Source organism: Nitrosospira briensis (assembly GCF_900115125.1).
GTDB lineage: Bacteria > Pseudomonadota > Gammaproteobacteria > Burkholderiales > Nitrosomonadaceae > Nitrosospira > Nitrosospira briensis_A.
This window is the reverse complement of sequence record NZ_FOVJ01000001.1, coordinates 510,025-625,367: the sequence shown is the minus strand read 5'-3', so window position 1 is coordinate 625,367 and position 115,343 is coordinate 510,025. Positions and strand designations below refer to the sequence as shown.

The window sequence follows — 115,343 nt, the reverse complement described above, 5'->3', positions numbered from 1 at the left end:
CAGTACTTCTTCATGGAAGCCATCAAAAAGGGTAAAAAACGAAAGACCGCAGTGATAAACGCGCCAGCTGACATTCCGCGCATTCATCCACCTGAAGATGAAGCTGTCTTTTACTGTCGGAATTCGCCGCGGCTTCGTATCATCGATCAAGGAGTAGCCGCTGCAAGCCATCGACCGGTTTGGCTGGGTATCCGTCGGAAGAGGGGCAAACCAGTTGTCGCACACTGCGTATTGCATCGCAAGAAAATGCGACATCGAGGCATCCGCAGGTGAAAGAAAGCCCATAGCCGGCGGATCGCTCACTTTGCTCCCCGATTGCCGGTAGTAGGCATCGACAAAGCCACTCATCGTAAAGCGCGAACCGGATTTGGCGAGTTGCGCCGCTACCAGAGCCCGGCTGTGGGGAAGATCGTGCAACAGAGGTCCATCCTTCAATTCGAAGGGCTGATAACCTTGACCATCAAGGAAATTCGTATAATCGAGATTTGACTCGGGGTCGACCAATCCCTCGACATCTTTTCGATTGCCAAACCGCGCCATGCTCAGATGCCCGAGCACATGATCGAATGACCGGTTCTCCATCATCACGATCACGATGGTCTGAAACTGGTCAAGGACCCCCATTGAACGCCTCCCCACAGCTCATCCGGGTTTTGATAGTTAATCGCCCCCTTACCGCATCGAGGGCGTTATCGCAGTTTTCATCTGGAGCAACGGGGGTGCGCACTGTCCAGGTACCGGTAATGGGCATGGTTTTGAAGCGATCTGTTGTGCCATTTGGAGGAATCTCCACCTCAATTTCCTCCTTGATGACTGACAACTGCCGATTATAATTATTTGCCACTGAAACGGCCCGAACCCGTGAAGATGTGTCTTTTTGCTGGATTGTGAATGAAGTTGATACCGATGGGGGATTTCCGCCACACTGGGCAATCCCTCCCAGCAGTCTGGAGCTCTCGCCGGGTATGACTTGTACATCCCACTCGCGTTGATCGCTCTTGAGCAGGCCCGGCGCCTTGAGTACAAATCGGGTACTTTGCGCGGGAGCGAAAGATCGAGACCCTTCGAGCGGCCCTTCTCCTATACCCTCCAGTGGCGGCACTGCATCCAACGTCACTTTGCCTGTACCTTCCCAGTCGATCTTGACCGTTTCGCCCGGGCAGGCCGTACTGGGCGAAACGTAAAAGTATTTGATCTGGGCGCAACCAGCGATCAGGGGCGCGATAAGCAGTATGACCGATATCCCAGGCCGGTCATGCATCTGTCCCGCTTTGCAAGCGCGGGCCCGCTGCGCGCCACGTTCGTCCATATTTTCTACTTATCCTTTCCAACGAGCCAGGATCATCGCTTTCAGGAGGGCAACAATGGCTGAGCTGTATTCCTCGGGGCAGCTGGATTCGCGGTTCACCCCGCCTCATCGATTTTTACCAGTATCCCGGCGGCACCATGTAGAGTCCTGTGTCCCACTTCCATTCCCGGACCGGGTTTTCCGTCATCGCATTTTTGTCATCCGGCTGCGCAGTCCAATGGAAATCGCACACGCTCCCCTTATGTCCCACGAAAGTATGGATGCCGCCGTTCGCGACGCCAACGAAGAACGGCACGTTTTCCAGTTTTTCCAGGAGCGCCTCGGTAGTACTGTCCGGCATGATGCCGCGGTAGCCTGTTAGGACTGCATCGCAGCGTATGCCGGTCGAACCCGGAACAGGCGATTTCCACACGCGCGCACCCGCCCTCGCCATGTTGAGCGCGCCCAATTTTTCGCGTTCGCCAGCAGCTTCAAGATCCTGTGCAGTTCGCGGACAATAAAAGACCGCAGTCCATCCGTCCTTCTGCAGCTCCTCACAAAGCACCGTTCCGCGCAAATCAGCCTCCTTCACTCTACTCTTTATCTCGGCAAACCTTGCTTCAATGCCGGCTCCTTCATAGGCCGCCCTAACATTATCCATCACCCAGCCAATACATGAGCTTTCCTGAATACGCGCAGCCTTTCCGGATGGGTTTTCAATGATAACGCGGCCGGGTTCGATTGATCCCATTCGCCAGTTACCCGCGCTCATGGCGTCGATTTGGGTCTGGAGGCCCCGGCTGTCGCCCCTCAGTATTGCGTCATGGAACGGCGAATGATCGCCATAGTAAAGGCCCACGCCAGTATCGTCGATAGCAGTCCTGTGCGCGTTGCTGTTGTTGGTGATGCTCTTGTCGCCCAGTTCCGCAACCTTCCGCCAATTCGCTGTCTCGCCGCTCGTGGGCGAAGAACTTCCGGTGTTCGCGAACAGCCACGCGGCGATGGACAAGGCCGGTTCATCCGAAATCGTATTGACGTTGCCATCGCGATCGTAGTTGTCAATGACCTCCCACAACTTTTCAAGGTTTTGATTCGTGCCTTTGATAACTCCATTATCGGAGAAACCCCTCACGTTAAATTCAGGGTAGGCGCTACGCAACTCCGCCGTGTTAATCGACTTTCCCCTGAGGCGATTGATGAAAGCAGCATGGTCGAGCACGGGCATTTGTCACTCCCTCAATTGGCGATACAGCAAGGATTCGAGGTAGAGAAAGAAATAATATGCGAGGCAATTTTTCCTTCCGCGTTGTTTACTCTAGCAGCAATTTTGAAAAATTCAATTCTGATGATTCATCCGAACAGCCTCATGAAAGGCAACCGGAGGCGCCCTTCGAGGATACGCTGCTTGAAATCGTAGTAACGGATTGCCTTTAATGCTTCACTCGGGTGACGGAATATATGTTGTCAAAGGCGGGAGTTGCACCGGGTTGCCTCAATAAAAGGCTCACCAGGGCGAGCCGTTGGAGGATGCGTAGCTACTATATTGGTTGACGCCGAAGGTCAGGCATTATAAATTCGCAGCCGGAGTTCGATTGTATCCACAACGCTCAAACTGATGTTTGAATGATTGACCGTCACGAAAACTAAAAAAAGGAGCCAACTTGAGAACAATTAATTCAAATCTGATGAAGCGCATTGTGGCCTCAGCACTGACAATCACATCGGTTATGGTACCGCTGACCGCTGTGGAAGGCGCTGCCTTGACCATAAGCGGAATCATTCAGGAGCAGGTGGGTTATAGACCGGATTGCGCCTCGCAATTTGGAGGCACCATAACCGGTACCGGAACAAGCTCTCTCCTGGGGAGGATTTCCGTTGAAGCTAACGACTGTATTACGCCCGTAGAAAATTACCTTTCCTTCGAAGGGACAATGATATTTACGCTATCGAGCGGAGATGAAATCTTTGCAGATTATTTTGGCTCCTTCATTCCCACAAATCACCCATCGCTATTTACGTTTAAGGATTCCTTTTTCAATATAACAGGCGGCACGGGAAATTTTCTGAGTGCAACAGGTGGAGGAAAATTGGAGGGGGGTGAAAATATCTCGACTGGCTGGGGGGTGATACAGGCAACGGGAACGATATCAAATTTCACAAAAGGTAAACAAGACAAGAACGGATCCCAGCCCGGTTCGTCACGTCAGCGTAGCACCGAAAGCATGGTTAATTCGGCGTTTTTCGATACAGATGGCTCCAGTGGCGTAACCATGATCGATCTTCCCGATAACTCGTTCCACAACGCGCATACGCTAGGCGATTTTTTTTACCAAAATCAGAATGGGCAATTGCTCGCGATAAACGAGCTGCCCGAATCCGGTTCCTTGAGCTTGCTGGGGATCGGCCTTGTCACTCTCGCGGCTGTACGCCGGCGAAAGCTGCAACGATCGCGGCGATCAGGCTAAGAGCAGGAAACGTTGACCAGCCAGCCTCCTCGTTATCAGCCTATTCTTAAACCAAGTTTCGAACCGGATTGTTTTGAAGCCGAAAATCGGGGATAACGATCAGCGCAACGGCACGGAGCCCAATGAGGAAGGGCGGGCGGCGCGAGCAATTTCCAGCATGGTTTCCACGCCTTGCGCGATCAGTTTTTCGATCATCGGAATGAAATAAGGGAGCGACAGCATCAGCACTACCATGCCGACCATCAGCGTGATGGGAAAACCCACGGCGAAAACATTGAGCTGAGGTGACGCGCGGGTCAGAATGCCCAGCGCAAGGTTTACTATCAGTAACGCGGCGACAACCGGGAGCGCGAGCTGCAGGCCGGAAAGGAAAATCGTACCACCCCAATCGGCGAGCGTCTTCCACCCGAGGGCTGAAAGGGGCTCGGTGGAGATGGGAAATGCGTTGAAACTCTCTGCCAGCACTGACAGGATCATCAGATGGCCATTCAGGGAAAGAAAGGTGAGTGTTGCCAGCAGGCCGAGGAATTTTCCCACTACCAGGGTGCTGCCATCGCTACTGGGGCTGAAAAGCGTTGCAAAACCCAACCCCATCTGGAGGCCCGCTATTTCCCCGGCAAGCTCCACGGCGCTGAAGATAATACGCATCGCAAAGCCCATTGCCAGCCCGATCACGATCTGCTGGCTCAGCACCAGCAGCCCTTCAGGCGATGCCGGTTCCACGTTTGGCAGCGGCCCGATGGCGGGGGCCACAACCAAGGTGATGAGCACTCCCAACCCAATCTTTACCCGCATGGGAGTAGCCGTATTTCCAAGGACGGGAGTCGCCGCCATTAATGCCAGGGTACGCGCTAGCGGCCACAGGAAGGCAGTCAACCATGCGTTAAGGTCGACCGAGCTGAAAGTGATCATTTGGCATTCGTACCTTTATAAACCCGATTTTCATTCCGCTACCGTGGATACTGGGCAAGGCCTTTATTACAGCCGCTAGCTCACCAATGCGGGAATTCCTTCCAGCACCTGGCGCATATAATCGATCATCACCGAGAGCATCCATGGACCCGCCAGTACCAGAGCCGCGAAAAGCGCCAACAGCTTGGGTATGAAGGACAAGGTCATCTCGTTGATCTGCGTGGCCGCCTGGAAAATACTTACCAGCAGGCCGGTCAACAGCGCCACCAGCAACAGCGGAGCGGAAATCATCAGAGTTACCTCCATGGCCTTCTGGCCCATCGTCATTACACTTTCAGGAGTCATCGTTTTATCCGTAAAATCAAGGAGCTGTTAACTGCCGTTTAAAAATCTACCACTCAGGTTCAGTAAAAACTTTCCGCCAGGGAGCCAAGCAGCATATGCCAGCCGTCGACGAGCACGAAGAGCATGATTTTGAAGGGCAATGCTACAAGAGCGGGCGAAACCATCATCATGCCCATCGACATGAGCACGGAAGCTACAACCATATCGATAATGAGAAAGGGAATGAACACCGCGAAACCGATCTGAAACGCGGTTTTCAATTCACTCGTGACAAAGGCCGGGGCGAGTACACGTAGAGGCACGTCTTCCGGTCCATTCAATTGGGGAATACCGGAGAGCTTGACGAACAGCGCCAGGTCAGCTTCACGGGTCTGCTTCATCATGAAAGCCTTGAGCGGCGCGGCGCCTCTAGCCAATGCCTCGGTCATCGTTATCTTGTTGTCGTTAAACGGTTGATAGGCATCCTCGTAAATCTTGTCAAATACAGGGCCCATGACAAAAAAAGTGAGGAACAGCGCAAGCCCCACGAGCACCTGATTGGGTGGTGAAGACTGCGTGCCGAGCGCTTGGCGCAGCAGTGAGAGCACAATGATGATGCGCGTAAAACCAGTCATCATCAGTAGTGCCGCAGGTAAAAAGGTAAGCGATGTCAGCAGCAGGAGGGTTTGCAGGCTCAGCGAATAGTTTTGCCCACCACCCGGCGCAGGCGTGCTGGTAAAAGCCGGCAGACCAGGAGTCTGAGCCAGCGCGGTCCACGGCGTGGCAAGCAACGCTGCTCCAAGCGCAATTCCAAGCGCTGTATGCCCGGGGGAAAATCCCTTAACCATTCTGCTCTCCATCGCGCTTCGCCATCACCTGTCTGAACCAGGCGGAAAAACGCGTATCCGCTCCGGTACCGCCCATGGCCGTAGAAGTACTGGCAGTACCAACAGGAATCTCGCCTTTAGGCATGCTGTGCAATGCGGTCACATGACCCGGCGCCACGCCGATCACCAGCCAGGTATCGGCAACTTCCACCAGCACCACGCGCTCACGTTGACCCACGGCGGAGGCGCCGATGATCTTGATTCCACCACCGGCCCCCCGCTGTAAACCGCCGAAGCGCCTAAGCAGCCATGTGCAACCGGCCATGACTGCGAGCACCAGCCCCAGGCCAAGCAGGACCTGAAGCATGCTCGCGCCGGAAGCGGCTGCGACGCTCGATGTCGCAGTTTGGGCCATGGCATTGATGGGCCATGTGCAATAACAGATTGAGGAGAAAGCAAAAAGAATTCCTGGTTTATTAAGCAAATTCAGGGATCGGCGCAAGGTATTAATGCAAGCTGATAAATTCATCGCTGATGGATTTTCTTCACGTGAAAGCCGTCGTGGCGTGCCGGTATTCGTCTATTCACTGATTTCCGGGCTTTTCAGCGCCTAGCGGTTTAATTTACGTATCCTTTCACTGGGTGTAATGATGTCGGTCAGGCGGATGCCGAATTTCTCATTCACCACCACAACCTCGCCCTGGGCAATCAAGTAGCCGTTGACGAGCACGTCCATCGGCTCCCCTGCCAGGCCGTCGAGTTCCACCACAGAACCTTGCGCCAACTGGAGCAGATTCTTGATGGCAATTTTTGTGCGTCCCAATTGCACGGTGAGCTGGACGGGAATGTCCATGATCATGTCGATGTCGTTGTGAACCTGCACCTTTTGCGTGCCCGTGAATTGCTCGAAAACCGGGGCTGGAGCGCCTTCCGCCGAAGTGCTTGCGGAATCCTCGTGTCCGGTCGTTACAGTTGCGGGATTGGCTTGTGTTGCGGGCACGGTCATCTCCTCAGATTTATTCGTAAAAGGTCGTTTAGACAGGTTGCGTCGTTCGGCAGAACTCATTCGTTACTCGCGGAGCCAAGCATTTTTTCCATACGGAGGGCATACTGGCCATTGGATATGCCATACCGGCACTCCATCACCGGTACACCGTCCACGCTCGCGGTGACAAACTCTGGAAGGTCCAGAGGGATCACGTCACCTGTTTGCATATTGAGTATTTGATCGAGGGTGACCTGGACGTGCGCGAGATTCACCAGCATTGTTACCTCGGCCGACTGCACCTGTTTCGAAAGCCGGCCTACCCAACGCTTGTCCACCTCCAACGCCTCGCCCTGCATGCTGCTGGAAAGCAGATCGCGGATCGGCTCGAGAATGGAATAGGGGATACAAATATGCATCTCTCCCACGACCGCCCCGAAATTGACTTCAAAGGTAGTGGCGACGACCACTTCATTGGGTGTCGCCACGTTCGCGAACTGGGTATTTGTCTCAGCCCTTACGTATTCGAACTCGATGGGATATACCGGCTGCCACGATTTGCCATAACTGTCGAACACCAGATTGAGCAGGCGCTGGATGATACGCTGCTCGGTCTGCGTAAAATCCCGACCTTCTTTTTTGGGGAGAAAACGGCCATCGCCGCCAAAAAGGTTGTCAACCACCAGGAAAACCAGGGTGGGATCAAATACGAACAGGGAAGTACCGCGCAATGGCTTGACGTGCACAAGGTTAAGATTGCTTGGCATCACCAGGGTACGTACGAATTCGCTGAATTTGGTGACCCTTACCGGCCCCGCCGTGACATTCGCGCTTCGCCGCATGAAATTGAATAAACCAAGCCTTAAAAGGCGTGCAAATCGCTCATTTATGATTTCGAGCGTAGGCATGCGCCCGCGCACAATGCGTTCCTGGGTCGCCAGGTTATAGGGACGGAAACCCGAAGAGGCTCCGTTCTGCTGGGCCGCTTCCGGTACGCCTGCAACGCCCTTTAGCAGTGCGTCCACCTCTTCCCTGGAGAGAAAGTCATTGCTCACAGAGCACTCACTGGATCACAAAAGAAGTAAAAAGCACGCTTTCAACGATTTGCCCGGTGCTTCCTTCACTGAATGGCTGATTTATCTCGGTCAGCAATTCGGCGGCAAGCTTTTTCTTCCCGGCAATATCAGTAATCTGGGACGACTCTTTATTGGAAAGAAGCAGCAAAATACGATTGCGCACCTCGGGCATATGGAGTTTTATCAAATCGAGCGTCCTTGCATCTCCAATTTTCAAGGTCAGATTGGTCTGGAGATGCTGATCGCTGTGCTCGGATTGCAGGTTTACCGTAAATGTTTCCAGGCTCACGAAAACAGGAGGTTTAGAAGCTGTTCCGTCCTGGACCTGGCCGAGATACCACCATGCGCCTCCGGCTCCTGCCGCAAGCAGCAGCACCGCCAAAACAATCATCAGAGTCAGCCTGCTTTTCTCAGGTTTTTGCTCAGGCATGACTGCCTTTGATTCCCGGTAATCCCTGTCCAGCCTGTTCAGTTTGGTTGCCATGCCTTGATCCTGTTACGTTACAAAGTATTCACCATTATCAGGCCCCAACCGGCCCGGCAGCGCCATGAACAGAGGGAGAAAAAAGGGCTATCTCGGGAATTTGGTGCAGGAATAAAATGCGTCCGGGGACTGAAAAAAAGAAATGCAGCGAGAAACTTCTTGCCGGTCACAGCCAAGCTAAGCTCCCTTGTTCACTTGGGAATCAAACGTGGTTTCATCCTGGCGCACGCTCAAGCCCCAGGCAAACTATGCAAACGTATCCACCAGGCCATTTCCACCGGAACGGATATAAGCCGTGCCAATATCAATCCCCTGCCCGCCCACCCCGTCTCCACCGTTGCCATAACGCGCACCCGGACCCGCCTGTCTCTCGAATTCCCTCTGCTGCTGCGGAGAATCCGAGCTGACAGTTGTGTTGCCTAAATTGATTCCGCTATCCGCCATCATTTCCTTAAGCCGAGGCAGAGCGGCTTCCAGCGCCTGGCGCACATCGGCTTGCTGCGAAACAAACAGGGCGCTGGCCTGATCCCCATTGATCGATAGAACTACCTGCAAGGGACCAAGATCGGGCGGATTAAGGCTAAGCTCTGCGACCTGTTGCTGCTGAGAAACCATCCAGAGGACTCTCTGACCCAAAGCATTATCCCAACCAGGTGCGCCGAGGCGAGGCTCCAGTCCGGGAGCAGGATAAACAGGTGTGCCTGCAGGGGCGGTTGAAATGACAGATGAAGCGCCACGCTCGGGCGAAATTGGAATCATCGCCGTTTCCACCTGTGCATCCGGCAAGCTTTGATGCATGCCCTCCGCCAGGAACTTTGAGGTTCTCTCGGCGTCGATTGCTAGCTTAACCTCGGGCAAGCCGCTTTGTGGCAAGCCCGATTCCAGGCGTGAAAAAACTTGCGCTCTTGAGGTCAACCCCGGTTTAATCGCTGTATCGTCTTTAATAACCGGGTGGGTGTCGGTCCGTCCGGTTATAGTTGGCATCCTGCCCGCTATGCCAGCCAATATATTTGCCGATAATGGACCGGCGTAAGGGATGGGCTGGATCTCAACCGGGTCGGTGGCGGCTATAACAGGTTCAGTGCCAGTCGTTTGGCCAGGGGGCGCCGCAAGCAGGCCCGCCTGCAAAGCTTCACCCCTTACCTGCCGAGCTGAAGTAATTGCGGGCCCCGCCTGTGTTGATTCGGCCGCCAAATCAGATGCTGCTTCGGCAGGGTTCGAGACCGCAGAGCCAGCTCGATTACCGGCCGCGGTTTCCCGCGAGTAGCCGGTAAACCGGGTTCCCGGAATATTTGCAAGGGCAGTGGACGGAGATGCCATGATGGCCACAACCGTACCGGGCGCCGCCTCTCCGTTGTCCTTTTGTATTTCAGCGCCCCCATCCGCCGTCTCGCCTGCCCTTTCCTCCGCCTCCCTGGCGGCTCCCATGCCTGGATCGCCGGAAGTTCTACTAAGCGCTGGATTTACATCCGCTGGTTTAGCGTTGGACGTGTCCCCTTTTTCCTTCATTTCGTGCTCCAGTACGTCGCTGAACCCCGGAGCTTTTTTACCGGCCCCAGGCCCTGCGGCATCAGTGGCATTGGCAGTGGAAGCCGGATTTTTGATCGAGGATACCGGGGAAGAGGCACCATTTTGCAGCAGGGGCAAGGTCAGCATGTTTTATCCTCAATAATTCGGTGAAATTCAGGTGCGCTTATGCGATGAGTTCTGGCGTGCTGCGGCGTTCCCCGCGTGCTCGTCGGTTTCCTGCTGTTCACGCTTTACCGTACGCAGCAGTTCCGAGCGTAGATGACGCTGCGCAAGCGTGTCATAAGAGTTGAAGGTGCGCTTTGCCAACTGCCAGGCAACCCTTCCCGCCGCAACGCGCTGCTGCGTCGAAACCAGGACCTCCTGTTGCTGCGCAATGGCGGCGTCGAGCTTGTCGAGAAATTCCTGGTAATTGCGCCAGCCCGAGGCCGTGAGCCCTTGCTGCATCAACGTCTGGAAGCGAGCACAGTAGTCATCCCGATATTGCAGCAGCAACTGGAGTTTGGCTTCCATATGCACGCCCTGGGTGTGCAGTGCCCCCAGGCGTTTTGCAGCATCGTCTGTGCGTGTCTGAGCCAATTCGAGCAGCGTTTCCAAAGCAGAAGGTTTAGACATTTTTTTTCGATCGGGGAACTGGTCAGGATTGATTTTAAGATTAAGCCGGGCCGCTCTGGGATTGTTGGCCAAGCAATGTTCCCAGGCCGTCGGCGCTATCCGCATAGCGCGCACATTCGAACATACCTTGCTGAAGGAACGTCTCCAATTGGGGGTACAGCTGAATGGCGCGATCCAGAAGCCGGTCGCTGCCAGCCGAGTAAGCGCCAACGCTGATCAGATCGCGCGAGCGTTGATAGCGAGAGTAGAGCTGCTTGAAGCCCCGCACCTGCTCGAAATATGCCGGCGAGATCAGGCTCGTCATGGCGCGGCTGATCGACGCCTCGATGTCAATGGCGGGATAATGCCCGGCTTCCGCAAGCTGGCGCGATAGTACGATATGTCCATCGAGAATGGCACGAGCTGCATCCGCGATCGGGTCCTGCTGATCATCGCCCTCGGTCAACACTGTATAAAAGGCGGTGATCGAACCGCCCCCCTTGAGGCCGTTGCCAGCACGTTCAACCAATTGCGGCAATCTGGCGAATACCGAAGGGGGATAACCCTTGGTTGCTGGCGGCTCGCCGATCGCCAGCGCGATCTCACGCTGCGCCATGGCGTAGCGAGTAAGTGAATCCATAATCAACAGAACGTTCTTGCCCTGATCGCGAAAATACTCGGCAATGGATGTGGCATAGGAGGCGCCCTGCAATCGCATCAATGGCCAGGTATCGGCTGGCGCGGCGACCACCACCGACCGCGCCAATCCTTCCGGGCCGAGGATCTGTTCGATGAATTCCTTTACCTCGCGGCCTCGTTCGCCGATCAGCCCGACCACGATCACATCGGCGCTGGTATAGCGCGCCATCATGCCGAGCAGCACACTCTTCCCCACCCCGGAGCCGGCAAACAGGCCCATGCGCTGCCCGCGTCCCACGGTGAGGAGCGCGTTGATGGCGCGCACACCGACATCCAGTATCTTATTGATGGGCTCCCGATCGAGCGGATTGAGCGGCCTGTTTGTGAGCGGCGCGCCATGCTCAACCTCAAGCGGCCCCAGGCCATCGAGGGGACGCCCCGCCCCGTCCAACACCCGCCCCAGCAAGCCCTTGCCCACCGGAAAACGCCTGAACCGGTCAGACGCTCTCCGTCGTGGCTGGGCACCTTCGCCAAGCACGGGCAATGCACCGGTGTTGCTCCAGGGAATAACCTTTGCGCCAGGCGTCAATCCAAATATATCATTGGTTGGCATCAGATAAAGCCGGTCGCCATGGAATCCCACTACCTCCGCCTCCACCTTGTTACCATTGGGCATCAATACGGTACAACCGCTGCCCACCGCAAGCTGCAGTCCCACCGCTTCCATGACCAGTCCCGTTACACGAGTAAGGCTGCCCGAAACCTCAAATGGGGGGGGAGCGATAGCCAACTTACCGCAGCTCTCGAGGAAGCTCCGCCACTGATCCGTGTGAGAGGAAGTATTCATGTAACTTGATCCAGCCAATTGCTGTTCTGTCCCAGTGCTTGCGCGATACGCTGCCATCGCGTCGCAAGCTTGGCGTCAGTATGGCTGTTACCCACCTTGATACGGCAACCGCCACGCTCAAGGGTGGTATCAATGCTCACCTTGCAATCACCGAGTTCATGATTCAAATGTTGACGCACCAGGGCGGCGTCGTCCGGATGCAAAAATAATTGCGCTGGCTGGTTGAACGCCGTCTCCTGCTGGATGCATTCGCGCACCACCGCGAGCATGAGCTCCGGCTTTACTCTCAGGGCCTCGCGCACCATTTGTTTGGCAAGGCAGAGGGCCAAAGTGAGCAGATCGTTGGAAACAGCCCGGTTGGCATGGGCCAGTTCGCGCTGGAAACCACAGAACAATTCCTGCAATTTGATGACCTCCGCCGTGGCCTGTTCATCACCTGCCCGGCGGCCGAGCTCATGACCTGCCTGGAAGCCTGCCTCATTTCCCGCGGTATACCCTTCCTGTCGTGCTTGTTGATGAATGCGTTCGATCTGCTCGACGGTAGGCAGGATAAGTGCTTCACCGGACTCACCCGGATCATCCGGTTTCCCGGCACAAGAATCGGATACGGACTCTGGAGCGGGTTCGAAAGCATCCATTTCCCATCGCTGACAAGTGGAGAGACGTGCTTTGGGAATGATCTGGCTGGTCATCGTAGTTTCCGCTCGGTGTTTTTCAAACTCTCCCGTCAATCAGGAAAGGGGTTAAATCTAGATGTAACTCTCTTCGCTCTTGCTTCCGAACGCAATCCGGTCCTCATCGGCAAGCCGTCGCACAATCTGTAATATTTGCTTCTGATGTGCCTCCACCTCGCTTACCCTCACCGGGCCCATGACTTCCAGGTCTTCGCGCAGCATTTCCGAGGCCCTGTTGGACATATTTCTGAAGATCTTTTCGCGTAATTCCTCTGCGGCGCCTTTTAGTGCGATGACGAGCGAACCGGACTCGACTTCTCGAAGTACCAGTTGAATACCACGGTCGTCAATGTCCATCAGGTTCTCGAAGACAATCATCTGGTCCATGATTTTTTGCGCGAGGTCTTCGTCGAACTCGCGCAAATTGCCGAGCACGGAACTCTCGGCTGCGCTACCCATGAAGTTGATGATTTCCGCTGCCGTGCGAATTCCACCCACTGGGCTCTTGTTGATATTTTCACTGCCCGAAAGCAGGTCCGTCAGCACTTCGTTAAGTTCACGCAGTGCGTAGGGTTGAATTCCCTCCAGCGTGGCGATGCGAAGCAGCACGTCGTTGCGCAGCTCCTCGGGGAGTTGCCCCAGAATGTCGCTTGCCTGGTTGCGGTCCAGATGCACGAGGATGGTGGCGATGATCTGCGGGTGCTCACCCTTGATCAGTTCCGCCACCGATTGCGAGTCGATCCACTTAAGGCCTTCTATACCGCTGGTATCGCTGCCTTCCAGGATGCGGCTGATAATATCGGTGGACTTATCCTCGCCCAAAGCTCTTTGCAGTACTGTGCGGGCATAACTCTCGGAATCGAAATCAAGCAAGAGTGTTTCTCCGGTAGCACGGCTACAGAAATCCTGGAGGACGATATCGACCTGCTCCTGGCTCACATTCTTGAGTTTTGCCATCGCCATACCCAGTTTCTGCACCTCGAGAGGATTGAGATGCTTGAGTACCTTTACTGCTTCGTCCTCGCCCAGCGACAAAAGCAGAATCGCACCCTTGTTGATGCCTTCCTCATTCATTGCCGGTTACCCAATGCTTGACCACGTTTGCCACCACCTTTGGATCATCTCTGGCCAATTGCTTGGCAAAAGCCAGGTTCTGTTCATACTGAGAGAATTGCGGCACTTGCTTCAAAGCGGGCGCCGGTTGCTCGGATTGATCCTCTTTTTCCTCGGCAGGTTCGGTCAGCAATGGAACCGGTGGTTGATTCGTACGTTTCAGCATCGGACGCAATACACCCAGCACCAGATACAGAACCAATCCCCCGATCAGCAAATTCTTTGCTGCCTGCTGGGCAAGCTCGATCATTTCCGGTTGTTTCCAGAGCGGGAGCTCGGGCGTGATTTCCTGAGGCATCTCGCTAAATGGGCTATTCACCACATTCAAAGTATCGCCGCGCTCCTTGCTGAAACCCATTGCCTCTTTTACCAGATCGGTAATCTGTGCCGTTTGGGATTCGGTCAGGGGGGCGCTGCTGACGGCTCCATTTTGATCCGTTATCTTGCGATGATTAACCACCACCGCGACGGATAGCCGCCTGATTCCCCCCACAGGTTTTCGGACATGCTGGATTCTCTTGTCCACCTCATAGTTGATGGTGGCGTCCTTGCGCGTGTTGGATGGCGGCCGGGGGCTGTTTGTCTGCGCATCAGGCGATACAGGCGGGGCGGCGCTGGTAGTTGGGGTCTGGCTGAGGGGCGAGCCCGGCGGCGTAGTAATGGGCGCTGTTGCCGGCATGGGCGGCTGATTGGAAAGCGCGCCTGGCACCCCGCCCTCCACCTGGCTGCTGCTGGCTGATTCCGAGGTCTGCTGGCTGCGTATCGTGGAACTGCCCGGGTCCTGGTTGGGCTTGTAGATTTCATCCATCTGCTCGGAGTGAGCAAAATCAACATCCGCGGCAACTTGAGCGTGGACATTTTCCTTGCCGACGATGGGCGCTATGATGGCCTCGATGCGTCTTATATAACTCTGCTCCAGCGCCAATAAATACTTCAACTGATTGGGATTCAAACCGGTGCCGGTATCCGATTCATCGGTTTTGCTCAACAGGTTGCCTTGCTGATCCACTACCGTGACATTGCTGAGAGGCAAGTTCGGAACGCTGCTCGAAACCAGGTGCATAACCGCGTTCACCTGCTGCGGGTCGAGTACACGCCCCGGGTAGAGGTTTACCAGAACCGATGCGCTGGGCTTCTGCTGTTCGCGCATGAATACCGATTGCTTGCCCATGGCGAGATGGACCCGTGCGGTATCCACTGCCGCAAGCGCCTGGATTGAGCGGGCAAGTTCGCCTTCCAATGCACGCTGAAAGTTGACCTGTTCAAGAAACTGGCTGGTGCCGAACTTCTGATTTTCCATCAGCTCGAAACCTACCAGCCCGCCTTTCGGCAAGCCCTGCGCGGCCAGTTTGAGTCTGATATCGTGGACCTGATTGGCGGGCACGAGAATCGCGCCTCCGCCTTCCGCAAACTTGTGCGGCACATTCATTTGCTGGAGGGACGCAATGATGGCGCCTCCATCACGGTCTGACACGTTGCTGAAAAGCACTTTGTAGTCAGGTGTCTGAATCCACATCCACCCGCCCGCCAGCAGTGCAATAATGGCCGAGACACCCAGCATCAGCCCCATTTTCTGCTGGCTGGACAACCGGGCCAGAAAACCCTGAGCAAAATTCTGAACCTCGCCCGCCGGGACGGCCGCGATAGCTTCCGCCCCTACCGCCATGACGTTGTTTCCGGAGATTCAAGGAGAATCGAAAAGGATTTTTTATTGATCGTCATATTCGGGGCCGAGTCTGGGTCACCGCAGGTTTAAAGGAATTTGAGCATTATCAACATACGCGGCGGTTTTAAAACAAGGAATAAAAGCGGGTTTTCCGGTTATTTCAGTGCATGGTTTCGAGCTTGTGGCTGGTATCGTGCAACCTTTCCAAAAAAGTGTTGATGGCGGAGCCCAAGATGGATGTATCGAAAATAGACGCATTGCTCGCCCAGCTGCAGACCGGGGCCGCGCGCGCAGCCGGAAAAACGGCTTCAGCTTCGACGATATCGGATACCGGCGGGAATGGGAGCGTTGATTTCACTACAGTGCTCAAGAAGTCGCTGGACCAGGTCAACAACACCCAGCAGCACGCGGCGAAGCTTGCACGGGATTTCGAACTGGGCACACCCGAGGCAAATCTTACCGAGGCCATGATCTCGATGCAGAAAGCCTCGATCTCGTTCCAATATACCGTGCAAGTGCGCAACAAGCTGGTAACGGCATACCAGGACATCATGAATATGCCGGTATAAAAAGCGCTTTCAGCGTAGCTCTGGCAGGATGAATGAAGCGGAGCGCAACGCATCAACCGCTGATGGTGAATCAGCAGCTTGCCATCCTTTGTTGATTAATGAATCCAGCTTGTAGAACGGTCTTGCGGGTCGATGAGCGAATGGAGCTAAAACATGCGGCGCATCGAATAACGGAATACCTAATCTGCACGGGGAAGCGCCGAAATTTCCATTTTGGTTTCCATTCTGGTCTCCATCTTGTAAAGCCAGGCGAGCAGTTCCGCCACCGCGCGATACAGCTGCGGGGGAATATATTGATCCAGATCCACCTGCATCAGCAGGGATACGAGTTCTGGCGACTCGTGCACGTAGATACCATGCGCCCGTGCCTCGCTGATGATGGTCTCGGCAATCAGGCCGCGGCCCTTGGCGACAACCTGCGGCGCAGTTCGGCCTGACCGGTAAGCCAGCGCCACTGCGACTTCTCGCGCCTTATTTCGCTCCGTCTTCTTCATCCAGATCCACTCCTATCCCCAGCAGCTTTATGCCTGCGGATTCCAATCCGCTCACCAGCGGCGCTGCACCGGCGCGCAACATGAACGCCGTGACAGGCTCCTCCGCGATTAACCGCACTTCCACTCCATGAGCGTCGAGCCGCAGGCTGGCGGAGATTTGCCCCAGATTAGGCAGGGCCAGGTTCAAGCGGGTTTGCCAGGCTGCCTGGGCCTGGCCTGATTCATCGGGCTCGTCGGATTCAGCGGGCGCCGAGCGCTTTTCCTCGGCCACCTCCCATTCAATGGGCTGTCCGGGCCACGCCAAACCTTGCCAGCTTATCTGCCGTGTCTCGAAAACATCCAATTGCTGCCGCACCAAATCGAGGGCGTCGGGATGAACCGGTGCATGGCCATCGGTGGCAATATCACGCCTCATCCCTGGCGTATTGGACCCACTCGCCTGGGCATTCGTATCAGCCAGGCGTGGACGCAGCCCGGACAGGGGCGCTTGTGGCTCAAGCAGCAAATCTCCCAGCAGCCTGGAACCGGCTACCCACTGTGCCTGATGAGATTCATAAAACAAACCGCTAAAACCTAACGCGCCGGCCAGATTTCGAGCCAGTTGAACACCGTCTGCCGGTGGCGCTGAAAGCAAAGGAATTGTCCCGGACAACGTGGCCCGGCTGTTCGGGAAGGCCGAATGTCCTAGCAAGCCACTGATGAAGCGACCTGTTTCGCTCAGCGGAACGGAAATTGCCGTGGGGGACGAAGTACTGGTCATGAGCATGAATGCAGGCCGTGGATGCCGGGAGACGAAAATCAGGTTCAGCGCATCGCCGGGTCGCGTTCCGGTGGGCAGCTTCATGTGCATTAGCGGGTTCTCCGCCATATCCGGTGTATCCAGCGCCACGGAAAACTCCCCGTTGGAAAAACCAGCTTGCACTCTTGCCCGTAATTGCTGACCTGGCTGGAGTGCCGTCAGAAAGGCGTAACTCGCCTGCCGGTGGGCGGATGAACCGCTCGGGCGGGCGGAAACTATCGCATTGAGCGCGTTGAGTGCAGCCATTTTCGATATTTTTACGAGTTATATACTATGCTGTTGCACTATCCGTTGCATTATTCCCCGTACTGTCCGCCCTGTGCCCGGATGATTACCTGCCCGTGTTATCATAGGCCCGGTGCACTCGACGGGCCATTCCGGCGTTGCCAAGCAAAGTCTGCACGTGCTTCAACCAGGGTTCCGTGTAAACGCGTATTTCTGCATCATCGGCCAGAATTTTGCGAATCAGCTCGACTTTCTGACGCTGCATGCGAGCCGTGAGCCTCACAGGGGGCACAGCCTTGAGTTGCGCTACCACGCCGGCGCAACACCGCTCAAGCACCGCCAATCTATCCCATTCGCCGGCTCGGGCTGCTTCCTTCATCTCACCGGTAAAACTGGAAATGGACTGAAACGCCGCAAGGACTTCCGCACTGCTCATCGTATTCACGCTTTTCCCAAACCGTTGACAGCGAGAACGGGAGCCGGGGAGGATGAGGAACCGGAATCCCCATTAGCTGGCGAGGATTTGCCAATCGCTTCCCACGCTTCCCCCAATTCACCTAGCAGGCGAGCAACTTCTTCGATATATTCCGGTTTGTTGTGCAAATTGGCCAATAACAGGCGGTGGCCCATGTAATCGTAGAGGGCATTCAACTGCTGTGCCAGTTCGCCGCCAGCCTTGATGTCCAGGCTGGCTTGCAGGCCGGAGTTGATGATAGCAATGGCCCTGGAAACGGCTTCTCCCTTGGCCTTGATCTCGCCGCTCCTCATATGGGCAAGGGCGGAAGACAGCGCCACCTGGGCACCCTCGAACAGCATCAGGATGAGTTTGTGCGGGCTGGCTGCGATAACGCCGGTTTCAAGGCCAACGCGGGCGTAGGCGTTTACGCCGTTGCGTGATGTTGTATACATTGTGACTGCTCCTTCAGGGACTACCCTTCGTTCAGGAATCTGAATTATTCTTCGGTAAGGCTGCCAGTTGCTGCTGGAGAAACTGACTGGTCTGGTTCAGGCTGCTAAGCATCACGTCCAGCGCAGTGAACTGCGCGCGGTAGCGCGCTTCGGTCATGTCAAGGCGCTTGATAAAATCTTCCTGGCGGCGATCGATATCCTTGATGCTGGCGTTGATTCCATCAAGGCGGGTGGCAATGATTCCGTCATTCGCCAGCAGATCTTCCGCCAGCTTGTTCAGCCTGTCGGCGTAACCGCGAGAGAAATCAACCACACCTCGCGCGCCCAGCGGGCCACCGTTTATGATGAGGCGCAAGCCCTCTGCGGCCTCCCCTTCCACAGCCGTTAGTAACTGGCCTGTCCCCATCGCGGCTACGCCATTAATGGTGCCAGCAACATCTGTTCCCGGCGTTGCCGTTGGACTCGCACCCAGCAGATCCGCAGCCCCATTGCCGCCGGGTACGGTCACGCTGGAGGCAGAGCCGTAACGCGAGGATGTAATACTTATCACGCCGGCCGACTGCGAAACGACAGCAGAGATGCCTGCCGTTGTCAGGTTGGCAGCCCCGTTCAACTTGCTGTGCACTTCGGCAGCCAGCGCATCGGCCGATGCATAAATCCCGGCAGCCAGCGTAATGCTGGCTGCAACGCCATCAATCGTGACATTCAATTGATCATTGACACCCGCGGTAATGGTCAGCCCTGCCGGTTGGCTACCCGTGAGGCTGCCCATGGCAGCCAGCCGGGTGATCTCTATTGCATAATTTCCGGCGGCAGTCCGGGTGCTCGCGCCCTCATAAGCAATCAGGCTGTCCGCGGGCTTGCCGCGCGCAGCGAAGAGGCTTGCGATACGGTCAAGACCGGCATCAGTTGCGGTTTGCAGTTTGGCTGCGTCCAGTGCCAGACTGCCATCTTTCTGAAAGGCGACACCAATTTGAGATAACGAAGTAAGGGTGCCACTCGGGTTTCCCACTGAGGCTGATACCGTGGCGCGTAGCCATCGCTGGATTGAAAGCGCTGCCGAATCGCCCTGCAGTACCCCACCGCTGTTGGCCGCCGTGTTGTAGGAACTGAGATCTGCGAGCGTCTGGTTGACGGTATTGTACGATTTGACGAATGCTTCCACTGACGCCTTGATACCCGCGCTATCGCGCGCCACCTCAAGTGAGGCCGGACTGCCGATGTTGCTTTTAAGCAGATTGAGTGTCACGCCCTCGATCGCGTCGGTAATCGTATTCGAGCTCTTGCTGATGGCGATTCCATCGATCTGGAGCTTGGCGTCCTGAGCCGCCTGGGCCTGGGTCAGATTCTTTCCCGCACCAGCCGCAGCGGCCGGGTCGAAAGCAAGGCGGGATAAGCCACTGGTATCCAGGTTGGCGCCATCGTCATCACTCGCCGTGATCTTGATGCTGTTTGAGGCACCCGCATCCTTTGAGCTCAATACCAGCCGATTACTGCTGCCGTCGTTGATGATAGTCGCGCTAATGCCGATATTGGCCGCGTTGATCGCGTCACGCACGCCAGAAAGCGTATTGTTGGATGGGTCGATTGTTACTGTTTCCACGGATTTTTCGCTATTCAGGGTAAAAGCGTTCACACCGCTATCATAATTACCGTACTGGAAGGTCAAGGTGCCGCTACCGACCATGCTGTTGATTTCCGCAAAACCCTCTGAATGGACTTTTTGCTGTTGCGCCAACTGTTGCACTTCCACCGAGTAGCTGCCCGGTACCGCCTTGCCATTTGTGCCGGCAGTGGCGGTAAATATCGAATTGTCTCCTGAACTGGCCTTTACAGCCTGGAACTTGGCCGGGTCCGCAAGCCCCTGCATTGTGGATTGAAATGCGGACAACGCGCCTTTTAGTGTCCCATACGCGGATAGCTTTGCCTTGTAATCTGATTCACGACGATCCAGCAGCGCGAGCGGTTGCCGCTCAACTGCCATTAACTGGCTGACGATGCCATTGACGTCAAGGCTCGAGCCCAGACCTGATGCTGTAATACCCACGCTTATCTCCTGGCTGCCATTACGTTTTACTATCCATTACGACCTGAAATGCAATGGATACGTATTGATTGGCGCGATTGTGGGGGTCCATGCGGTTGCCGGATACCGTGCGGTTCAGGCTGCGTCTGACTCGCACTTGTTAAAACCCCTCATGAGTTTCAGTAAAAGGAATCCGGGGCCAAGACACTGCCCCGGATTTCCTGACGCCCAACCAAATAACCCGATTAACCTCTCAGCAATGACAACACGCTTTGGGGCAGTGCATTAGCCTGAGCCAGCATTGCCGTTCCAGCTTGTTGCAGCACCTGGTTCCTGGAGAGGACGACCGTTTCAGCGGCGAAATCGGTGTCCACGATACGGCTGCGGGAGGCGGACAGATTCTCTGCAGTGGTTTGCAGGTTCGAAACCGCGGAGGAAAAGCGGTTCTGATATGCGCCCAGGTCGGCCCGTGCCGCATTAAGCGCACTCAACGCGGAATCCATCGAAGCAATTGCAGAGTCGGCGCCAGCCGTAGTGTCGATGGCCAACGATGCGAAACCGACGGTACTGCCTACTGTTGCCGCGGTCGTGGCGGCGGTCAGGCCGGTTCGCGCCGTGTTGGCCGCCCCACTGAAGGCCACGGTAATGCCGGCGCTGGAAGTGCTGGTCAACGTCACCAGGCCAGCCGCATCGGCTGCAGCGGTAACGCCCGATGTACTTGTCACCAGGTTGATTGCCGCTGCGACTGCTGCCCCCTGAAGGGGAGCCGTGCCAGCGGCGGCTATGGCGCCCACGTCCACGCCATTGATTGTAAGGTCACCCGCCGCGATGTCGTCCGTTGTCGCTGTGAAGGCTGAGGGGGCAACGCCGGTCACGCTGCTTGTGTAGGTGGTGGTGGTGCCCAGGGACGCGCTCTGCGCATTGGCCAGGCTGGTGATGTTGATGGTTTCGCCGACGTTGGCGCCGACCTGGAATGCCTGATTGGTAAAACTGCCATCGATCAGCTTGATGCCGTTGAAAGCGGTCGTCGAAGCCACGCGGTCGATTTCTGCCTTGATCTGCTGAACTTCATTGTTGAGTGCGGTACGGTCGCTTACGCTATTGCTCGCATTACGCGATTGCACGGCCAACTCCCGGATACGTTGCAGATTGTTGCCGATTTCTCCCAGCGCGCCTTCGGCTGTCTGCGACATGGAAATACCGTCGTTGGCATTGCGGACCGCCTGGTTCAGGCCACGAATCTGCGAAGTCATGCGTTCCGAAATAGCCAACCCTGCGGCATCGTCCTTGGCGCTGTTGATGCGCAGGCCGGAGGACAGGCGTTGCAGTGTGGTAGCAAGCGCGTTCTGTGAGCTGTTAAGATTGCGTTGCGCATTCAACGCAATCACGTTGGTGTTGATAATTGCAGCCATGTAAATCTCCTTGACTAAGTTTTATGGGATACGCCTCACAGCGTTAACTTCGGCTCGTCCCGATATCCGAGACTGATCAACCGCTGTTATGCTTATTAACGGAGGCTCAGGAGAAACATTTAACAGGCTAGTCAGGTTTTTTTGCGCAATGCCTTCGGGCCTCCTTCATGTCGCAGGAGGCGCAAGATTCAAGGTTGGGCTACCAGGCGGAAGGCAGCCTCCTTGAGCAATGAGGAAAGCGTGTTTCCTCATGCCGCTACGCCGTCCGTAGTCGCTACTAAATGAGCAATAATCATGGGGAGAATGATAAGGGAGCAGCAGGCTATGCAATTTGACGATTAAATAGCAATTCGCGCCGTATTTCCCGATTTGCTCCAGAAGCTATTGAAACGAGACGAGGGGTTGTCGACGCGATAACAAGAATGTGCCGACACCTGTTGATCATGAGCAGGCAGTATATATATCGGCGCACACGCGCCCCAGGGCAGGATAAATACGCTACCGTCAGAGTGGATTGGAGCTCGGGGGCTACTACAGGGGCTACTACAGGGGCTACTGCAGGGACTAAAGGGAATGATCGAAATCCTGGTATTTCCCCTGACAAGCAGAATCAGACCAGACCGTTCCTGATGGCGTAGTGGGTCAATTCAGCGTTGTTCTTGAGTTTCATTTTTTCCAGCAATCGGCTTCGGTAGACGCTGACAGTCTTGACCGACAGACACATTTCCTCAGCCGCATCTGTCAGGCTTTTGCCCGAGGCAATCAGGCGCAGGGTCTGGTATTCGCGATCGGATAACGTTTCGTGAAGCGGACAGTCATGACCAGCACCAAGATTGTCGGCCATCGCTTCAGCCAACGTCGTCGTAAGATACTTGCGCCCCCTCGAAATTTGCTGGATCGCCGCCATCAGTTCGCTCGGCGCGCTTTGCTTGGTGAGATAACCGGATGCGCCAGCCTTCAACGCCCGAATTGCGTACAGGCCCTCTTCATGCATGCTGAGCATGAGAACGAAAATTTTCGGGCATTCTTTCTTGATCTGCTTCAGGATCTCGATGCCGTTGCGGTCCGGCAGGGAGATATCCAGCACGACGACGTTCCACTCAGCCTCGCGTATCTGCCGCATCGCCTCGCCACCGCACCCAGCTTCCCCGATCTGCATGACCTTACCGCTTTCCAGCAAAATTTGACGCAAACCCTGGCGGACGATGGCGTGGTCGTCCACGATCAGAACATTCATGACCGCGGCGCCTTCAATTCCATGACCGATCGCACAATGTCTGGCTCGGGTACCGGCACAAGCGGAATGGCCAGATGCACGGTTGTTCCCAGCGTGCCCTCCTGCCCTCGGCTGACAGTCAGTTTTCCATCGAGAAAGCTTGCGCGCTCGACCATGCCGCGAATCCCGAATGAATCAAGTTTCCTGAGATCTGTCAGGCTGATCCCACAGCCGTTGTCCCGTACCTCCATCTCCAGTTGCTTCTGATTCACTCCCTGCTTCTGATTCAGTCTTGATGTCATCTCCAGCCGAACCCAAACACGGGAGGCCCGCGCATGCTTCGTAATATTGGTGAGAGCCTCCTGAAAAATGCGAAATACGGCAACTGCCATATCGGGCTCCAGGTCAATATCCTGCTGAGAGCATTCCACCTCGCACGGGACGCCTAGCCGCTTGCCGAATTCCTTTGCCTCCCATTCGATAGCGGCGACGATGCCGAAATCCATTATTCCAGGACGCAGGTCACGTGAAATGCGCTGGATTGAATGCATGGTACGGTCCACCATCTGGGAGACAGTACGGACTTTTGCCAACAGGGGGAGATTATCGCCACCGCTGCCAATATGGCGGGCAAGCCAGTCGAGATCGATCTTGATGGCTGTGAGATTGCCCCCCAGGTCATCGTGGATCTCCTGTGCGATGCGGATACGCTCGTGTTCTCTTGCCGCCATGGCGTGCGCTGACATTTCCTTGAGCCGTTTGTGGGATTCCTTGAGTTCTTTTTCTCTAAGCCTGCTTTGCGTGACATTGATTATAATTCCTTCCCAGATCACGCCTACACCCTTCTCCCGGCGGGGGCTGGCGCGCAGACTCACCCACTTTACGTCACCGTAGGACTCTATCCACAAGCGGCCTTCCCAATTCCAAATTGCCAGACTTGCCGCTGACTGCGCCTTTGAGCTGCGCAAGCTCTCCCGGTCTTCCGGCAGCACAAGATCCACTAGCAGTGCGGGGTCCGCCTTCAGTCTCTCGACTTCGATGCCGAGCACATTGATACACTGATCGCTGATGAACGGGATGAAATGCCCGCCGTCCTCGCCCTGTATATATTGAAATACCATGCCGGGTGAGTTGGCCACGATCGCCAACGGCTGGGCTTCACCAATCCCTGTCGATGTCGCAGCCGTTCGCCCTTCCAGTTGCTCCTCATCCCGTTTCCGCAGAGTCCTGATGTCCCCGGTGATCTCTCTGGCGATGATGATAAACAACGATTTGTCCGGACCTCGCCATAAAAGCAAGCGCACCGACACCGGAAAAGTAGCGCCGTTCTTGCGCCTGAAGCTTGTTTCACCCTCTATTTCCTGTTCTTCATCCGCAAGTAATGGAGCAAGCAATGGCAGCAGGCTCCCGGTAACAAACGCAGGCTCTCCATCGCGTGGCATCAGTTCCCGCAATTCAGCCATCGAGTATTGCAGATCGAACTGGGCAGTTCTATTGGCGTATTCGCATCTGAGTGTATCGGCATCGATCAGGTAGACGCCGGCATTCGAATTGGAGGATGTGCTATTGCTCATAGAATTCCAGGATTTACGGAGCAGATACTGTTTTGCGGGGCGAGCCCGGGATGCGAACAATCATGGCAATCTGCTTAATTTATCCAAAGCCTCGCTGATCGCCGCAGAATCGGCAGGCCGGACCAGCCGGGCGATTTCCTTGCCCTGATTCAGGAAGATCAGGGTCGGCCAGAGCGTAACCCTGAAGGAACGTCCAAGAGGACGTCCTTTGCCATCTTCGACCTTGATATGGAGTATGGGTGGATGTTCGGACAAGGCCGAGGCAATCAGCGGTTGCGCGGCTCGGCAATAGCCACACCAGGGAGCACCGAACTCCAGGAGAGCGGGTCCATTCAGTGAATCGATCTCGGCACGTGTTGGCTCAACAGCAGAGTATACATTGTTCATAACTGCCATTATATTCCACTTGAGCACTCAGATCGCACCTCGCGCGATAATGCTGTAGCTGTCAAAACGCACGCAAAGAAACGTCCGGGAACCATTCAAGCCACGAGAAAAAATGAACCCGGCGGCAGGAAATGATGCAGTAACATTCCTCAATAACATGGCCGACTCTGCTGCGGTGTTTAAGAGCAGCTCATCATTATCCATTATTCCGTCAGGGTAGTAGTTTATCCTCGTCCGTGCTATAACGGCCCGTTATCAGGGCACAATTTTGCCGTGTCCGACGTTGATGAGGGAAGGATATATCCAAAAGGCAAGCCCGGTAACCCACTGGCTAAAGCCAGTGGGTTACCGGGTTTCTTTCCTTTTCCTCCACCCACTGTACGGAAAGCGCTGCAAGGAAAGGATGCAAATTCATGCCGGGAAATAATCCGGGTGAAAAACGGATTCAGGCATTTCATTATCTAATGTCATCTACACCTTTGTTTTAGAGTCGCCGAAGTCAAACGAAGGATATTTGGCTTTTTATGGAGCAACAATGCGCGTGATAATTAACGTACCCGGTCTATGGGAGAACTGGGATCCGAATCAAAGGGACCACAATATTTACCGTCCGGCGGTAGAACGCTACATCCAAATTATGCGAACAATGACCTATGCCCGCAGTCCTGCCGTCCGTCTAATGATGCAAAATCAGGTCGAACCAATTATTTTCGCTATGCCCAATGAGGAAATGAAGATCAGGACATCGGACGGGCGCCATAGGATCACTGCCGCGCATGAGCTTGGATTAGCCACAATCACTGCGCTCGATACCCCAATGGCGCAGATGATCAAAGATATATACGGTATCTGAATAAGAACGCGAGAGTACTCAATTATGAATCTCAGGCAACAGCTTCGGCGATCGAGTTCGGAATCCAATCTGTGAAATTAACGAGATTGTTTCTCTTGAATTCCCGCTCTCCCATGCACGATGTGGACTACGACGCTTGCGCAGTAAAGGAGCATAGTTCATGATCTTGAGACCACCTAAAATTCCCGCGATCTATAACCAGGTCCACGGATGGTGGAACAACGGTGGCAACATTCAGTACGAGCGCACACGCGATCATCGCTGGACCGGCGGCAATATCTCTCCGTAACACCCTCGCGATAGCGGCAGGTGAGGGGCCGTTCAGCATCCAGATCAACAATATTGCTTAAACGCAGTGGCGGCACCGCACGGTACTATAAGAATAGAAATAGACTGTACGCTTATGCCATGTGGTACAGAATTCAATGGCTGCTTATTCCAAGTGCCTCGTTTAATCTGGCCAATCCTGATGAATTCACTTTCCAGCGGCACCAAGCCTAGCCTCAAGGGAGGCTCATGAGGGGCCGTAGCCGAGGCACCTTGCGGCGGCGATTCAGCGGGCGCGGCATTACCGTATGTAATCGAACAACGACAGCCCCTGAATTTTCAAAAACGCCTTCTGTGTTGCCTCCAGATAGGCCTGCTGCTGGGTCAGATCACTGATGCTCTTGGCGTAATCGACATCCCGAAGCTCTGATAGCTGTTGTGCGTACTGGATGGTCAAATCGTCACCACTCTCATTGAGCGTGTCCACTTCCTTCATGCGCGTGCCCACCGATGCATGAACGCGCAATACATTGTCCAGTGCGTTGGACAAATTGCCCTGGGCAGCGCTCAGGCCAGTCGAGAACGCGGCTTTGCCGGCGGCATCAGTTTGAGGCGTCTCGAGTATGCCGATCAGATCGGAGAGCGTCTTGAACATGCTTTGGTACCCGCCTCCCGAGGCGGGAATTCGCTCGAAGACTTCTCGTCCGGACTCGTTCACGCCGAGTTGGCGCGAAGCGCTGACCTGGACCATGCGCACGCCCTCATCGCCAAAATACTGTACCCCACTGCCCGTATCGGCAAACGGCTTGGTCGCTGCCTGGAAGCCGGAAAACAGATATTGTCCGTTCCCATCGGTGCGGTTGGCAAGCCCCATCAATTCATCCAGATTGCCGCGCAGTTCGGTTGCGATCGCGCTGCGTCCGCTGCCGGTAAGCGTGCCGTTCCCCGCGTACACTGCAAGTTCCTGCGCATTCTGCAGCAAGTTCGTTACGTCGCCGAGGATGGATTCCAGCATGCCGAAGCCTGCCATTGCCTGCTGGCGGTTTGAAGCATATTGTGTATTGCCCGCATCCGCCTGGGAGACCTCCAGCGCGCGGACATGAGCGGCGGGATTATCAGACGGCGTAAGGATGCGCCGCCCACTGCTTATCTGCTCGAGGTTCTTCACTTGTGTAGCCTGCTGGCGGTTTAGGGCCGCAATCCCTAATTCATAGCTGGTATTACTGCTGACGCGCATTCGTGACCTCTCCTATGCTGATTCCATCTCTATCCGATCCTTCTTGCCTTACCTGTAAAGCGTCTGCGCAGCCGGTTCGTTACCTTGTTATATCAAGCAGAGCGTCGAACATCTGGTTCGCGGTCTGTATCACCTTGCTGGCGGCCTGATACGCCTGCTGGTAGCGCAGCAGATTGGCGGCCTCCTCGTCCAGATTCACGCCCGACTCCGATTGCTGCAAAGCCCGGGCCTGGCTCAGCAGGGACGCCTGGGCAGCACTGGTTACTTCCAGTTCACGGGTCTTGTAACCCACCAGGCTGACAACTTGCCCATAAGCGTTCTGGTAGCTCGCCGTGCCGCCAGCGAGGGTTTTGGTACTTTGCAGCGCACCCAGCAGTAAGGCGTTGCGGTTATCGAGCGCACCGCTGGAATTGGGACCGATGGTAAATGTATCGCCCGGCTTGGGCGAACCTGTAATCTGCACCGTCCATCCGTTATAGCTGACTGAACTGCCGGGACTGAATGTGACGCCGGTTGGATCGCCGGTCCCGGCGCCGCTCACATCGAAAGTCGTGGCGCTCGTGAAAGTAAAGGTAACCCGTTCTCTTAGGTTTGCATCTGTTGGCGGCGGTACATTGACAGTGCCGGCGGTAATGCGTCCGGTGCCGGTGTTGGTGGTTGGCGCATCGGTCCGGATCGGTGCGGCGGCGGCGATCAGATTGGTATCCTGTATCGCCACCTCAATCTGACCCGCTCCGTTTGCAGTCGGCCGGATGATAAATTCATCCCCTGCGGCAACAGTCCCCGAGGTAAGGCTCAAGCGCACACCGTCCACAGTCTGCGGAAACGCGGCAAACGTTTGCACGGCGCCATCGCTGAGCCGCGTCAAGGTGTAATCGGCCCCGTCGTAACGCAGGCGATAATCGCTGGTGGAAAGATTGCGGGGATCCGAAATTTCGGCGGCCATGATTGCGTTGCCGGTGTTGCGGGTTGACGCGCTTACCGATGGCTCCGGCAAAGTAAAAAAATCGGCGCCCACATTACCCTGTATATCCTGCCCCAACCGGTGCTGGTCATTGAAGGTGGCCGCCAAGCCAATCGCAACGCGCCCCAGTCCATTTCGGGCAGCATCGAGTTCACCTCTGCGAAATTGCAAGAGGCCGCCCAACTTGCCGCCATCCAGGCTGGATTCCTTGACCGGGATGCTGTTGCCTCCGGAAACATAAGCCACTTCAAGGCGGCGGGGGTCAATCGGAGAAGCCGTGGTTGCGAGTTGGAAAGCCGTTGAACCCACAACCAGGGACTGACCTGTGCCGATAAATATGCTGTAGCCGCCATCGCCTTGTTCAACGACCTTGGCGCGGACCTGATCGTTCAGTTGCGTGACCAGTTCATCGCGCTGATCCCGCAGATCGTTTGCGGGTTGCCCTCCTGCGCTGCTCTCCGCCAGGCTGATGGTGCCGTTCAGCTCACTTATCCTTGCCGCCAGCGTGTTGATCAGTGAAACGCTATTCTCGATCTGTGCGTTCACCCCATCGCGAATCTCATCGAGGCTGTCGTTCAGCGACTGAAACCGTCGCACCAGCACCTCTGCATTGGACAACATGGACTGCCGCGCCGCCACATCCGACGGACTGGTGGCAACATCCTGCACGCTCCCGAAAAACTCCTGTAGTGCAGGCGACAGGCCGAGGCGCCCGCTCGTGTCCGCCAGCAGGGTGTCGATCTGCTTCATTTGAGCAAGGTGGGTATCGAGCTGGGTGGATTCGGTTTTCGCCTGTGTGACCTGATTGACCAGGAATTCGTTGTACACGCGTCTTACTGTATCGACCTGCACGCCCCGGCCGATATATCCGCTACCGGTAGCTTGCGCCCCGCCGGTGGACTGAATAATCTGCTGCCGGGTATAACCCGGCGTGGCTGCATTACTGACATTGTGCCCGGCAACGAGTAACCCCTGCTGAGCAGCTTGGAGCGCACTGAGGCCGATGCCGAAAATACCGTTACCCATGTTATATCCTAGCTTTCCCGTTCCGCCCCATATTCAGGCGCATATCCATGTTCATGTTCATACATGATGTTAACGGCCTTGGACTAAAAATATTTAGCCGGCCCCCTATGAGTTATACAAACCAGGCACTCCCAATTGAGCAAAGAGCCGGACAAAAAAAATCGCAATGGCCCCGTTTCAGGACCAGGGCGTGGTCCTTATAATGCGGTTCAGCTTGCTGGCATAATCCGGATCGGTTGCGTAGCCCGCCTGCTGCAAGCCTTGCGCAAAACCTTCCGCGTCCAGACCCTTCGCCACCCGGGCCATCAGTTCCGCATAGCGCGGGTTGCTGCTCAACAGATTGGCATAGTCGCGGAAAGCATCCGCGTAGGAGGGATAAGTGCGGAACTTCTCAACGCTTTTATGGGCTATTCCGTCGATGTACTCCGTCGTTACCGTTTCCACTACCGGTCCTTTCCAGTTGCCGCCTGCCTTCACGCCGAAGAGGTTATGGCTGGGCGTGCCGTCTGCGCCGCGAATCTCCCTTTTACCCCATCCGCTTTCCAGTGCGGCCTGTCCCAGCATGAATCGTGCGGGTATGCCGGTGGCCTGGCTGGCCTGCTGTGCATATGGCATGAGTCTGGCCTGAAACTCGATCACCTGCGATTGTTGTGGTTGCGTTTGCGCTCCCGGCTGAAGTGGCGCGGTTCCCGCCCGTGCAGATGGGCCTGGCGATGCCGGCAGCTGTTGTAATGCCGGTATCTCCGATCTCGATGCCTCCGGCTCGGATGCCCCCGACCCTGATACCGGTGCCCGCTGCTGCCTGTATGCATCCACCTGCAAAGGCGCCACAGATGGAGTTTTTATGACAGGTGACTGTCCAGGGAAGGCAGTGTCAGGTGCCTGTGCTTCTTCTTCCAGCCCTGGCACCCCATGACGCAGTTGCCGTATCATCATGTCGGCCAGGCCAATACCGTTGGAGGACATGCTCTGCGACAGCTGCTGATCCAGCATCGAAATATACAGACGGCTCTGTTCGCTATCCACCAGGCTGTCTTTCGGCGTTGCGTCGCGCATGCTCTTCAGCATCATGTTCATGAACAGCGCCTCGAACTGTTTCGCGGCGGCTTCAAGCGCAGCCTGGTCTGTTTTGTTCCCTGCGCCGCGCACGATACGCAGCTCATTTACAGCCTGTACATCAAGAGCGAATTTGGTGGAGAGATCAGCTGAAGCAGCCATCAGATGATCTCCAGCTCAGCCCGAAGTGCCCCGGCGGATTTCATCGCCTGCAGAATCGACAGCAAATCCTGCGGTGTCGCCCCGATCGCGTTCAGTGCTTTGACCACCTCGGCCAGTGACGCGCCTTCCACCATGGTAAGCATGCCGGATTCCTGCTTGATTTCGATAGTCGAGCGCTGCGCCTCCACCGTCCGTCCGCTGGAAAACGGTCCGGGCTGGCTGATTACCGGCTCTGTACTGATTACCACCGACAGATTGCCGTGAGCAATGGCGCAGGCCTCAACTGTCGCCGCCTGGTTCATGACTACCGAACCGGTACGGCTATTGACGATAACCTTGGCGTGCATCTGTGCAGGACTGATGTTCATGCTTTCAACTTCCGCTATGAATGCCACGCGCTCATCGCTGCCACGCGGTGTGCGCACCTGCACCGCCCTCCCGTCCAGGGCGGATGCCGTGCCTGGACCAAAGCGGCCATTGATGCCGTCCACGACGCGCCTGGTAGTGGAAAAATCGGTATTGTGAAGCTCGAGCCGGATATGATCGCCTTGACCCAGCAGGACGGGGACAGCACGCTCCACAGTGGCGCCGCCGCTGATACGCCCGGCGCTGAGATGGTTGACCTGAACCTTGCTGCCGCTAGCCGAGGCGCCGATTCCTCCGACCAGCAGATTACCCTGCGCCATTCCGTAGACCTCGCCGTCTACCCCTTTAAGCGGGGTCATCAGCAAGGTGCCTCCACGCAAACTGCGGGCATTGCCCATGCTGGACACGGTCACGTCGATTACCTGCCCCGGCTGGGCAAGCGGCGGCAACACGGCCGTAACCATCACCGCAGCCACATTCCTCAACCGCATATTGGTCCCGGGTGGTACGTTGATGCCCATCTGCATCAGCATGCTCGTCAAGGTCTGGATGGTGAAGGGTGTCTGAATGGTCTGATCGCCTGTGCCATCGAGTCCCACCACCAGGCCGTATCCTACCAACTGATTCGGCCGCACACCCTGAATCGAAGCCAGATCTTTTATACGCTCGGCTTGCGCCGGAGTCAAAACGGCACAGCACCCGAGCCATAGCATCAGCAGCGCCGGCAGGATTTGTCTAAGGATCATGTGGGTTCCCGTAAAGCCTTCTGCAGGGTTCAGAATGGCGAAAAGGTCAGGAAAAAGCGCGAGAGCCAGCCCATGGTTTGCGCCTCATCGATATAGCCGTTGGCCTTGTACTCGATTTTCGCATCGGCTACCTGAACCGATGACACCATATTGTTGACAATAGTCTCGGGGCGCACCACACCCGAGACACGGATGTACTCCGAGCCCTGAGTCATGGCCAACTGCTTTTCGCCGCTCACCACCAGGTTGCGATTGGGAAGCACTTCGATGACGGTAACAGTGATCGTGCCGCTAAAATTATTTGCGGAAGCGGCTTCACCTTTACCTTCGAAATCGTTGGAAGAAGAAGCGCCCAACTCCACTTTCTTGGTAATGGGCACGCCAAACACAATGGGAGGAATACCGAAATTCAGTTCGCCATTCTTGTTGGCGCTGCTATTGGATCTCTTGCTCGCATTTGTCTTTTCGTTGAGCACGATCACCAGCGTGTCGCCCACATGACGAGCCCGGCGATCCTCGAATAACGGCCGGTAACCAATGCCTGCCTGAAAAATGGCGCCGTTGGCGAGCGGCGGCGCTGGCTGAGCCGGCCGGGAGGATATCGGCTGCTGCACGATCGGGGCCGGAGCGGGCAGGCTGATGCACCCCGGTAACCCGATCAGGATGACAGCCATAAGCGCCCAAAGGATTATGGGTTTCGTAAGCTGTCCGCCTCGCCTGACTGTACGGCTAGCTGAAAAATTCGCACTCATTATGATCCGGTGTACAAGCAGGAGAAAAGTCATGCCGGTGGAAGCCGGTATCCATGCGGCGGCAGGTGGTGTGTAGAGCACCGCATTACTGCTGAGCTGCACTGGATTCCGGGTCAAGCCAGGGATGACTAAATTCATGGTAGTTTCTGGCCGTATAAGATGACTTGCCCGCAGAATTCTTCATGGTAGTTTCTGGCCGCATAGATGACTTGGCCGCAGGATTCGGATGTTTTGCCACTTTCTGCCTCACTTCAACATGTGCCATTGCCACATTTGCCTGATTTCTACATTTGCGACAGGCGCTGCAGCATCTGATCGGAGGTTTGCACCGCCTTGCTATTGATCTCGTATGCGCGCTGGGTCTGGATCATGTTGACAAGTTCCTCAACGACGTTGACGTTGGATGTCTCGACATAGCCCTGCGTAAGCAATCCGGTGCCATCCGTACCCGGCGTGTTGATGTTAGGAGTACCGCTGGCGCCGGTTTCCACAAAGAGGTTTTCACCTACGCTTTGCAAGCCCACGGGATTGATGAACGTGGTAAGTTGCAGGGTGCCTACCTGAACCGGGATAGGCGAGTTTTGCTGGGTTACCGTGATAACCCCGTCGCGGCCTATGGTCACGCTCAGCGCATTGGGCGGAATGGTGACGGCTGGTTGTATGTGATAGCCACTGGATGTGACGAGTTGCCCCTCCGCATCGATCTGGAGTGAGCCGTCCCGTGTGTAGGCCAGCGAGCCGTCGGGCCGCAACACCTCGAAGAATCCCTGACCTTGAATGGCCACGTCCTTCCAGTTCCCAGTCTGCTGCAAATTACCTTGAGTCAGCACCCGTTCGGTTGCAACCGGCCGCACGCCGGTGCCGATCTGCAACCCGGATGGCAGCTGTGTCTGCTGCGACGACTGTGCCCCCGGCTGGCGCAGGGTCTGATATATCAGGTCCTCGAACACCGCCCGGGAACGTTTGAATCCATTGGTACTGACATTTGCCAGATTATTCGCAATGACGTCCATCTGGGTTTGCTGCGCATCAAGACCGGTCTTTGAAATCCAGAGTGAGCGGATCAACTGAGTCTCCTGAAGGTTAAGTGGAAAGTCTGCCGCGAGTAGCCACTCATGGGTGGCGCATCGTAGAGCGGCAATATCAAGACATCGTATAACGGCGTGGATGTGACCAGTGCCGGGAACAGAGGGTGCAATTCCATGTTTTTCCGGATTTCAACCCGATGTGGCATGGGGCCGTCAATGCTTCCCTTACCCCTTATATCAGGCGCTTACGGATAGGAGGACACTTGCGCGCTGGGCATTTCCCTCGGCGTTCTGCAGCATCTTCATGTGCATTTCAAACTGGCGGGAAAGTGAGATCATATCGACCAGCGCCTCGACTACATTGACATTGCTGCCCTCCAGCGCGCCGCTTCTGAGCGTGACGTTCGCATCCGCCTCTGCCTCGCCACCACCAGTCTGCCGGAACAGTCCGTCCAGGCCGCGCGTAAGTTGGGCTTCGGGCGGGCTCACCAGCTTGATGCGTCCGATTATGACAGAGATATTCGGCTCGCTCGTCCCGGCTCCGGCAGGCACGGTGGATACTGTCCCATCCTTGGCTATCGTGATCAGGGTGTTCGGGGGGATGGATATCAGCCCGCCGTCGCCCTGCACGTTCAGGCCGTTACGAGTCTGCAACACACCGTTGGGGCTCACATGCAGGCTTCCGTTGCGTGTATACGCCTCGCTCCCATCTTCCATCTTCAGGGCGATCCAGCCCGGTCCCTGTATTGCGGTATCGAGTTCACGCCCCGTCTGCTGCTCGATACCTGGGCGAAAATCCGCTCCGGCACTCGAATCCACCACAAATGCGCGAGTCGCCAGGGTATCGCTGAATACCGGAACCGCGCGTAACACACTGGTTTCGGCACGATAGCCTGTCGTGTTCGTATTCGCCAGATTGTGCGCCATTGCGGCTTGCTGCCCCATCGTATGCTTGGCGCCGGTCATCGCAACGTAGATCATCCGATCCATGTTTACTCCTGTGAAATCAGGTTTTAATCCGGGTTAAAGACTGCTGTTGATTGGCCTCTATGGCAGCCGCTAAAAGGGATTTCTATTCCACCGGATCGGATTCTGCCCGGTGGAATAGGGGTTTCGGCGGTAGTACGCCCTAACATGCTGATGTTTTGTGTTATTTCAGATTCACTATCGTCTGCAGTAACTGATCCTGGGTTTTGATGGTCTGGGCGTTTGCCTGATAGACGCGCTGGGCAGTAATCATATTGACCAGTTCCGAGGTAAGCTCCACGTTCGAATCCTCAACCGCGCCAGACTGCAGCACGCCGAGGCTACCCGTGTTCGGCACGCCCACCAGTGCGGCACCCGAGGAGGCGCTTTCCGCCCAGGTATTATTACCCCGCGACTCCAGCCCCTGCGGATTGGCGAAATTGGCGAGCGCAACCTGCCCGAGGGTCAAAAACTTGCCGCTTGAGTAACTGCCGCGGATCACGCCGTCAGCGCCGACATCGAAACCGACAAGACGCCCTGAGGCATAACCGTCATCGTCCAGGGCATTGACGCTGAAGTTGGATCCGAACTGCGACGTGCCGGCGAAATCCAGATTGAAAGCAAGGGGATCGGCGCCGGTACTGACCGGAGCTGTCAGGCTGAACATGCTGGAACTTAGCGGGTCGAGCGCGCCACCGGACAAAAAGTTCAGTGTGCCTACCGCCGCTCCACCGTTGAGCAAGGAACCTTCATTGGCGGCAAACACGTCCCAGCTGTTGGTTCCGGTTTTAAGGAAATAGGTCGATAGCGTGCTGGGGTTGCCCAGACTGTCGTGAATCGATAGCGAGGTCGAGCTATGGTAGCTCGTGGGATCGGCCAGGTCGAAGTCAGCCGAACTCAGCGGAGCCTCGCGTGAGTCCAGGTTAAACAAGCCGCTCACCAGCGTAGTCGCCACGGGCGGCAGGTCGGCCTTGGAAATCTGCAGATCGCCTGGTGCGGAGGTATTGATCACGCCGGTTGTATTCGCCGAAAATCCGGTAAGACGCAGACCGCTGCTATTGACAATATAGCCATCCTTATCGGGATGAAATTGACCATTGCGTGAATAGCTGATGGCGCCCTGATCACTCAGACGATAGAAGCCGCTACCATTGATTGCAATGTCGAACGGATTATTGGACGCGGTGATACTGCCCTGACTGAACTGCTGCGCAATGTCCGCAACCTTGACGCCAATACCAGCCTGAATACTGCTGCCGCCCGAAAGCGAGTTGGCGTACACGTCCGCAAACTGGGTCTGCGATTGCTTGAACCCCACGGTATTGGCGTTTGCTACGTTATTGCCGATCACGTCCAGATTCTTCGCTGCTGCATTCAAACCGCTCAAGCCTTGCTGAAAACTCATCATAACTCCTTGGGTAGCGTCTCATTTTCCTGAGACGGATATTGGATTAATGCCCGGTTTAAAAAATCTGCTTGATATCCGCAAGTCCCACCATTCCGAGTGTCCCGACGTTCAACTGTACACCCTGATTACCCTGGGAAACGCCCTGGACAGAGCCGAAAGCGAGTGTCTGCGTGTCGATTTTCTGATCACCGCGCAACGCGCTGACGCTAACGCTATAGGCACCATCGGCGGCCTGGGCGCCATCGGCGGTTTTGCCATCCCAGGCCAGTGCCAGAGGACCGGCGGGTTTTGGACCCAAGTCCATGACTTGTATTTCCCGGCCCGACGCATCATGTATCGTGACTTTCACCTCGTCCGCTGCTTGCGCAAGTTCAACGCCGAACACGCCGCCCGCGCCCGCCAGTCGCAGTCCGGAACCGGGCACGAGGACATCTTTGCCGATCAACGTGGCCGCCTGCAGGGATTGTCCAGCGTTAAAGCTGCTCGCCATAGCCTGGATATTGGCGTTAAGCTTCTCGATACCGTTCACTGTACTGATTTGTGCCAGCTGTGTCGTCACCTGAGCATTGTCGAGCGGGTTAAGAGGGTCCTGATTTTTCATCTGTGTAACCAGCAGCTTGAGAAACCGGTCCTGTATATCATCCGCTGCGGACTTTGCCGTATTGGTCGCGCCATATGTTGCAAAAGGGTTTGCGGCGGGCTGGGTATCCTGAATAATGCTCATGGTTCTTCCTTATTTGTCTGGTGCTTATTGTCCGATACTTAAAGTCTTCAGCAGCAGGGTCTTCGCGGTATTCATCATGTCTACATTGTTCTGATATGAACGCGAGGCGGAAATCATGTCGACCATCTCTTCCACTACGTTGACATTTGGCATGGTCACAAAGCCTTCCTCGTTTGCCATCGGATGGGTGGGTTCGTATATAAGCTTCATCGGCGATTGATCTTCAAGGACGCGCGATACCTTTACGCCGGTCGCGGAATTATTGGGATCAGTGCCGGGTACTGATGGAATACTCATGAACAGCACCTGTTTGGCCTTATAGGGCTGGCCATTGGAAGTCACCGCGCTATCGGCGTTGGCGAGATTGCTCGCCACCACGTTCAGCCGCTGGTTCTGAGCTGTCATTGCCGATCCGGCAACAGTGAAAATGTTGAACAGGGACATTACAATTTCTCCTTAACCTTGAATGGCAGTGCGCATGATCTTGATCTGGTCGCTGATGAATGTGAGGTTCGCTTCGTAGTGGATAGAGTTATCGGCAAACTGGCTGCGCTCCACATCCATATCGACAGTATTGCCGTCCACACTGCCTTGGACAGCGGAACGGTACATCAATGGCGCACTGCCAGCCATGCCATTGACGCTGTGGGGCGAACCAATGTGGTTCGTGGCACTGGTCAGCAGCTTGACAAACCGGTTACCATTGGCGTTTTCCAGTGCGTCCTTGAAATTGATATCGCGCGCCTTGAAATTAGGGGTATCGGCATTGGCGATATTGGAAGCAATCAATTGCTGGCGGTGAGCCCGCAAATTGGCGGCATCCTCGTAGAAGCGAAATGCGCCGTCAAGCTTGTCAATCATTCGTTCTCCTCGGTATTACACTCATTCTGTTGTTAATGCGGCCCATAAACATGAGCCATGGTATTTCATGCCGCATTGGTCCAAAAAGCAGAATAGCGGGGTAAAAGCCCCCTACTTCGATCTTCCCTCCCCCCAACTCCTATCTGCGCGAGCACTGCTCATCAATTCCGGGAATATCTTCCAATCCATATCCATCTCATCAGGAAGGAATCAACCAGAACAAGCAAAGTCACTCAGCCCGGTCGGGGCTGGGGCGACGACATAATAAATCGAGCAAGCGTCCGGACAATTCGTCGAATATCGGGCAAAACGTGCCTCAGTTCCGTCCGTTGCCGGCATCCGTCCCTATTTAGAATGGCGCTACCCCTGGCTCGGCCTGATCCAGAGGCATTCTTTCGAGGAATTCTCATGCCTGTCATGCCCGTCACTTACTTTCGGCTCCTGTCATGCAGCCTGAGCCTGGTCCTGCTTCTCTCGCATCCTGTTGCAGCATCGGCATCAGCGAACCTAAAGCAGGACCCCCGGCTTATCCAGGCTGTGGTTTTGAATTTCCTGCACGTGCAATCGGCCGGTTTGCCCGGCCAGGTAGATATCACGCTCGGCGCGCTGGATGCGCGGGTGAATCTACCCTTTTGCGCCTCACTTGAGCCGGCGTTGCCGCCCGGCAGCCGTCCCTGGGGAAATACGACGGTGATCGTGCGCTGCTCCGCTCCCAATCCATGGACCATTTATGTACGCGCAACAGTGAAAGTGATAGCGGATTATGTAGTCAGCACCAGATCGCTTACGCAGGGCCATGTCATCGCTCCCGCAGACCTGATTATTCGCAGCGGAGATCTGGCCCAGCTCCCGCCCGGTATCGTTACCGACCCAAGCCAGGCCATTGGCAGAGCGCTGACCGGTGGCCTTCCCTTCGGTAACCCTGTTCGCCAGGACATGCTGCGCGCGCAAGCAGCCGTGATACAGAACCAGAGCGTGAAACTGATCTCCAGCGGGCGCGGATTCAGCGTGACCGGGGAAGGCAAGGCGCTTAACAATGCAGCTGAAGGACAACCGGTACAGGTTAGAAGTGCATCGGGTTCACTGGTGAGCGGAATTGCACGGGCCGGAGCAATAGTGGTCGTAAGCTACTGATGATCCGCAGAGCTGGAATCAAAATTATCATGTAGCAATTCTCATTATTGTGGCCTCAAGTTCCAAACGAAGCCGCCGTTAACTACCTACGGTTAACTGTAGGAGATAAACCCATGAAAATAGAAAACTCCATAAAGACTATCCCTGCAAGCGAGGCATTGCCATCGTCTGCCAAATCGGGACAGAAAGCAGCGGGGGTTGCGAAACCAGGTGATCCGACTACGCAGGGCGATAGTGTTCAGCTCAGTACCCAACTTCAAAGCATCGAAAAGAATCTGGCAAATGGCGAAGTTTTCGATGCGGCGCGGGTCGAAAAAATCAAGCAGGCAATCAGCGAGGGGCGTTTCGTCGTGAACCCCGACAAGGTGGCCGATGGTTTGCTGGAGACGGTGCGTGACCTGATCCGCGCCAGGCAGGGGTGACTTGAGTAACGCCACTTTCGATCCGGTTGCCTGCGTCACGCGCGAGCATGATGCAGCACTGGAGTTCATCGATATATTGCGCCGTGAGCAGCATGCTCTGCATCATGCGGATGGATCTCTGCTAGTGTCGCTGGCGATGGAAAAATCGCAGCAGGCCCAGCAATTGGTTCAGCTTGCTGATGCGCGCAACCGCTGGCTCGGGATGCTTGGCTACCCCCCAAACCGTATCGGGATGGAGCGCGGTCTACAAGACTGCCCGGATGCCACCGATGCCTGGCAGAAATTGCTTCAATTGGCCGAAACAGCCGGTCAGCTCAATAAAATCAACGGTATTCTTGTCGCTCAGCGCCTTCGCTACAATCAGCAGAAACTCGTTGCACTCCATGCCGCCACGCACAGCGCTCGAAGCCCTGGGCTGTACGGATCGGATGGGCAGCCCGAGCCGTTCTCCGGCGGGCGCAGGCTTGGCGAAGTCTGAACTGCAAGAGCAAGACAACGTTCGTATTCCAAGTCGTAATTAACCCTTCCCCGCCAGAAAGGTTCAGGCGGGGTACCGTCATCGGTGATTTAACCGATGAATTCGAGTAACCAATTCATTTGAAACCATGCCATCAGAACCATTTGATCTGGCCCATGCATTCAAGCAGTACTTTGAGGTTGTGCCAGCATTCTCCGGGACACTGAAGGATGAGGTCTATCGTTTGCGGCACAAGGTTTATTGTGAAGATTTGAAGTTTGAGTCACCCCGTTCAGACCAGCGCGAAACCGATGAATATGACTCCTGTTCGCAGGCTTTTTTACTGCGCAATGTACAAACCAAAGAATACATAGGTTGCGCTCGCATTATCATTCCTCCATCGGAGAATCCCGGCTATCCCCTGCCCTTTGAAACCGTTTGCGCTGATACACTGGATCGATCGATTATTGATCCCCGAAAACTATGCCGGCACCGTATTGCAGAGGTATCGCGTCTTGCTGTAATCTCCAGCTACAGAAGGCGTAAAGGTGAGGCTGGCAAACCGTTCGGCATTTCCGACGACGACTTTAAAAACTCGCAATCACGGCGCTTCCCTTACATCCCAATCAGTCTTTACCTCGCCGCCTTAGCGATGGCGAGATTAAACGAGATTGATATCATATTCATTCTTACCGAGGAACGACTTGCGCACCACTTCACCAAACTCGGTTTTGACCAGCAATTCATCGGCGGCCCAGTGGACCATCACGGCCTTCGAGTTCCCTCAATGATATATGTCGGGGAAACGATCGGAAATCTACGTGCCAACTTGCTCCCGCTCTACCTGGAGATTGCAATGAATATAGAGAGGCATCTAGCGAGCAAACAGCCGATAGACAATACGATTTAATCATGGCAGCCCCCTAGGGATATCCTGGTTTAACCACCATCCGTTACTCGAATCCATCGGTTATATTCCGCGTCCTCCATGAGAATCTGCGCGCCTTAACCGGTTTCAATCCGATATGTTACACATGCGTCTTTACACCCACCTTTAACGTCTCCTGTCGCGATTATTCAGAGTCGAAACACCGCGGCGGGTTTGACGCCTGTCTGGTGCAGATTATCCGGCAAGGTCCCCGGTAAATCTTCCGGCACGATCTCGGGTAAGGTTTCGGGCAAGGGTTCGGGTGGGCTGGAAAGGATCATAACGGTAACCCGGCGATTGCGCATCCGGCCTTCCTCGCTATCATTCGAATCTACTGGGAGATTTTCTCCGTGACCCACTGCTGTCAGGCGGGCCGCTTCCACTCCGTTGTCGATCAGCAGTCGCACCACACTGCTGGCTCGCACAGCCGACAGTTCCCAATTGGATGGAAATTTCCCGGTAATCGGAATATTATCGGTGTGACCTTCCACCTGGATGGCGTAGTCATCGTTCTTCAACACCTGGGCTATTGCCTCAAGCAACCTGCTCGAATTCTCCTGCACAACAGCCTGGCCCGGCGCAAACAGCACGCTGGCGTTGATCTCCACGCCCAGCCCACGGTTACTCTGGATAACACGCACCTGACCATTTTCTACAAGGGGAGCGAATGTTGACATGATGTCATGGGCAATGCTCTCCATTCTCTCCTGCTGCCGGCGCTGCGTTTCCGCAAAATGGCGCGCCTTCCTTATCGCCTGGCGGTCTTCGATCAAAGGTACCGAGGGCCCCGGAGCCGGCGCCGGCACTGGAGGCGGCGTCGCGTCGGTGCGGCGATCCGGTTGCGAGGCGAGAGCGCTGCTAAGCGATTCGGCCAACACCCGGTTTTTATCGCCATTTACTTGGGAGAACGCATACATGACGACAAACAACGCAAGCAGCAGGGTGATAAAGTCCGCGTAGGACACCAGCCAGCGCTCGTTATTTTCATGCTCTTCCCGTCTATGTCTGCGCGGCATTTCGTGTATGTCTTGTAGGTATGGATCAGTAGAGAAAACACTCATCCGGGCACATTTTCGCTTTATTTCTTATCGCTCCGGCGTTCCGCCCGCCGGCGATCGGGCTTGCTCCTGTCAGCCTTGTTTGCACCACTGCTCTGCGGATCGCGGCGTTCTATACCGGATCGTCTTTCGCCTTGCCGTCTCTCTATACATTCCGCACCGTTCGATAATGCTTCCTTATCACCATCCGGATTCGCGGCATTTTCACTTTTCCCTACTATTGTTGCGCGGTCGCTGTCCTTCATCATCCCTCCTGAATAAACTGTCTTCATTATCGTCATGTCATCAATACATCTTCGACGTTACGCGTCACACCACATACCCCCTCAGCCGTCCTGCTATCAGTCGCGGATTCTCGCCTTTGGCAATTCCCACCAGCCCATCCACCAGCATTTCACGCATCAGCACCTGACGGGCAATAAGAGTTTTCAGTTTGTTGGCAATCGGCAGAAACGCCAGGTTGGCCAATCCCACGCCATAAATAGTCGCTACGAACGCGACCGCAATGCCAGCACCCAGATGGGCCGGATCCGACAGATTCTCCATCACCTGGATAAGGCCCATTACCGCACCCAGGATACCGATCGTCGGCGCATAGCCACCGGCTGCTTCCCATACCTTGGCACCCTGGCGATGAAGTTCGTCGAATGTATCGATCTCCACTTCCAGCACACGCTTCAATACCAGCGGCTCTGTGCCGTCGACTACCAGTTGCAATCCCTTTTTCACGAAAGGATCGTCGATGCCCTCGATATGCAAATCCAGGGAGAGGAATCCTTCCTTGCGCGCAGCGGTACTCCAAACGGCGATATGCTCTACCAGGGCCGCCGCGTCGAGTAAGGGAGGAACAAATACCCACCGGCTCATTTTCATGCCGAGCACAAACTGGCGCACCGGGCTCTGCAGCAGCACCGCTCCAAGCGTGCCTCCCAGAACCATCGCAAACGCGGTAAACTGGATTAGTGAACCGGGATTGCCGCCTTCCAGCGCCTGCGCGCCAAAAACGGCAACCAAGGCAATAACGATACCGATTATGCTATTGAAGTCCATGCGCACTCCTTGAGTCTGGCGCGTAGCCGCGCAACCGCCTGGCTATGAATCTGACATACCCTGGATTCAGATACACCCAGAACTGCGCCAATCTCCTTGAAATTCAACTCCTGCTCGTAGTACAACCCCATCAGCGTTTTCTCCCGCTCCGGCAAGTTGCCTATCGCGCCGATCAACGCTTGCCGCAGATCTCCGTCCAGCAGGCTCGCCAGCGGGTCAGCGCTATCATCCGCACAGTTGCGTTCCAGGAAGTTGCCGTCTTCACCATCCGTGAAATCCTCGTAATGGACCAGCTGTGCGCCTCGTGCGTCGAGCAACATGTGATGATAATCATCGATCGACACCCCGAGCTCTGCGGCGATCTCCGTCTCGGCAGGTGAACGGCCAAGGCGCTGCTGCAATGCGCTAATTGCCGCTTCAATCTGACGCATATTTCTGCGCGCCCCCCGCGGCAGCCAGTCCATCTGGCGCAATTCGTCCAGCATCGCGCCGCGGATGCGCTGTTGCGCATAAGTCTCGAACTGGGCTCCCGGCATCTCCTCATAGCGATTCAGCGCATCCATCAAACCGATCATGCCGACCTGTATCAGGTCATCCGCCTCTACGCTGCCCGGTAGCCTGGCAATCATGTGATGCGCAATCCGTTTGACAAGGGGAGCGAACTTGGCAAGATGCTGCTGTTTATCTATCACGCCGGCTGAGGTGTATATAGTCTGGTTCATCGTGAAGTCGCCATAACAGTGTTGGCCTTGCTGCCTTGGTTGCCTTGGTTGCCTTGGTTGCTTTGGTTGCTTTGCAGCAACCCCTGCATGAAGCGTTCGAGCCCCCTTCCCTCGCCCTTTGCCTCTCCATCCTGATACGTGAGGTGAGTCAAGGACTCCGCCGCGCGCCGGAACGCAGCCGCCGAAGTGGAGCCTGGTAATTCTCCCGCCACAAAACGTCCGAGACAGAGCTGGTTATCCTGCGCAACAAAGCCCATGAAGTTGAGGGCCACTCCCAGATAGCGGCGGGCTGTACCAGCCATATTGTCAAAAATTATCCGTGCCTCCGTCTCGTTATGGGCTCTGTTGACGAGCACATGTAGATCCCGCTTATCCTGCTGATGACTACTGATATGCTTGATCAACGTGTAGGCCCCGGTAATCGAGGCCGGCTCGGGAGAAACAACCACCAGGATTTCATGAGTGGAAAAGGTGAGCGGGAGAAGCCGGCTGGAATGGCCCGGCGCGGCGTCGATCAACACTACGTCCAACGGTTGGGCGAGATGTGCAAAACTGCCGATCAGATGAGCCCTGTCGCCCGCGCTGAGCTTTCCCAGCACGCGCATACCGCGCCCCGCCGGCAGGATAAAAAGCCCCCCGGGCCTGGAAATGATCACCTCATCGAGCGCCTTGTCGCGCCGGATCACGTCCAGCAAATCACGATGAGCGCTAATGCCAAAGGTCGCGCTGATGTTACCAGCATCCACATTCTCGTCTATCACCAGTACGTTTTTGCCGTCGCCCACCATTGCAGCCGCAAGATTGATTACGGTTGTCGTCCTGCCCGCGCCCGTGCTGCCGGAAGTGACAGTGACAACGCGCAGGCAATCCTGCACCAGCAAGCGGCGCAGTCCCTCTGCCTGGTCATGGATAGTCTCAACCACGGCGGGCCCCGCTCATGTCCAGATTGCCCGTACCGCTATTGCGGCCTGGCATGACTAAAGGGAACGACTCCTCCGCATCGGCGAAAGGAGAATCGGAAGCCACGTGATCCAACGCGCAGCTAACCAGATGCGTGGGGTCGGCAAGTTCCAGATCTTCCGGAACACGTTGACCCCGGGCGATATAGTAAAGAGGCAAGCGATGACGAATTGCAGTGTCCAGTGCACTCCCCATAAGGACAGCTTCATCCAGCTTCGTGATGATTGCGCCTGCCAGACCGTCGCCTCGGTAGGCGTGAGCCACTTCATTCAGCGTCTGGCAATTGGAGGCGGCGTTGAGCAGCAACAGGCGTTTGACCTGAGTTCCGCAGCCGGCCAGCATCGCAACCTGTTCGGCAACCATCTGGTCGCGCTGTCCCATGCCGACGGTATCGATCAGCACCGTGTGTTTGCCGCGCAGTTCAGCCAGGGCAAGAGTAAGGTCATGCGTGTCCCTCACCGCGTGCACGGAGACGCCCAGAATTTTTCCGTAAATGCGCAGTTGCTCGTGTCCACCTATCCGGTAGCCATCGGTTGTGAGCAATGCGAGCTTATCCGCCCCGTGGCGCACGACACAACGCGCTGCGAGCTTGGCGGTAGTAGTGGTCTTGCCTACGCCGGTTGGACCCACCAGCGCATATACGCCACCTTTTTCGAGAATTTCACCTTCGTTTGCAATGGTCTGAAGATTGCAGGTCAATATGCTTTTTACCCGGTCAGCCAGGTCTTTTTCATTATTCCCGTCATTGCGCTCGTCCTCTACAGGCAGTTGATCCAGCAGATCGTGTGCGAGGGAATGGCTGAAGCCCGACATGAGCAGCCGCTGTAATAACCGGGCGCGAGCCGGGTCGCGCCGCTCCTGATCGTTCCAGTTCAGTGCCGCCAGTTGTTGCTCCAGGCTGCCTCGCAGTGATCTGATCTCCCGGAGAACACTTGCAGCCACTTCGCCGGCCACCTGAAGGGGATCGACCAGGGATGGCTCAGTTTTGCGGGGAGTTGCAAGGTCCGGAATCACAGTACCGGGTGCCTTGCGGCCATTTCGCGGCCGTTTACCAAGGGCAGGAATAGCTGGCATTGCGGCATGAATGGCCTTATCCGCATTTGGGGGCACTACTATTTCTGCGGACCGTTTTTTTTCCGGACTTGCCGTGTACGGCGCAGCTTGTAGTACTGGCGCTACTGAACTGCTTGCTCGAATGGTTTTGCTTGCTTCATCTGAAATTGGCCTATCGTCTTCGCCTGCCGGATCGTCCGCGCATTGATCCTGCTTCTCGTCTGAACCAGCAAAATCGGGTCGACACGGATTTCTGACGTCTGTATGAGCTTCCTCGGCGTACGCCTGGGCTTGCCTCCCATATCCCTTGTCCACATGCTGCTTCCCGTGCGTTCCTGGCGCAGCGCCTGCCTCATCGGGGCCGGGTGACGGTATGAGCGCTGTCATGTCGTTGTTGCTCAAGGCCAGTATCTCGATACCGCCTTCCATCGCGCGGTTGGATAAAATCACCCCTTCGGGACCGAACGCATCGCGAACCATGCGCAATGCCTCGCTTGTTGTTTTGGCGAAAAATCGTTTAATGCTCATGCTCTGGCTCCCAGAATGGATGTAACTTTAATGTTGCTCGAATCGGGCACTTCAGCGTGCGACAGTATCTTGAGCTGGGGCACGGCGCGGCGCAGGAAGCGTGCCAACAATGTTCTCAGCGGCGCGGGCACCAGCAGTACCGGTACCAGGCCCACCTGTTCCTGGCGTTGGCTCGCGCCCGAGGCTTCCCGCAACAGCGTGTCCGCCAATCCTGGTTCGATGCCGGTCCCGTTCGGGCTGGCTTGCAAAGCCTGCGTCAGCAATCTTTCCAGCCCCGAGTCCAGCGCCATGACCTGCAATTCGCCAGCCTGCGGCCATATCTGCTGAACGATGGCCCGGCCCAGGGCGATGCGGACCAGCGCCGTCAGTTCGTGGGGGTCTTGTACCCGCCCGGCATGCTCTGTGAGTGCATCAACGATGGTCCGCATATCGCGAATATGCACGTTCTCTTCAAGCAGGTTCTGCAAGACCTTCTGCAGGGACGAGAGTGAAAGCAGCTTTGGAATCAAATCCTCTATCAACTTGGGAGACTCCTTCGCCAAACGGTCGAGCAGTTGCTGTACTTCAGTGCGGCCCAGCAGCTCGGCGGCGTGCCCATGCACCAGATGATTCAAATGTGTTGCCACCACCGTACCGGCATCTACAACGGTATAACCCAGCATTTGGGCCTGTTCGCGCTGATGGGCTTCGATCCATACTGCCGGCAGCCCGAATGCGGGGTCCGTGGTGGCGAGGCCAGGGAGAGTGCCGCCGACACTACCGGGATTGATGGCCAGGTACTGGCCCACGTTGACGTCGCCGGCGCCAATCACGACGCCTTTGAGAGCAATTCGATAACCATTGGGGCGCAATTCCAGGTTGTCGCGGATGTGCACCGGCGGCGGAAGGTAGCCTATTTCCTGAGCGAATTTCTTTCGCACGCCCTTGATCCGCCGCAGCAGTTCTCCGTCCTGCGCCCCATCCACCAGCGGGATCAGCCGGTAACCCACCTCCAGTCCCAGAATATCGACGGGCATAACGTCGTCCCAACTTGCGTCCTGAATTTCTGGCTGCGCGGCGGGCATCGCCGGCGCCTGCGCGGTAATTCGTCTGCTGCGCTGGGTCAGCAGGTAGGCGCCACCACCCAGGACAGCAGCCAGCAAAAGAAAAGCGATGTGCGGCATACCTGGTATCAGACCCATGAGGCCGATAATCGCTGCGGTAAGAATCAGTACCTGTGGCTGTGAAAAGAGCTGGCCCGCCAGTTGGGTGCTGATATTCTGGTCTGTGCCAACACGGCTTACCACCAGGCCCGCCGCGGTTGAGATGATAAGGGCTGGAATTTGCGCGACCAGTCCGTCTCCAATGGCAAGCAGGGTGTAGCTTTTGGCGGCGGTGGCCATGTCCAGGTCGTGCTGCAGCATGCCTATGATCAATCCGCCGATTACATTGATGAACAGGATCAGGATGCCCGCGATCGCGTCGCCCCGCACGAACTTGCTGGCCCCGTCCATCGAACCGTAGAATTCCGCTTCCTGGGCAATGGTTGTACGCCGCTTTCCAGCTTCTTCTTCGCCGATGAGACCAGCGTTCAGGTCTGCATCGATCGCCATCTGCTTACCCGGCATCGCGTCCAGGGTAAATCTTGCGGATACCTCCGCAATGCGGCCGGCGCCCTTGGTGATGACCATGAAATTGATCACTACCAGAATGATGAACACCACGATGCCAACCGTGTAGTTGCCGCCGACCAGATAGTGGCCGAACGCTTCGATTACCTTGCCGGCCGCGTCCGGCCCCTTGTGTCCTTCCATCAGAACGATGCGGGTCGAGGCAACGTTGAGGGATAACCGCAGCAGTGTGGACAGCAGCAGCACTGTTGGGAACACGGCAAAATCCAGTGGCTTGAGCGTGTGGATGCTGACCAGCAGCACCATGATGGAAAGCGCGATATTGAAAGTGAACATCATGTCCAGCAAAAACGCGGGCAGCGGCAACACCATCATGCCGAGAATCATGAGTATCAGTAGCGGACCAGCGATGCTATGCGCCTTCACGCCACTAAACAGGTAAGTCAGTTTTGCCGTAAACGTCGTGGTGGTCGTGGAGGTCATGGTATTTCAGCTTTATGCAATGCGCCTGATGCGGCGTTTTCGGGGTCCAGCTCGGGAGGCACCGGCAGAGTCTCCGGTGCGGGAGGAATCCTGCCGCCCGGCTCGCCGTATTCACGATAGCGGCGCAGTTGATAGACATAGGCCAGCACCTCCGCCACGGCGTTATACAAGGGTTGAGGAATTTCGTCCCCCAGCTCGGCGTGGTGATACAGGGCGCGAGCAAGCGGTGGTGCTTCGAGCAATGGCACTTGATGTTGCTGCCCTACTTCCCGAATTTTGAGGGCCAGAAGATGCGCTCCCTTGGCGACCACGCGCGGCGCGCGCATCTTGCCGTCTTCATACCTGAGCGCAATGGAATAGTGGGTCGGATTGGTCACGATCACATCGGCCTTGGGAATTTCGGCCATCATGCGCTTTCTTGCCATGGCGCGCTGCTGGCTGCGGATGCGGGCCTTGACGTGCGGATCGCCCTCGGTTTCCTTGTTTTCCTGGCGCACTTCCTCCTTGGTCATCTTGAGCTTGCGAAAGTGGTCCCAGAGCCTGAACGGTACGTCGACCCCCGCGATCAGCACCATGGTTCCCGCTATGGCCAGAAAGCTCATGACGATCAACTCGCCTATATGGCCCGCACTTGCCGTGAGCGGCGCCGCAATTAATGACAGCACAGCGTCCTTGTGATGCCAGATCGTCCAGACACTCATCGAACCGATCAGTGTGGCCTTGAGGAGGGCTTTGGCCAATTCGACCAGGCTGTTCCAGGAGAACATGCGGCCTATGCCCTTCAGGGGGTTTAGCCGCTTGAGGTCGGGCGTGAGTGACTTCCAGGTGAAGAGCCACCCGGAAAGCAGCATTGGAGCCGCTAGCGCCACCAGGAACATCAAAATCAGGAAAGGTGCAAAAGTAAGCAGGGCTTGCAGGGATTGATCGAACAAACGTTCGGTGAGCAGACCGGAATCGAAGCCGGTCTCGCGGGATACCTTCATCCCGTCTTTCATCAGATTCAAGAGCTGCCGGGAAAGATGGCCACCCATCAGCCACAGGCCCGCTCCGGCCGCAATCAAGACCACGAACGTGGAAAGTTCCGGGGAGCGCGGCACCTGTCCCTCGTCGCGCGATTTTTCCAACCGTCTCGGCGACGCAGGTTCCGTTTTTTCCAGATCGCTATCTTCGCTCACTGCCAACCCCTGAAAACACATCCATAATCAATTATCGAGTGCTTCAGGGGTAGATCATCGCGGGAAAAGAGCGAAGTTCCTCCCGTAATTCTGCTTTAAGGATGAGGCGCCAGGAGCGTCTTTGCCGGCCCAGCAAGATACCCGGCCTGAGCTTCAGGAACCCCTGGGCCGCGAGGCTTGCGAATCCGCTATGATTCCGTTTTTGGTATTTGTCGTTTCGCCACCTTCGTTACTCAGTGCCGTCGCGGCTTTTTTGCTCATGACAATAATGCTGATACGACGATTGACGGGATTTGCCGGATCATCCTTGTCAAAAAGCGCGGCTGAACTCAAACCAACGACACGCATGATTTTTTGCTCGTTCATTCCCCCCATGACCAGTTGGCGCCGCGAGGCATTGGCCCGGTCAGCCGACAGCTCCCAATTGCTGTAATGTTTCTCCCCGTTTGCGTAAGGGGTCGCGTCGGTGTGATCGGCGAGGCTCACTTTGTTGGGCATCTCATTCAGCACTTCACCAAGCTTTTGCAGGATAGCTTTGGTATGCGGTTCCAATTCCGCTCTGGCGAGCGCGAACATCGGCCGGTTCTGGTCATCGACAATCTGAATCCGCAATCCTTCAGTAGTAATGTCCAGCAGCAACTGCTTTCTGAACTTGTGCATGGTCGGATTGGACTGGATGAGCCGTTCCAGCCGGCTCTTCAAATCTTCCAGCCTGCGCGCGTCAAGACGCTCCAGTTCCGCATGCGCAGCCTTGAGGTTGAAAGATCTTTCGGAGGTCTCTTCCTCGTATTTTCTCGTATATCCATTCTGCTCTATCAGATCCCTCCCCCCTCCCTGGATTACGCTTGAGCCATTGTGGCTGCTCGAACCACTTTTCTGCACGATTTGCGATGTGGGCTGGAAATATCCGGAGATGCCTTGCAATTCGGCTCTGCTGGAAGTACTGAGCAACCACATGAGCAGGAAAAATGCCATCATTGCAGTGACAAAATCCGCATAAGCAATTTTCCACTGGCCGCCGTGGGGCCGGCCGGATTTTCTGATTTTCCTGACTACAATGGGACGAGGCTGGTCAGCCATGATAGCTCCGTTATCTATTTCTGGCCTGTCTGACACAATCTTCCAGCTCGGTGAAGCTGGGCCGTTCGGTCGAGTACAGCACCTTGCGGCCAAACTCAACCGCCAACCCGGGAGCATAGCCATTAATGCTCGAAAGCAGCGTAACCCTGATGCATTGCAACATCTTCGTGGATTCCCCTAGCTTCTGCTCGAGCACCGCGGCGAGCGGCCCCACCAAACCGTAGCCAAGCAGGATCCCGAGAAAAGTACCCACCAGTGCTTGAGCAATGAGTTCACCCAACTGGGATGGCGGCAGGCCCACTGAAGCCATGGTATGCACCACACCCATCACTGCCGCGACGATGCCGAACGCCGGCATGCTATCTGCCATTTTGCTTATGCAATGCACCGGTATTTCGCCTTCCTGGTGATGGGTCTCGATCTCGTTATCCATCAGGTTCTCGAGCTCGAAAGCGTTGAGATTTCCCCCTACCATCAGGCGCAGGTAATCTGTCATGAACTCCACCACCTGGTGATCTGCAAGGATATTGGGATAGTTCGCAAAAATTGCGCTCTCATAGGGGTTCTCGACGTCGATTTCTATTGACATCAGCCCTTCCTTGCGTGCTCTGGCGAGAAGGTCGTAGAGCAAGGCCATGAGATCCATATACACGGCCTTGGTATATTTGGGGCGCGCCATGATTTTGGGTAGCGCCATCAACGTGGCTTTCTGCGCCTTGGCCGTGTTGCCCATGACAAAGGCGCCCAGTGCGGCGCCGCCGATTATCAGCAGTTCGAGCGGCTGAAAGAGCGCGCCCAGATGCCCGCCCGCTAGAGCGAAGCCCCCGAATACCGATCCCATAACGACGAGCGATCCAATTATGATTAGCATATTTTCCGATACATCCTCATCCGAACTGCTGCGGCAACGCATAGACCGCGCACCCATTTTGTCCCCGTGGTTCCCGCGTCTTGACGGCACTCGAGCGATAAATGAATGGGGCAAGGAGCACGGTCGCACGGCGAGATACTCACTCTTGTAACGGCTGTGCTTCGATAAACTTTAGGGGGAGGAAAGCGCGGCGGACGAGAAGAATTGCAAAATTCCAGCCACAGGGAAAAGAAATCTTCCCGCGCCAGAAGCGGGAAGATCGAGTGCTAGGCTATTGCCGCAGCGAGCGTATCTACGCGCGGTTTGTTGGTCTTGCCTGCTCTTGAGGGAGTACGGCATAATCCGCACACGTAGCGGCTATGAAGATCATTGGCGTGGACCACGAAATGCCCGCTGCATTGGGTGCAAGGCGTGGTTTGCAAAATCCTGCCTTCGAAGAAGCGCACCAGAGTCCAGGCACGGGTCAAACTCAACACCGGTTCCATCTGATTTATCTGGCAGTGCTCCAGGTAGAGCTTATAGCTCTTGACTATGGCTTTTATGCCGCGGCAATCGGCATTTTTGATCAGATAGCGATGAATATCGGCAAATACAGAGGAATGAACGTTTGGCTGCCATGTCAGGAACCAGTCAGCGGAAAATGGCAACATCCCCTTGGGAGGTGAAACGCCTTGCAATTCCTTGTAGAGCTTGATGAGCCGCTCGCGGCTCAGGCTGGTTTCGCTCTCCAGCAACTGCATGCGGGCGCCCAGGCCGATCATTTCGATTGCGGCCTGAATCTCTCTGGCTTCCGACACTACACTTTTTTTACGCATGATGATGTCCTCGGGGAGAATTCAGGGGATTCGTGACCGTCAGGCGATTTCTTCTGCCGGCTGGCCCGCCAGCAGGATGGTCGCGTGCGATTGCGCCATCGTCTTTTCCTTGCTGTAGTTGGCAAGCATGCCAAATATCAGGCTGTCGTCGAAACGGATGCGGCATAACATCATATTGGAGTTGGACAGCTTGAGGATCTGCCCCGGGGTCAGGACCTCCAGTATGCTGGCGATATCCTTGCTGATCCCCAACCGGAAAATTGCCATATCCTTGTCGATAAGGACCATCTGCTTCGCGAGCATCAGGTAGGTGAGATTGAGTTCCTTGATTTCAGTTGTAAGTTCGTTGGCTTTCATTGTCGACCCCCATCTGTGTAAGTGTCGCCATTGTGCGCAGTCGTCCGCTGCAAGAAAATTGGAATCTATCGGATTTGCATGTAGGAAACGACCAGTAATCCGTGTAGGAAATTTTCCTACACGGATTACTCAGGGAGGGAGGCGGTGGCTGCGTCAGGCACGGACTTTTTGCTCAACGTCCATCTTCCATAAAACTTTAACGCAGAATGAAATATGATTCGATGGAAACAGTATGCCAAAGAGATTCCATGGAAGAAGCGCAATAGCTTGATTCTCGCTTGCGCCAGGTAAACGATTTGCTCAATAAACGCCAAAACCTGTCGTAGAAAATATCTATCACCGTTAATCTTATCGTCATTATCATATTGCTTTTTCTTAAAGCGCTGCTCACGGCAGCAAGCCTCCCGGTTCATTTTTTTCGAATGATTCACCAGGCAGAAGCGATAACCTCAGCTTTTAACCTTCCTGGTCAAGGAAGGCTATTCATAAAAATCAGCACATTGTTGCAGCTCTCGATCTGGTTCAGAATGATTAAATCATCATTCACTGCAGGAGAACCCTGGTTTTTTGAGATGGGAGATAAAAATCTACAACCATAACCTCCCTTTCGAGCGCACTCTCGCACGCCCCACGGTAGCCGCGTTGACATTTGCGGTGTTTATGTCCCTTACTCTGGCAGGCTGGCTCGTCGTTAAAGACCTTCAAGAACAAAACGCAAATAACCGGTTCGACGCTGTCTTGGCAGAGACTACTGCCAAGATCGAGCACCACTTTATGGGATATGAACAGGTGCTGAAAGGTGGTTTGGGGCTGTTGCTTGCTTCCAGTTCAGTCTCGCGGGATGAATGGCGCACCTATGTAGATGCTCTGCGGATCGATGACAACTATCCAGGAATCCATGGAGTCGGTTTTTCGAAATACATTCGTCCTTCGGAGCTTCCAGCGCATATCAGTGCAACACATGCCCAAGGATTTCCTGAATATAAGGTTTGGCCGGACGGCCGCCGGGAAGAATACACCGCCATCATATATCTTGAACCGTTTTCGGGCAGAAATTTGCGCGCTTTCGGATACGACATGTATTCGGAACCTGTTCGGCGTGCGGCGATGGCCCGCGCGCGGGACATTGGCGAGGCCGCCCTCTCGGGCAAGGTAAGACTCGCTCAGGAAACAAGCAAGAATGTTCAGGCCGGTGTTCTTATGTATATCCCCTATTATGGCGTTACGAGGCTCCCGGAAACGCTGGAAGAAAAACGCTCGTCTCTTGTTGGCTATGTATATGCTCCATTTAGAATGGATGATTTCATACATGCCATTCTTCGCGCCGAGCTTGACATCGTCAATTTAAGAATTTTTGATGGCGAAGCAATGGCCGAGAATTCCCTTCTCTTTGACAGCGCAAAAAACCAGCCCGAAAAAATATTCGCACATCAATTCAGGCGAGTACGGCCCTTATCTGTTTATGGACGAACCTGGACCATTGAAGCCACTTCACGTCCCGCTTTTGAGAAAGCCATAAGCAGTTATGAAGCGCTCCTCGTTTTGCTGGTTGGAATTCTGGCAAGCATTCTGACTGCGATGGTTTCTTTTGTCCTTTCCGTAAACAAGGAAAAGGCTGTAGCTCTCGGCCGAGCAAACGAAAAGCTGCTACTCGCCATCCAGAAACAAGAGGCTGCAACATTTGAAGTTTCGAATTCAAAGCTTCGAACTGAAAGGATACTGGAAAGCATTACCGATGCTTTTTATACACTCGACCGGGAATGGCGTTTTACCTACGTAAACAAGGAAGCGGAAAATCTGTTACGGCGGAGCCGCGACGGCCTGCTGGGTAAAGTGATCTGGAGAGAATTCGAGGAGGCGAGAGGCGGCATCCTTGATCGTGAATTTCATAGAGCGCTGGCTAACAACGTTACGGTGGCTTTTGAGGTTTTCTACGCTCCGCTGAGTACATGGTTTGAAGTGCACGCCTATCCGTCCCAGGAAGGTCTCGCGATTTACTTCCGCGATATCACCTCGCGAAAACAGGCTGAGGAGGCTCGCCAGGAAGCCGATGCACGCATCCGGCAGCAAGCGTCCTTGCTTGACAAGGCGACAGACGCAATTATCGTTCACGGAATGGATCATCGTATCCAGTTCTGGAATCAGGGTGCTCAGCGGCTCTATGGATGGGGGGCAGAAGAGGTAATCGGCAAATCGATCGCGTTACTGTATGAAGACACCGCCGCCTTCAGCCAGGCGATCGAGCTAGCCGTGAATAGCGGGGAGTGGAGAGGTGAAATCGCGCAGCGGCGCAAGGACCGAAGCATGTTGTTGGCTGAAGCCCATTGGACGCTGGTCAGAAATGATGAAGGACAACCCTCGTCAATCTTCGCCATCAACACCGATATCACGCAACGCAAAATGGCGGAGAACGAAATCCAGTATCTCGCTTTTTACGATTCCCTGACCGGCCTGCCCAACCGGCAACTCCTGATGGATCGGCTGCGGCAGGCGCTGGCGGCGAATGCCCGGAACCGGCGTATGGGCGCGTTACTGCTCATCGACCTGGACAATTTCAAATTACTCAATGACACCCTCGGACATGATCGGGGAGACTTGCTGCTGCAGCAGGTCTCCCCTCGCCTGATCTCTTGTGTGCGCGAGAGCGATACTGTAGCTCGCCTTGGAGGCGACGAGTTTGTGGTCGTGTTGACAGCCGACTTCAGTGAAGATCACGGAGAAGCCGTTACGCAGATAAAAAGCATTTGCGAAAGAATACTTACGGCCTTCAATCAACCTTTCAGCTTGGGGGCTTACAAGCATCACACCACGCCGAGCATCGGCATCGCGCTATTCAGTGATCAGTCGCACACAAGTGACGAACTGCTGAAACATGCGGATCTGGCAATGTACCAGGCAAAAGCAGCGGGCCGCAACGCCATGTGTTTCTTCGATCCTGACATGCAGGAGGTGATGAACGCCCGGGTTATTCTGGAATCGGATTTACACAAGAGCTGGGAGAGAAACGAATTTGTTCTCCACTATCAGCCCCAGGTGGATGGCAACGGCGTGGTGGGCGCCGAAGCGCTGATCCGATGGCAGCACCCCCGCCGCGGCTTGCTGCCCCCTGCTGAATTCATTACTCAAACCGAGGAAACCGGTCTGATTCTTCCATTGGGCAATTGGGTACTGGAAGCCGCGTGCATTCAGTTGGCAACCTGGTCCGAACGGCCGGAGACAGCCGGACTCAATCTCGCCGTCAACGTCAGCCCCCGCCAATTCTGTCAACCGGACTTCGTCGAGCTGGTGATCTCCACGCTCGAGCGTTCTGGCGCCGATCCGCATAGACTAAAGCTTGAGCTTACCGAAAGCGTACTGGTACATAACATGGATGAGACTATCGCAAAAATGACCGCACTAAAAGCCAAGGGCGTCGGATTTGCACTGGATGACTTCGGCGTCGGCTATTCCTCGCTCTACTATCTGAAGCGGCTCCCGCTGGACTGGGTGAAGATCGATCAATCTTTCGTGAGAGACGTGCCGACCGATGCCAATGCCGCAACCATTGTCCGCGCCATCCTGCTTCTCGCCAAAAGCCTGGAGTTGGCGGTGATTGCCGAGGGAGTGGAAACAGCCGCACAACGGGACTTTCTCGTCAAACATGGCTGCACTGCTTATCAGGGATACCTGTTCAGCCCACCGCTGCCGCTCGATCAATTTGAGGAATTCATGGCTGGCAGAGATGGACAGCGGTGATAGTGCGAGTGCTGGAGATTGCCTTTAACGATACTCGACCCCGGAATGGAACCGGCTCGGCGATCGGATAGCCGGGGGGTCTTAATTCCCTTTCTAATCTTCAATAGGTTTTTCTCACTGCCGGTGAAGTAGTCTGCAAGATCGGTTTATCCTCTCCTGATGCAATCAAAAAATTTCGCAAAAAAACTTGCGAAACAGCCGTTCTTATCTATACATAAGTTGGTGGTTTATTTTCTCAACAATGGAGTCGAGACGACTGTGAATCGCAACCGCAGTCACCCTTCCTTTTAGCAAAAACCTGAATATGATTAACCCGAGCTTATGCGTTCTGGGTCACTTAATTTGCGCCTTGGAATGCTTGGAATAGCGCAAGTTTAAATCTATGCCTTCCGCTAATGCTTATCGCCAACCCAGGAGGATGCCATGCCAGTCGCTGTAAGTTATCCAGGTGTTTATATCGAGGAAATACCAAGTGGCGTACGCACTATTACAGGTGTGGCCACATCAATCGCCGCGTTTGTTGGCTGGGCGCCGAAGGGGCCTACTGACCGGGCGGAGCTGGTTCTGAGTTGGTCCGATTTCGAGCGCAAGTTTGGGGGGCTGGATGCTCGCAGCCTGCTGAGCTATGCGGTATATCACTTCTTCGCTAATGGCGGTCAGCGTGCCTATATAGTTCGTTTGGTTGCGGGCGCGGCGTATGGCAAGGTTACGCTCGGCGAACTGGTCATTACCGCAAAGGATCCCGGAAAATGGGCAGACCACTATGCCGTAGTAACCAAAAAACGTACAGACTTACGTCCAGACGAACCCCCGCGCTTTCAGTTAAAGATCGTCAACATCAAGCTCGATAAAAAAGGTATCCCGGTCGAGGTTTTTGACAACCTCTCCATGGACCGGAACGACCCAAGATTCGTGGAAAATGTTTTGAAGAACGAGTCTACCCGCGTGACCGCAGCAGTCGCAACCGCTACGCCAGGGACCCCGGCGAGTCCTCCGGCCGATACTGTTACTGACGAAGGCGTGGTCCCAGAAATTGCCAAGTTGAAGGATGCAACCGATGGCTCAGTGCTTACGCCAAACGAGGGCGCATTCGAGACTGCGTTGAGACCGACGGATGGGAAAAGCGGAATCTACCATCTCGACCGGATCGATCTCTTCAATCTGCTCTGCGTTCCCGGCCAAACAAATGAAGCGGTACTTTCAGATCTTCAAGCATTTTGCCGTGACCGGCGCGCTTTCCTTATCGTAGATTGCAAAGAAGATACCGACTTCGATAAATTAAGCCCACCGTTCGACTCTAACGAACCTTCGATTGGATTGAATTCAAGTCTTACGGGTGATAACGCCATCAACGCAGCATTTTATTTTCCCTGGGTAAAGGCGCCTGATCCGTTGCAACAGAACCGCCCCCGGGAATTTCCGCCGTGCGGTTTTGTAGCGGGATTGTACGCTCGTACTGACTCCACCCGGGGTGTATGGAAGGCGCCCGCGGGTATAGACGCAAGCCTGACAGGCGTTCTGGGGGTCAAGGCCACGCTTACCGATAACGAGAATGGGGTACTTAATCCCCAAGCCGTAAATTGCATTCGTACTCTGCCAATATATGGCACAGTGCTATGGGGTGCACGGACATTGCAGGGCAATGACGAGCGCGGCTCCGAATGGAAATATATTCCCGTGCGCAGAACCGCGCTGTTTCTTGAGGAAAGCCTTTTTCGTGCGCTTAAATGGGTTGTATTCGAACCAAACGATGAGCCGCTGTGGTCGCAGATCAGGCTTAATGTCGGCGCCTTCATGCATAACCTGTTCCGCCAAGGCGCGTTCCAGGGTACGACGCCGCGCGATGCCTACTTCGTGAAATGCGACAAGGAAACCACCATACAAAACGACATTAACCTGGGCATCGTCAACATCATTGTCGGCTTTGCGCCGCTCAAGCCCGCCGAGTTCGTCATAATCAAACTCCAGCAAATAGCTGGCCAGATCGAAGTCTGAGGAGGAAAACATGGCACAGTTTAGCGTCAATGCACAACGTTTTGATCCCTACAAAAACTTCAAGTTCCGTATCAAGTGGGATGGCAAATACGTCGCGGGTGTAAGCAAGGTTGGCCTCCTCAAACGCACTACAGAAGTCGTCAAGCATCGTGAGGGTGGCGATCCCTCGTCCAGCCGCAAATCGCCCGGCCGCACCGAATACGAAGCCATCTCCATCGAGCGCGGAGTGACGCACGATACCGAGTTTGAAAAATGGGCAAACAAGGTCTGGAATTACGGATCGGGTCTTGGTTCCGAAGTCTCCCTCAAGGATTTCCGCAAGGACGTGATTATCGACGTGTACAACGAGGCCGGCCAACAGGTTCTCGGTTATAAGGTATATCGCTGCTGGGTTTCTGATTTTCAGGCTCAGGCCGATCTCGATGCCAACGCGAATGCAGTGCTTATCCAGTCGATCAAATTGGAAAACGAGGGCTGGGAGCGGGATTACGAGATCGCTGAGCCTGCAGAGCCGACCTTCACCGAACCACCGGTTTAATGAATCATGCAGATGCCATCCGCAGCCGATTTACTGCTGGCATGGGAGCGTGGGCTTGATCAATCGCCAACACGACGGGCGCTTGCGCTACTGGCTGCGTGCTTGCCGGGAGGTACGCAGGATAAGCTCGCCAATCTTTCTGTTGGCGCGCGTGACGCACATCTCCTGCGCTTGCGAGAATTGTTATTTGGTGATGCCGTCGCAGCGGTTTCGGAGTGCCCCAACTGCGGCGAGCGGCTAGATGTCGCGTTCAGCACTAATGACGTACGTCATATGGGCGTCGAGAAAATAGACGCGGACAGTATGAAACCCCAAACACAGGCTCATCAACTGCATGCGGGCGGCTATGACATCAAGTATCGCATTCCGACTAGTTCTGATCTCCTCGCCATATCCACCGCTGATGGTATTGAACCGCAACTTGCGTTACTCCAACGCTGCGTAACAGAAGTTCAGCAAAATGGAATTCCAGTGCAGACAAATGCGCTGCCTGATTCTGTCATTGCTGCGATTTCTAAAGACATGGCAAATGCCGATCCGCAAGCTCAGATCGAACTTGGTCTGGTTTGCCCGGAATGCAGCCACGCCTGGAACGCGCTTTTCGATATTGCCGCGTTTCTCTGGAACGAAATTCATGCATGGGCGAAACGTATGCTTCATGAGGTGCACACCTTAGCCCGGGTTTATGGTTGGCGAGAGGCAGATATTCTCGCTATGAGCGCCAGGCGACGACAGATATACCTGGAGTTGGCGAGAACATGACAAATTCTGTTTGCACACCTAACCGATTCGTGGGATGGGTGGAGCGAAGCGGAACCCATCATGTTCCCGATGGGTTACGGCCTACAGCCTCCATCCCTCCTACACTCGCTCGACGTTTCGAACGTGTTTTTTGCGAGTTACGCGGCGCTTCACTCCTACGAATATTTTTCATAATTTCCGCTTCCCTCCTCCCATCCTGTGAGCTTGTGTGGAATGGATTGCGGCACGCTCCATCCATCCCGCAAAAGCTGGCGCGATCATGACCAATTTTCTGAACATGCTCGTACAACGCGAACGGGGACAAGCGGATAACGTAATTGCGCCTCGTTTGCCATCGCGCTATGAGCCGGTTGAACGGAAAGGTGCGCTCGCCGCGTTTGATGGATTAGAGTCTGGAGCAGTAAATCTGGAAATGAACCTCGCTGGTGAACGTCACACCGATACACGACAGCAAACTTGGCGAGATAGTAATTCAAACCCATCGGATACGCCATCGAACGAAACATCAAGCGAAAGCGAGCGGACAAACGAGCAGCGAGCGGTTGATGATCGTAAGCCACAACCGCAGGAATCACCTGCATTACGCGAACATGCCAACGCAGAACCGGAGCACCAGTCGGCGACTATCCCCCCTATCCCAGGTTTGACTCCAGCCAAACGCGATCGAACAATAGCCGCAATGGAACAAACACAAGTGGAACCGGCCAGATTTGCAGGATGGGTGGAGCAGAGCGCAACCCCTCACGGCTCCGATGGGTTACGACCTGCGGCCTCCACCCATCCTACACTTGCCGAGGATCTCAGCCATATCAGAAATGATCAAAGCCATCGCGAGCATAAAAAGGCCAGCAACCAGACTACCGCATCCGTAACGCAGTCAACAGCCGAGCCAGCGGAAGAATCCGGCCAGGATAAGAGCAATTTAATAACAGTCTCAAAAGGAACTACAACCTCTACCGGTGCGGAAACAGGAGATGCAATCTCTCTTCCTGAATCAACTGCAGAGCATCTGCAATCGGCTCAACGCGACCCAATGTTATTAACCGGCACAGCCAGTACCGAGCAGCCACCGAAAGCAACAAAGAGACGAAGCGCAGCCAAACGTCCGATTGATAATCGTCAAGACATCCCCGGCCACCAAGAGAATCAGCAGACGAGCAAGACAAGCGACGAGGCGCTTAAGCCAATAGCAGAGTCCCTAATCGCAACCGTACCAGAGCCTATAGCAAAAGAAATCGAGCACGGTGTGAAGCGGCCCGCCGCCTCACGCGCTACTGCCACCGGCATCACCCGCACCACTACAGCCATCAGAAACACCGTACCCCAACATTCGCAACCCACCTCACAAAACCGTTCATCCGCCCAACTGGTTCCAAAAAATGCTGCACCGGAAACGGTACCCTTGAAACCCGAGCTTACAGCTATTTGGCAAACTGGGCATTCTGACGTGTGCCACGGCGAAGACAACGCAACCCACAACGAACGCGATAACCGTGCATCTCCCGTATCGCGTGAAGCCATACCAGCAAAAGTGACGGTAAATAAGCCCAGCGATAGAGTGGCAATGTCATCACCCGGCTTATTGCCGAGATTATCGCCACATCAGAAAACTGAGGCGCCGCCATCCGAGCCGATACCGACGATAAACGTAACCATAGGCCGAATCGAAGTGCGTGCCGTTACGCCACCGCCAACATCTAAACGCAGCAACACGGGCCCCAAGCCCATGAGCCTCAGTGAATACCTCAACCAGCATTCCGGCCAGCATAATCAGAGAGGATCGCGATGAGCAATGCATTCGCCATCGCCGCGGTGACATCCACCATGCGTTTTCTGCTCGAAAACGCTATTCAGGCGGACTCCGCGCTGAGTGGCACTCTCGTCACCACCAAGCCGCCCGATAAAGCGCGGGGCACGAATACGGGGGGCCAGCTCAACCTCTTCCTCTATCAGCCTCAACCAAACGCCGCGTTTCGCAATAGCGAGATTCCCCACCGGGCAACGCCTGGCGAAACGGGAGTTCCGCCCCTGGCGTTGAATCTCTTCTACCTTGCCACGGCTTATGGAGAGGAGCAGCGCACGGACGAGGAAGTCATGAGCCATCACCTGCTCGGGATGGCCATGAGAGTATTACACGATCACCCACTGCTCGGATCGGATGAGATCAGGAATGCGCTTCCAGATAATGACCTGTACCAGCAGATCGAGCGCGTGCGCATCACCTTGCAGCCCATGACCGTGGACGAGTTATCGAAATTATGGAGCGCGTTTCAAACTCCCTACCGCCTGTCGGCTTTCTATCAGGTGGCGGTCGTTCTGATCGCAAGCACACGGCAATTGCGCGCGCCCCTGCCCGTGCTGACACGCGGCAGGGATGATCGAGGGGTGATATCGCAGCCGAGCCTGATTCCGCCATATCCCGCAATCGACCAACTCACCCTGCCCACCAAGCAGAATGCGATAAGGCTGGGTGAAACGGTGATAATCAATGGCCATAACCTCGATGGCGTCGCTGTGCAGGTGCGTCTAAACCGCTCGCCACGGAACGAGCAGCTTACCGAACCCAAATTTCTCGCCCCCGAGCCAGGTGCGACAAGCACAGAGATAAAAGTTGTTTTTCCGGACCAGGCGGCGGAATGGCTCGCCGGTGTCTACCTGCTTGCCGTGGCAGTGCGCAAGCCGGATGAAACTGAAGATCGCATCACCAATGAGCTGCCCCTGCTGCTCGCTCCAAGGATAACTGCGATAGTACCCAATCCCGCGGCGAGGGATGGTGCAAGCGATGTCGCATTAACCATTACTTGCAGCCCCCAGATTGGTCCCGAGCAGCGCATAAGCCTGCTCCTGGGAGGCAGGGAAATACGTGCCGGGGCGCGGGCTGCGCCCACCGGTGACCTGAGCTTTAGCATTCCCAGCCCTACGCCCGGAGATTATTTTCTTCGGCTACGCGTGGACGGCGTGGACAGCCTGCTCATCGATAAATCGACCACCGTCCCGGTATTCGATCCTTCGCAAAAGGTGACGATCACATGAACACGCTGGCGGATTGGCAGGCTGCAAACGACAAATACCTCAGCGCCGCAGCCCGTTGGGTACGACTCCTGCTGGAGCAACATGCATATCCCGCGCTAGCTATTGCTGTTCCCTCCACTTCTTCTGAAACTGCTTCCCCCGCCGCCGCAGCAGTTGACACCGGGCCTCCGCCTGAAACCCGGCCCCGGCGCAGGTCTAAAAAGGCCGAAAGCACGACCTCAAACGGCTCAGAGGCTCCCACTGCTACCCCTACCCTGCCCGCTGCCGCGGCAACCGCACCGGTTGGCTCCACTGGTAACGCGGTGGAGCAGGCAGCAGCGGAGATGGCCGCCGCAGAAAAGAAAATGTCTCCTCCACCTGCGCTCGTACTATTGAGCCAGAGGCTGGGCCTATCCAGTTTCGAGCGCGACATTCTCCTGCTTTGCACCGCGCTGGAGCTGGATACGCGCATCGCCAGTTTGTGCGCTCAGGTGCAGGAAAACCCTGCCCGGCCATATCCGACTTTTGCCCTGGCGCTCGCCATATTCAGTGAACCCGCGTGGGAGGCACTCTCTCCCGAACGCCCCCTGCGCTATTGGCGCCTGATCGAAATTAATCAACCGGGCAGCCAACCGCTCACCACCAGCGCGCTGCGCGCGGACGAACGCATCGTCAATTACGTCAAGGGGCTGAACTATCTCGATGACCGGCTCACGCCCTTGCTTGCTCCCGTGCCGCAGATGATTGGAGGCGAACCACTGCCACCTTCGCAGCAGCATGTGGTGGATGCCATCCTGCAACGCTGGGAACAAAGCGACCGGAGAGACCAAGGGGATAAAGGCAACCGTCAGGGCGAGAACATCGCAGCGCCCGCCATGCTGCCCGTCGTGCAACTTCTCGGCGCCGATGAACCCAGCAAGCGGCTCATAGCAGCGCACACAGCCGCAAGCCTGGGGCTGCATCTCTACCGGCTGCCGGCCGCTTTCCTGCCGCCGCAAACCGGCGATCAGGAAACCCTCATTCGCCTATGGCAGCGCGAGACCGCTTTGCTGCCCCTTGCACTCTACCTGGACGCGCAAGAACAAAGCGCCCAGGAAGGGCAGCAGGCAATCAACCGCTTTCTTTCAAGATGCGAGGGCGCCATATTCCTCGCTACCCGCGAGCCTTGGGCACACCTCGACCGACCGGATGTAGCACTGGATGTAGCAAAGCCTACACCGGAAGAGCAGCGGGATGCCTGGATCGCAGCCTTGCACGACAGGACAAAGGAATTGGGGGAACTGGGGGATTTGCCCGACCAGCTATCCGCTCAATTCAACCTCGATCTCGCTACCATCCGGCAAATTGCGCAGACGGAGCTTGCGGAAAAATCTTCCGGCCAGCCCCTCCCCAATCGCCTCTGGAAGGCAAGCCGAGCGAGCGTCCGCCCCCGGCTGGAAGCGCTGGCCCAGCGACTGGAAGTCAAGTCCACCTGGGATGATATCGTGCTCCCCGACGAGGAAATGCAAGCACTGCGCCAGGTCGCGGGCCAAGTATCGCAGCGAACCAAGGTTTACCAGACCTGGGGCTTCGCCAACAAGATGAACCGGGGCTTTGGCATCAGTGCGCTATTTGCGGGCGAGAGCGGCACGGGCAAGACCATGGCCGCGGAAGTGATCACCAATGATCTGCGCCTCGATCTCTACCGGATCGATCTTTCCCAGGTGGTCAACAAATACATCGGAGAAACGGAAAAGAACCTGCGCCGCCTGTTCGACGCCGCGGAGGATGGCGGCGCCATTCTGCTCTTCGATGAGGCGGACGCCCTCTTCGGCAAACGCAGCGAGGTCAAGGACAGTCACGACCGCTACGCCAACATCGAGATCAATTACCTCCTTCAGCGCATCGAATCCTATCGTGGACTCGCCATTCTCGCCACCAACATGAAAGGAGCACTGGATACCGCCTTCATGCGGCGGCTGCGCTTCATCGTCAATTTTCCCGTGCCTGCCGCGCCTCAGCGCAAGGCAATATGGCAGAAAGTATTTCCGCCGGAAACCCGTACCGAAGGGCTGGATTATGACCGGCTCGCGCGCCTCAATCTCACCGGCGGCCTCATCCACAACGTTGCCCTCAACGCAGCATTTCTCGCCGCGCAGAATGGCACAGCTGTAACCCTGCCGCTGGTCCTGACTGCGGCGCGTGCCGAATTCCGCAAACTCGATCGACCGATCAACGAGGGTGATTTCCGGTGGCTGGAAACAGCAGGAGCAGGACCAGGGGGATGAACAAGGCCATGAACATCAACCTGCACATTGATCGGCTGATTCTGGACGGCATCAATATTCCCCACAGCCAGCGCCATCTTCTGCAGGCGAGTGTGGAAGGCGAATTGACCCGGCTGTTGACCGAAGGAGGAGTTGCACAGCGATCGGTCAGCGGCACCGCTTTGCCTCATGTACAGGCTAGCGGTATGAATCTGTCGAGTGCCACCGACCCGACCTATCTTGGGCGGCAAATCGCACAGTCGGTTTATGGAGGGTTTGGAAAATGAACCAGATCACTTCGCAAACACAAAATCGGGGGAAGACTGATCCGTTGGCCGCATCAGGAATCCTGCAAAGAAAATGTGCTTGTGGCAGCCACATAGTTGCAGGTGGTAAATGCACTGACTGTACTGAGAGAGAACATAGCCTTCAACGCAAAGCAGCAAATACGGGCAAGTTAGGTCTCCCCATACAGCGTAAGCTGACAATCGGAGCGTGTAATGATCCGTTGGAACAGGAAGCGGATCGAATTGCGGATCAGGTGATGTTGATGCCCGCAAATGCCGCTGTCAACAGGGCGCCTCTCCGGATTCAACGCTTCACCGGATCACCAACAAGAGCTATTCCGGAGGTGCCACCCAGCGTGGAGCGGGTACTGTCGAGTTCAGGCACGTTTCTGGAGCCTAAACTTCGGCAGGATATGGAAAGGCGATTTGGATACGATTTTTCACACGTGCGTGTATATTCAGGGGGAAATGCTGAACAATCCGCAAGAGAAGTCAGCGCAAATGCATATACAGTCGGGTCCAATATTGTGTTTGGCGCAGGGCAATTTTCACCCAAAACAAATACGGGAAGGCGACTATTGGGCCATGAGTTGGTACATGTAATTCAGCAAAACGGCTTCTCTAAAGTCCAGAGACAAACTGCTGAGGATATTCCAGATCTAGAAGATTTTGGTTCTTCACCATTTGGCCGCCCGCTTAACACGAGATCTGCCGAGGAAATTTATAGCAGGAATAGGCAATTAGTTCCTCCTTTGACCGATGTAAATTTTGATGCAACCCTGGGAGCCGCATGTGCTCAGGGTAGGGTTCTTGTGGTGGATTTCTGGGACCGTTACTGTCGACCTTGTGATCGGGTAGCCCTTCATATGACCTCTCTGGCGCGACGTTACCAATCAGGGCCTTTTCGTAATCGTGTGGGATTTTTCCAGGTGGAATGGGATCGGAGAGTTAATCCCAGTCTATATCAACGGTTCCCGTTAAGAAGCCTTCCAACTGTATATTTTTATTGGTGTGCTGGGAGCAATCCTACTTTAGAGGATCAAGCTAGCGAAGCCCTTCCTGAAGCTGGATATTCAAGTCGGGTTGAGGTCATTCTTAGAAGACATGGTATTGGAGGAGAAGCAGCTACAGGATCCAGGCAAGAACAAGGTTCATCATCTGCCGTCTCCTCTTCTGAGGGCACCCAATATACGCCGTCTCTTCTCATCCATCATCGTATTGTCCGCACCTGGATGAGAGAAGCGTATCGTCGCTCGGACATGGGAGCAACAGAAGAGCGAAGGACGGAATGGGGAGGAAAAATTAAGCGAAGTTCCACTGGAATCTTAGAGTGTGCTTTTCATACAGATGGACATCCAAGTGAAATTGCGACCTGTCCGCGCGAGTTGGGAATTACTCCCGATGGTCATATCGGCAATTCTCTTATAGTAGGATCCTTTCATACTCATCCAAACTCGAGGAGAGAGCTTGAACCGCCGTCTCCAGCCGACAGAAATGCAATGGTGCGTCGTCGCGAATGCATGGGTATGGAAGAGTATGTGATCGGCGTGCATAATATTTATGTTGTGTTTCCTGATGGGACTGGTCAATCACTAGGACGTACCAACGATTGGTTATTTGAAGGGGCCCCTTTGATTGACGCACCGTAAGGGCGACGCTAAACATGGGTGCCACATTCGGGATGTTTGAGATAGTGGTTTGCTAGTCAGTTTATGGATGAATTGGAAAATGACTCAGCTCAGCTCACAAACACAAAAAAGCCACGCAAAAATTGATCCATTGCCGGCATCTGGATTTCTGCAAAGGAAGTATGCCTGCGGCAACTACAGGGTTGGAAGAGACCATTGTACGGATTGCGGTGAGAAAGAGCAAAGCACGCAGCGTGAAGTTGCTAATACGGCTAAGCCCGATGGTTATGTCATACAGCGCAAGCTGACAATTGGCGCGAGTGACGATCCCTCGGAAAAGGAAGCGGATCGAGTTGCCGACCAAGTGATGTCGATGCCTGCAAATGCCGCCATCAACAGAGCGCCTCTCCGGATTCAGCGCCTTACCGGATCACCGACAGAAGCGGTTACGGAAGCACCACCCAGCGTAGATCGGGTTTTATCTAGCCCAGGGAAGCCTCTTGAGCCAGAGTTGCGACGTGATATGGAGCAGCGCTTCGGTTATGATTTTTCGCTTGTGCGCGTGCATACTGATCTCACGGCTGAGCAATCCACCAAAGATATGAATGCAAATGCGTACACGATGGGGCATAACATAGTTTTTGGCGCAAGGCAGTTTCTTCCAAATACACATGAGGGGCGGCGTTTGATTGCCCATGAGTTAACGCACGCGTTACAACAAGAAGGAAGTGTAGATACTCAGAAAATAAGGTCACAAGACAATCCCGCCTCTGCCTTAATACAGTATCTCTCACCTTCGCCTATTACTCCATCTCCTGTTCGTCGCCAAATAGCATCGCAGGGTCAGGCGACTTCCTCGTCTACCCCATGTAACTCCACGGATGATGGAGTAATACAATCCGCGATTAGCACAGCTGAGCCGTGGGTGCCACCGTCCCTAAGGTGGCTCGGGGAATACCAGGATATGCTGAATAGTCTAGCCCGTTCGTTAACGCCAGGAACCTCCCGCCCAATTGGGCCTGAAATTTTTCGAAGGCTGCAATTACTCGAAGACCATTTTAGAATCAGTGTTAAGGTGAGGTCTCTAAGAGGAATATTTCCAGCATCAGAGGCAGACCGAGTTACTGTACAAGATTGTCAAACCCTGGGGCAGGTCGTGGATAACATTCGTCGACATTTTCGAGATTTGGACCTGGATGAGTTGTCCTACGATTGTTCTACGGTGCCTCGAAGAAGCACCCATGCAGGTGACGTCTGGGGGTCTGCGGTACCTGGAAGCCGTCACTTCACGATCTACACGGGTGCCTTTAATCCCTTAGACGGTTCTGTATCGGCGCAAACCCAGGCTGGAGTTGTCTTACATGAAGCGTTTCATGCCATGTTCTCTGAATTTCACGGTGATTCTTACTACTTTGACACCGATTATCCTGGCCGTAGGCCGGAGGCAAATGCCGATTCATATGCAAATTTTGCTTCTATCCTTGCCACTGGGGCTCCCATAGGTCGGATTGGACCTGCGATAAGAATTCAAGGCAGCACCGGTACGACCCCATAGGGTGGAAATGTGCAGCGTGACCAGCACCGTGATAAGGCGGCCATCACAGGTAAATGCTTTAATTGAAATGCATGGGGAAATTATGCTAACAACTAAAGGTGTTATCCGATCTGGGGTATCTCGGCACAACGCAGCAACATGCGCAAACCATACATGGATACGAAATGGTTAAAAGCGCTTTGCAACTGAGAAGGCAAACAAAAATAAACCCTTTTCAGGTATCTGGAACTGCAACGAAAATATGCGCGAGGCAGTCGCGGTTGGCGTGGCAAATTCACCCGCTGCATGCGAAAGAGCGACACCCTGCAACGCGGCGTCCAGTACAACTACGTGACCGCCCCACCTCTTACGTCTATTACAAGTATTCAGAGTGAATTAACTTAACGTTTACCCAAAAGACATGCTCCTTCTACTTGCAAAGTTGCCCGCACTTTGCCTCATATATGTCAATTAGCTGGGCTCGGATAAAAAATTACTCAGTCAGTGTATGGGGAATCGGAAATGAATCGCATCACTGCACAAACGCAAAGTCAGACAAAGACTGATCCTTTGCCAGCATCGGGAATCCTGCAAAGGAAATGTGCTTGCGGCGGCTCCCATGTTTGGGGGAGCCAATGTAGTAATTGTGCCGAGAAAGAGCAAAGTCTGCAAAGGGAAGCTGGCAGTACAACGAAGTCGCTCAATCGCACGATAGAGCGCAAGCTAACAATCGGCGCGAGCGACGAGCCATTGGAAAAGGAAGCGGATCGTATTGCCGATCAGGTGACGTCTATGCCGCCAAATGCCCTTCCCGTAGGGCTACCCCTCCGAATTCAACGTTTCACTGATCATGGCGCCGCTCTGCTCTATGGAGCACCTCGTAGCGTCGATCGCATTCTTGCTAACTCTGGGAAACCACTTGAAGCCCAGATAAGACAAGATATGGAATTACGCTTTGGCTACGATTTCTCACAAGTACGAGTACATACCGGCTCAGCTGCCGAGCAATCGGCACGGGATGTGAATGCAGTGGCCTATACAGTGGGGAATAACATTGTGTTTGGCTCAGGACAATTTTTGCCAAGTAAGCGTGAAGGACAGCGATTAATAGCTCATGAGTTGACACATGTAGTGCAGCAAAATAACTTTCCAGTTAACACTAAGCAAAAGAATTGTAGTGCTCCATTTTCTCCAACTTCGGCGCGATTCAGCTTGCAACGTCAGGTCTCCGTAGGGGAAGCTGTTAGACCTCCTGCCGCACGGATACAGGACGAGCGTCCGCGCGTTTTGCCTGAACAGCAGTCAATGTTCGAGAATTTGCGAGCTTTTATTCGGAGTCTCCCAGTTCGGCTTCGGCAATTGGTGGCCACGGGTCAAGCTGGGGAACCATGGTTAAATTCAGGCAATACGTACGTACAAAGCGCCTTGCGGGTACTTGATCGGTTAGTCGCGGATTTAGGACAACCAAACTTTGTCATTCGTTTTGACCCTAGCCTTGCCTTCAACGTTGGTGCTGCCTACGATTGGGTGCGCGATCAAGTGCGTGTACGACCTTTCTCAACCGCGGAAGGACTTACTGGGGTTACTATTGCTCTGCTTCATGAATATACCCACATTCTTCAAGATACGGAAGCAGAGTCAATATTCGCCCAGCACCGTTCTCCTCGCGTTCATACTCGTTCCGAAGGGCTACAGCGGGAAATGGGAGCCCGAAGGGAAGAAGTATATTTCAGCGAGATGCTCCGTGTACTCGGTTACCCGGCCAGCGGGAATACCCCCTTCCGGGAACGCTTCGAAACCGAGCGGGTTAGCTCATCCGAGGAGGCTAGGGAGGAAGCAAGCAGAGGTATTCAGGACATGATAGGGGTTGAGTACGAAGAGCAGCTCGCGAGCCTTGAATCCACCAAAACGTATGCTATAGAAATCGATGAAAACAACCGAGCCCTCTTACACTGGAATGATTCGACCCCTCGAGATCTAGGTGAGATACCGCTGGGCATAAGCCGAAGAGATCAACTGACAGGCTTCCTCCATGCGAGGATTGATCAACCTCCCGAGTTCAACAGCCTTTTTGACCGCCCGGGCGGGCGCCGTTTTTCACGGCTTACATTTGCCGTTCTCTTCGAGCGAGAGCATCTTACCGAGTTTGCCGTGCAGAGATCGGGGAGCCCACCCTGATTGAAAAAAAAATTGAAACTTGGCCGTGTATAGATTGGTAGAAAAAATGAGCTCGGTAATGAGATATGACAGGAACAAAATATTTACAAACTAGACCGATGATTAGGTTGTTCCAATCAAGGAAAATTAATTTGATAACAAATAATGAACAGGGGATATCTTCCGCTTTCTGAAAAGAAGCGTTCTAGCTTTTGAAGAGTTTGATTCAAATCACTGTTCGACTCCATAATGAACAAACTATTAAAATGACCCCCTTCCCCCGCTCCCCCCGCCTCATCAAAGGCGCCCTTTTCAGTGTCGATCAGAAGAATCCTGTCGCCACCAGGATCGTCTTCCAGTACAACCCGGATACGATGACGCGACGACTGGAGGCGCGCTCAACCGGCGGTGGCGATGCGAGCGACCGGTCGGAAGCCTTTCGGCTTACCGGGCCGCCCAAGGAGACGATCACTCTCAATATCGAGGTGGATGCGACCGACCAACTGGAGCAGGTGGATCGCCTTGCGCTGGACGAAGGCGTATCGCCCGTGCTTGCGGCGCTGGAAGTGCTGCTTTACCCGAAGAGCGAGTTTGTCATCAAAAACGAGGCGCTCGCTAGAAACGGTGATATAGAGATCGTGCCGCCGGAAGCGCCGATTACGTTATTCGTCTGGGGAAAGTCGCGGGTGCTGCCCGTGCGGGTTACAGGATTCAGCATCACGGAGGAAGCCTATGATGTCAACCTCAACCCGATCCTTGCGAAGGTGGACCTGACGCTCACCGTGCTGAGCTACTTCGACCTCAAAGTCGACAACCCCGGCTACAACCTCTTCATGGCGCACCAGATTGCGAAGGAAGCGCTGGCCGCCACAAACCTGAAAAGCGCGGTCAACAATGCGTCGGGCGCACCAGCCTGAATACATTCATTGGCACGTAAAAAAGGAGTTCACTCGTGGTGATATTTCCTGTTACCAGTCGTTATCACGGCATCGAGATTGCAAAGTATGAAATGCCTCCCGAAGAGGGGGAAACCGAACCGCGTGAAATCGCTTATCTGCGCCGCCGTTTTCTTCCTCCGCTTTCAAAGCCGCGAGATGAACCTGTCTCGACCGAGCATGTGGTCACCCAGGGCGAGCGGCTGGACAACATTACGGCGAGTCATCTGGGCGACCCGGAACAGTTCTGGCGCATGTGCGATGCAAATAATGCAATGCTTCCCCAGGCGCTGACAGAGGAAATCGGCCGCCGGTTACGGATACCGCTGGATTTAGGGGGCACGATCTGATATGCCAGGCAGCGGCGCGCGCTTGCAATTGCTTATCGGCCCCACGGTGCCGAATCCTGCGCCTTATGAGGTCGTGGATGCGTTGATCGACCTGGAAGTGACCAGCGGGGAGCAGGAACTTGACGGTTTCAGGATGAATTTCAGCCTGGGCAGGGAAAAAGGTGCTGACTATGAATTGCTCAAGAGCGGCCTGCTCGAGCCGCCCAACCGCGCTATCGTAGTGATCTCGATCGGTACCCGGCGGGAGGTATTGATCGACGGGTTGATCACTCAGCACCAGGTTATTCCCAGCAATCAGGCGGGAGGATCGAAGTTGCATGTCGACGGGCTGGACATCGGCATCAAGCTGAATCTCAACGAAGCGAATAAGTCATATCCGGACCAGTCGGATTCGGTCATAGTGAGGCACCTGCTGGAAGCCTACCGTGACCTGGAGTTGGAAGCCGATGTCGAAGAAAGTGAAGTGACGCCCAGCGACAACGACCGCCGCCCGGCCCAGCAGGGAAGTGATCTTGCTTATATTCGGGCATTGGCAGAGCGAAACAGCTTCGTTTTCTACGTTGAGCCGACGACTGAGCCGGGCAAATGCATTGCTTACTGGGGCCCGCAGAAACGGCAGGGAGAGGCGCAACCTGCTCTGAAAATGAACATGGGTCCGTACACCAACGTCGATACGCCCATCACCTTCAGGTATGACGCATTGGGGCCGGCCGATCCCGGAATATTCTACCTCGATCCGGATAGCAGGCAGATGCTTCCAGTCGAACCCTCCTCGAGTTCGTACCCGCAGCTCGCGCGACGCATCTCAAGACCCCTGCGTAGCACCTTGGCTCGCGACACAGCGAGGCTGAATGCAGCACTGGCGGGAAAGCGGGGCCTCGCCTCCACGCAGGAGTCCTCCGATGCAGTCACAGGCACGGGGGAAGTGGATGCCGTGCGCTACGGCCGAATTCTGCGTGCGCATCACCTTGTAGGTGTGAGCGGGGTCGGCAACAGCTTTGACGGGGAATACTACGTCGAATCGGTTACCCACCGGATCAAGCGCGGGGAGTACAAGCAGAGCTTCACGTTGAAGCGTGAAGGACGCGGATCAACGAAACATCAATTGAGATGAACGGACCGCCTTTTCACGGCAAGTTCCGGGGGGTGGTGAGTAACAACAGCGACCCCAATAACATGGGGCGCATCCGCGCCAGGGTTCCGGATGTGTTCGGGGAAAATGAGAGCGGGTGGGCTTTGCCCGCTTTGCCTTACGCAGGGAAAAGCGTGGGATTGTTTTTGATCCCGCCAGCGAATGCTTCGGTCTGGATCGAGTTCGAGCATGGAGACCCGGAATACCCGGTCTGGACGGGGTGCTTCTGGGCCCAGGGGGAAGTCCCGGCCTCCCCTGCCAATGCAGATATGAAGGTGCTGAAGACGAATGTGGCAACAATTACGATCAACGATTCGGCGGGTTCAGGCGGAATAACGATCGAGACCACGGCAGGGATGAAGATCGTGATGGATTCGTCCAGTATCGAGGTCACTAACGGCCAGGGTGCCAGCGTCAAGCTCAGCGGCAATCAGGTTTCCATTAATAGCGGCGCACTCGAGGTGACATAGGTTCACAGGTTTTGGCGGAAGCGAGGGAGAAGAATTCATGGGCTATTTATTGCATGTGGGCGCCACGGTGATTTGCGCCCATTCGGGCCAGGCGCAGGCGACGGTTCCCAATATGCGCGTCAAGGTGAATAACCAGCAGATCGTGACGCAAACGGAGCCTTTTACAGTGGCAGGTTGCAAGCTGACACCGCAGGCAGGAGGCCCCTGCGCAACGGCCCAGTGGACTACCGCCGCGACCCGCGTAAAGGCGGGGAATATGCCGGTTTTGTTGCAGGATAGCCAGGCGACCTGTACGCCGACCGGCACACCGCTCACGGTTGTAACGACCCAGACTCGGGTGAAGGGGATTTGATGAACTCGATGGGGATCGGGGAATTACGCTGGTGAATTACGTTCAATGAGTTGCAATGATGGATTCGAGCGATGGGTTACGCTTCGCTCCACCCATCCTACAGCGCCAAACCAGCGCAACGGTAGGATGGGTGAAGGCTGAAAGCCGAAACCCATCAAATAGCCATCAGGAGCCCTGGGAGACATCGGGATAAACGGAAAACCCAACCCGGAGACGGTCGTGATACCCAACCGTCAGGTTGCAAAGAAGTAAAACGGAACTTCAAGCTCGCAAGTTGTAGAAGAGGAGCAAGAGAAACAATGCAAATTGATTTTCCCTTCCATTTCGACAGCCGTGGCCGTACCGCTGCTACACATGACGCGGATCACATTCGCGATATGATCGAGCAGTTTATCTTCACAAGTCCTGGAGAGCGCGTCAACCGCCCGGATTTTGGGAGCGGGTTGCTGGGGATGGTGTTTGAACCTAATAGTCCGGAATTGGCAACTGCCTTGCAGTTCACGATACAGGCCGGCCTGCAGCGTTGGCTGGGGGATCTCATCGAGGTGCGCAAACTCGAAGTCACCAGCCGTGACTCTTCGCTCACGGTGGAGATCATCTATATCCTGCGGCGCACGGGCGAAATCCGTAACGAGACCTTCACGCGGGGGGTGCCAGGTGAACGGTAACGATCTGATCTGCCGGGTCGAAGAGCGCCGCAACAAGCTGTTCGGCAATTCCGACTGGAACGGCATGGATTTTCTTGAGGTGTCGGCGGACCAGCGTTCTCTATGCGTGCATTTTTTTGGCACGGTGCCTGAAAATATAACAGCGAAGAACGTGCGGATCGAAGGCGGCAATCGCATCCGCGGCATAAAGTGCCTTGCTGTGAGGATTGATCGCGCGCATGATGAGGAGCTCGACGATTGCCTTTACATTACCCTTGACAGGCCTGGCGACTTTTCCACCTACCGCTTGTGCCTCGTGGAGGACGAATCGGCGGAAACGGAGGAAGGCCGATACCAGCAAGAAGAGGAAAAAGGGGCGAGCAACAGCCCCCGCTCCTTGCAGGGTTTTGATCCGCGCTATGCTTGCCTCGAGTTCAGCTTTAAAGTCGATTGTCCGAGTGATCTCGACTGCAAGACAGATCCCGCCTGCCCACCTGAAACATTTCTCGCTCCCGAGATCAATTATCTTGCAAAGGACTACGCAAGCTTTCGCCAGCTGATCCTGGATCGTCTTGCCCTCACCATGCCGGATTGGCGGGAGCGCCACATCCCCGACATCGGCATTACGCTGGTCGAGTTGCTCGCATACGTGGCGGATTACCTCAGCTATTACCAGGATGCGGTAGCGACCGAGGCATATCTTGATACCGCAAGGCAGCGCATTTCAGTGCGCCGCCACGCCCGGCTGGTGGACTACCGCATGCACGAGGGGAATAATGCCCGTTCCTGGGTTACTGTGTGGACAGCTGCCAATCTTCCACCCCTGCGCGCGAAAGATTTTTACTTTATTACCGGCTTTCGGGATATCAGAACGACTAGTGGCAACGTAGTCAATCAGGAGTACTTGAATCGTGTGCCGGGTAATTTGTACGAAGTATTTGAGCCGCTGACTTCAGTACCTGATGAGGAACTCAACTTCCGCGCCGCACACAGCGAGATGTATTTCTATACCTGGGGTGACAACGAATGTTGTTTGCCCAAGGGCACGATCCGCGCCACATTGCTGGATGAAGCGCAAGCAACCAGCGAGCCGCAGCCAGGAGAGGAATCATTCCTCGAGAGGGAGCCAGAGACCACTGGCGACAGGATACCCGAAACAGGGGAAACCGGGGCTGAAACGCGGGTTGGAGGCTATGCCAAGGCTGAGCCACCCGAGCCTGCGGAATCCTACGAGCAATCAAAATCTCACTCCGACCAGCGACCCGGAGCCTATAAAGAGAAGGAGGCCGAATCTGACAAGGAGACAGCCGCCTACAAACCCATCGAACCCTCGGGAGATGCCGGCGCCGGCAACCCCCCACGCGCTCAGGACGCAAGCCCAGCTAAAAAACCGGCACCTCAGCGAATACTCAATCTCCAGCCGGGCGACGTGCTGATTTTCGAAGAGGTGCTCGGACCCACTACGAATAACCCCGCCGATGCGGATCCTTCCCGTCGTCATGCCGTTCGGCTGACAAAGGTCACACCGTCAATAGACGGCTTGCTCGACAAGCTCGTACTGGAGATCGAGTGGGCATTTGAGGATGCCCTGCCCTTCTCTCTCTGCCTCTCCGCGCGGATGCCCGCACCTGATTGCCGGCGCATCGGTAACATGAGTGTGGCGCGAGGCAATGTCGTCCTCGTCGATCATGGCCGCCATGTCGACGAGCCGGTGGGGCCGGTGGAAACAAAGACGATTATTCATGAGTGTGCGTGCGAGGGCAGCGTAACAGAGAGCACCATGATGGCTGCCCGATTTAATCCGGCACTGAAACATGCGCCGCTCACCTTTGGCGAGCCGTTGCCGCCGGTCGCTCCCGCTTCTGCATTGTTGGCGCAGGATCCGCGACGCGCCCTGCCCCGCCTTCGTCTGCCGGAGTTTGTGGAAGATGAGGCTTCCGCTGCTGGTTCTGTCTGGCTACCCGAATATGACCTTCTCGATAGCGCTGCTGAAGATCGGCACTTTGTTGCCGAGACAGATGATGATGGGCGCGCGCGCCTGCGCTTCGGCGATGGCGATCTGGGCCGGGTCCCGGCTGCAGGGGTACGTTTCATGGCGGAGTATCGGGTAGGCAACGGCCCCGCCGGAAACGTGGGGCGGGATACCATCAACTATCTGGTGCTGCGCGAAAGCACGTTGAGCGCAGACTTGATTCTCCCCCGCAATCCGTTGCCTGCCTTCGGCGGGACTGCACCTGAACCGGCGGCGGAGGTGAAGCTGTTTGCGCCACATGCGTTTCGCACAGGACTCGAACGCGCCATCACCGCCGAAGATTACGCAACATTGGCCGCGCGAAATTCAAATGTTCAGAACGCGATGGCGGAGTTGCGCTGGGCAGGCAGTTGGTATGAGGCGCGCGTGGCGGTTGATCCCCTATACAAGGAGGAGGCGATGGACGAAGCCGGCAGTCCATTACTCGCGGAGATAACAGAATATCTCTACCGTTACCGCCGTATGGGCCATGATCTTGCCGTTACGCCCGCCCACCTGGTTCCGCTCCGTCTCGCGATGGAAGTCTGCGTGCTGCCGCAATATGCGCGGAGTCAGGTAAAGCGCGAGCTCCTCAGGGTTTTCAGCAGTACGGGCGGAGTAAAGATTGGCGAGGGGAGGCAGGGATTTTTTCACCCCGATAACCTGAGTTTCGGCGGAGGCGTCCACCTCTCGCAACTGATCGCTATCGCCAAGTCAGTGGAAGGCGTGGAAACTGTCAGGGTAATGGAATTGCAGCGGCTTGGCATTACCGGCAGGAATGCGCTTGAAACCGGCGTGCTGGCGCTTGGCCCGATGGAGATTGCGCAGCTGGATAACGACCTGAGCTTTCCGGAGAACGGCAGACTGGAATTGACATTGAGAGGTGGGAAATGAAACAGCCCTGCGATTGCTGTGAAGGCCCCGACGTTCTCACCCCGCTCCCCGCGGACAACCGGCCGGGGTTGAGCAAGTTGCGATATCGCGCAGGGACTCACGGCACTTTTTTCGAAACCATGCGTGCGCGATTGTCGAGCCTGGATTTCCCTGAGCTCGCGGCCCTGAAAACGCGGGAAAGGAGCGATCCCGCCATGGCGCTGCTCGACGCGTGGGCCACTGTGGCCGATGTGCTGACTTTTTACCAGGAGCGTATCGCCAACGAGGGCTACCTGCGCACTGCCACAGAGCGGCGTTCGATACTCGAACAGGCTCGATTGGTCGGTTACCGCTCCCGGCCCGGCGTTGCAGCAAGCGTATACCTGGCCTATACGATTGAAAAGGACATGCTGCCGGTCGAGATACCCAGAGGTGCAAAGGTCAATAGTATTCCCGCGCCCGGCGAACAAATGCAGGCTTTCGAGACTTCGGAGCCCCTTATGGCGCGTCATGAATGGAATGCGTTGAAACCACGGATGACACAGCCGCAGACACCTCGATCTATCCTGCAACCTCGATCTATCCAGCAGCCCGGCGGTTCAGTGTACTTGAAAGGCATATCGACCAATCTGAAGCCCAACGATGTATTGCTGATGGATTTTGGGATTGATGGAGCCGATCCCCTCCCGTTTCGCGTTTACGAAATCAAGCCTGACAGTAAGGCGGACCGCACCCAGGTGTTTTTCCGCTCATGGAACGGTGGTGACCCTGCCCGTCAGATAATCGAAGAGTTAGCGAAAACTTGTGACTCAAGAGGCCACGATCTACCCGAAGCATACAATGCACTGAAAATAAGGAACAGGATCGGGCAAGAATTGACTGATCGGTTGAATGCCCGCGCCACGACTCAAGAATTGACAGAATATTTGCGATATCTGTACCCCAAGCTATCGCTATGGGAGCAAGGGGTGAAGAACGTACGAGAAAAAATGAAAAACGGTGAGACCGAGGAACAAATTATTTCCTGGGTCAACCATGTAACTGCCCTGCTCGCCGGTGCACTGAACGTGCTTGGCAATGATGCGATTAAACGCCCAAGCCGAGTAGAGGCAACAACCGCCGTCAAGCCAGCACCTGGCCAGGAAAACATAGAATTATTTCTGGGTCAACTAAAAGCGCCGCCTTCGATTCCGCCTGCAAATGCAAAGGAACTGGCGCGCCCAGTGAAAAGCACGTTTTCCGCACAAGCGGAAATCTTTCCAAAGCTGATATCGACACTTTCGCCGCGTTTGAACTCTACGTTATATCCAGCCTTGGGCAATGCCGAGGTAACAGAAAAGCCGGGAATTAAAGTCTACGCGCTGCGCAAGGCGGCGTCATTGTTTGGGCACAATGCGCCAAAAGAACCTCGATATGAGCCGTATTACACCGAAGAGGAACAGGAAAAGGGACCAGGGACGTTTAATCCCCACGCCGGCAATTTGAGACCGCAAAACGAGTGGTGCGAATGGGCGCTCGCAAACGACGAAAAAGCAAATATAGCTTATTTGGATACAGTCTATGAGCAAGTTCTGTCAGGGAGTTATGCCGTGATCCAACGTCAAAAGCAAAACTGCGAGGCGGAGGGTGAATATGTTCCAATTGTGAAAAACATTACGCACGCAGTAGCTATCTCTCGTGGAGAGTACGGGTTAACGGCCAAAACAACCAGACTAACATTCGCCGAGAAGTGGTGGGACGCAAAAAGAGAAAGAGCTGCGCCTCTCGAACAGTCTTCCCTAGAAGCACTTCCGTGCCCGGAAAAGGATGATTTCAAGCTCGTGCGCACCACTACGGTGTATTGCCAGAGCGAAGAGTTGGCTCTAGCGGAGGAACCCGCTCAATACGAAATTTGTGGCGATGAGGTCGAATTGGATGGGGTTTACGATGGTCTCGAGCCCGGCCGATGGATGATCGTTTCAGGTGAGCGAACGGACCTTGCTGGGACGAGTGGCATAACGGCAAGCGAGCTAGTGATGCTGGCAGAAGTAGTACAAAAAACTCAAACAACAACCCAAATTGTGGGCATGGACCACGGTGATAACAAAAATAAAGAGAAGCCATTACCCGGCGACAAGCTCCACACCTTCATCAAGTTCGACAAAAAACTCGCGTATTGTTACAAGCGGGAAACGGTCACGATATATGCTAATGTAGTGAAAGCGACGCATGGTGAGACGCGGAGGGAGGTACTGGGAAGCGGGGATGCGTCGAAGGCATTTCAGTCATTCGAGCTGAAGCAATTCCCGCTTACTTATGTTTCGGCTCCTACTGTCTCCGGTATCGCGAGCACGCTGGAAGCACGCGTGAACGATATCGAATGGCACGAGGCCGGGAATCTATCCGCGCTGGGGGAGCGTGACCGGAAGTTCATTACCTTTCAAAATGACGACGAGAAAACGACAATTACATTCGGCAACGGCGAGCGTGGCGCGCGGTTGCCTACGGGCCAGGAGAACATCAGGGCGGTTTATCGCAGTGGCATTGGCAAACCCGGAAACGTACGGGCTAGCCAGATCAGTTTGCTCGCAACTCGTCCGCTGGGCGTGAAAGCGGTCATCAACCCTATCCGCGCCTCTGGTGGAGCGGATAAGGAAAGCCGGGATCAAGCGCGCAAAAATGTGCCGCTTGCTTTGCTTGCGCTGGACCGTCTCGTTTCGACATCGGATTACGCCGATTTCACCCGTACCTTTGCCGGGATCGGCAAGGCTGCCGCTATCCGCTCGACTGGCGGGCGCCAGCACTTTGTACAGGTAACCATTGCCGGAGCGGAAGACATACCCATCGACGAGAGTTCTGACCTCTACCGCAATCTGAACGCAGCCCTGCACCGCCATGGGGACCCGCATATGCCGATTCAGCTCAAGGTGCGCGAGCGGCTGGCTTTGGTAATAAGCGCGAACGTAAGGATTCATCCGGACCATTTATGGGAGATTCTCGAACCGAAAATAAGAACCGCAATGCTCGAAGCGTTCGGCTTCGAGAAGCTGGAGCTAGGCGAAGATTTGTTGCTGGCCGAAGCCGTCAGGGTGATCCAGAATGTTCGGGGCGTGATTTACGTCGACGTTGATGTATTTGACAAGATTTCTGAAACAGAGCTTCTGGCAGGATTCTCTGTTTCGGCGCCCGCGGGGCAGCGGGAGGAAGCTGCCAAGCCTGTCATGCCCAAGCTTCTGCACCGCATACCGATCGAAGCGAACCAGCTCGCCTACCTGGCGCCGGAAGTGCCGGATACCTTGATTTTGCAGGAAATCAAGACATGAACGAATCGCCAGACAGGTTGTACGAATTGCTGCCCGCCGTGCATCGGGTACGCGACGCCGAAAGGGGCTATCCACTACGTGCGCTGCTTCGGGTTATCGGCGAACAGGCCGATGTGATCGAGAAGGATATTGCGCGGCTTTATGATAACTGGTTTATCGAAACGTGCGATGACTGGGTCGTTCCCTACATCGGCGATTTGATCGGCTATCGAGCTGTGCAGGACGTTTCAAACGCGGGCACGAAATCATCTGCGGAAGCAACGCGGAGCCTGAACAAGGTTTTAGTTCCGCGGCGGGACGTTGCCGCCACCCTGGGCTCGCGCCGGCGTAAAGGCACGCTTGCCTTGCTCGAACTGCTTGCAAATAACGTGACGGGGTGGCCGGCCCGGGCGGTAGAGTTCTACACTTTGCTGGGCTGGACTCAGCACCTGGACCACCAGCGGCGCGACCGTGGGCGAACGGCTGACTTGCGCGATGGCCATGCCCTTGACCTCGTTAATACGCCGTTCGAACAGCTGGCGCACACGGTGGATGTACGGCGCATTCAATCCCGGCACTCGTCCGGACGCCACAATATCCCCACCGTTGGAGTATTTGTGTGGCGCCTCAGGTCATATTCGGTGACGCACGCGCCAGCCTATTGCGTGGAGAACCAGGGAGCACAGTATTTCACGTTCAGTGTGCTGGGGAATGACAGCCCCCTCTATACCAGGCCTGAGCCTCAAGGGGATCCGACTCACATTGCTGACGAGGTCAATCTTCCCACGGCGATTCGCCGAAGGGCGTTGGAAGAGCGGCTAGGTTTGCGGCCATTAAGGGCAAAGGCTTCGGCAACCTATTACGGCGCTCAAAAAAGCATAGCCATCTACGCGCCGGGCTGGCCCGCCAAGGGAGCGCCCCAACCGATTCCAGCAAATCTTGTTATTCCTGCCGATCTTACAGACTGGCATTATCGGGCTCCACGGCAGCGAGTGGCAGTGGACCCGGTGTTGGGGCGTATTGTCTTTCCAGATAAGCAGTTACCGAAGCACGGCGTGTGGGTTACCTATCACTATGCCTTCAGCGCCGATATGGGTGGCGGAGAGTATCCGCGAGTTTTGTCTCAGCCTGCCAGCTTCGCGCTTTACCGGGTGACGAAAGACAAGCCCGGGCCAGACACATCGGAGACTATTAATGCGGCACTTGTAAGATGGCGAACGGATCAGACGGCGCTGGGTCCTGAACCGGATTTGACGGAAGAGAAAGAGTTGTGGCGGCAGGCAAAGGAAGAGTTGCGCGCTGCGGTAATCCAGATCGAGGATAGCTCGGTATATAGCGAGTCGCTAACGATTGAATTGGAAGCAGGGGAAAGCTTGCAGTTAAGGGCAGCCAATCGGACCCGCCCGATAATCCGGTTGATCGACAACGCAACCGACCGGCCCGACGCCTTTGCGATCTCAGGCAAAAAGGCCAGCCGTTTCAAGCTCGATGGATTGATGGTGGCCGGGCGAGGCCTGCAGGTCAACGGCCCTGATTGTTCGGATCGCGAACGCGCCGCGGAAGGTGACCTCTGCGATGTGATCATTCGCCACTCAACCCTTATTCCGGGGTGGGAGCTTGAATCCGGCTGCGAGCCAAAGCGGCCAAACGAGCCCAGCCTGGAGCTATTCCAGACGCGGGCAAAAATTATCGTCGAGGCAAGCATTATCGGCTCGATTTATGTATCCGCCAATGAAGTGCAGACCGACCCGGTCGACATCTCGATTAGCGACAGCATTGTTGATGCAACAAGTGAAGCGCTTGTGGCAATCGGGGCGCCATGCCTGCCGCTGGCTTTTGCACGATTGTCGATCGTCCGTAGCACCGTGATTGGCGCGGTCAATACGCATGCGATCATGCTGGGAGAGAACTCGATCTTCATGAGCCTGGTTCGGGTTGGCCGCCGCCAGACCGGATGCATGCGCTTTTGCTACGTTACCCCCGATTCGCGCACGCCACAAAGGTATCACTGTCAACCAGACCACGTCGTCGCCGCGCTGAATGATCTCGAACCAACCCTCGCAGCCGACGAGAAGGAGAAAGCCAGGCAACGCGAATCTGAGCGTGTGCGCCCCCGTTTTGGAAGCATCCACTACGGCATGTCCGCCTACTGCCAGCTTGCGCCAGATTGCGCGGAAGAGATTTCAGCCGGAGCGGAGGATGAATCAGAGATGGGTGTATTCCACGATCTGTTTAGTCCGCAAAGAACTGCAAACCTGCGCGCCCGGCTTGATGAATATACGCCTGCTGGCATGGAAGCCGGCATTTTGCTTGAAAACTAGGAGAAAAAAATGAAGGGCGATTTTTCACGCGACACATTCGATCCCAGCAAGCACTTTAGCCGGGTGCTGATGCAGCAAGGCCGCGTTCAACTAGACGCTGACTGGAATGAACAGAATGCCATTCTCCTGCATTACCTGCGCACGCTGGCAAAGGATATTTTGGGGGCGCATGCAGGGCCTGCGGATCCTGGTGAACGTGGTTTCGAGATTATCACAAACAAAGCAGCTAAATGTAGCGATACAATCAATAACTTTCCAACAGAACAAAATCGGAAGGAAGAGTTGAATACCGCGGTTCGCGATCGCGGCGATATCGTAATCGGCCCCGGCCGTTATTATGTCGAAGGCATTCTCGTGGAGAATGACCAGGCCATCCTTTACAGCGAGCAGTTGGCGCTACCTGCCGAAAACCAGCCGGAGCTCGATGTTATACGGAATTGCAACGAAGGACTGTTGTTTTATCTTGACGTATGGGAGCGGCATATCACGCACGTCGAGGACGCGGATATTCGTGAGGTGGCGCTGGGCGGACCTGACACCTGCAGCCGCAGTCAAGTAGTATGGCAAGTGAAAGTGTTGTTCAGCGGTAGCTCCTTCTGGCCAAGTAGCGATTCGCCGTCAGAAGAGCCACTTAAAAACTTTAATCTTCCCCCACTGGGTACAGGCAGGTTGCGCGCTCGTACCGGGGACCGTGACACTACAGCTGATCAGCTATGCGCCGTCTCGCCCCGGTCGCGCTACCGCGGAGCGGAGAATCAGTTGTATCGCGTCGAGATACACTGTGGCGGTAGCGCCCACGACCCCGGCGGTGATTCTCTCGCTACATTCGCGACATTCAAATGGTCGAGGGAGAACGGTTCCGTTACCTTTCCAGTAGTCGAAATCCACGAAACGACCGGAAGGCTGGAGCAGACCGTAACGCTGGAGCACTTGGGCCTCGACCGATCCCTGGGCCTCAAGCCTGGAGATTGGGTCGAGTATATGGACGAGCGAATTGCCATGAGTGCGCAAGCCGGTCCGCTCATCAAGGTTAAAGCAATTAATGGCGTGGATCTGACCGTGACGCTATCGGTGGCCGCCGATACGGCTCTTCCCTGTAATTCCGAACCGGAGCGGGGAAAAAACCTGCATCCTTTCCTCCGACGGTGGGATCACAGCGGTGAGGGCTGCATAAACGGGGCTCTCATGTTGAAAGGTGAAGCAGAGGCAAAAAACGGTTGGATTGATCTCGAAGATGGAATACAGATCTGGTTTTCACGGAAGGGAGATTATCGAGTGGGGGATTATTGGCTCATCCCTACTAGAGTTGTGACGGGTGATGTGGAATGGCCCGATGAAGTGAACGCGAAAGGCGAACTGATACGAGACGAGAATCAAAAACCTATCCCTGCCGCTGTTGGTCCTGTGGGGCCACGGCACTACTACGCGCCATTATGTCTGATAAAGCCGGACATCGAGCCGCAGGATTGCCGGCGACCTATCGGTCAAACAGGCATGGGTTAGCAGCGGCTATAACGGGCAGCGCTATATTTAAACCTTGTGATTTTTGGTGCCCGGAGCCGGAATCGAACCGGCATGGGCGATTAAGCCCGAGGGATTTTAAGTCCCTTGTGTCTACCAATTTCACCATCCGGGCAATTGATCTGAACGGTTAATTGTAACCCGAAGTAAGGAAAACCGGATATATGTTCAGCTACCCGATGTTCACGGTAACTCTTCCTCATCCTGGTCCAGGCTGGCCGAATCGACGGACACAAGAGCTAGGTAAAGGAAGGAGGGACGACACAAGAAGCAGGTGCGCTTGCCATACGTCCGGCGGAGCCAATCAAAATTCATTCAGGTATATGGAATTACGCTTCCCAACGCAAAAAAAGGGGGCCGATCGGCCCCCATCTGGTAACACAACTCCTGGATCACACACGGCGGCGACGGACCATCACGCTTAACAGGCCAAGACCGCCAAGCAACATCGCGTAGCTTTCAGGTTCCGGTATGGGAGCAAGGAAGCCCCGAATCTCGCCCCCAGGGAACTCGCTGGTATGGATATTTGCGTACGCGGTTCCGCTGTCCAGTCCCGCCACCAGTGTATTGAATGCATTCACAGCCGATCCTCCATTGGCTGCAAGAAATGGCGGGTTGTAGCTTGAATCAACGTTCATGTCGAGGGTTTGATCGTGGCTGCCGGCCGTCACACCCAACGGGAATCCGGGAAACGCTGGCATTGGGGTTGCGACACCCGCGAGCCCGGTATTTGGGACAGACGTACAGCAATGAATGTGCGAAGCTGTGGTCTCTGCCAAGAGGCCGCTAAAGCTCTCCTCAACGCGCATGGTACGCAGTTCCGTATCGATGGTAACTGTCGCCGTACCGAGAGCGGGAGACATATTCGAAGGCTCCTCGCTCAAACCGTTGAGCTCGGCTGTATAAATTATCGTTTCAGCGGCGGCTGGCATGGCTACTGCAGCCGTAAATAGACATCCTGCAACTAATATGTTGAGTTTCATGGCTATTATCCTCCTTTAAGGTAATTGGACCGCCACGCGTTACGGAGACGCGAATAATTAGTGGACATGAACGAGTAGTTGGGTCAGGAATACGATGATTCCCGATTAATCATAGTACACATCGAAACCGGTTTTTCAATAGACCATATGGCTGCTTATGAAGGTTACAGAAGAGTTACACTTCTGTACGGTTCAGCTTTCGATAAACGACGTACTGGAGCTGCGGTTAATTCAGCATCCCAAAATAATAGATGTGTCCGCGCCCCGCTCCGGAACCAGTCCGAACAGAAGACCACAACAGATTAATGAAAAGATGTTTTTCACTTTCGGCTCATGCAGGTATATTTACAACCTCTGATGAGCACAACAAATAAAAGGTTTTTCCATCTGAATGATGCAGGTCCATATATTTAAAAACTTGACCATCAAATCGCGCTTGATCTTTACCCTGTCCTTCCTGGTAGCATTCCTGCTCGGAATGGGAATAATCGGGCTGTTCGGGATGAGCAATGCGATTGAGGGCTTGCGGAGCGTATATCACGATCGAGCCATTCCGCTCAGCCAGGTGGGGTATATCGAGTCTCTCCTATTGAAAAACCGCCTCGCGGTCACGTCGGCGCTGGTTCTGCCCACGGCGGATACCATCGATAAAAAAACAACGCAGGTCGAAAAGAATACGGCGGAAATAAGGGAGACCTGGCAAGCGTATAAAGAGACGCACCTGACCCCGGTGGAACAAAAACTTGCAGCAAAATTCGCCGAAGACCATCGGACATATGTCACCGAAGGTCTCGTCCCGGCAGTTGCCGCTTTACGCGCAAATAAAATCGGGGAGGCGAACCGTATTCTCGTCGAAAAAATTCGTCCCCTGTATATACCGGTCGGCGAGACCATTGACGCACTTGTTTTGCTGCAAGTAGACGAAGCCAGAAGAAAATATGATCAGGAACAACAACGCTACAAGAACATTCGCAACATTCTCGTCGCCTCGATAATAATTGCACTTGTTCTGGCTGCATTGTTCAGCCGTATGTTCATTCGCGCCGTTTTCCGGCCGCTGGAGGACTTGGTGAGCATTTCGCGCAGCGTTGCCGCTGGTAATTTAAGGCAGGAAATCGAAGTTTTCTCGAACGATGAAATCGGTCAACTCATGCAAGGCTTGAAGGAAATGCGGGATAGCCTGGTGGACACGATCGCTCAGGTTCGCGCCAGCGAAGCACATACCCAGGCTCTGCTGAGTAATTTGATTGACGGTGTCGTCTCAGTGAATGAACAAGGTGCGATCAAAACGGTTAATCCCGCGGCCAAGCGAATTTTTGGTTACCCTGAGAGTGAAATTATCGGGCAAAATATCGGCCAGCTGTTCCCGGAACTGGAGCAAGAGCAAGGCCGCCGCGTCGACTATTTCGGAAAATATCTGGAAATAGAAGGATCCAAAGGGCTCGGAGTGGTTACTGAAGCCGTGGGGCTGCGCAAGAGCGGCGCATTATTCCCTCTGGATCTTGCGGTGGTCGAGATGCACGGCGAGGAACAACGCATGTTTGTCGTCATTCTGCGCGACATCAGTGAACGTAAGCATGCAGAGGAACTGAAAGCAAGCCTGATGTCGGACCTGGAAAGCGCCAACGAGGAGTTGAGGAGTTTCGCCTATGTCGTATCTCACGATCTAAAGGCACCGCTGCGCGCGATTGGTGCGCTGGCGGATTGGCTTTCGACGGACTACGCCGACAAGTTCGATGAAGAAGGCAAAGAACATATGCGCCTTCTTGTCAGCAGGGTGCACCGTATGGGGAACTTGATCGATGGCATTCTGCAATATTCGCGCGTAGGGCGGGTCAGGGAAACACCAGTGGCAGTAGATGTGGGAGAGATGGTGCAAGACGTGATTGACCTCCTCGATCCTCCGCCTAATGTTACCATTACGGTTGAAAATGCCCTGCCGACCGTCGTCATAGAACCAACTCGCATCCAACAGATATTTCAAAACCTGCTTTCCAACGCCATCAAATACATGGATAAACCCCTGAGCGAGATTCGTATTGCGTGCAGCGCTCAGGGCGAGCAGTGGAAGTTTAGCGTTACCGATAATGGGCCGGGTATTGAATCCCGCCATTTCGAAAAGATCTTTCAGCTATTTCAGACGCTCGCCCCCCGGGATCGAATAGAAAGCACCGGTGTGGGTCTGGCTCTGGTAAAAAAAATTGTGGAAATGTATGGGGGCCACATCTGGATCGAATCCGCGGTGGGTGAAGGCAGCACATTCTTCTTCACCCTCCCTCAAGCTATAGCAAATCGCAACTCGAATTAAAGGAAAACAGAAAACGTGAAAATTACCAACAAACCCATTCTCCTTGTGGAAGACGATAAAGTGGATACCATGACGGTCATACGTGCCCTCAAGGAGATCCATGTAACGAATCCCCTCGTGCATCTGGAAAACGGCGAGGAAGCGGTAAATTATCTTCGGGAACCAGCAAGTGAAAAGCCCTGCATTATCTTGCTTGATCTGAACATGCCCATCATGAATGGTATCGAATTCCTGCACGTAGTGAAGAATGATGGCCAGCTGAAGCGTATCCCGGTAGTGGTGTTGACCACGTCTGAGGAACAGCAGGACAAGGTAAACAGTTTTAATATGGGCGTTGCTGGGTATATGGCCAAACCGGTTGATTACCGGCAATTCGTTGAAGTCATGCGCTCCATCGACGCATACTGGACCATCAGTGAAATGCCGTAACAAGATTCTAGCGGGACGCTCTCCGGGACTCCTGTCACCTCTGGTTCTCCTATGTCCAAACCACTGATTCGCGTACTCCTTGTCGAAGACGATGCTGTGGATCGCATGGCGTGCCGTCGCGCCCTGGCGCGGAACCTGGACTACGAATTCCTGCTTTCCGAAGCGGAATCCGGACAGGAGGGGTTACAACTCGCTCATGAGCAGCAACCGGATTGTGTTCTGCTCGACTATCACTTGCCGGACCTCAATGGGCTGGAGTTCCTGGCTGCGTTGACAGATGATACCGGTGCGGTTTCCATACCCGTGATGATGCTCACAGGCACAGACAACGCCACAATCGCGGTAGAGGCGATGAAGCGTGGCGCCAGGGATTACCTGATCAAGGATGTAGAGCATCAGTACCTTGAACTGCTGCCCGCCGTTATCCAGCGCGTGCTGAGCGAACGCCGCATGTTGACGGAAAAGAAACTCGCGGAAGATAAGCTGGCCCAGGCAGAGGCTAAATATCGCTCGTTGGTCGAGACAATTCCGGCCATCGTTTATATCGCTGCACTGGATGGCACCAACCGCTTCCTTTACGTCAGCTCCCGAATCGAAATGCTCGGGTTTCCTCCGGAGCAATGGCTGAACGATCCCGACGTCCTCCTTGCCCGGACTCACCCAGACGACCGGCAGCGCACACTTGAGGAACGCGCAAAGAGTCGCGCAACCGGAGCCCCCTTGCGTTGTGAATACCGGCTGCTTTCCCATGGTGGAACAGTTTTATGGTTTCGCGATGAAGCGAGCGTGGTACACGACGAGTCGGGGCGTTCACTGTTCCTTCAGGGTATCCTGGTCGACATTACCGAAAGCAAGCAGGCGGAAGCGGAATTGCGGGAACACCGCTATCGCCTGGAGGAACTGGTGGCAAAGCGCACAGATGAGCTAGCGAGGGTAAACGCGGAATTGCGCCGCGATATTGCTGAACGCAAGCTGATTGAAACAGAACTCACCAAAGCCAAGACGGACGCGGAAAAGGCCAATTTTGCGAAATCGGAATTCCTTTCCAGCATGAGCCACGAATTGCGCTCCCCTCTCAATGTCATGCTTGGTTTTTCCCAGTTGATGGAGTCGAGCACGCCGCCGCCCACATTCACGCAAATGACCATGCTCAAGGAGATTAATGCTGCAGGGTGGTATCTACTGGAATTGATCAATAAAATCCTTGATCTCGCCACCATCGAATCGGGCAAGCTCATCGTGTCGCAGGAACCTATGTGCCTGGGTGAGGTCATGGTCGAATCCCGGACGATGGTCGAACCGCAAGCTCAGGAGCATGGCATTCAACTGATCTTTCCCCCGGCGGACATGCATTTCTTTGTTAAAGCCGATCGAACGCGGGTGAAACAGGTCCTGATCAATCTTCTGTCAAACGCAATCAAATACAACCGCGAGGGCGGTACTGTTGAAGTCACCTGTGACATGATTGCACCTGAGCGTATCCGGGTCAGTGTCAGGGATACAGGAACAGGATTGCCCCCGGAAAAACTGACGCAGCTTTTTCAGCAATTCAATCGGCTTGGCCAGGAAGCCGGCTCGGTAGAAGGCACAGGTATTGGCCTGGTGGTGACAAAGCAACTGATCGAACTGATGGGAGGCGAAATCGGCGTGGAAAGCACGGTTGGCGTAGGCAGCGTGTTCTGGTTCGAACTGATGTCGGATGCTGCCCCCGAACTTCGAACGGCAGGAAGTAAAAACGAAGAATTCGGCACTGAAGGTTAGGCCTGCAACGTAACTCAATCAACCCGGGAAGCTCGATATGGGCCCACAAAGGCAAGAGAGAAACTCGCTTATGGCACGCAACTTGATCTGATGGTTATCGTTAAATGGACATAATGTCCCTTCAGGGGCAATTATCAGCCATGCCGAATTAAAAAAGCGCTGCAATAAGTCCCGACTGTGCCCTGGCTATTCAGCAAATACCGCACGAAATTAGCGCTTGCGCCAAGCCTTGAGGTGTGATAGCTTCGCCGAAAACACGCTGCCTTTTCGTAAATCCATCGGTATAAGGATAATCTCGCGCCATGGCTACCCCGAAGACTCCTCGTGGCAAAGCTGAACCCAAGCGCAGTACAAAAGACCAGGAACCCACCGAAGAAGAGTCCGCAGAGGCATCCCCCCCGTCCCGTCGAAGAACCAAAACCGCTTCCCCCCCTAAAAAAGAGGCTGAGCCATCTCAAACGGCTAAGCCTCATCTAAAAACCGGTACAAAACCGCGTCGGGCAAACGCCCGCGACTCCGCTCGCGCGGCTCCGCCTCATTCACGCCGAGCAGTTCTCCAGTCCCCCGGCTGGAATCGGCTCCTGCGCGCACTGGATCACGTATCCTTATCCAATAAGTCTGCGCTTAACGCGGCAATCAGCAAGATACCGCATACCTCGGTGGAGCTTGCCCCCGCTTTCCAGGCGATATGCAAACGTGATCGCAGCATGGGTGCCTGGCTGGCTGAAGCGTATGCGGAATCGATCAGCGATCCCCTGCAGCACCGGGAGTTGTTTCAGCAAGCCGCGGCAATGACAGGCGTAGAACGAAAAACCTTGATCGAAGGTTACAAGCGCGCAGGTCAGGCGCGCGGTGTCGTGCACGCCATCGGTCAGTTGCCTCGTGCACAAGGAAGGGTCCTGATGCACGACTTCGTACTCAAACCTGATAAATCGGTCGATAAGGGTTCACTGCGCGAAGTACTGTACTGGCTTCGTGACGCCGGCGCCGATATCACGCGCATGCAGCACGGCCGCCCGCCCTCCCCTCCTGACACCGATGCTGCCGTGGTCGATTTTTTCGAGGATATCGCCGACGAGATTGTCAGCGCAATTAACTCGGTCGTCGATGCGGTCGTGTCGGCGGTTAAAACGCTGGGCCAGGCACTGGCAGATGTGGCGAACTGGGTTGCCAACGACATTGCCAACCTGCTCAAGGCACTGATCACGGCTGGCCAGACCGTACTTGATCTCCTTCAGGCGGCACTCGAGACTGGCTACGAACTTGTCAAAAAGATAATCGCAGGATTGGAGGCAATCGGACAGGGATTGTTCAACGTGCTCGACGCCGCGTTTAACCTTGCCAAGGATGCACTCATCACCGTGCTCAAGGCAATTGACAACCTCGGCCGTCAACTTGGCGAATTACTGTCCTGGATGGCCAGCAAGACGTTCGACATTATCAAGAGAGGTGCTGAAGCGCTCCTGGCAATAGGCAAAACGATTGGCAATATCCTTCAGCAAGCGGTGGAGTTCGGCGTCACACTGGTGGAGGGTTTCGTAAAGGCTTTTATCGAACTGGGCAAGGCAGTGGGCGAAATTTTGGCCACGCTCGTCACCCGCCCCTGGGCGATATTCGATTCGGTTATTTCGGCACTCCTGTCTCTGGGTCGGAGTCTGGCCAGCATTATCAGCGATGCTGTCAATGCCGGGCTCGATCTGATCACCGAGATTGTGCGCGCAGCAGTCAAGGCGGGCCAAGCGCTGATAGAATTCACCAAGTTCATCGCCACCGCGGCCGCAGACGCTGTAACCAAGGTACTGCAAGGCCTGCTCGAGGTAGGCAAACTGCTGGTCGATATTGTCGAGACACTTGCCACCCACGCGCTGACGGCCATCCGGAAAGTGGTGCAAGCATTCTTCGCGCTGGGCAAATCCCTTCTGAACCTGCTCAAGGAAACCTTGAGCCTGGCAATGAACCTGCTGAAAGAAGTGGTCAAGGCCGCGTTCGCCCTGGGCAAGACTATCGTTGAATTTACCGGGCAAATGGTCGCGTTTACTTATAAAGTGGCAGCCCGGCTGGTTGAAGCCGCGCTGGAAGTGGGCGCCAAGGTCGTCGACATTCTTGAAGCCGTTGTTACAGCCAGTTATTTTGTGTTCCGTAAAATCATCAACGCAGTGTTGCAGGCGCTTGGTCCCGTAGGCGACATCTTGGGGTGGTTGCTCGAGCGGGGGGAGGCGCTGGCCTCGGCCCTGTGGCGTGAAGCGGTCCTCGCAATACGCTTCGTGAAAAAGAGCATTACTGAACTGCTTGATTGGGCGTCCACCCAGGCGCAGGCAGTAATGGAACGGATTGTGCAACTGTGCGAAGACGTGGGCGCTGCGGTTACAGAGATTATCGACTGGGCCATCGCCCGTGGCGAGGACGCGCTCGACATACTGGGAGGGATGTGGGAACGGATAGGTAATTCCATTGACTATGCTCTCAACTATCTGGCAACCGACTTCATTCCCGGCATTGCCAAATTCATCACTGGCGCATTACGTGCAGGTTTCGAGTTAGCCCGACTGGTAGTATGGACGGCGGGCAAGGCGTTCGAGATCACGCTGGAAGTGGTAAGAGGCGCACTGGAGGCTGGCGCCACTCTTGTTGAACTGGTTGTGGAAACTGTGAAGCATCCTGACCAGGCGATGGAAAATCTCATGCGTGCCGCGCGCCAGTTAGGACAGACGCTGAATCAGGTATTCGACGCTTTCAGGCAAGCCGGCGAGGAATTCATCGATGAATTTGTACGCACCATGATCGCCATCGGCGAGCAAGCCAAGGCCATGCTGCTGGCCGTGCTTGAGGTGGCGGTGGGATTGCTCGATACTGTCGTATTCCTGCTGATGAACCTTCTGAACGGCTTCCGTCACCTTACCGAACCAGAGCGCGCTGATGCGCAACTGGTATTCGCGGATTCGGTGGATCTCGACAATGTCTTTATTGCCACGGACACGCCGACGAATGACATCATTTTCGGCATCCAGGATTTTTTCACCGGCAATCCGGAGTCACGTGCTTTCGTAACCGGCAACCTGATAAATTTCGATGCCGACGAAGGACCGATAAAGCGATATCAGTTCATCCACGAAATGACGCATGTATGGCAAAACCAGAATGTGGGCCCGATCTACATGGGACATGCAGTCTTCAGCCAGGTCACGCTTGGCCAGGAGGCCGCCTATAATTATGGCTACAACACTGGCGATCCCGCCATCAGCGTTCCAAATGCCGATTATGCCGGCAACGCCGAGAACAGCAATGGCGCCGGCTTCATGACCGGTGAAGGTGCCGCTGACGTGCTCGAAGACCCGGCGGCCGACTTCATGGACTTTACCCCAGAACAGCAGGGACAAATCATGATGCATTACTTCACCCGCCGCGTGCTGCTGAGCCAGACCGAAACACAGTATGCCCCGTGGCAGAAATTTGCCACGTTCGTCCAGTCGAATCCGCAAGTTGCCTGAACAGCACCTGATTTTTTCCATACCCTCCCAGCAACTACCCTACTTCAATGAGTTGGTTCAGGCGTGGCGCGCGCGCCATGTACGTGTCACGATTGCTTGCCATGTCGGGCCTCCCCCTGATGCGCGTTGCCTTTTGAACAAGTTGGGATCGGCTGAGGCTGTGTTAATTGCGGGGTCCAGCCGGCGCGCCCCTTCAACCGTACTTCCGGGTCCGTTTGTGGAGGACAGGAACGGCCGGCGTGTGCCGGTTGCCTGGTTACCACTGCGCACCCCGGATGAAAACCGGCGCTTTGCGGCTACGGCTGCGAGGGTGCATCGGCGTCCTGCCCAGCAGGTTGCAGTGGCCCTGCTGGGCCAATGGCACCCACGCTACCTGCGTGTAACTGACAGAATTGAAACCCTGCTCTGCGACCAGATGCCCACCTTGCGCTGGACGGCTGACGTGATTGGGCGGGAAGATATGGTGCAGGCTCTCGGCAGCGGCCTCGGGCTAGGACTATATGTGGGCCACGGCCGGCCAGTCGGCTGGGTTGGTTACCATGGAACCCGTAGGCATCATTTTGACGCTTGGGCCGGTGAGCCTCTCGGTGCATTGATTTCGTTGTGCTGCCGCACCGCCAGCCGTCAACGCACCAGCCTGTCCTTTGCGGAGGCCGTGCCCTTGCGGGGGGTGGCGGCAGCCAGTTTTGGCGCGTTCAGCGATACTCTACATACGGATAACACACGGTGGGCTCTCGGCCTGTGCGATGCCCTTCGTACCGGCGCCCAGACGATCGGAGAGCTGATTGTGCGTGGCGCGCCGCCCGTAGCACGCGCATGGGAATCGTACCGGCTTATAGGCGATCCACTCGCTCCGCTGGCGAGCGAATGCCTTGCGGTCGCCCGTGCGGCTGCGGTGCCTGTCTACCCATGAGCGAACCCACCACCGCGCGAATGAATGACGACCAAGTACTCTCGTTCCTGCGCTCCGAATTACGGGCGATCCGGCCAACGCTACCCCCGACTCTACCGGTTCAGGCCAACTTTCGAACCGATCTGCTGCTGGATTCACTGGATCTCGTCGAACTGGTGGCACGTATCGAGCGGCGCTACGCTCTGATCATCCCCGATCAGGATCTACCAGAGTTTGTCTCGCTTGAAGCCACCGTACGTTATATCTTCGCCAGAGTATCGATATGAGCGAGCCCGCCGTTCGGGTGGTGATAACCGGCATGGGCGTTATGACGCCATTGGGCGATTCGCCGTCGGAATTGTGGCAGCGCCTGCTGGCTGGAGAGTCTGCGTTACGCGAATGGCCAGACCTTGCCGCAGACGGCTATCGTTGCACGCGTGCCTGCCGAATAGAATCTTTTACGGCCGAACCCCTGCGGCGGGGACGCTCGCTTGCGCTTGCCGCTGCCAGACAATCCTTGGGCCATGCAGGCTTGCCGCTACCCCCGGCGCGGACTGGGGTGTACATCGGTAGCACCCTCGGCGAGAGCGAAGCGTTCGAGCGGACGCCGTCGGACGATGCGATAAACCTTGCCGATTATATGGCGCCTTCGTTCACCGATGGCGTGCGTGCCCATTTTGGTCTTACCGGGCCACAGCAGTCATTGGCCACTGCCTGCGCGGCAGGTAATTACGCGGTAGGTACGGCTTTTGCTGCCTTGCGCAGCGGCCAGGTTCCAGTGGCCCTTGCAGGCGGGGTTGAACCTTTCTCGCGGTTATCCATGGTGGGCTTCAGCCGGGCGCGGGCAATGGCATCGGATGCCTGTCGCCCTTTTGATGTGCGCCGCAACGGAATGATACTAGGCGAAGGCGCTGCGATGTTCGTTCTGGAGCGCGCGGACGATGCCTTGCAGCGCGGCATCGAACCCCTGGCAGAAGTGGTTTCCCTTGGCCTGTCCTGCGACGCGTTCCATCCTACCGCACCGCAACCGCAGGGGACCGGTATGCGGGCCGCGATGCAGGCGGCGCTCACAATAGCTGGCATCACGCCGGCACAGATTGACTGGGTAAACGCCCACGGGACTGGCACGCGGGCCTCGGACGCAGCTGAGGCCAAGGCTCTGCATGAGTTGTTCAGCGCCGGCCTGCCGCCCGTAAGCGGTAGCAAGGGTGCACTTGGGCATGCGTTGGGCGCAGCCTCCGCGATTGAGCTTGCGCTGTGCGTTCAAGGACTGTTGACACAGACAGTGCCTCCGACTCCGGGGCATGAACAACCGGAAATAGAGGGCGGTATCGCCTGTACCCCTGAACCCCGGCCAAGCCGCCTGCGCTGGGTGATGAACAATGCTTTCGCCTTCGGCGGGCTCAATTCTGCGCTACTGCTTCGCGCATGGGAGGGATGATATATCTCGACATGCACCATCTATCCATGCTGGACTGGGGTCTGGAGCGCGAACTCATTGCTTCGATTACCCCTCGCCTGGTGCCATTATTCGACTCCGGCGTACCGCGACATCGCACCTGCCTTATAGTGGCGTCATCAAATGCCGGTGCGGCCACCTCGGTCAAGTTCTGGGCTGATGCAGCCCAGGTTGGTCCCGCGCTAGCCAGCCCCGAACTGTTTCCGTGGTGCCTGGCCAACGCGCCCTGCGGCGCCATTGCGCGCCATTTTGGCGTGACGGGACCCAACTTCACATTGCTGGGCGCGGGAGATGCAATGATGGGGGCGATCGAAGCAGCAGCTGGCCAGTTTGCGCTCGACTGTGCTGATATGGCCGTGGTAGTGGTGCCGCAGTTTGCCGAACTACAAGGTGAAACTGGCCACTTGTTCGCATTCCGCCTGCAGCGGCACGACGTGAGCGATCCTCCGAGTCCGGTATTGATTACGGTCATGCCAGCCTCTGTCTCCCCTGCACCGGCCCCTCCGCCGCTGCCCGAGTCCGTCGAGACATTTGTTCGTCTACTGCGTCAACTCGATGATGGAGGCGCCACCGCAGGACTCATCAGCGATGGACAGCGGAGCTTTCGACTAGAACGCCCGAAAGGGCGCGGCATTGGCTGAGGATCAGCTACGGCGATTGCATGGGTGATGACGAGCCTTCCATCACGTCCTGCTCCATTACTGGCGATCTCCCGCCCAGCAACTAAACTGTTTAGACCAGACATGTTTTTCCTTTTTGGAAAGCTTATGAGATTTTAGCCATACCGGCGAAACCATGAAAACTTATACCGATGACGCTTCACATCCTGCGGAGCAGGCAGGAAACTCGATAGAAGCCCTGCGTAAAGCGGCTGCCGCTTGCCGGGCCTGCCCCTTGTGGCAGAACGCAACACAAACAGTATTTGGTGAAGGTCCATCCCACGCGCCTATCATGCTGGTCGGCGAACAGCCTGGGGACCGGGAAGACATAACTGGCCGCCCATTCGTAGGACCCGCCGGGCAACTTCTCGAGCGGGCACTGGCGGCGGTCGATATCCCGCGAGAAGACGTTTACGTCACCAACGCCGTCAAGCACTTCAAGTTTGAAGCCCGGGGCAAGCGTCGTATGCACAAGAAACCTGTCGATTCCGAAATCATTGCGTGTTACGACTGGCTAAAGCGTGAAATCGAATTGCTTACTCCCCGTCTGGTGGTCGCGCTGGGCGCAACCGCCGCGCGCTCCCTGCTGGGCCGGGCAACGCCGATTACCATTAACAGGGGCAAACTGCGTGACTATGCGACCGGTATATCGCTACTGATAACAATCCATCCCTCATTCTTGCTGCGCATGCCCGGGCGAGACAAGGATGATGAATATGAGCGCTTTGTAGATGATCTCAAGCTCGCGAAACCTTTTCTGCGCTGATCGTATCGCGAGGCTCTCAACTCGGCAGATTCAGCCTCCACAGCTGAGCCTACCGATCCTGCTGTTGCCATCAACCCGCTCCTTCATCTCGAAACCGCGCTGTTTTTCCGTTGTCCAATTTTTTCTAAAGGCAGGGGACGTAAAATGAAACGGAAGAACCTGCGGTTTGAAAATGGATTTCACGTGGTCCTCGGAAATCAGGCCTCCCAAGCAGCGGAAATGGTCTTACCGCCAGGCGACGCGGAAGGAGGCGCGGAAAATCGCCATCGCGGCGCTGACCAGTGGTTGTACGTGTTATCGGGAACCGGTATTGCGACGGTGAACGGCGAGCGCTACCGGCTTGGCGAGGGGTCGCTCATGCTCATCGAGCGTGGTGACCAGCATGAAATACGCAACACCGGCGATTGCCCTCTCCGCACGCTCAATTTTTATGTGCCCCCGGCGTATACCGGGGATGGAGAAGAACTGCCTCCCGGGCGGAGCGGATAGGGTGAGCGCGGCCTTTGTCGGCATCTCCGGCTGGCGGTATCCCCCCTGGCGTGGAGTCTTCTACCCTGCGGGCCTTCCGCAGAACCGTGAGCTTGAGTATGCTTCCAGGGCATTATCGACAATAGAGATAAATGGAACGTTTTACTCTCTCCAGAAACCGGAGAGTTTTCAGCACTGGTATGACGATACGCCACCGGGGTTCATTTTCAGCATAAAAGGAGCACGCTACATAACCCATGTACGGCGCTTGCGTGAGATTGACGGCCCACTTGCTAATTTCTTTGCCTCGGGCTTGTTCAACCTGCGGGAAAAACTCGGCCCTATCCTCTGGCAATTTCCTCCAAGTTTTCGCTATGACCGTGAATTGATGGCGGGTTTCTTCGAGCTTTTGCCGCATGACACCCAACAGGCGCTGAGTCTTGCTCGTCGCCGGGAGGGCCGCATGACGGGCCGTGCGCGGCTGGCTATCGATGCGATACGTACACTGCGCCACGCGATCGAGATACGGCATGAAAGTTTCATTGATGAATCTTTCGTGCAACTGCTGCGCGACCATAACATTGCCTTGGTCGTCGCGGACACGGCAGGTAAATGGCCTTACCGGGAAGACGTCACAGCGGATTTTCTCTATCTCCGTCTTCATGGCGACAAGGAAATTTATGCGAGCGGCTATACCGACGAAGCATTGACGCGCTGGGCATCAAGAATTCAGGCTTGGCGCGCGGGTTTCCAACCGGCCGACGCACATCTCATCTCGGCGCAGTCCAAGCTGTCGCACCGGCCGCGCGACGTCTATTGCTACTTTGATAACGATGTGAAAGTGAAGGCGCCGTTCGATGCCCAGGCCCTGGTGGCAAAGCTATGAATGATAACGAGCCGGGCAGCCGGCTCGCCGTCATGCTGAACCGCTATTTATGTTTATGGCTTTGGCTGCCCGCCTTGGCATGCTGGCCTGATGTTCCACCTTTGCTTGAATGCGAGGATTTGTCATCAGACGAGCCACTTCCACGAGATTCTCCTCCCTTTCGACCAGCTTCCCGAGCCTCTTCGGAATCAAACTGGTGAGCAGTGCCTTTCTCATGAGCGGCCTTTCCACCTTTGCTGCCGGCACGGCGCGCTTCGTCCGAATCAAACTCGTGTGCAGTGCCTTTTTCATGAGCGGCCTTGCCACCCTTGCTGCCAGCTTCACGAGCTTCTTCTGAATCAAATTCGTGCGCCGTGCCCTTCTCGTGGGCTGCTTTGCCCCCTTTACTGGCTATTTCACGCTGCTTGTCCTGATCCATTGAAGCAAAGCCACGCTTGCCCCCACTGCTCCGGTCATCACCTTTTTTTTCTCTATCTGAAGCCATCATGAATCTCCTTATCGAACACTTTGAAAATCTCCCTCTGACAGGCGATTGATCGGTCAGCCATTCATGTCTTTGGGTTCTTGTCTCCGCTATTAAAGATAAAATCAGAGATGGACGATGATCATAGAGAGGAAAAGTACGTTGCTCCGTTCGGAAGCATACATAGGAGAAAAAGCTGGAGTACGTTCTGCTCATGCTTGACCCACGTTTTATTGCACGCCCTTCCGGCTCCTATCAACTTGAACCGCCGTCACGAGGCTGCCACGGTTGCCCCATGCGTTACGGATATAGGATAAAACCAGCGCGATCTCTTCATCGCGCAAGACTTGCGCAAATGGCGGCATGCCATATGGACGTGGATTGGCTGCAGTAACCGGCGCATAGCCTCCATGAAGAATGCTGCGTATCGCGTTAATCGGAGAAGCCAGGGTTATGCCGCGGTTGCCCGCCAGCGGCGGATAAACACCAGGTGCGCCCTGCCCCAACTCCCCGTGGCAATCTTGACAATAAATCTCATAAATTTCGCTTCCTTTCTGGAGCAGCCCGTCGACTTCCTGAGTAAGCTCCGGCGCAATCCCCCGTGAATACGGCGCGCTCTCGGGTAATGACTTCAGGTAAACGGCCATTGCATGCGCGTCACCCGCAGTCAGGTGCTGAAGGCTTTGGCTGACCACATCCGCCATCGGACCTGTCGCGACTGCGCGAGATGAAAGGCCTGTCGTTAGTATTTGGACAATATCGTTGAGTGCCCAGTCAACGGTACTAGCCTCCTGAAGAGAGGTCAGGGAGGGCGCGTACCAGTTCGAGCCCATGATTTGCCCCCCTCCCAGACTATCCCCCTGGCTTGCGCCGAGCGGATTGCGGGTAGTGTGGCAGGCATTGCAGTGTCCGAGTCCCTGCACGAGGTATGCGCCGCGATTCCATTCATCGCTCTTTACAGCGTCAGGCTGATAAACACCGTCTGTAAAATAAAGGGCGCGCCAGAGGTACAGGAGCGGGCGGAAGTTAAAAGGAAAATTGATCTGGTGTGGGGGATTACGTTGCTCGACAGGGGGCAAGGACTTCAGGTAAGCGAAAATAGCATCAGTATCCTCACGGGTCACCTTAGTGTAATCGGTATACGGAAATGCGGGGTATAAAGGACTGCCGTCACGGGATTTGCCGTGATGCATTGCCCGCCAGAAGTCCTCTTCATCCCAGAGCCCAATACCGGTCTCCTGATCGAGCGTGATATTTGGCGTAACAAATATGCCGATAGACGTAGCAAGGATATGCCCGCCGGAATAAGGCAAGCCCCCTTGTGCCGTATGGCATCCCCTGCAATTGCCTGCCTGCGCGAGATAGGCTCCCCGCATTTGCCGCGTCTGCTGGGTTTGCTGTGCCTGCGATGTCTCCGCATCCCCCGTCTTTGCCGGCATCTGTTCTGCGCTGATCACCTGTGGGCCCAGTGGTGCAAGGAGCACGCCGAGACCGGCGAATATGGCAAAGACAGTTGCGATGGCTATGTGTTTCACGCGCTTCATTGCGGAACTTCCGGTTGCAGGAACACACTGGCGCAGCGCCTCGCCAGTTCAGGAGAAAGTGTTGCTACCTGGCCGGATCGCCTTGACAGGGACTCGGAAACAGGCTGCGCAGCCAACCAGGCCCCGATGGCGCTTACCTCGCTGGTAGTAAGCCGTTTGGCAATCTCGGACATGCAATCGGGGGTCTGTCCACGCATCAGCGCTCCGTGCTGCCAGTTGCCGAACTGAGCGATTATGTAAACGCGGGGCAGGCCCAGCAGCCCTGGAATAAAAGGCGCCGTTCCCATCAGGTCTTTACCATGGCACTCAATGCAGGCAGGGATCTTCCGTGCGGGATCACCGCGGTCGATAAGTTTACGGGCCAACTCGACTTCGCCCGGTGAGGAGGCCAGGCGCTCGGGCGGGGGAAAGGCTTGATTCAGCGAAGCAAAATGGCGAGCCATCTCCCGAAGGTATTCATCCGGCAAGTCTTTCAACAGAAAGGCCATGGGCCGGTAGTGACGCCGCCCATCTCGAAAGTTGCGTAACTGGTTGAAAAGATAGCCTTCCGGTTTACCCGCGATACGCGGGTAGTACGCATCTCGCCCCGCTTTATCCTCGGGGCCGTGGCAGGTAGTACAGGCTTTTACCCGCTCGGCTATCGTGTCGGGAGCGTCAACCGGGGAAATATCGGCGGCAAGGGCAGGCGCCGCAAAAAACAGGCATGCAATCAGAATAAAACGTCTCATAGCGGACCTTTATAATAGGAAGTCGGCAAAGTGTCGAAATGCCGGCCCTGCTATCGCGCAAATTTTCGCACTACCGTCATCAGCTCATCAATAGCCTCATCACCTTGGCCGGACTGGATGGCACTCTGCATGCAACCGTGGGTATGATTCTCCAATAACAGCATGGCGACGGCGTCCAGCGCGGACTGCAGCGCGGAGACCTGGTTCAGGATATCAACGCAATAACGGTCCTCCGATATCATCTTGTTGACTCCGCGAACCTGGCCCTCGATGCGGTTGAGGCGCCGGATCAGGGCTTCCTTATCCGGTTGCACCACGGTCTGAGGCTCATGGCATGGTTTCTTGCTACTCGGCGACTTCAAAATCAGAATCCTTAATGTTATTCTTCAACTAAACACTCTTATCATTTGAATTAATAGAAATTAACAAAAAGCGGAAATCGATCAGCCTGTGGGTTGAAAACCTGCATTCCTGATGGCTTGCCTAAGCTGTTCCGGGGCGGCATCGCTTTCATCGTACTGAATTGTCACCTGCTTCTGTTCCAGCGAAACATCGGCACGCGTCATTCCTGTAATGTTTTCCAGCGCGGTTTTCACCTTATTTACGCAACCCATGCAATTCATTCCCTCAATTTTCATAACTTCTGTTCGCATTTCAAAACTCCTTTTCGTCAAGTTACCGGCAAATCAGCCGCCTGCCCGCCAGCGCTTCAGCAACAATGAATTACTGACTACCGATACCGAACTCATTGCCATTGCCCCTCCTGCAATAACCGGATTAAGCAAGCCTATTGCCGCCAGCGGTATGCCAAGCACGTTATAGATGAAGGCAAAGAAAAGATTCTGGCGGATTTTCCCCAGCGTTGCGCGCGAGAGTGAGATGGCGTCGGCCACGCTCATCAAGTCGTCACGCATGAGGGTAATGTCGGCAGCTTCTATCGCCACGTCGGAGCCTGCGCCGATTGCGAAGCTCACATCCGCCGCAGCCAGCGCCGGAGCATCGTTAATGCCATCGCCCACCATGCCCGTAAATTTACCCTCGGCCTTCATTTTTCCCACTTCAGCAGCCTTATCCTGTGGCGCCACCTCAGCTCGATAAGCGGTAATGCCCGCTTGCAGGGCAATGGCTGAAGCAGTGGCGGCGTTATCACCCGTCAGCATCACCACTTCGATCCCCATCGATTGCAGTCGCTTCACTGCCTGCGCCGAAGTACCGCGCAATCGATCGGCAATGGCAAGATAGCCAAGCACCTTTGGAGTTTCCATGGATAAGATTGCCACGCCTACGACGGTTTTACCTTCGTCCTGGAGATCAGCGAGGCTTTCATTAACCTCAGCGCCGCGCTCCCGCAGAAATCTTGGGGAACCCAAAATGTATTCAACGTCATCCACCCGGGCAGCAATTCCGCTGCCGGTAATGGCGGAAAAGTCGCTTATGGCCTGCGGCCTGATATTCATGGCCGCGGCACGCTCCATTACCGCTTTTGCAAGGGGATGCTCCGAGCCTTGCTCAAGTGTTGCGGCCACTTGCATCAAGGCCCGCTCCGTCATCGCTCCCAGGGGGACAATATCCGTTACCGCCGGCTTGCCCTCCGTGAGCGTGCCGGTTTTATCCACGATCAGAACCTGAATTTTTTCCGCCTGCTCCAGCGCAGCGGCATTTTTCACCAGCACACCCGCCTGCGCCCCACGCCCTGTTCCAACCATGATTGCAGTCGGCGTAGCCAGCCCCAACGCGCAGGGGCAGGCAATGACCAAAACCGCCACGGCGTTGATGAGAGCCGGAACAAAGTCGCTTGCGAGCCACCACGTAACGACCAGTGTCAGCACGCTGATGACCACCACGACCGGCACGAATATTCCCGAAATGACGTCCGCCTGCCGTTGGATGGGGGCCTTGGAGCCCTGGGCTTCTTCCACCAGGTGAATGATGGCAGCAAGTTGGGTATGAGCGCCCACGCTGGTGGCACGGCATCGGAGCCGGCCCTGCTGATTCGAAGTTGCCGCATAGACTTTGGCCCCCACCCGTTTTGCAACGGGCAGGCTCTCGCCAGTCAACATCGCTTCATCCACATCGGATGCGCCTTCAATGACAATCCCATCCACAGGCAGATTCTCGCCCGGCCGCACGATAAAAATATCGCCCACCTTGAGAGTATTTGCGTCTACCTCGACGATTTCGCCGTCGCGCTCTACCCTCGCGGTTTTAGGTTGCAGCTTGATGAGTTCCTCAATGGCCGCCGACGTCTTGCCCTTTGCACGCGCTTCCATCAGCTTGCCCAGCAGCACTAGCGTAATAATAGCCGCGCTTGCTTCGAAATAGACATGCTGGTCAAGAGCCAGCAAGGTCACGACGGCGCTGAAAAAGTAGGCCATGCTGGTGCCCAGCGCTATCAGCACATCCATATTGGCGCCACCGCCACGCAATGCGTTCCACCCCGCGATATAAAAGCGCTTGCCCACCCAGAACTGCACGGGAGTGGCCAGCAACATTTGCAGCCAGCGCGGCAGAAAACCACCATGATCGCCCCAGAGCATGGGAACCATCTCCAGCACCATCGGCAAGGTAAGCGCAGCTGATATCCAGAACATGCGAAGCTCCGCATGGTACGCGGCAAGTTTCCGGGCCTTTTCCTCGGCGCGGCTGGCTTCACTGATCTCGGTCGCGCCGTAACCCGCCTTGGCGACAGCGGCTATCAGGTCATCCATGACAGGCGCTCCGGGTCTTAAGCTGACATGGGCTATCTCAGTGGCTAAATTGACGGACGCGGATACGCCGGGAAGCTTGTCCAACGCCTTTTCAATACGCCCGCTGCATGCCGCGCAGGTCATCCCGCTGATTTGTAGTTGTACCGATTGCGGAACAACGTGAAACCCTGCTTTCTCGATCGAGTGAACCAGCTCTTCAGGTCGGATGGCGGCGTCATCAAACTCCACGCGCGCCTTTTCGTTGGCAAAATTGACCACCGCATGAACGCCGGGCAGCTTATTCAGGTTTTTTTCGATGCGTGCCGCGCAGGCCGAGCAGGTCATGCCTTCGATGGGCAACTCGATTTGTTTAAGCGCAAGCGAGTTCATGAATATCCGCTCTCCCTATCAAAATTATCAATATTCAACTTGATTCGACCTGCTATCGGCCTGGCCCCCGCCTGTTCAAACGTTGCGCGCATTCATACCCTTGATTTTCAGATTAATGGGTTTGACAGCCATATATCACTCAACGTTTACAGTTTCGATATCAAACCAGCCGGAGCATTTCGCCAAAACATCTGCGATTGCCGATAAGCAATCATATACCCGTATAGGGTATATGTCAACAATACCCCGGGAAGGTATAAAAACCTTCTGATAGGCCGCTGAAAAATGCATGCTGAGCAGATAGTGAAGCTTGATCTCCGGAAAGCATAAAAAGCCTTTTTCGAGGCCCTTCTCCATGACGATCATCGTGTTATCGCCACGCCAGGCATCACCGCAGTGTTTTGGGATCCTTCTATTTCCTGCACAGAAAAGCGCCGCTTGATTTAGCAGAAACAAGTCATATCTGATATTTTGCTCGGCGTTTGTTATTACGACGGAAGAAGATATTGAAGCGGTTTGTTCTTGCTCTAGCTGCACACTGGTCCTGGCCTCGTGCGCCACAGGAAAGACCACCGCGCTGCGCGAAGGTCTGTCAAGGGCAGAGGTCATAAATACCATTGGGAATCCAGATGGCTTTCAACGGAGCGGTGACTATGAAGCGCTGCATTACGTGGATCGTCAAATCGATGGTTGGCTTAATGTTGAACGCGTCCACTACGCCGTAATTCTCAAAAACGATCGCGTGGTTCAGTATGGCCAAGGGAAGTTAATTGAACGGGGTACAGGCGAACCGCCCTTCGTCCTGCTTCGCCAGAGATGACATGTTTTCTGTGCGATACGATCTCAGCCGCATTTTTCCGTTATGAGCGGATTAATTTCAGCAGGACTGCTACTTTTTGCTTACGGGAATTGGGAACAGAAAACGCCGCCTGATAGCAGCCTGGCTCTTGATTAGGGATTCTGTGAGGAGATGAATGCCGGATAGCGCGGCAGATTCGCATACGTTGAGGGCGCGCCTACAGTGGCGCCGAGATTGTCTACAATTCCGGGGGCTCCAGGCTCAGGCCAGACATCACGACGATCTCCATGGGCGCCAGATGGCTGAGGTTGGACGCTCTGGCTATCACATCCTGCTCCTGCAACAGCTGATACTCAAACACCTCCTCGTACATATCCTCGACGAGAAGTTTCACGACCCTCTTCGGCCATCCCATCATCCACCGGTTTGCGATCTCGATCCCGATCTCGCCCGATTGCAATATCATTTCCCGGACTTGATCGGAGTATATGTCTGGGTTGTACAATGATTTCATTTTTGTCCCCTAAGTCCTTCACGCGTTTTAACATACTGCGCTGGTTTTTTGCTAAATTAGACCCTCGCCATGCTCCACCCTCGCATCTTTTACTGGGTCTGACTTCAACAAATCCGTCCGTCCCGCTACGGGAATGCGGCCTGTCAACTCCCGCGCACCATCCTTTAGATATTGGGATGTGCGGCAATCCACGTGTATTATAAAGACTGCACTAGCGAAGAAGGTAATAACTGCATTCCCAATTCTCCGTAAATTAGCGACATTGGAGAGCTGTAAATTCTCTCTTGAGGTGGTTGCAACGGTTTTTTTTCGCGAGGCTGCGGGCTTGTCTTTGAAGAAAGAACAGAGATTGAGCCGCTCTAACGCAACGAGCTTTAGATGGAAAGCAAAAATTGCTCGCTCTCGGGAGTGAAGATACTACTTGAAGCAAGCGGGTATCCCCAGGACCAACGGCTCGATGGATATAACTTACAACGATAGTGATAAAGTAGGCTGCTTGCAGCGAGCAATGGGAGATCTAGTAGCTTTCTCGAGCCTGCCTGCGGCGTGGGTCGGCTTGGGATCTGACGGTATTGCCAAGAGCCTCGCCCAGGTTCTCTTGAGTACTCTTGATCTCGACTTGGTCTACATTCAGCTTGCCCAGCCTGGAGGCTCTGGTTTTACAGAGACTGTAAGTAGCAAGCATCGGCCTGATGCCAACCATTGCATTTACGAAGCAAAAGTGCGGCTCGCGCCGTTCTTGAAGGGTGTTGCCTTGGCGCCGGTAACTATGGTGCGCGATCCGTTTGGACCCGGAACTCTGCGAACGACCGTCACTCGGTTCGATTTGGTCGGGGAGCATGGCGTTTTAGTTGCCGGTTCCCAGCGCGTAAACTTTCCAACCGAGAAAGAACGCCTGCTGCTGCGGCTCGCTGCTAACCAGGTAATCATGGCGTCGCAGCACCAGTGGGCCGAGCAGGCCCTCCAGCAAAGCGAAGAACGGTTCCGTGACTTTGCCAACGCTGCCCCCGCCATGCTATGGGTGACCGAGCCAGACGGCTCGTGCTCTTTCCTCTCACAAGGGTGGTACGAGTTTACCGGCCAGGGCGAGGATGAAGGCCTGGGTTTGGGGTGGCTCAATGCCATACATCCAAGCGATCGAGCGGCAGCAGGCAAACATTTCCTGTCTGCAAACGAGCGGAATGAGGCATTCTCAATCGAATATCGTTTGCGGCGGGCCGATGGCGTGTACCGTTGGATCATCGACCGAGGTCGCCCTCGCCTTTCCTCGAATGGGCAATTCCTCGGATATGCGGGAAATCTGCTCGATATCACCGAACGCAAGCAATCCGAGGAGCAGATGGCCGCTCTCCTTGCGAAGGAGAAACAGCGCGCCACGCTTCTGGCGCAGGTAGCCAATGCAAGCAAGTCGATAAACGGAATGTTGTCCATGGAGAGTATTGCCCGGACTTTGACCGAAGAGGCTCGCTCTATGCTCGGAGCTCACCAGGCAGCCACCTCCCTGACTGTTTCAGAAAACTGGGCTCAACGTATTACCGCGGTGTCGCTATCAGACAAGTACGCCGATTACCGGGCCTATTCCGAGAAGCCGGACGGATCTGGCATTTACATCGAGGTGTGTCGTACCAATTGTCCACTGAGGATGACCCAAAAAGAGCTGGAAGCCCATCCAGCATGGAAAGGGTTTGGAAAACATGCCAAAGATCACCCGCCCATGCGGGGCTGGCTTGCTGTGCCGCTAATCGGTCACGGGGGAAAGAACCTCGGGCTGGTCCAGCTAACGGACAAGGCTCACGGCGAATTTACCGAGGAGGACGAAGCGATTCTCGTACAGCTTGCCGCGATCGCCTCTGCCGGGATCGAAAACGCCTATCTTTATGAGCAGGTGCGGGAGCAAGATCAACGAAAGGACGAATTTCTCGCCACGCTGGCTCATGAACTAAGAAATCCTCTTGCTCCCATTCGCACCGGGCTTGCTGTACTCGAGCTGGCATCCTCAATCGATGCAACAGTGAAGACACGGGAGATCATGGAGCGACAGGTCGAACATATGGTTCGCCTCATCGACGATCTGCTTGACGTTTCGCGCATTACCAGAGGAAAGGTTCAGCTCAAGAAAGAGCCGGTAGATGTCGGCACAGTATTGGAGACAGCTCTTGAACTGAGCCGGCCTCTTATTGAGGAAGGCCGGCACGAGCTGTTGGTTTCGACTCCTGAAGAGGCGCTCCTGCTTGATGTCGATCCAGTCCGTATGGCACAGGTGGTAAGTAATCTTCTGAATAACGCAGCAAAGTATACTCCTGAAGGAGGGCGAGTCGAATTATCCGCCCAGAGAGACGGCAGCGAAGTCGTCATCCAGGTGCGGGACAACGGGGTTGGCCTTACCCCGGAGGCACTCACAAAGGTATTCGACTTATTTAACCAGGTCGGGAAAACGCTGGATCGCTCACGAGGAGGATTGGGGATCGGGTTGGCCATCGTCAAGCGACTCGTCGAAATGCATAACGGACATGTCACGGCCGAAAGTCAAGGCCCAGGGAAAGGTAGCGCGTTCGTTGTCCGTCTTCCCCTCGCGGCGATGCAAAAAACCGGAGGGCAGCGGGTCGCTGGAGAGCAGCGCTCCTGTAGTCTATCTATTCCCCGTCGCATTTTAGTAGTGGACGACAATGTGGATGGTGCTGAGACGCTCGCCATGTTGCTTGCGTTGTCCGGGCATACGGTAGAGACGGCTCATACTGGGCCGGACGCGCTGAAGGCCGTCCAGGCCTTTCAACCTACCGTGATGTTTCTCGACATTGACCTTCCCGGCATGAGTGGGTACGAAGTTGCGCGACAACTACATTCCGATTCGGCTATAAAGGGCTTGACCCTTGTAGCTTTGACCGGATGGGGGTCCGAAGACGACCGGCGGCAGGCGAAAAATATTGGATTCGACCATCACCTTACCAAACCCGTCGAAATAGACAAGTTGCATTCATTGCTCATAGAGATTGATGCAAGCAACAAAGAGTAACTATTAACGATTGATACCATTTGCGTGGAAAGCTTGTTGGCATGGCAATGCCTTCACCATCACTTCACAGGCAGACCTCTGTTCTATCTCCGACCGCAGAGCCCGATTGATTACCAGCGCATCGTCCTTTACCGGCACTCGAGCTAGGGCCTACGAGTCCTTGCACTCATCCGGCATGTTAATCTCGCGGTAGATCGGATACGGCTTTTCGATTACCTGAGTCTAGACCACGGGTTCCCCTCACATGCTGATAGAGCAAGGATAGCTCAGCGCGAGGATTTGGGCATCTCACTACTACTAAAGAATATTCCTCTTTCCTTCCTGGCAACCGGAACAATATTTTTGTAAAGTGCAAATCACGCAGCAACCGATTAACCAAGCCAAACCAAGAGGAAAAATAAAATGGCAGCTACCAGAAGCTACAAAATCATCTTCGCCAATCAGGGGCGGTTTGCCGTAAACGTGCTTGCCCTTGCATGCGACGGCTCGTGGCGAGATGCGATCCAGCGCTACAACGGTAAGCATGATCTGGCGGTTATCGACGTGGGAGAAGAGAACGCGGCACACCTGGAGGAAATGCTGGATCAGGACGACAATGTTCTCTCCTACGTATGTACGGATCATTAAAAAGAGATGATCTCTGCCGAGATCCGGGAAGCCCGGAACGCACTGTGCGCCTGCGGGAGAGTGGGCAACGGAACATGGCTCCAGCATGGCAAGACCTGCTCCGGCGCATCATGACCGAGCGCGGTTTGAACATACTCTTTCTGCTCCCTCTCAATCGCCTGACGTTGAGTCTCATCAGGGCGAACCGGAAGGCTATTGACCTCTTCCGCGAGCGTCGTATGTTTGCTTGCCCAATACCGACCATTTTTCATCGCTGCATCGGCAGCTTGTTTCTTTGCGTCCAGCGCGTCAGTGACTTCTTTCACCCCGATAATTGCTGCCGCGAGCATTGCGTATAGGCGATTGCGAAGGCTAGAGCTAATGGGTTCATTTTGTTTACGCTAAAAAAATACCGCTCGCGGCGGGCATAAAAAAACGCACCAGAAGTGGGCTACATCACTAAAAATTAAATAATCAGTTTCGGTAGCGAATTGCTGAGGATGATCTATAGTTAAAAAGTTTCGCCCAAGGTTTGGCGGAACAACTTATGCCTCAATACCAAGAACAACCACCACATAGGGAAATTTTCATGAACCGGCAATCACTTCTTATAGCTGCTGCTCTTTTCACCTTTACATCAACTTCCCATGCGACAAAACTCATTACGTTCGACGAGATAAGCAATCTTAGCGCCAGCAGTGTGCCCGATAACTACGAAGGATTTAAATGGACTAATTTTGATTATGTAAATCCGTTTAGTAGTACGTCCGGCTTTGAGAGCTCTGGGGCAAGAAACGGCTTAGTGTCATTGAGATACCTTGCCGTGAATCACGGCGGGTTGCCTGCTCAATTCGAATCCACCACCCCGTTTACCTTAAATAGCGCCTATTTCGGTTCGGCTTTTAAGGATGGTCTTCAAGTCACAGTTGAGGGACAATCGGGCGGCCTCATCGTAGATACAAAGTTATTCACGGTTAATGCCACTGGGCGAAACTTGGAAACTTTCAACTGGCAGAACGTTGACACTGTGTTGATTTCGGCAACTGGCGGGACACGTAATCCATTGTACGGGTCTTCCACCTCTAACTTCACTATGGACAATCTCATCGTTAGTAACGTACCCGAACCTGAGAGCTATGCCATGCTTTTGGCCGGTTTAGGATTGGTGAGTCTTATGGCTCGGCGTCGAAAAAGCTCTTCCATGTAGACCAATGGGGACTTTGTCCCCATTTTTTATTTCAGCTGCCACACGGATTAAAAAACCCACCGGGTTAGGGGTGGGTTAGGTTTCGGAGTGAGTATTTCGCACTCTATATCTGCTAGCATCTTCTCCTGCTTCACACTCGGGCAGTTTCCTTCGTAACTATGATGACAAGGCGAACGTTATTTTTGCCGCGAACGCTTTACTACGGTTCTCACGGAAATCCTTTACGTGAGCTGGATCGCATACTCCTCAATCAGAGAACCAATTATCATGCTAAAACTGAAAAAAATGAGCAGTTCCTCTCATATTGACGATGGAATAGAGTTTTTCCGGTCATGGTCCTAGCAGCTTCGGACCACCAATTGTTGTGGGATTTGTAACAGTAATTCCGGGGACCGTGATACCTATTGGAGTATTAGCCTGGGGCACAGTGACTACAGGTAGAGCCAACGTAACGGTCACGACTTTAAAGTCTGGAATTGCTTCCAATGTTACTGTAATCAACTGGCCAAGCTCAGTGTCCGCAACACGAATCTCTTCTCCGCTAAAGGAACGGCTTAACCGATCATCGCGATAACTGAAGGTCGGTTGTCCAGAAATACCTGTGCTTGTGTAGGTGACATGAATCGATTTTCCACTAAGTTCAAAGGTGTTGGCTCGATTTAAATTGGCTTGCATAATGAAGCGCTCCTTGTAATTAAGTTTGCCAGCCCAAGTAATTGGGCTGAAATTGACCCCGTAGGCTGACCAGAAAAATGGTTTCAGAGTCCGTACCACTTTGACCCATGAGCAAATGTCCGTACATTATGTCCCCGCGAAACCGCGGGCTTGCTAATAAAGGCAACCGATTCACTAGCATTGGAAATACGACGCCAAACCATGACGGCACTCGAACATCTCAACCAGGCACATGCACTTCAAACTCGCCGTATGCCACCTCGACCGGCAGATGTCCGTGAGAAAGGGATCGTAACAGTGCAATAGGTTCACAATTAAAAGCCACGAACCGCTCCTTTCCGGTCTGCTGTGCTTGAGCGCGGGCAAGTTCGTAGTTAAGTACGTTCTCAAGAAAAGCAACTGTTAGTGTCCCCTGTACCATGCGTTGATGCAGGAAGGCAGCAAAGCCGAGCATTTCATCGAAGGCAAAGGGCTCCGGCCAATTGCTGCTCCAAAACTGCCGCATCAAGCTAAGGGTAGCAGTCTTGCCTAACGTTAACACCAATAGACGATAGCTTAGCGTCAGTCCTTCCGCCAAGGTACCAGCTCGAAAACTTTCAACCAACGATTTGTATACTGGCACACCCGGATCGTCTTCAAGATTAGCGAAATCGTCGGAAACCATCGGCCGTTCCCGTCCGTTGACTAGCGCTCCCAGAGACTGTTCCCACCCCATGACCTTCACGCTTGCCACGGATTTAACGCCATCTGCAGGCATTGATGCAGTTGTTATCGAATTGATATGCCTGCAAGAATGCAAGGATGAGGCTGTGGGCCCAAAGCGCCAGAGCGACTTCATTGCCTGAATCTGCTGGATAAGCTGGTCTGGTGAGAGCTGCTTGGCTTGTACGTAGTCAGGCATAATCTCGAACACCAGCGCTGCTAAATTTTCTAGCTTGGGCAGCCATTGCTCGTATAGATTCATGACAGGCTGTGGCACGAGATCACTATGCGCATCCAGCCAGTACCCTTCATAGCTTTCGCCACCGGCAAGGTGAATTTCCCAGACGCGATCTAATGGCAAGCTCTCCATCACTTCCTGCACGCACTGGCGGCCATTGCGCTCATTGCACCACAAGTTATGCAAATCTAGTACGATGCCACAGTCTGCCTCTATTGCCAGTCGCGCGAAGAACTCACCATCTGCCATTTCCCCCGGCTGCGGTTGCAGATAATTAGGTGAAATTTCAAACGCCACGGCCCTGCCGCTCAGGCGCCGTAAATCAGCGATCCGAGCTACAGCGATGTCTACCGTCTCTTGACATTGCAGAGGTGGCAATAAAAAGCCGCTGTGTCGACTCTTGACCCCGGGCTCGTTGCTTGCCACACGCATGAAGGCGAGATGCTCGCTAACCCAAGGAGGATTTAATCTATCGATACTCTGCTGCCAAGGCGCGATCTGTTGAGAGTCGAACTCTACGGTAGTGGCCAATGGTAGCCCTACGCCGTGTATCAGTTTAGGTTGAGATAACTTGGCCAATCTTTCAAAGACGCGCTGATCCAAGTGATGGTCACCGCCGTTGTGATTGGGAAACCAAAACGCCTGAGGCTCAACCTCAAGCATATCTAATGCGTCTAGCAAAGCCCCCCCTCGCCCGAAAATCGGTTCGAGCGCGGGAAAATAGACCATACCGACTCCAAGCGGAGGAGGCTTAAAATTTATCACTATATTAATTTACTCGGCAACGATTTCCTTAACGGTCAAAGCGTTGTCTACTACAAACTGTTTCTGGACAGTGAAGCGGATATCCCAACCCGAGCAACAGGCCATACAGCCCAATTTCCCCAAAATATCTTGCTGTATTTGCTGAAATTTCTTAAGATCATTGTGAACGTCCGCCGGAAGCGAAACCCGCACCACATTCGCGGAAGGATTAGGTGAAGGTGAAATTCCTGTTTTAGTCTCCATTTAATTACCTCCAAAGTTCGCAATAGTTAAGTTACAGAGATCCATCTGGCTCCAGCCATTTAGTGCCTGCATTCGACCTACCTCACGATTTCCCTAACCGTATGTGCAGCAATTGTGGTTATCAAGAAACCATGTCCTACATCATACTTCTAGCAAGCCCTATGCCAGGACGGGACCTAAATTAAGATATTGATTAAGCGAAAAGAATTGCTAATAACGAGAGCAAAGACTGGGTCACTTTGTACCCACTAAAGAACGAACTGGAAGCAGCTTATCGGCTGGAAAATGGCGACAGCAAACAAATGCAGGAGATTGACCCACTTCCGGTCATATCTAACCCGGCCAACCGCGTCAATCAGGTACAATCCGAAAAAAAATAGCTGGTACCATATGGCCATCCCCTATTAGATGAACTAATCAATAAAAAACCCGCTGTTACGCGGGTTTAAGGATGTTCTTGGATTTACTTGGATTGTTATATGGAGGCGGGGGTCACATCCGCAGTATCTGGATAAGTATCTGTAATACATCGCTTATTTATTATATATGTTGATCAGATACCGTCATAGATACCGCCACAAGCTCAGCATTGAATATTGCATTGTAGGACTAAAGTACAATAGATATTCGCATTCGGTAGGCTTATAAATAGAACTGCTTGGCCTCTCTTTCTTTTCGCGCCGCTGGGTAATACCGTTTACGCGCGCGGGCAAACCCCGCGGAAAGGAGGTAAATGCTTATGACAAAAAGTCAGAAAAAAGCCCCTGAAGGTTATCAGTGGGTTTGCAGGGCCTGGATAACATTGCGGAATGGGACCAGGCTTTATGCTAGACAATGTGGAAAGAAAGCATTTTGTTTTCTTGTTAAAGTAGTCTAGTGTAATTAGAGGCCAAGCACCAGCTATTTCAATAGCTATTGAATCGGCTCATTCGCTTCATAGCTGATCTATTTCCACCCTTGGCAATGCCGTGGTAGCCGCCCCTCCATTTAAATCGATTGTAGGGCTTCTGGTAGAGCCTAGAATCATTTGTCGTCTCCCCATGGCCTGGGCCCTGACGCCTTGCTCGACATTACAGCGGCAGTAGCAGCCGTATAGCGCGATTGCTGTGTAAGCCTCAGTTTTGTTGCGAAAGTCTGAATAAGGCGCGCCTGCCGCTCAATCATTGCGTGGATCCTATTCAGGGTTTTCAAATCGCCGCCATCGTCCAGCGTTGCCTCGATCGCGTCAGAGCGCAATGCCAAGGCTTCATGAGAGGCAATGGCTTTGACGTATCCGGAAAGCAGCGGCGCAGTCGACGGGTCAAACCAGCTGGCCGGCTTTGATAGCACAATCTCCTTCCAAAGCTCTTTCTGTCGAGTGGTCAGTGATTTCGGCGGCGATAGGAGGGTGGCAACGCCTGGGGGAACAACGGTAAGACTTGCGGATGATTTCTTAGCCATAAAAATAGCCCAAATTGTAACGATTTATGAACGGGACCCTGAGAGCGCGGTCTGGAAGCGATCGTCCCAAAGAAAACGATACCCCCTGGCCGTCAGAAACATAGCTATCGGTTCCAATCACGACGCGGCTTTGCGGGATGCGTAACTGAATGACCACTCTGTCTTACCGTTCACGCTTCTTATCGAAAACTCTCCGGTAGAAATTATATCCATGCCAATTAGCACATCCCACCATACATTGCCTGGATTCTTTGAGACGACAGTGAAGTTATGGAAGGTAACCTTGTCGGGAAGAGAGAGATTTATTACATAGGCTGCGCTCCTTTCGAACCCATCTACCCCTTGTAAAAGGATTGGCTTTATAGCTCTGATAGATTTTAGGCCGCATGCCTCGACGACTCGCTGAGTTATTACTGATTTGGTCGCGCCTGTATCCCAGCAAGCGTTAAATTGAATCGTTGCGCAGTCAGGAACTCCATTAGCTGGGTTGAATGCTTGAGAGACATGGCAAGGGGTTGCTAAGGCTGTCAATAAACCGCCTTCAGATTTAACGGTAAAGCTTCTATTCATTAACATAGTCCTTGAATTTGTTCATCACAGACGTTCGCCGCGGTAATGTAGTGTGATATCGGGAGGTCGTCCGGATCCACGCCGCACATTTCCGATGTGAGGTAGTCGTAAATCACCAGCGCCGGGTTTGCGCTCCACGCCGTCAGGCCGGTACGGGGATCAAAGAGCTTTCTTCCCTTCATCAGCACGCTGATATCGGGTATCCCGTTTTGAAACTCTGCCTGGCGCAGATCGAGCCGGATGACGGTATAAGTGAATCCGGTTAGGGTCGCTGTAGACTTCCACTTGTCGCCGCACTCTGCAAGCAATGACGCATCGGCAGGATCACCAGCGACCCCCAGGTGCTTTTTAACCCTGACTTGCGACGTGTTGACTTTGTGCTGGTAGGTCACTCGATAGCCATCGAGCGCAAATGTGGTTCCTGGGATCGGTCCGGAAAGGCTGCCTGTTACCGTTATTGTGTTGCCGACTCGCGTATAAGCTACGGCGCCGCTGTGGTTCCGAAAAAACATGCCCATTAAATAAGACTTGCCGAAAGCAACAACTGTGATCGCGCTTGATGGCGTATGCGCCAGGGTAAAAGGCGATGTGCCGTATTGCTCAGTTGCGTTCTCCGTTGCCGTCGAGTAGTACTCCCCGCTGGTGACATAGCCATCAGCATCGAGCGTACCGAGCGGCTTGTTATTGATGTAAACCTCATCAATCGACTCCGACTCGCCGGC

Annotated in this window: 108 protein-coding genes and 1 tRNA gene (2 of these 109 only partly in view); 43 read left to right on the top strand and 66 right to left on the bottom strand. The window is 54.9% G+C overall.

Annotated features, from left to right (window positions below; translation table 11 throughout):
- The 3 genes from BMZ14_RS02870 to BMZ14_RS02860 form a co-directional block, all read right to left on the bottom strand.
- Positions 1 to 624: the start of an alkaline phosphatase family protein gene (locus tag BMZ14_RS02870; protein WP_074794394.1), read on the bottom strand. The gene continues 750 nt to the left of window position 1, outside the view; the window shows 624 of its 1,374 coding nt (coding positions 1-624); it begins with the start codon at positions 622 to 624; the stop codon falls past the left edge of the window.
- Complete coding sequence (locus tag BMZ14_RS02865; RefSeq protein WP_074794391.1) at positions 611 to 1,309, bottom strand: hypothetical protein; 699 nt, start codon at positions 1,307 to 1,309, stop codon at positions 611 to 613. The genes BMZ14_RS02870 and BMZ14_RS02865 overlap by 14 nt, the downstream gene beginning before the upstream one ends.
- A gap of 115 nt (positions 1,310 to 1,424) precedes the next feature.
- Positions 1,425 to 2,513 (bottom strand): hypothetical protein, encoded by a 1,089-nt coding sequence (locus BMZ14_RS02860; protein ID WP_074794388.1) that lies wholly within the window; start codon positions 2,511 to 2,513, stop codon positions 1,425 to 1,427.
- 436 nt (positions 2,514 to 2,949) lie between these two features.
- Here BMZ14_RS02860 and BMZ14_RS02855 point away from each other — a divergent pair, with 436 nt between their 5' ends.
- Positions 2,950 to 3,753, top strand: a complete 804-nt coding sequence (locus BMZ14_RS02855; protein ID WP_143071865.1) for a PEP-CTERM sorting domain-containing protein — start codon at positions 2,950 to 2,952, stop codon at positions 3,751 to 3,753.
- Between the two features lie 99 nt (positions 3,754 to 3,852).
- Here the strand turns inward: BMZ14_RS02855 and fliR are convergent, their stop codons facing one another.
- The 13 genes from fliR to fliF all read right to left on the bottom strand — a co-directional run bounded on the left by fliR (position 3,853) and on the right by fliF (position 15,421).
- Positions 3,853 to 4,665 (bottom strand): flagellar biosynthetic protein FliR, encoded by an 813-nt coding sequence (fliR, locus tag BMZ14_RS02850; protein WP_074794382.1) that lies wholly within the window; start codon positions 4,663 to 4,665, stop codon positions 3,853 to 3,855.
- Positions 4,666 to 4,740: 75 nt separating this feature from the next.
- The gene (gene fliQ, locus BMZ14_RS02845) at positions 4,741 to 5,010 is read right to left on the bottom strand and encodes a flagellar biosynthesis protein FliQ (protein WP_074794379.1); all 270 of its coding nucleotides are present in this window, start codon (positions 5,008 to 5,010) and stop codon (positions 4,741 to 4,743) included.
- 59 nt (positions 5,011 to 5,069) lie between these two features.
- On the bottom strand, positions 5,070 to 5,837 hold the full coding sequence (gene fliP / locus BMZ14_RS02840) for a flagellar type III secretion system pore protein FliP (protein ID WP_074794376.1): 768 nt from the start codon (positions 5,835 to 5,837) through the stop codon (positions 5,070 to 5,072).
- Positions 5,830 to 6,231 carry a flagellar biosynthetic protein FliO gene (gene fliO, locus BMZ14_RS02835; protein WP_074795506.1) on the bottom strand — a complete coding sequence of 134 codons (402 nt, stop codon included), beginning with the start codon at positions 6,229 to 6,231 and terminating at the stop codon, positions 5,830 to 5,832. The genes fliP and fliO overlap by 8 nt, the downstream gene beginning before the upstream one ends.
- Before the next feature lie 195 nt (positions 6,232 to 6,426).
- A complete protein-coding gene (gene fliN, locus BMZ14_RS02830) occupies positions 6,427 to 6,822 on the bottom strand; it encodes a flagellar motor switch protein FliN (RefSeq protein WP_074795504.1) in 396 nt (131 codons plus the stop codon).
- 56 nt (positions 6,823 to 6,878) lie between these two features.
- Positions 6,879 to 7,856 carry a flagellar motor switch protein FliM gene (fliM, locus tag BMZ14_RS02825; protein ID WP_074794373.1) on the bottom strand — a complete coding sequence of 326 codons (978 nt, stop codon included), beginning with the start codon at positions 7,854 to 7,856 and terminating at the stop codon, positions 6,879 to 6,881.
- A gap of 7 nt (positions 7,857 to 7,863) precedes the next feature.
- The gene (gene fliL / locus BMZ14_RS02820) at positions 7,864 to 8,361 is read right to left on the bottom strand and encodes a flagellar basal body-associated protein FliL (protein ID WP_083396591.1); all 498 of its coding nucleotides are present in this window, start codon (positions 8,359 to 8,361) and stop codon (positions 7,864 to 7,866) included.
- A 246-nt stretch (positions 8,362 to 8,607) separates the two neighbouring features.
- Positions 8,608 to 10,017 carry a flagellar hook-length control protein FliK gene (locus BMZ14_RS02815; RefSeq protein WP_074794370.1) on the bottom strand — a complete coding sequence of 470 codons (1,410 nt, stop codon included), beginning with the start codon at positions 10,015 to 10,017 and terminating at the stop codon, positions 8,608 to 8,610.
- Positions 10,018 to 10,044: 27 nt separating this feature from the next.
- Entirely contained in the window at positions 10,045 to 10,503 is a 459-nt protein-coding gene (gene fliJ / locus BMZ14_RS02810) for a flagellar export protein FliJ (protein ID WP_074795500.1), read from the bottom strand.
- 40 nt (positions 10,504 to 10,543) lie between these two features.
- Positions 10,544 to 11,968: a flagellar protein export ATPase FliI gene (fliI, locus tag BMZ14_RS02805; protein WP_074794367.1), complete on the bottom strand. Its 1,425-nt coding sequence runs from the start codon at positions 11,966 to 11,968 to the stop codon at positions 10,544 to 10,546.
- Positions 11,965 to 12,660, bottom strand: coding sequence for a flagellar assembly protein FliH (locus BMZ14_RS02800; protein ID WP_074794364.1), 696 nt, complete (start codon positions 12,658 to 12,660; stop codon positions 11,965 to 11,967). Before BMZ14_RS02800 ends, fliI begins: the two co-directional genes overlap by 4 nt.
- Before the next feature lie 57 nt (positions 12,661 to 12,717).
- A complete protein-coding gene (fliG, locus tag BMZ14_RS02795) occupies positions 12,718 to 13,716 on the bottom strand; it encodes a flagellar motor switch protein FliG (RefSeq protein ID WP_074794361.1) in 999 nt (332 codons plus the stop codon).
- The gene (gene fliF, locus BMZ14_RS02790; RefSeq protein WP_074794358.1) at positions 13,709 to 15,421 is read right to left on the bottom strand and encodes a flagellar basal-body MS-ring/collar protein FliF; all 1,713 of its coding nucleotides are present in this window, start codon (positions 15,419 to 15,421) and stop codon (positions 13,709 to 13,711) included. The genes fliG and fliF overlap by 8 nt, the downstream gene beginning before the upstream one ends.
- Positions 15,422 to 15,639: 218 nt before the next feature.
- Here fliF and fliE point away from each other — a divergent pair, with 218 nt between their 5' ends.
- A complete protein-coding gene (gene fliE / locus BMZ14_RS02785) occupies positions 15,640 to 15,990 on the top strand; it encodes a flagellar hook-basal body complex protein FliE (protein WP_256208340.1) in 351 nt (116 codons plus the stop codon).
- 179 nt (positions 15,991 to 16,169) lie between these two features.
- On the opposite strand, the gene BMZ14_RS02780 is transcribed toward fliE, so the two are convergent.
- The 10 genes from BMZ14_RS02780 to BMZ14_RS15220 form a co-directional block, all read right to left on the bottom strand.
- Positions 16,170 to 16,484, bottom strand: coding sequence for an EscU/YscU/HrcU family type III secretion system export apparatus switch protein (locus tag BMZ14_RS02780; protein WP_074794355.1), 315 nt, complete (start codon positions 16,482 to 16,484; stop codon positions 16,170 to 16,172).
- The gene (gene fliK / locus BMZ14_RS02775; RefSeq protein ID WP_074794352.1) at positions 16,462 to 17,529 is read right to left on the bottom strand and encodes a flagellar hook-length control protein FliK; all 1,068 of its coding nucleotides are present in this window, start codon (positions 17,527 to 17,529) and stop codon (positions 16,462 to 16,464) included. Before fliK ends, BMZ14_RS02780 begins: the two co-directional genes overlap by 23 nt.
- 85 nt (positions 17,530 to 17,614) lie before the next feature.
- Positions 17,615 to 17,944 (bottom strand): flagellar protein FliT, encoded by a 330-nt coding sequence (locus BMZ14_RS02770; RefSeq protein WP_074795496.1) that lies wholly within the window; start codon positions 17,942 to 17,944, stop codon positions 17,615 to 17,617.
- A gap of 5 nt (positions 17,945 to 17,949) precedes the next feature.
- Positions 17,950 to 18,417, bottom strand: coding sequence for a flagellar export chaperone FliS (gene fliS, locus BMZ14_RS02765; protein ID WP_074794349.1), 468 nt, complete (start codon positions 18,415 to 18,417; stop codon positions 17,950 to 17,952).
- Between the two features lie 31 nt (positions 18,418 to 18,448).
- A complete protein-coding gene (gene fliD / locus BMZ14_RS02760) occupies positions 18,449 to 20,464 on the bottom strand; it encodes a flagellar filament capping protein FliD (protein ID WP_074794346.1) in 2,016 nt (671 codons plus the stop codon).
- A 224-nt stretch (positions 20,465 to 20,688) separates the two neighbouring features.
- Positions 20,689 to 21,855 carry a flagellin gene (locus BMZ14_RS02755; protein ID WP_074794343.1) on the bottom strand — a complete coding sequence of 389 codons (1,167 nt, stop codon included), beginning with the start codon at positions 21,853 to 21,855 and terminating at the stop codon, positions 20,689 to 20,691.
- A gap of 610 nt (positions 21,856 to 22,465) precedes the next feature.
- Complete coding sequence (locus BMZ14_RS02750) at positions 22,466 to 23,092, bottom strand: response regulator (protein ID WP_074794340.1); 627 nt, start codon at positions 23,090 to 23,092, stop codon at positions 22,466 to 22,468.
- Entirely contained in the window at positions 23,089 to 24,645 is a 1,557-nt protein-coding gene (locus BMZ14_RS02745) for a PAS domain-containing sensor histidine kinase (RefSeq protein ID WP_256208339.1), read from the bottom strand. The genes BMZ14_RS02750 and BMZ14_RS02745 overlap by 4 nt, the downstream gene beginning before the upstream one ends.
- 60 nt (positions 24,646 to 24,705) lie before the next feature.
- Entirely contained in the window at positions 24,706 to 25,032 is a 327-nt protein-coding gene (locus tag BMZ14_RS02740; RefSeq protein ID WP_074795492.1) for a thioredoxin family protein, read from the bottom strand.
- Between the two features lie 27 nt (positions 25,033 to 25,059).
- Positions 25,060 to 25,236 (bottom strand): hypothetical protein, encoded by a 177-nt coding sequence (locus BMZ14_RS15220; protein ID WP_218144960.1) that lies wholly within the window; start codon positions 25,234 to 25,236, stop codon positions 25,060 to 25,062.
- A gap of 331 nt (positions 25,237 to 25,567) precedes the next feature.
- On the opposite strand from BMZ14_RS15220, the gene BMZ14_RS02735 reads away from it, so the two are divergent.
- Together BMZ14_RS02735 and BMZ14_RS15350 are read left to right on the top strand one after the other, a co-directional pair.
- Positions 25,568 to 25,885, top strand: coding sequence for a hypothetical protein (locus BMZ14_RS02735; protein WP_074794338.1), 318 nt, complete (start codon positions 25,568 to 25,570; stop codon positions 25,883 to 25,885).
- Between the two features lie 160 nt (positions 25,886 to 26,045).
- Positions 26,046 to 26,174 carry a hypothetical protein gene (locus tag BMZ14_RS15350; RefSeq protein WP_256208337.1) on the top strand — a complete coding sequence of 43 codons (129 nt, stop codon included), beginning with the start codon at positions 26,046 to 26,048 and terminating at the stop codon, positions 26,172 to 26,174.
- 279 nt (positions 26,175 to 26,453) lie between these two features.
- Here BMZ14_RS15350 and flgL read toward each other — a convergent pair whose 3' ends face one another.
- The 11 genes from flgL to flgB all read right to left on the bottom strand — a co-directional run bounded on the left by flgL (position 26,454) and on the right by flgB (position 37,448).
- Positions 26,454 to 27,389 carry a flagellar hook-associated protein FlgL gene (gene flgL, locus BMZ14_RS02730; RefSeq protein WP_074794335.1) on the bottom strand — a complete coding sequence of 312 codons (936 nt, stop codon included), beginning with the start codon at positions 27,387 to 27,389 and terminating at the stop codon, positions 26,454 to 26,456.
- Between the two features lie 79 nt (positions 27,390 to 27,468).
- On the bottom strand, positions 27,469 to 29,379 hold the full coding sequence (gene flgK / locus BMZ14_RS02725) for a flagellar hook-associated protein FlgK (protein ID WP_074794332.1): 1,911 nt from the start codon (positions 29,377 to 29,379) through the stop codon (positions 27,469 to 27,471).
- Between the two features lie 177 nt (positions 29,380 to 29,556).
- Positions 29,557 to 30,597, bottom strand: coding sequence for a flagellar assembly peptidoglycan hydrolase FlgJ (flgJ, locus tag BMZ14_RS02720; RefSeq protein ID WP_074794329.1), 1,041 nt, complete (start codon positions 30,595 to 30,597; stop codon positions 29,557 to 29,559).
- The gene (locus BMZ14_RS02715; RefSeq protein WP_177186917.1) at positions 30,597 to 31,676 is read right to left on the bottom strand and encodes a flagellar basal body P-ring protein FlgI; all 1,080 of its coding nucleotides are present in this window, start codon (positions 31,674 to 31,676) and stop codon (positions 30,597 to 30,599) included. The genes flgJ and BMZ14_RS02715 overlap by 1 nt, the downstream gene beginning before the upstream one ends.
- A gap of 62 nt (positions 31,677 to 31,738) precedes the next feature.
- Positions 31,739 to 32,599: a flagellar basal body L-ring protein FlgH gene (locus tag BMZ14_RS02710; RefSeq protein ID WP_442755604.1), complete on the bottom strand. Its 861-nt coding sequence runs from the start codon at positions 32,597 to 32,599 to the stop codon at positions 31,739 to 31,741.
- A 146-nt stretch (positions 32,600 to 32,745) separates the two neighbouring features.
- A complete protein-coding gene (flgG, locus tag BMZ14_RS02705; protein WP_074794323.1) occupies positions 32,746 to 33,528 on the bottom strand; it encodes a flagellar basal-body rod protein FlgG in 783 nt (260 codons plus the stop codon).
- A gap of 198 nt (positions 33,529 to 33,726) precedes the next feature.
- The gene (locus BMZ14_RS02700) at positions 33,727 to 34,479 is read right to left on the bottom strand and encodes a flagellar basal body rod protein FlgF (protein ID WP_074794320.1); all 753 of its coding nucleotides are present in this window, start codon (positions 34,477 to 34,479) and stop codon (positions 33,727 to 33,729) included.
- A gap of 160 nt (positions 34,480 to 34,639) precedes the next feature.
- Positions 34,640 to 35,860, bottom strand: coding sequence for a flagellar hook protein FlgE (gene flgE / locus BMZ14_RS02695; RefSeq protein WP_074795488.1), 1,221 nt, complete (start codon positions 35,858 to 35,860; stop codon positions 34,640 to 34,642).
- Between the two features lie 58 nt (positions 35,861 to 35,918).
- Positions 35,919 to 36,587 carry a flagellar hook assembly protein FlgD gene (locus tag BMZ14_RS02690; protein ID WP_074794318.1) on the bottom strand — a complete coding sequence of 223 codons (669 nt, stop codon included), beginning with the start codon at positions 36,585 to 36,587 and terminating at the stop codon, positions 35,919 to 35,921.
- A gap of 24 nt (positions 36,588 to 36,611) precedes the next feature.
- On the bottom strand, positions 36,612 to 37,031 hold the full coding sequence (gene flgC, locus BMZ14_RS02685; protein ID WP_074794315.1) for a flagellar basal body rod protein FlgC: 420 nt from the start codon (positions 37,029 to 37,031) through the stop codon (positions 36,612 to 36,614).
- A 12-nt stretch (positions 37,032 to 37,043) separates the two neighbouring features.
- Positions 37,044 to 37,448, bottom strand: a complete 405-nt coding sequence (flgB, locus tag BMZ14_RS02680; protein WP_074794313.1) for a flagellar basal body rod protein FlgB — start codon at positions 37,446 to 37,448, stop codon at positions 37,044 to 37,046.
- 408 nt (positions 37,449 to 37,856) lie between these two features.
- Here flgB and flgA point away from each other — a divergent pair, with 408 nt between their 5' ends.
- The 4 genes from flgA (at position 37,857) to BMZ14_RS02660 (ending at position 40,371) form a co-directional block, all read left to right on the top strand.
- Complete coding sequence (flgA, locus tag BMZ14_RS02675; RefSeq protein WP_256208336.1) at positions 37,857 to 38,582, top strand: flagellar basal body P-ring formation chaperone FlgA; 726 nt, start codon at positions 37,857 to 37,859, stop codon at positions 38,580 to 38,582.
- Between the two features lie 113 nt (positions 38,583 to 38,695).
- Complete coding sequence (gene flgM, locus BMZ14_RS02670; RefSeq protein ID WP_074794311.1) at positions 38,696 to 39,004, top strand: flagellar biosynthesis anti-sigma factor FlgM; 309 nt, start codon at positions 38,696 to 38,698, stop codon at positions 39,002 to 39,004.
- Between the two features lies 1 nt (position 39,005).
- The gene (locus BMZ14_RS02665) at positions 39,006 to 39,482 is read left to right on the top strand and encodes a flagella synthesis protein FlgN (protein ID WP_074794309.1); all 477 of its coding nucleotides are present in this window, start codon (positions 39,006 to 39,008) and stop codon (positions 39,480 to 39,482) included.
- Positions 39,483 to 39,609: 127 nt separating this feature from the next.
- Complete coding sequence (locus BMZ14_RS02660; RefSeq protein WP_074794307.1) at positions 39,610 to 40,371, top strand: PEP-CTERM/exosortase system-associated acyltransferase; 762 nt, start codon at positions 39,610 to 39,612, stop codon at positions 40,369 to 40,371.
- Between the two features lie 167 nt (positions 40,372 to 40,538).
- On the opposite strand, the gene motD is transcribed toward BMZ14_RS02660, so the two are convergent.
- The 12 genes from motD to flhD all read right to left on the bottom strand — a co-directional run bounded on the left by motD (position 40,539) and on the right by flhD (position 52,151).
- Complete coding sequence (gene motD / locus BMZ14_RS02655; RefSeq protein WP_074795484.1) at positions 40,539 to 41,405, bottom strand: flagellar motor protein MotD; 867 nt, start codon at positions 41,403 to 41,405, stop codon at positions 40,539 to 40,541.
- Between the two features lie 62 nt (positions 41,406 to 41,467).
- Positions 41,468 to 41,695, bottom strand: a complete 228-nt coding sequence (locus BMZ14_RS02650; RefSeq protein ID WP_177186891.1) for a hypothetical protein — start codon at positions 41,693 to 41,695, stop codon at positions 41,468 to 41,470.
- 61 nt (positions 41,696 to 41,756) lie between these two features.
- The gene (locus tag BMZ14_RS02645) at positions 41,757 to 42,497 is read right to left on the bottom strand and encodes a flagellar motor protein (RefSeq protein ID WP_074794302.1); all 741 of its coding nucleotides are present in this window, start codon (positions 42,495 to 42,497) and stop codon (positions 41,757 to 41,759) included.
- Positions 42,479 to 43,207 carry an RNA polymerase sigma factor FliA gene (locus BMZ14_RS02640; protein WP_074795482.1) on the bottom strand — a complete coding sequence of 243 codons (729 nt, stop codon included), beginning with the start codon at positions 43,205 to 43,207 and terminating at the stop codon, positions 42,479 to 42,481. The genes BMZ14_RS02645 and BMZ14_RS02640 overlap by 19 nt, the downstream gene beginning before the upstream one ends.
- 8 nt (positions 43,208 to 43,215) lie before the next feature.
- Positions 43,216 to 44,142 (bottom strand): AAA family ATPase, encoded by a 927-nt coding sequence (locus BMZ14_RS02635; protein WP_074794299.1) that lies wholly within the window; start codon positions 44,140 to 44,142, stop codon positions 43,216 to 43,218.
- Entirely contained in the window at positions 44,135 to 45,760 is a 1,626-nt protein-coding gene (gene flhF / locus BMZ14_RS02630) for a flagellar biosynthesis GTPase FlhF (RefSeq protein WP_074794296.1), read from the bottom strand. Before flhF ends, BMZ14_RS02635 begins: the two co-directional genes overlap by 8 nt.
- Positions 45,757 to 47,853, bottom strand: a complete 2,097-nt coding sequence (gene flhA / locus BMZ14_RS02625; RefSeq protein WP_083396589.1) for a flagellar biosynthesis protein FlhA — start codon at positions 47,851 to 47,853, stop codon at positions 45,757 to 45,759. The genes flhF and flhA overlap by 4 nt, the downstream gene beginning before the upstream one ends.
- Complete coding sequence (flhB, locus tag BMZ14_RS02620) at positions 47,850 to 49,028, bottom strand: flagellar biosynthesis protein FlhB (protein ID WP_074795478.1); 1,179 nt, start codon at positions 49,026 to 49,028, stop codon at positions 47,850 to 47,852. Before flhB ends, flhA begins: the two co-directional genes overlap by 4 nt.
- Positions 49,029 to 49,181: 153 nt before the next feature.
- Positions 49,182 to 50,108, bottom strand: a complete 927-nt coding sequence (motB, locus tag BMZ14_RS02615; RefSeq protein ID WP_074794293.1) for a flagellar motor protein MotB — start codon at positions 50,106 to 50,108, stop codon at positions 49,182 to 49,184.
- Between the two features lie 10 nt (positions 50,109 to 50,118).
- Positions 50,119 to 50,979, bottom strand: coding sequence for a flagellar motor stator protein MotA (motA, locus tag BMZ14_RS02610; protein WP_074795476.1), 861 nt, complete (start codon positions 50,977 to 50,979; stop codon positions 50,119 to 50,121).
- A 266-nt stretch (positions 50,980 to 51,245) separates the two neighbouring features.
- Complete coding sequence (gene flhC / locus BMZ14_RS02605) at positions 51,246 to 51,794, bottom strand: flagellar transcriptional regulator FlhC (RefSeq protein ID WP_074794290.1); 549 nt, start codon at positions 51,792 to 51,794, stop codon at positions 51,246 to 51,248.
- Between the two features lie 39 nt (positions 51,795 to 51,833).
- Complete coding sequence (gene flhD, locus BMZ14_RS02600; RefSeq protein ID WP_074794287.1) at positions 51,834 to 52,151, bottom strand: flagellar transcriptional regulator FlhD; 318 nt, start codon at positions 52,149 to 52,151, stop codon at positions 51,834 to 51,836.
- A 567-nt stretch (positions 52,152 to 52,718) separates the two neighbouring features.
- On the opposite strand from flhD, the gene BMZ14_RS02590 reads away from it, so the two are divergent.
- The 21 genes from BMZ14_RS02590 to BMZ14_RS02490 all read left to right on the top strand — a co-directional run bounded on the left by BMZ14_RS02590 (position 52,719) and on the right by BMZ14_RS02490 (position 83,920).
- Positions 52,719 to 55,886 (top strand): bifunctional diguanylate cyclase/phosphodiesterase, encoded by a 3,168-nt coding sequence (locus tag BMZ14_RS02590; protein WP_074794282.1) that lies wholly within the window; start codon positions 52,719 to 52,721, stop codon positions 55,884 to 55,886.
- A 423-nt stretch (positions 55,887 to 56,309) separates the two neighbouring features.
- Positions 56,310 to 57,881 carry a phage tail sheath family protein gene (locus BMZ14_RS02585; RefSeq protein WP_074794279.1) on the top strand — a complete coding sequence of 524 codons (1,572 nt, stop codon included), beginning with the start codon at positions 56,310 to 56,312 and terminating at the stop codon, positions 57,879 to 57,881.
- Between the two features lie 10 nt (positions 57,882 to 57,891).
- The gene (locus BMZ14_RS02580; RefSeq protein WP_074794276.1) at positions 57,892 to 58,419 is read left to right on the top strand and encodes a phage tail protein; all 528 of its coding nucleotides are present in this window, start codon (positions 57,892 to 57,894) and stop codon (positions 58,417 to 58,419) included.
- 6 nt (positions 58,420 to 58,425) lie between these two features.
- On the top strand, positions 58,426 to 59,181 hold the full coding sequence (locus BMZ14_RS02575) for a T4 family baseplate hub assembly chaperone (RefSeq protein WP_074794273.1): 756 nt from the start codon (positions 58,426 to 58,428) through the stop codon (positions 59,179 to 59,181).
- Between the two features lie 259 nt (positions 59,182 to 59,440).
- On the top strand, positions 59,441 to 60,970 hold the full coding sequence (locus BMZ14_RS02570) for a prolipoprotein diacylglyceryl transferase (protein WP_143071863.1): 1,530 nt from the start codon (positions 59,441 to 59,443) through the stop codon (positions 60,968 to 60,970).
- On the top strand, positions 60,967 to 62,214 hold the full coding sequence (locus BMZ14_RS02565; RefSeq protein WP_074794267.1) for a Pvc16 family protein: 1,248 nt from the start codon (positions 60,967 to 60,969) through the stop codon (positions 62,212 to 62,214). The genes BMZ14_RS02570 and BMZ14_RS02565 overlap by 4 nt, the downstream gene beginning before the upstream one ends.
- Entirely contained in the window at positions 62,211 to 64,460 is a 2,250-nt protein-coding gene (locus BMZ14_RS02560; RefSeq protein WP_074794264.1) for an ATP-binding protein, read from the top strand. The genes BMZ14_RS02565 and BMZ14_RS02560 overlap by 4 nt, the downstream gene beginning before the upstream one ends.
- On the top strand, positions 64,457 to 64,726 hold the full coding sequence (locus BMZ14_RS02555; RefSeq protein WP_218144959.1) for a hypothetical protein: 270 nt from the start codon (positions 64,457 to 64,459) through the stop codon (positions 64,724 to 64,726). The genes BMZ14_RS02560 and BMZ14_RS02555 overlap by 4 nt, the downstream gene beginning before the upstream one ends.
- Positions 64,723 to 66,375 carry an eCIS core domain-containing protein gene (locus BMZ14_RS02550; RefSeq protein ID WP_074794261.1) on the top strand — a complete coding sequence of 551 codons (1,653 nt, stop codon included), beginning with the start codon at positions 64,723 to 64,725 and terminating at the stop codon, positions 66,373 to 66,375. The genes BMZ14_RS02555 and BMZ14_RS02550 overlap by 4 nt, the downstream gene beginning before the upstream one ends.
- A gap of 79 nt (positions 66,376 to 66,454) precedes the next feature.
- Positions 66,455 to 67,909 (top strand): eCIS core domain-containing M35 family metalloendopeptidase, encoded by a 1,455-nt coding sequence (locus BMZ14_RS02545; protein WP_218144958.1) that lies wholly within the window; start codon positions 66,455 to 66,457, stop codon positions 67,907 to 67,909.
- Between the two features lie 501 nt (positions 67,910 to 68,410).
- Positions 68,411 to 70,066, top strand: coding sequence for an eCIS core domain-containing protein (locus tag BMZ14_RS02540; RefSeq protein ID WP_074794255.1), 1,656 nt, complete (start codon positions 68,411 to 68,413; stop codon positions 70,064 to 70,066).
- Between the two features lie 353 nt (positions 70,067 to 70,419).
- Positions 70,420 to 70,962: a hypothetical protein gene (locus BMZ14_RS02535; protein ID WP_218144957.1), complete on the top strand. Its 543-nt coding sequence runs from the start codon at positions 70,420 to 70,422 to the stop codon at positions 70,960 to 70,962.
- Positions 70,963 to 70,997: 35 nt separating this feature from the next.
- Positions 70,998 to 71,330: a LysM peptidoglycan-binding domain-containing protein gene (locus BMZ14_RS02530; RefSeq protein WP_218144956.1), complete on the top strand. Its 333-nt coding sequence runs from the start codon at positions 70,998 to 71,000 to the stop codon at positions 71,328 to 71,330.
- A gap of 1 nt (position 71,331) precedes the next feature.
- Positions 71,332 to 72,444 carry a phage late control D family protein gene (locus BMZ14_RS02525; RefSeq protein WP_074794249.1) on the top strand — a complete coding sequence of 371 codons (1,113 nt, stop codon included), beginning with the start codon at positions 71,332 to 71,334 and terminating at the stop codon, positions 72,442 to 72,444.
- Positions 72,441 to 72,932, top strand: coding sequence for a phage baseplate assembly protein V (locus tag BMZ14_RS02520; protein ID WP_074794246.1), 492 nt, complete (start codon positions 72,441 to 72,443; stop codon positions 72,930 to 72,932). The genes BMZ14_RS02525 and BMZ14_RS02520 overlap by 4 nt, the downstream gene beginning before the upstream one ends.
- A gap of 37 nt (positions 72,933 to 72,969) precedes the next feature.
- The gene (locus BMZ14_RS02515) at positions 72,970 to 73,284 is read left to right on the top strand and encodes a PAAR-like protein (RefSeq protein WP_074794243.1); all 315 of its coding nucleotides are present in this window, start codon (positions 72,970 to 72,972) and stop codon (positions 73,282 to 73,284) included.
- 299 nt (positions 73,285 to 73,583) lie between these two features.
- Positions 73,584 to 73,952 (top strand): GPW/gp25 family protein, encoded by a 369-nt coding sequence (locus BMZ14_RS02510; protein WP_074794240.1) that lies wholly within the window; start codon positions 73,584 to 73,586, stop codon positions 73,950 to 73,952.
- Positions 73,942 to 76,836 (top strand): putative baseplate assembly protein, encoded by a 2,895-nt coding sequence (locus tag BMZ14_RS02505; protein ID WP_074794237.1) that lies wholly within the window; start codon positions 73,942 to 73,944, stop codon positions 76,834 to 76,836. The genes BMZ14_RS02510 and BMZ14_RS02505 overlap by 11 nt, the downstream gene beginning before the upstream one ends.
- A complete protein-coding gene (locus tag BMZ14_RS02500) occupies positions 76,833 to 80,117 on the top strand; it encodes a putative baseplate assembly protein (protein ID WP_074794234.1) in 3,285 nt (1,094 codons plus the stop codon). Before BMZ14_RS02505 ends, BMZ14_RS02500 begins: the two co-directional genes overlap by 4 nt.
- Positions 80,114 to 82,417, top strand: coding sequence for a hypothetical protein (locus tag BMZ14_RS02495; RefSeq protein WP_074794231.1), 2,304 nt, complete (start codon positions 80,114 to 80,116; stop codon positions 82,415 to 82,417). Before BMZ14_RS02500 ends, BMZ14_RS02495 begins: the two co-directional genes overlap by 4 nt.
- A gap of 9 nt (positions 82,418 to 82,426) precedes the next feature.
- Complete coding sequence (locus BMZ14_RS02490; protein ID WP_074794228.1) at positions 82,427 to 83,920, top strand: DUF6519 domain-containing protein; 1,494 nt, start codon at positions 82,427 to 82,429, stop codon at positions 83,918 to 83,920.
- 44 nt (positions 83,921 to 83,964) lie between these two features.
- Here the strand turns inward: BMZ14_RS02490 and BMZ14_RS02485 are convergent.
- Together BMZ14_RS02485 and BMZ14_RS02480 are read right to left on the bottom strand one after the other, a co-directional pair.
- Positions 83,965 to 84,053: transfer RNA gene (locus BMZ14_RS02485), tRNA-Leu, on the bottom strand.
- Positions 84,054 to 84,330: 277 nt separating this feature from the next.
- On the bottom strand, positions 84,331 to 84,921 hold the full coding sequence (locus BMZ14_RS02480) for a CHRD domain-containing protein (protein WP_074794225.1): 591 nt from the start codon (positions 84,919 to 84,921) through the stop codon (positions 84,331 to 84,333).
- Positions 84,922 to 85,339: 418 nt separating this feature from the next.
- On the opposite strand from BMZ14_RS02480, the gene BMZ14_RS02475 reads away from it, so the two are divergent.
- The 11 genes from BMZ14_RS02475 to BMZ14_RS02425 all read left to right on the top strand — a co-directional run bounded on the left by BMZ14_RS02475 (position 85,340) and on the right by BMZ14_RS02425 (position 98,037).
- Complete coding sequence (locus BMZ14_RS02475; protein WP_256208332.1) at positions 85,340 to 87,229, top strand: Tar ligand binding domain-containing protein; 1,890 nt, start codon at positions 85,340 to 85,342, stop codon at positions 87,227 to 87,229.
- 15 nt (positions 87,230 to 87,244) lie between these two features.
- Complete coding sequence (locus BMZ14_RS02470; protein WP_074794222.1) at positions 87,245 to 87,658, top strand: response regulator; 414 nt, start codon at positions 87,245 to 87,247, stop codon at positions 87,656 to 87,658.
- A gap of 51 nt (positions 87,659 to 87,709) precedes the next feature.
- Positions 87,710 to 89,419: a hybrid sensor histidine kinase/response regulator gene (locus BMZ14_RS02465; protein ID WP_074794218.1), complete on the top strand. Its 1,710-nt coding sequence runs from the start codon at positions 87,710 to 87,712 to the stop codon at positions 89,417 to 89,419.
- A gap of 302 nt (positions 89,420 to 89,721) precedes the next feature.
- Positions 89,722 to 92,907: a phage tail protein gene (locus BMZ14_RS02460; RefSeq protein WP_074794215.1), complete on the top strand. Its 3,186-nt coding sequence runs from the start codon at positions 89,722 to 89,724 to the stop codon at positions 92,905 to 92,907.
- The gene (locus BMZ14_RS02455; RefSeq protein WP_074794213.1) at positions 92,900 to 93,820 is read left to right on the top strand and encodes a C25 family cysteine peptidase; all 921 of its coding nucleotides are present in this window, start codon (positions 92,900 to 92,902) and stop codon (positions 93,818 to 93,820) included. Before BMZ14_RS02460 ends, BMZ14_RS02455 begins: the two co-directional genes overlap by 8 nt.
- Positions 93,817 to 94,086: an acyl carrier protein gene (locus tag BMZ14_RS02450; protein ID WP_074794211.1), complete on the top strand. Its 270-nt coding sequence runs from the start codon at positions 93,817 to 93,819 to the stop codon at positions 94,084 to 94,086. The genes BMZ14_RS02455 and BMZ14_RS02450 overlap by 4 nt, the downstream gene beginning before the upstream one ends.
- Positions 94,083 to 95,240, top strand: a complete 1,158-nt coding sequence (locus BMZ14_RS02445; protein ID WP_074794208.1) for a beta-ketoacyl-[acyl-carrier-protein] synthase family protein — start codon at positions 94,083 to 94,085, stop codon at positions 95,238 to 95,240. Before BMZ14_RS02450 ends, BMZ14_RS02445 begins: the two co-directional genes overlap by 4 nt.
- On the top strand, positions 95,228 to 95,899 hold the full coding sequence (locus BMZ14_RS02440) for a beta-ketoacyl-[acyl-carrier-protein] synthase family protein (RefSeq protein ID WP_143071861.1): 672 nt from the start codon (positions 95,228 to 95,230) through the stop codon (positions 95,897 to 95,899). The genes BMZ14_RS02445 and BMZ14_RS02440 overlap by 13 nt, the downstream gene beginning before the upstream one ends.
- 154 nt (positions 95,900 to 96,053) lie before the next feature.
- Positions 96,054 to 96,683: a UdgX family uracil-DNA binding protein gene (locus BMZ14_RS02435; protein ID WP_074794202.1), complete on the top strand. Its 630-nt coding sequence runs from the start codon at positions 96,054 to 96,056 to the stop codon at positions 96,681 to 96,683.
- Between the two features lie 144 nt (positions 96,684 to 96,827).
- Positions 96,828 to 97,172, top strand: a complete 345-nt coding sequence (locus BMZ14_RS02430; RefSeq protein ID WP_074794199.1) for a cupin domain-containing protein — start codon at positions 96,828 to 96,830, stop codon at positions 97,170 to 97,172.
- Position 97,173: 1 nt separating this feature from the next.
- The gene (locus BMZ14_RS02425) at positions 97,174 to 98,037 is read left to right on the top strand and encodes a DUF72 domain-containing protein (RefSeq protein WP_074794196.1); all 864 of its coding nucleotides are present in this window, start codon (positions 97,174 to 97,176) and stop codon (positions 98,035 to 98,037) included.
- 43 nt (positions 98,038 to 98,080) lie between these two features.
- On the opposite strand, the gene BMZ14_RS02420 is transcribed toward BMZ14_RS02425, so the two are convergent.
- The 8 genes from BMZ14_RS02420 to BMZ14_RS02380 all read right to left on the bottom strand — a co-directional run bounded on the left by BMZ14_RS02420 (position 98,081) and on the right by BMZ14_RS02380 (position 105,162).
- A complete protein-coding gene (locus BMZ14_RS02420) occupies positions 98,081 to 98,524 on the bottom strand; it encodes a KGG domain-containing protein (protein WP_256208330.1) in 444 nt (147 codons plus the stop codon).
- Positions 98,525 to 98,730: 206 nt separating this feature from the next.
- The gene (locus BMZ14_RS02415) at positions 98,731 to 100,035 is read right to left on the bottom strand and encodes a c-type cytochrome (protein ID WP_256208415.1); all 1,305 of its coding nucleotides are present in this window, start codon (positions 100,033 to 100,035) and stop codon (positions 98,731 to 98,733) included.
- A gap of 5 nt (positions 100,036 to 100,040) precedes the next feature.
- Entirely contained in the window at positions 100,041 to 100,772 is a 732-nt protein-coding gene (locus BMZ14_RS02410) for a c-type cytochrome (protein WP_074794187.1), read from the bottom strand.
- A gap of 50 nt (positions 100,773 to 100,822) precedes the next feature.
- A complete protein-coding gene (locus tag BMZ14_RS02405) occupies positions 100,823 to 101,134 on the bottom strand; it encodes a metal-sensitive transcriptional regulator (protein WP_074794184.1) in 312 nt (103 codons plus the stop codon).
- Between the two features lie 81 nt (positions 101,135 to 101,215).
- The gene (locus BMZ14_RS02400) at positions 101,216 to 101,425 is read right to left on the bottom strand and encodes a heavy-metal-associated domain-containing protein (RefSeq protein WP_074794182.1); all 210 of its coding nucleotides are present in this window, start codon (positions 101,423 to 101,425) and stop codon (positions 101,216 to 101,218) included.
- Between the two features lie 33 nt (positions 101,426 to 101,458).
- Positions 101,459 to 103,849, bottom strand: a complete 2,391-nt coding sequence (locus BMZ14_RS02395) for a heavy metal translocating P-type ATPase (RefSeq protein WP_074794179.1) — start codon at positions 103,847 to 103,849, stop codon at positions 101,459 to 101,461.
- 135 nt (positions 103,850 to 103,984) lie between these two features.
- Positions 103,985 to 104,467 carry a hypothetical protein gene (locus BMZ14_RS02390; protein WP_074794176.1) on the bottom strand — a complete coding sequence of 161 codons (483 nt, stop codon included), beginning with the start codon at positions 104,465 to 104,467 and terminating at the stop codon, positions 103,985 to 103,987.
- Between the two features lie 419 nt (positions 104,468 to 104,886).
- Positions 104,887 to 105,162, bottom strand: coding sequence for a hypothetical protein (locus tag BMZ14_RS02380; protein ID WP_074794170.1), 276 nt, complete (start codon positions 105,160 to 105,162; stop codon positions 104,887 to 104,889).
- Positions 105,163 to 105,619: 457 nt separating this feature from the next.
- On the opposite strand from BMZ14_RS02380, the gene BMZ14_RS02375 reads away from it, so the two are divergent.
- Positions 105,620 to 108,175 (top strand): ATP-binding protein, encoded by a 2,556-nt coding sequence (locus BMZ14_RS02375; RefSeq protein WP_177186889.1) that lies wholly within the window; start codon positions 105,620 to 105,622, stop codon positions 108,173 to 108,175.
- Positions 108,176 to 108,577: 402 nt separating this feature from the next.
- Positions 108,578 to 108,802, top strand: coding sequence for a hypothetical protein (locus BMZ14_RS02370; RefSeq protein ID WP_074794165.1), 225 nt, complete (start codon positions 108,578 to 108,580; stop codon positions 108,800 to 108,802).
- Here BMZ14_RS02370 and BMZ14_RS02365 read toward each other — a convergent pair.
- The gene (locus BMZ14_RS02365; RefSeq protein ID WP_074794162.1) at positions 108,799 to 109,131 is read right to left on the bottom strand and encodes a hypothetical protein; all 333 of its coding nucleotides are present in this window, start codon (positions 109,129 to 109,131) and stop codon (positions 108,799 to 108,801) included. The genes BMZ14_RS02370 and BMZ14_RS02365 overlap by 4 nt on opposite strands.
- Positions 109,132 to 109,328: 197 nt before the next feature.
- Between BMZ14_RS02365 and BMZ14_RS14720 the strand changes: the two genes are divergently transcribed.
- Complete coding sequence (locus BMZ14_RS14720) at positions 109,329 to 109,988, top strand: PEP-CTERM sorting domain-containing protein (RefSeq protein ID WP_256208328.1); 660 nt, start codon at positions 109,329 to 109,331, stop codon at positions 109,986 to 109,988.
- A gap of 330 nt (positions 109,989 to 110,318) precedes the next feature.
- Here the strand turns inward: BMZ14_RS14720 and BMZ14_RS14715 are convergent, their stop codons facing one another.
- The 6 genes from BMZ14_RS14715 to BMZ14_RS02335 form a co-directional block, all read right to left on the bottom strand.
- Positions 110,319 to 110,663 (bottom strand): hypothetical protein, encoded by a 345-nt coding sequence (locus BMZ14_RS14715; RefSeq protein ID WP_143071859.1) that lies wholly within the window; start codon positions 110,661 to 110,663, stop codon positions 110,319 to 110,321.
- A 220-nt stretch (positions 110,664 to 110,883) separates the two neighbouring features.
- Positions 110,884 to 112,332, bottom strand: coding sequence for an MbnB/TglH/ChrH family RiPP precursor modification enzyme (locus BMZ14_RS02355; RefSeq protein ID WP_074794157.1), 1,449 nt, complete (start codon positions 112,330 to 112,332; stop codon positions 110,884 to 110,886).
- Between the two features lie 45 nt (positions 112,333 to 112,377).
- Entirely contained in the window at positions 112,378 to 112,611 is a 234-nt protein-coding gene (locus BMZ14_RS02350) for a hypothetical protein (RefSeq protein WP_074794155.1), read from the bottom strand.
- A 1,023-nt stretch (positions 112,612 to 113,634) separates the two neighbouring features.
- On the bottom strand, positions 113,635 to 114,051 hold the full coding sequence (locus tag BMZ14_RS02345; protein WP_074794153.1) for a hypothetical protein: 417 nt from the start codon (positions 114,049 to 114,051) through the stop codon (positions 113,635 to 113,637).
- 117 nt (positions 114,052 to 114,168) lie between these two features.
- On the bottom strand, positions 114,169 to 114,621 hold the full coding sequence (locus BMZ14_RS15580) for a retropepsin-like aspartic protease (RefSeq protein WP_074794151.1): 453 nt from the start codon (positions 114,619 to 114,621) through the stop codon (positions 114,169 to 114,171).
- Positions 114,621 to 115,343 carry the 3' portion of a hypothetical protein gene (locus BMZ14_RS02335; RefSeq protein ID WP_074794149.1) on the bottom strand. 312 nt of this gene lie beyond the right edge of the window, so 723 of the gene's 1,035 nt are visible here — the last part of the coding sequence; its start codon lies off the right edge, out of view; its stop codon occupies positions 114,621 to 114,623. Before BMZ14_RS02335 ends, BMZ14_RS15580 begins: the two co-directional genes overlap by 1 nt.

Excerpts from the sequence above, each read along its gene's own strand:
- fliJ (WP_074795500.1), bottom strand. The coding sequence starts at position 10,503 with ATGTCTAAACCTTCTGCTTTGGAAACGCTGCTCGAATTGGCTCAGACA.
- fliK (WP_074794352.1), bottom strand. The coding sequence starts at position 17,529 with ATGGCTGCACTCAACGCGCTCAATGCGATAGTTTCCGCCCGCCCGAGC.
- fliG (WP_074794361.1), bottom strand. The coding sequence starts at position 13,716 with ATGAATGAGGAAGGCATCAACAAGGGTGCGATTCTGCTTTTGTCGCTG.
- BMZ14_RS02515 (WP_074794243.1), top strand. The coding sequence starts at position 72,970 with ATGGGCTATTTATTGCATGTGGGCGCCACGGTGATTTGCGCCCATTCG.
- flhC (WP_074794290.1), bottom strand. The coding sequence starts at position 51,794 with ATGCGTAAAAAAAGTGTAGTGTCGGAAGCCAGAGAGATTCAGGCCGCA.
- BMZ14_RS02355 (WP_074794157.1), bottom strand. The coding sequence starts at position 112,332 with ATGGTCTATTTTCCCGCGCTCGAACCGATTTTCGGGCGAGGGGGGGCT.
- BMZ14_RS02750 (WP_074794340.1), bottom strand. The coding sequence starts at position 23,092 with ATGAATGTTCTGATCGTGGACGACCACGCCATCGTCCGCCAGGGTTTG.
- fliP (WP_074794376.1), bottom strand. The coding sequence starts at position 5,837 with ATGGTTAAGGGATTTTCCCCCGGGCATACAGCGCTTGGAATTGCGCTT.
- BMZ14_RS02690 (WP_074794318.1), bottom strand. The coding sequence starts at position 36,587 with ATGAGCATTATTCAGGATACCCAGCCCGCCGCAAACCCTTTTGCAACA.
- BMZ14_RS02780 (WP_074794355.1), bottom strand. The coding sequence starts at position 16,484 with ATGAAGAAGACGGAGCGAAATAAGGCGCGAGAAGTCGCAGTGGCGCTG.
- flgC (WP_074794315.1), bottom strand. The coding sequence starts at position 37,031 with ATGTCCCTGTTCAACATTTTCACTGTTGCCGGATCGGCAATGACAGCT.
- fliQ (WP_074794379.1), bottom strand. The coding sequence starts at position 5,010 with ATGACTCCTGAAAGTGTAATGACGATGGGCCAGAAGGCCATGGAGGTA.
- BMZ14_RS02710 (WP_442755604.1), bottom strand. The coding sequence starts at position 32,599 with ATGAATTTAGTCATCCCTGGCTTGACCCGGAATCCAGTGCAGCTCAGC.
- BMZ14_RS02380 (WP_074794170.1), bottom strand. The coding sequence starts at position 105,162 with ATGAAATCATTGTACAACCCAGACATATACTCCGATCAAGTCCGGGAA.
- BMZ14_RS14715 (WP_143071859.1), bottom strand. The coding sequence starts at position 110,663 with ATGCAAGCCAATTTAAATCGAGCCAACACCTTTGAACTTAGTGGAAAA.
- BMZ14_RS02450 (WP_074794211.1), top strand. The coding sequence starts at position 93,817 with ATGAGCGAACCCACCACCGCGCGAATGAATGACGACCAAGTACTCTCG.
- BMZ14_RS02465 (WP_074794218.1), top strand. The coding sequence starts at position 87,710 with ATGTCCAAACCACTGATTCGCGTACTCCTTGTCGAAGACGATGCTGTG.
- BMZ14_RS02495 (WP_074794231.1), top strand. The coding sequence starts at position 80,114 with ATGAACGAATCGCCAGACAGGTTGTACGAATTGCTGCCCGCCGTGCAT.
- motB (WP_074794293.1), bottom strand. The coding sequence starts at position 50,108 with ATGGCTGACCAGCCTCGTCCCATTGTAGTCAGGAAAATCAGAAAATCC.
- BMZ14_RS02700 (WP_074794320.1), bottom strand. The coding sequence starts at position 34,479 with ATGGATCGGATGATCTACGTTGCGATGACCGGCGCCAAGCATACGATG.
- motA (WP_074795476.1), bottom strand. The coding sequence starts at position 50,979 with ATGCTAATCATAATTGGATCGCTCGTCGTTATGGGATCGGTATTCGGG.
- BMZ14_RS02510 (WP_074794240.1), top strand. The coding sequence starts at position 73,584 with ATGCAAATTGATTTTCCCTTCCATTTCGACAGCCGTGGCCGTACCGCT.
- BMZ14_RS02650 (WP_177186891.1), bottom strand. The coding sequence starts at position 41,695 with ATGATGAAGGACAGCGACCGCGCAACAATAGTAGGGAAAAGTGAAAAT.
- fliF (WP_074794358.1), bottom strand. The coding sequence starts at position 15,421 with ATGGCGGTAGGGGCGGAAGCTATCGCGGCCGTCCCGGCGGGCGAGGTT.
- BMZ14_RS02540 (WP_074794255.1), top strand. The coding sequence starts at position 68,411 with ATGAATCGCATCACTGCACAAACGCAAAGTCAGACAAAGACTGATCCT.
- BMZ14_RS02660 (WP_074794307.1), top strand. The coding sequence starts at position 39,610 with ATGCCATCAGAACCATTTGATCTGGCCCATGCATTCAAGCAGTACTTT.
- BMZ14_RS02410 (WP_074794187.1), bottom strand. The coding sequence starts at position 100,772 with ATGAGACGTTTTATTCTGATTGCATGCCTGTTTTTTGCGGCGCCTGCC.
- BMZ14_RS02365 (WP_074794162.1), bottom strand. The coding sequence starts at position 109,131 with ATGCTCGCGGCAGCAATTATCGGGGTGAAAGAAGTCACTGACGCGCTG.
- BMZ14_RS02520 (WP_074794246.1), top strand. The coding sequence starts at position 72,441 with ATGAACGGACCGCCTTTTCACGGCAAGTTCCGGGGGGTGGTGAGTAAC.
- BMZ14_RS15220 (WP_218144960.1), bottom strand. The coding sequence starts at position 25,236 with ATGGATAATGATGAGCTGCTCTTAAACACCGCAGCAGAGTCGGCCATG.
- BMZ14_RS02535 (WP_218144957.1), top strand. The coding sequence starts at position 70,420 with ATGACGCGACGACTGGAGGCGCGCTCAACCGGCGGTGGCGATGCGAGC.
- BMZ14_RS02815 (WP_074794370.1), bottom strand. The coding sequence starts at position 10,017 with ATGCTGACCTTGCCCCTGCTGCAAAATGGTGCCTCTTCCCCGGTATCC.
- fliO (WP_074795506.1), bottom strand. The coding sequence starts at position 6,231 with ATGGCCCAAACTGCGACATCGAGCGTCGCAGCCGCTTCCGGCGCGAGC.
- BMZ14_RS02800 (WP_074794364.1), bottom strand. The coding sequence starts at position 12,660 with ATGACCAGCCAGATCATTCCCAAAGCACGTCTCTCCACTTGTCAGCGA.
- BMZ14_RS02435 (WP_074794202.1), top strand. The coding sequence starts at position 96,054 with ATGAAAACTTATACCGATGACGCTTCACATCCTGCGGAGCAGGCAGGA.
- BMZ14_RS15580 (WP_074794151.1), bottom strand. The coding sequence starts at position 114,621 with ATGAATAGAAGCTTTACCGTTAAATCTGAAGGCGGTTTATTGACAGCC.
- flgA (WP_256208336.1), top strand. The coding sequence starts at position 37,857 with ATGCCTGTCATGCCCGTCACTTACTTTCGGCTCCTGTCATGCAGCCTG.
- BMZ14_RS02860 (WP_074794388.1), bottom strand. The coding sequence starts at position 2,513 with ATGCCCGTGCTCGACCATGCTGCTTTCATCAATCGCCTCAGGGGAAAG.
- BMZ14_RS02645 (WP_074794302.1), bottom strand. The coding sequence starts at position 42,497 with ATGGACTTCAATAGCATAATCGGTATCGTTATTGCCTTGGTTGCCGTT.
- BMZ14_RS02525 (WP_074794249.1), top strand. The coding sequence starts at position 71,332 with ATGCCAGGCAGCGGCGCGCGCTTGCAATTGCTTATCGGCCCCACGGTG.
- BMZ14_RS02555 (WP_218144959.1), top strand. The coding sequence starts at position 64,457 with ATGAACAAGGCCATGAACATCAACCTGCACATTGATCGGCTGATTCTG.
- BMZ14_RS02420 (WP_256208330.1), bottom strand. The coding sequence starts at position 98,524 with ATGATGGCTTCAGATAGAGAAAAAAAAGGTGATGACCGGAGCAGTGGG.
- BMZ14_RS02440 (WP_143071861.1), top strand. The coding sequence starts at position 95,228 with ATGGGAGGGATGATATATCTCGACATGCACCATCTATCCATGCTGGAC.
- BMZ14_RS02560 (WP_074794264.1), top strand. The coding sequence starts at position 62,211 with ATGAACACGCTGGCGGATTGGCAGGCTGCAAACGACAAATACCTCAGC.
- BMZ14_RS02570 (WP_143071863.1), top strand. The coding sequence starts at position 59,441 with ATGACCAATTTTCTGAACATGCTCGTACAACGCGAACGGGGACAAGCG.
- BMZ14_RS02755 (WP_074794343.1), bottom strand. The coding sequence starts at position 21,855 with ATGGCTGCAATTATCAACACCAACGTGATTGCGTTGAATGCGCAACGC.
- BMZ14_RS02575 (WP_074794273.1), top strand. The coding sequence starts at position 58,426 with ATGCAGATGCCATCCGCAGCCGATTTACTGCTGGCATGGGAGCGTGGG.
- motD (WP_074795484.1), bottom strand. The coding sequence starts at position 41,405 with ATGCCGCGCAGACATAGACGGGAAGAGCATGAAAATAACGAGCGCTGG.
- fliL (WP_083396591.1), bottom strand. The coding sequence starts at position 8,361 with ATGGCAACCAAACTGAACAGGCTGGACAGGGATTACCGGGAATCAAAG.
- BMZ14_RS02390 (WP_074794176.1), bottom strand. The coding sequence starts at position 104,467 with ATGGTATTTATGACCTCTGCCCTTGACAGACCTTCGCGCAGCGCGGTG.
- BMZ14_RS02490 (WP_074794228.1), top strand. The coding sequence starts at position 82,427 with ATGAAGGGCGATTTTTCACGCGACACATTCGATCCCAGCAAGCACTTT.
- BMZ14_RS02500 (WP_074794234.1), top strand. The coding sequence starts at position 76,833 with ATGAAACAGCCCTGCGATTGCTGTGAAGGCCCCGACGTTCTCACCCCG.
- BMZ14_RS02565 (WP_074794267.1), top strand. The coding sequence starts at position 60,967 with ATGAGCAATGCATTCGCCATCGCCGCGGTGACATCCACCATGCGTTTT.
- BMZ14_RS02350 (WP_074794155.1), bottom strand. The coding sequence starts at position 112,611 with ATGGAGACTAAAACAGGAATTTCACCTTCACCTAATCCTTCCGCGAAT.
- flgJ (WP_074794329.1), bottom strand. The coding sequence starts at position 30,597 with ATGGCTGCTTCAGCTGATCTCTCCACCAAATTCGCTCTTGATGTACAG.
- BMZ14_RS02545 (WP_218144958.1), top strand. The coding sequence starts at position 66,455 with ATGACTCAGCTCAGCTCACAAACACAAAAAAGCCACGCAAAAATTGAT.
- BMZ14_RS02400 (WP_074794182.1), bottom strand. The coding sequence starts at position 101,425 with ATGCGAACAGAAGTTATGAAAATTGAGGGAATGAATTGCATGGGTTGC.
- BMZ14_RS02865 (WP_074794391.1), bottom strand. The coding sequence starts at position 1,309 with ATGGACGAACGTGGCGCGCAGCGGGCCCGCGCTTGCAAAGCGGGACAG.
- flgL (WP_074794335.1), bottom strand. The coding sequence starts at position 27,389 with ATGCGCGTCAGCAGTAATACCAGCTATGAATTAGGGATTGCGGCCCTA.
- BMZ14_RS02345 (WP_074794153.1), bottom strand. The coding sequence starts at position 114,051 with ATGGCTAAGAAATCATCCGCAAGTCTTACCGTTGTTCCCCCAGGCGTT.
- flgB (WP_074794313.1), bottom strand. The coding sequence starts at position 37,448 with ATGATTGACAAGCTTGACGGCGCATTTCGCTTCTACGAGGATGCCGCC.
- BMZ14_RS02430 (WP_074794199.1), top strand. The coding sequence starts at position 96,828 with ATGAAACGGAAGAACCTGCGGTTTGAAAATGGATTTCACGTGGTCCTC.
- fliE (WP_256208340.1), top strand. The coding sequence starts at position 15,640 with ATGGCGGAGCCCAAGATGGATGTATCGAAAATAGACGCATTGCTCGCC.
- BMZ14_RS02580 (WP_074794276.1), top strand. The coding sequence starts at position 57,892 with ATGGCACAGTTTAGCGTCAATGCACAACGTTTTGATCCCTACAAAAAC.
- BMZ14_RS02770 (WP_074795496.1), bottom strand. The coding sequence starts at position 17,944 with ATGAGCAGTGCGGAAGTCCTTGCGGCGTTTCAGTCCATTTCCAGTTTT.
- BMZ14_RS02445 (WP_074794208.1), top strand. The coding sequence starts at position 94,083 with ATGAGCGAGCCCGCCGTTCGGGTGGTGATAACCGGCATGGGCGTTATG.
- BMZ14_RS14720 (WP_256208328.1), top strand. The coding sequence starts at position 109,329 with ATGCCTCAATACCAAGAACAACCACCACATAGGGAAATTTTCATGAAC.
- fliN (WP_074795504.1), bottom strand. The coding sequence starts at position 6,822 with ATGACCGTGCCCGCAACACAAGCCAATCCCGCAACTGTAACGACCGGA.
- fliI (WP_074794367.1), bottom strand. The coding sequence starts at position 11,968 with ATGAATACTTCCTCTCACACGGATCAGTGGCGGAGCTTCCTCGAGAGC.
- flgK (WP_074794332.1), bottom strand. The coding sequence starts at position 29,379 with ATGGGTAACGGTATTTTCGGCATCGGCCTCAGTGCGCTCCAAGCTGCT.
- flgE (WP_074795488.1), bottom strand. The coding sequence starts at position 35,860 with ATGAGTTTTCAGCAAGGCTTGAGCGGTTTGAATGCAGCAGCGAAGAAT.
- BMZ14_RS02375 (WP_177186889.1), top strand. The coding sequence starts at position 105,620 with ATGGATATAACTTACAACGATAGTGATAAAGTAGGCTGCTTGCAGCGA.
- flgM (WP_074794311.1), top strand. The coding sequence starts at position 38,696 with ATGAAAATAGAAAACTCCATAAAGACTATCCCTGCAAGCGAGGCATTG.
- BMZ14_RS02735 (WP_074794338.1), top strand. The coding sequence starts at position 25,568 with ATGCGCGTGATAATTAACGTACCCGGTCTATGGGAGAACTGGGATCCG.
- BMZ14_RS02480 (WP_074794225.1), bottom strand. The coding sequence starts at position 84,921 with ATGAAACTCAACATATTAGTTGCAGGATGTCTATTTACGGCTGCAGTA.
- BMZ14_RS02740 (WP_074795492.1), bottom strand. The coding sequence starts at position 25,032 with ATGAACAATGTATACTCTGCTGTTGAGCCAACACGTGCCGAGATCGAT.
- BMZ14_RS02585 (WP_074794279.1), top strand. The coding sequence starts at position 56,310 with ATGCCAGTCGCTGTAAGTTATCCAGGTGTTTATATCGAGGAAATACCA.
- flhA (WP_083396589.1), bottom strand. The coding sequence starts at position 47,853 with ATGACCTCCACGACCACCACGACGTTTACGGCAAAACTGACTTACCTG.
- BMZ14_RS02370 (WP_074794165.1), top strand. The coding sequence starts at position 108,578 with ATGGCAGCTACCAGAAGCTACAAAATCATCTTCGCCAATCAGGGGCGG.
- BMZ14_RS02715 (WP_177186917.1), bottom strand. The coding sequence starts at position 31,676 with ATGCTATGGCTCGGGTGCTGTGCCGTTTTGACTCCGGCGCAAGCCGAG.
- BMZ14_RS02745 (WP_256208339.1), bottom strand. The coding sequence starts at position 24,645 with ATGAGCAATAGCACATCCTCCAATTCGAATGCCGGCGTCTACCTGATC.
- BMZ14_RS02550 (WP_074794261.1), top strand. The coding sequence starts at position 64,723 with ATGAACCAGATCACTTCGCAAACACAAAATCGGGGGAAGACTGATCCG.
- fliR (WP_074794382.1), bottom strand. The coding sequence starts at position 4,665 with ATGATCACTTTCAGCTCGGTCGACCTTAACGCATGGTTGACTGCCTTC.
- flhD (WP_074794287.1), bottom strand. The coding sequence starts at position 52,151 with ATGAAAGCCAACGAACTTACAACTGAAATCAAGGAACTCAATCTCACC.
- BMZ14_RS02395 (WP_074794179.1), bottom strand. The coding sequence starts at position 103,849 with ATGAACTCGCTTGCGCTTAAACAAATCGAGTTGCCCATCGAAGGCATG.
- fliS (WP_074794349.1), bottom strand. The coding sequence starts at position 18,417 with ATGTATACAACATCACGCAACGGCGTAAACGCCTACGCCCGCGTTGGC.
- BMZ14_RS02460 (WP_074794215.1), top strand. The coding sequence starts at position 89,722 with ATGGCTACCCCGAAGACTCCTCGTGGCAAAGCTGAACCCAAGCGCAGT.
- flhF (WP_074794296.1), bottom strand. The coding sequence starts at position 45,760 with ATGAGCATTAAACGATTTTTCGCCAAAACAACAAGCGAGGCATTGCGC.
- BMZ14_RS15350 (WP_256208337.1), top strand. The coding sequence starts at position 26,046 with ATGATCTTGAGACCACCTAAAATTCCCGCGATCTATAACCAGGTCCAC.